The 115,343-nt window shown below is 43.9% G+C and carries 92 protein-coding genes, 1 tRNA gene and 3 pseudogenes (2 of these 96 cut by a window edge); 42 read left to right on the top strand and 54 right to left on the bottom strand.

All coding sequences use genetic code 11. From position 1 onward, the window contains the following. The 4 genes in view from OO774_RS21580 to OO774_RS21565 are tightly spaced (at most 4 nt apart) and all read right to left on the bottom strand, a layout consistent with a single transcriptional unit that may run on beyond the window. Nucleotides 1–544, bottom strand: partial view of a GGDEF domain-containing protein gene (locus tag OO774_RS21580; RefSeq protein ID WP_264908683.1) — the 5' end (the start) only. 818 nt of this gene lie to the left of the window's left edge; only the first 544 of its 1,362 coding nucleotides appear in the window; it begins with the start codon at nt 542–544; its stop codon lies beyond the left edge, outside the window. Between the two features lie 2 nt (nt 545–546). Next, the gene (locus tag OO774_RS21575; RefSeq protein WP_264906628.1) at nt 547–1,158 is read right to left on the bottom strand and encodes a response regulator transcription factor; all 612 of its coding nucleotides are present in this window, start codon (nt 1,156–1,158) and stop codon (nt 547–549) included. A gap of 4 nt (nt 1,159–1,162) precedes the next feature. Next, the gene (locus tag OO774_RS21570) at nt 1,163–2,317 is read right to left on the bottom strand and encodes an EAL domain-containing response regulator (protein WP_264906626.1); all 1,155 of its coding nucleotides are present in this window, start codon (nt 2,315–2,317) and stop codon (nt 1,163–1,165) included. Then, on the bottom strand, nt 2,301–5,993 hold the full coding sequence (locus tag OO774_RS21565; RefSeq protein ID WP_264906625.1) for a transporter substrate-binding domain-containing protein: 3,693 nt from the start codon (nt 5,991–5,993) through the stop codon (nt 2,301–2,303). Before OO774_RS21565 ends, OO774_RS21570 begins: the two co-directional genes overlap by 17 nt. 468 nt (nt 5,994–6,461) lie before the next feature. Here OO774_RS21565 and ylqF point away from each other — a divergent pair, with 468 nt between their 5' ends. Beyond that, on the top strand, nt 6,462–7,406 hold the full coding sequence (ylqF, locus tag OO774_RS21560) for a ribosome biogenesis GTPase YlqF (protein ID WP_264906623.1): 945 nt from the start codon (nt 6,462–6,464) through the stop codon (nt 7,404–7,406). 51 nt (nt 7,407–7,457) lie between these two features. Here the strand turns inward: ylqF and OO774_RS21555 are convergent, their stop codons facing one another. After that, a complete protein-coding gene (locus tag OO774_RS21555; protein ID WP_264906621.1) occupies nt 7,458–9,548 on the bottom strand; it encodes a response regulator in 2,091 nt (696 codons plus the stop codon). A 173-nt stretch (nt 9,549–9,721) separates the two neighbouring features. Further along, nucleotides 9,722–10,270: a GNAT family N-acetyltransferase gene (locus tag OO774_RS21550; protein WP_264906619.1), complete on the bottom strand. Its 549-nt coding sequence runs from the start codon at nt 10,268–10,270 to the stop codon at nt 9,722–9,724. Between the two features lie 271 nt (nt 10,271–10,541). On the opposite strand from OO774_RS21550, the gene OO774_RS21545 reads away from it, so the two are divergent. Next, nucleotides 10,542–11,666 (top strand): fatty acid desaturase, encoded by a 1,125-nt coding sequence (locus OO774_RS21545; protein ID WP_264906617.1) that lies wholly within the window; start codon nt 10,542–10,544, stop codon nt 11,664–11,666. Nucleotides 11,667–12,023: 357 nt separating this feature from the next. Continuing rightward, nucleotides 12,024–13,391 (top strand): anaerobic C4-dicarboxylate transporter DcuC, encoded by a 1,368-nt coding sequence (gene dcuC, locus OO774_RS21540; protein WP_264906616.1) that lies wholly within the window; start codon nt 12,024–12,026, stop codon nt 13,389–13,391. 79 nt (nt 13,392–13,470) lie between these two features. Here dcuC and OO774_RS21535 read toward each other — a convergent pair whose 3' ends face one another. After that, nucleotides 13,471–13,827, bottom strand: a complete 357-nt coding sequence (locus OO774_RS21535; RefSeq protein ID WP_264906614.1) for an NADH:ubiquinone oxidoreductase — start codon at nt 13,825–13,827, stop codon at nt 13,471–13,473. 621 nt (nt 13,828–14,448) lie between these two features. On the opposite strand from OO774_RS21535, the gene OO774_RS21530 reads away from it, so the two are divergent. Further along, entirely contained in the window at nt 14,449–15,681 is a 1,233-nt protein-coding gene (locus OO774_RS21530) for an OFA family MFS transporter (protein ID WP_264906612.1), read from the top strand. An 81-nt stretch (nt 15,682–15,762) separates the two neighbouring features. After that, nucleotides 15,763–17,379, top strand: coding sequence for a VRR-NUC domain-containing protein (locus OO774_RS21525; RefSeq protein WP_264906611.1), 1,617 nt, complete (start codon nt 15,763–15,765; stop codon nt 17,377–17,379). Here OO774_RS21525 and OO774_RS21520 read toward each other — a convergent pair. The 9 genes from OO774_RS21520 to OO774_RS21480 all read right to left on the bottom strand — a co-directional run bounded on the left by OO774_RS21520 (nt 17,376) and on the right by OO774_RS21480 (nt 27,370). Then, nucleotides 17,376–17,801, bottom strand: a complete 426-nt coding sequence (locus OO774_RS21520) for a bifunctional diaminohydroxyphosphoribosylaminopyrimidine deaminase/5-amino-6-(5-phosphoribosylamino)uracil reductase RibD (RefSeq protein WP_264906609.1) — start codon at nt 17,799–17,801, stop codon at nt 17,376–17,378. The two genes, OO774_RS21525 and OO774_RS21520, sit on opposite strands and share 4 nt — an antisense overlap. A gap of 50 nt (nt 17,802–17,851) precedes the next feature. Continuing rightward, nucleotides 17,852–19,117, bottom strand: a complete 1,266-nt coding sequence (locus tag OO774_RS21515) for a BatD family protein (protein WP_264908682.1) — start codon at nt 19,115–19,117, stop codon at nt 17,852–17,854. 32 nt (nt 19,118–19,149) lie between these two features. Beyond that, a complete protein-coding gene (locus tag OO774_RS21510; protein ID WP_264906607.1) occupies nt 19,150–20,880 on the bottom strand; it encodes a VWA domain-containing protein in 1,731 nt (576 codons plus the stop codon). After that, nucleotides 20,873–21,955 (bottom strand): VWA domain-containing protein, encoded by a 1,083-nt coding sequence (locus tag OO774_RS21505; protein ID WP_264906606.1) that lies wholly within the window; start codon nt 21,953–21,955, stop codon nt 20,873–20,875. The genes OO774_RS21510 and OO774_RS21505 overlap by 8 nt, the downstream gene beginning before the upstream one ends. Next, complete coding sequence (locus OO774_RS21500) at nt 21,948–22,490, bottom strand: DUF4381 domain-containing protein (RefSeq protein ID WP_264906604.1); 543 nt, start codon at nt 22,488–22,490, stop codon at nt 21,948–21,950. The genes OO774_RS21505 and OO774_RS21500 overlap by 8 nt, the downstream gene beginning before the upstream one ends. After that, a complete protein-coding gene (locus tag OO774_RS21495; protein ID WP_264906603.1) occupies nt 22,491–23,453 on the bottom strand; it encodes a DUF58 domain-containing protein in 963 nt (320 codons plus the stop codon). A gap of 11 nt (nt 23,454–23,464) precedes the next feature. Continuing rightward, nucleotides 23,465–24,448: a MoxR family ATPase gene (locus OO774_RS21490; RefSeq protein ID WP_264906601.1), complete on the bottom strand. Its 984-nt coding sequence runs from the start codon at nt 24,446–24,448 to the stop codon at nt 23,465–23,467. 9 nt (nt 24,449–24,457) lie between these two features. After that, a complete protein-coding gene (locus tag OO774_RS21485; protein ID WP_264906600.1) occupies nt 24,458–25,750 on the bottom strand; it encodes an anaerobic sulfatase maturase in 1,293 nt (430 codons plus the stop codon). A 102-nt stretch (nt 25,751–25,852) separates the two neighbouring features. Continuing rightward, the gene (locus OO774_RS21480) at nt 25,853–27,370 is read right to left on the bottom strand and encodes an arylsulfatase (protein ID WP_264906599.1); all 1,518 of its coding nucleotides are present in this window, start codon (nt 27,368–27,370) and stop codon (nt 25,853–25,855) included. 140 nt (nt 27,371–27,510) lie between these two features. Here OO774_RS21480 and OO774_RS21475 point away from each other — a divergent pair, with 140 nt between their 5' ends. The 3 genes from OO774_RS21475 (at nt 27,511) to OO774_RS21465 (ending at nt 31,258) form a co-directional block, all read left to right on the top strand. Further along, nucleotides 27,511–28,368, top strand: coding sequence for a LysR family transcriptional regulator (locus OO774_RS21475; RefSeq protein WP_264906597.1), 858 nt, complete (start codon nt 27,511–27,513; stop codon nt 28,366–28,368). 320 nt (nt 28,369–28,688) lie between these two features. Continuing rightward, nucleotides 28,689–31,049 (top strand): fatty acid cis/trans isomerase, encoded by a 2,361-nt coding sequence (locus OO774_RS21470; RefSeq protein WP_264906596.1) that lies wholly within the window; start codon nt 28,689–28,691, stop codon nt 31,047–31,049. 17 nt (nt 31,050–31,066) lie between these two features. Next, a complete protein-coding gene (locus OO774_RS21465; RefSeq protein WP_237318218.1) occupies nt 31,067–31,258 on the top strand; it encodes a hypothetical protein in 192 nt (63 codons plus the stop codon). Between the two features lie 38 nt (nt 31,259–31,296). Here the strand turns inward: OO774_RS21465 and torS are convergent, their stop codons facing one another. Then, on the bottom strand, nt 31,297–34,242 hold the full coding sequence (gene torS / locus OO774_RS21460) for a TMAO reductase system sensor histidine kinase/response regulator TorS (RefSeq protein ID WP_264906594.1): 2,946 nt from the start codon (nt 34,240–34,242) through the stop codon (nt 31,297–31,299). Between the two features lie 160 nt (nt 34,243–34,402). Between torS and torT the strand changes: the two genes are divergently transcribed. Together torT and OO774_RS21450 are read left to right on the top strand one after the other, a co-directional pair. Continuing rightward, the gene (torT, locus tag OO774_RS21455) at nt 34,403–35,407 is read left to right on the top strand and encodes a TMAO reductase system periplasmic protein TorT (RefSeq protein WP_264906592.1); all 1,005 of its coding nucleotides are present in this window, start codon (nt 34,403–34,405) and stop codon (nt 35,405–35,407) included. A 70-nt stretch (nt 35,408–35,477) separates the two neighbouring features. Beyond that, nucleotides 35,478–35,933, top strand: coding sequence for a methylglyoxal synthase (locus OO774_RS21450; protein ID WP_014234063.1), 456 nt, complete (start codon nt 35,478–35,480; stop codon nt 35,931–35,933). A 77-nt stretch (nt 35,934–36,010) separates the two neighbouring features. On the opposite strand, the gene helD is transcribed toward OO774_RS21450, so the two are convergent. Next, a complete protein-coding gene (gene helD / locus OO774_RS21445) occupies nt 36,011–38,080 on the bottom strand; it encodes a DNA helicase IV (RefSeq protein ID WP_264906591.1) in 2,070 nt (689 codons plus the stop codon). A 387-nt stretch (nt 38,081–38,467) separates the two neighbouring features. Here helD and yccS point away from each other — a divergent pair, with 387 nt between their 5' ends. The 3 genes from yccS to OO774_RS21430 all read left to right on the top strand — a co-directional run bounded on the left by yccS (nt 38,468) and on the right by OO774_RS21430 (nt 42,204). Continuing rightward, a complete protein-coding gene (gene yccS, locus OO774_RS21440) occupies nt 38,468–40,621 on the top strand; it encodes a YccS family putative transporter (protein ID WP_264906589.1) in 2,154 nt (717 codons plus the stop codon). 348 nt (nt 40,622–40,969) lie between these two features. Beyond that, on the top strand, nt 40,970–41,131 hold the full coding sequence (locus OO774_RS21435; protein WP_014234060.1) for a hypothetical protein: 162 nt from the start codon (nt 40,970–40,972) through the stop codon (nt 41,129–41,131). 821 nt (nt 41,132–41,952) lie between these two features. Beyond that, the gene (locus OO774_RS21430; protein ID WP_118120226.1) at nt 41,953–42,204 is read left to right on the top strand and encodes a YgjV family protein; all 252 of its coding nucleotides are present in this window, start codon (nt 41,953–41,955) and stop codon (nt 42,202–42,204) included. A gap of 168 nt (nt 42,205–42,372) precedes the next feature. On the opposite strand, the gene OO774_RS21425 is transcribed toward OO774_RS21430, so the two are convergent. Further along, nucleotides 42,373–44,385, bottom strand: coding sequence for a TonB-dependent siderophore receptor (locus OO774_RS21425; RefSeq protein WP_264906585.1), 2,013 nt, complete (start codon nt 44,383–44,385; stop codon nt 42,373–42,375). 116 nt (nt 44,386–44,501) lie between these two features. Between OO774_RS21425 and OO774_RS21420 the strand changes: the two genes are divergently transcribed. Both OO774_RS21420 and cueR read left to right on the top strand, forming a co-directional pair. Then, on the top strand, nt 44,502–45,470 hold the full coding sequence (locus OO774_RS21420; protein WP_264906583.1) for an AraC family transcriptional regulator: 969 nt from the start codon (nt 44,502–44,504) through the stop codon (nt 45,468–45,470). A 148-nt stretch (nt 45,471–45,618) separates the two neighbouring features. Beyond that, nucleotides 45,619–46,005 carry a Cu(I)-responsive transcriptional regulator gene (cueR, locus tag OO774_RS21415; RefSeq protein WP_264906581.1) on the top strand — a complete coding sequence of 129 codons (387 nt, stop codon included), beginning with the start codon at nt 45,619–45,621 and terminating at the stop codon, nt 46,003–46,005. A gap of 75 nt (nt 46,006–46,080) precedes the next feature. On the opposite strand, the gene OO774_RS21410 is transcribed toward cueR, so the two are convergent. The 7 genes from OO774_RS21410 to rbsD all read right to left on the bottom strand — a co-directional run bounded on the left by OO774_RS21410 (nt 46,081) and on the right by rbsD (nt 52,560). Beyond that, on the bottom strand, nt 46,081–46,308 hold the full coding sequence (locus OO774_RS21410) for a hypothetical protein (protein WP_264906580.1): 228 nt from the start codon (nt 46,306–46,308) through the stop codon (nt 46,081–46,083). A 212-nt stretch (nt 46,309–46,520) separates the two neighbouring features. Beyond that, a complete protein-coding gene (locus OO774_RS21405; RefSeq protein WP_264906578.1) occupies nt 46,521–47,528 on the bottom strand; it encodes a substrate-binding domain-containing protein in 1,008 nt (335 codons plus the stop codon). 16 nt (nt 47,529–47,544) lie between these two features. Then, the gene (rbsK, locus tag OO774_RS21400; RefSeq protein WP_065298917.1) at nt 47,545–48,465 is read right to left on the bottom strand and encodes a ribokinase; all 921 of its coding nucleotides are present in this window, start codon (nt 48,463–48,465) and stop codon (nt 47,545–47,547) included. A 189-nt stretch (nt 48,466–48,654) separates the two neighbouring features. Further along, on the bottom strand, nt 48,655–49,533 hold the full coding sequence (gene rbsB, locus OO774_RS21395; protein WP_264906575.1) for a ribose ABC transporter substrate-binding protein RbsB: 879 nt from the start codon (nt 49,531–49,533) through the stop codon (nt 48,655–48,657). 80 nt (nt 49,534–49,613) lie between these two features. Further along, nucleotides 49,614–50,597: a ribose ABC transporter permease gene (gene rbsC / locus OO774_RS21390; RefSeq protein WP_264906573.1), complete on the bottom strand. Its 984-nt coding sequence runs from the start codon at nt 50,595–50,597 to the stop codon at nt 49,614–49,616. Then, nucleotides 50,594–52,099: a ribose ABC transporter ATP-binding protein RbsA gene (gene rbsA, locus OO774_RS21385; RefSeq protein WP_264906571.1), complete on the bottom strand. Its 1,506-nt coding sequence runs from the start codon at nt 52,097–52,099 to the stop codon at nt 50,594–50,596. Before rbsA ends, rbsC begins: the two co-directional genes overlap by 4 nt. Before the next feature lie 41 nt (nt 52,100–52,140). Next, complete coding sequence (gene rbsD, locus OO774_RS21380) at nt 52,141–52,560, bottom strand: D-ribose pyranase (protein WP_264906570.1); 420 nt, start codon at nt 52,558–52,560, stop codon at nt 52,141–52,143. Between the two features lie 475 nt (nt 52,561–53,035). Between rbsD and OO774_RS21375 the strand changes: the two genes are divergently transcribed. Then, nucleotides 53,036–55,372 carry an EAL domain-containing protein gene (locus OO774_RS21375; RefSeq protein WP_264906569.1) on the top strand — a complete coding sequence of 779 codons (2,337 nt, stop codon included), beginning with the start codon at nt 53,036–53,038 and terminating at the stop codon, nt 55,370–55,372. A gap of 495 nt (nt 55,373–55,867) precedes the next feature. On the opposite strand, the pseudogene OO774_RS21370 reads toward OO774_RS21375, so the two are convergent. Together OO774_RS21370 and OO774_RS21365 are read right to left on the bottom strand one after the other, a co-directional pair. Continuing rightward, nucleotides 55,868–56,896, bottom strand: a pseudogene (locus tag OO774_RS21370) (IS630 family transposase). Nucleotides 56,897–56,928: 32 nt separating this feature from the next. Then, nucleotides 56,929–57,344, bottom strand: a pseudogene (locus tag OO774_RS21365) (NUDIX domain-containing protein). Between the two features lie 460 nt (nt 57,345–57,804). Between OO774_RS21365 and OO774_RS21360 the strand changes: the two are divergent. Then, nucleotides 57,805–58,449, top strand: a complete 645-nt coding sequence (locus OO774_RS21360) for a murein L,D-transpeptidase catalytic domain family protein (protein WP_264906568.1) — start codon at nt 57,805–57,807, stop codon at nt 58,447–58,449. Between the two features lie 880 nt (nt 58,450–59,329). On the opposite strand, the gene OO774_RS21355 is transcribed toward OO774_RS21360, so the two are convergent. Further along, nucleotides 59,330–59,848, bottom strand: coding sequence for a DUF4136 domain-containing protein (locus tag OO774_RS21355; protein WP_264906567.1), 519 nt, complete (start codon nt 59,846–59,848; stop codon nt 59,330–59,332). A gap of 289 nt (nt 59,849–60,137) precedes the next feature. Here OO774_RS21355 and OO774_RS21350 point away from each other — a divergent pair. After that, a tRNA-Gly gene (locus tag OO774_RS21350) sits at nt 60,138–60,212 on the top strand. Between the two features lie 609 nt (nt 60,213–60,821). Here the strand turns inward: OO774_RS21350 and OO774_RS21345 are convergent. From OO774_RS21345 to OO774_RS21325, 5 genes are all read right to left on the bottom strand, one after another. Continuing rightward, nucleotides 60,822–62,336: a CoA-acylating methylmalonate-semialdehyde dehydrogenase gene (locus tag OO774_RS21345; protein ID WP_264906565.1), complete on the bottom strand. Its 1,515-nt coding sequence runs from the start codon at nt 62,334–62,336 to the stop codon at nt 60,822–60,824. Nucleotides 62,337–63,175: 839 nt separating this feature from the next. After that, a complete protein-coding gene (locus OO774_RS21340; protein ID WP_264906564.1) occupies nt 63,176–63,394 on the bottom strand; it encodes a hypothetical protein in 219 nt (72 codons plus the stop codon). 10 nt (nt 63,395–63,404) lie between these two features. After that, nucleotides 63,405–63,569, bottom strand: coding sequence for a hypothetical protein (locus OO774_RS21335; RefSeq protein ID WP_264906563.1), 165 nt, complete (start codon nt 63,567–63,569; stop codon nt 63,405–63,407). An 11-nt stretch (nt 63,570–63,580) separates the two neighbouring features. Beyond that, on the bottom strand, nt 63,581–63,745 hold the full coding sequence (locus OO774_RS21330) for a hypothetical protein (protein ID WP_020336441.1): 165 nt from the start codon (nt 63,743–63,745) through the stop codon (nt 63,581–63,583). Nucleotides 63,746–64,289: 544 nt separating this feature from the next. Further along, nucleotides 64,290–65,459 carry an iron-containing alcohol dehydrogenase gene (locus OO774_RS21325; protein WP_264906560.1) on the bottom strand — a complete coding sequence of 390 codons (1,170 nt, stop codon included), beginning with the start codon at nt 65,457–65,459 and terminating at the stop codon, nt 64,290–64,292. Between the two features lie 280 nt (nt 65,460–65,739). On the opposite strand from OO774_RS21325, the gene OO774_RS21320 reads away from it, so the two are divergent. Continuing rightward, complete coding sequence (locus OO774_RS21320; RefSeq protein ID WP_264906558.1) at nt 65,740–67,119, top strand: GntP family permease; 1,380 nt, start codon at nt 65,740–65,742, stop codon at nt 67,117–67,119. Nucleotides 67,120–67,257: 138 nt separating this feature from the next. Here the strand turns inward: OO774_RS21320 and OO774_RS21315 are convergent, their stop codons facing one another. Then, nucleotides 67,258–67,713: a methylglyoxal synthase gene (locus tag OO774_RS21315; protein ID WP_264906556.1), complete on the bottom strand. Its 456-nt coding sequence runs from the start codon at nt 67,711–67,713 to the stop codon at nt 67,258–67,260. A 177-nt stretch (nt 67,714–67,890) separates the two neighbouring features. Further along, a complete protein-coding gene (iolB, locus tag OO774_RS21310; RefSeq protein ID WP_264906554.1) occupies nt 67,891–68,715 on the bottom strand; it encodes a 5-deoxy-glucuronate isomerase in 825 nt (274 codons plus the stop codon). Nucleotides 68,716–69,530: 815 nt separating this feature from the next. On the opposite strand from iolB, the gene OO774_RS21305 reads away from it, so the two are divergent. From OO774_RS21305 to OO774_RS21295, 3 genes are all read left to right on the top strand, one after another. After that, the gene (locus OO774_RS21305) at nt 69,531–70,553 is read left to right on the top strand and encodes a Gfo/Idh/MocA family oxidoreductase (RefSeq protein ID WP_264906552.1); all 1,023 of its coding nucleotides are present in this window, start codon (nt 69,531–69,533) and stop codon (nt 70,551–70,553) included. Nucleotides 70,554–70,710: 157 nt separating this feature from the next. Beyond that, nucleotides 70,711–72,186: a sugar porter family MFS transporter gene (locus OO774_RS21300; RefSeq protein ID WP_264906550.1), complete on the top strand. Its 1,476-nt coding sequence runs from the start codon at nt 70,711–70,713 to the stop codon at nt 72,184–72,186. A 149-nt stretch (nt 72,187–72,335) separates the two neighbouring features. Beyond that, the gene (locus OO774_RS21295; protein WP_264906548.1) at nt 72,336–73,241 is read left to right on the top strand and encodes a sugar phosphate isomerase/epimerase; all 906 of its coding nucleotides are present in this window, start codon (nt 72,336–72,338) and stop codon (nt 73,239–73,241) included. Between the two features lie 65 nt (nt 73,242–73,306). Here OO774_RS21295 and OO774_RS21290 read toward each other — a convergent pair whose 3' ends face one another. After that, entirely contained in the window at nt 73,307–74,323 is a 1,017-nt protein-coding gene (locus OO774_RS21290; RefSeq protein ID WP_264906546.1) for a LacI family DNA-binding transcriptional regulator, read from the bottom strand. 246 nt (nt 74,324–74,569) lie between these two features. Here OO774_RS21290 and OO774_RS21285 point away from each other — a divergent pair, with 246 nt between their 5' ends. The 8 genes and pseudogenes from OO774_RS21285 (at nt 74,570) to grxB (ending at nt 88,569) form a co-directional block, all read left to right on the top strand. Continuing rightward, nucleotides 74,570–75,508: a sugar phosphate isomerase/epimerase gene (locus tag OO774_RS21285; RefSeq protein WP_264906544.1), complete on the top strand. Its 939-nt coding sequence runs from the start codon at nt 74,570–74,572 to the stop codon at nt 75,506–75,508. A gap of 337 nt (nt 75,509–75,845) precedes the next feature. Then, the gene (gene iolC, locus OO774_RS21280; RefSeq protein ID WP_264906542.1) at nt 75,846–77,753 is read left to right on the top strand and encodes a 5-dehydro-2-deoxygluconokinase; all 1,908 of its coding nucleotides are present in this window, start codon (nt 75,846–75,848) and stop codon (nt 77,751–77,753) included. Between the two features lie 468 nt (nt 77,754–78,221). Then, the gene (adhE, locus tag OO774_RS21275; protein WP_264906540.1) at nt 78,222–80,918 is read left to right on the top strand and encodes a bifunctional acetaldehyde-CoA/alcohol dehydrogenase; all 2,697 of its coding nucleotides are present in this window, start codon (nt 78,222–78,224) and stop codon (nt 80,916–80,918) included. Between the two features lie 567 nt (nt 80,919–81,485). Next, the gene (gene iolD, locus OO774_RS21270; protein WP_264906538.1) at nt 81,486–83,417 is read left to right on the top strand and encodes a 3D-(3,5/4)-trihydroxycyclohexane-1,2-dione acylhydrolase (decyclizing); all 1,932 of its coding nucleotides are present in this window, start codon (nt 81,486–81,488) and stop codon (nt 83,415–83,417) included. Between the two features lie 426 nt (nt 83,418–83,843). Beyond that, entirely contained in the window at nt 83,844–85,751 is a 1,908-nt protein-coding gene (gene iolC, locus OO774_RS21265; protein WP_264906536.1) for a 5-dehydro-2-deoxygluconokinase, read from the top strand. 111 nt (nt 85,752–85,862) lie between these two features. Then, nucleotides 85,863–86,603, top strand: coding sequence for a sulfite exporter TauE/SafE family protein (locus OO774_RS21260; RefSeq protein ID WP_264906535.1), 741 nt, complete (start codon nt 85,863–85,865; stop codon nt 86,601–86,603). A 283-nt stretch (nt 86,604–86,886) separates the two neighbouring features. After that, complete coding sequence (locus tag OO774_RS21255) at nt 86,887–87,729, top strand: MurR/RpiR family transcriptional regulator (RefSeq protein ID WP_264906532.1); 843 nt, start codon at nt 86,887–86,889, stop codon at nt 87,727–87,729. A gap of 188 nt (nt 87,730–87,917) precedes the next feature. Continuing rightward, nucleotides 87,918–88,569, top strand: a pseudogene (grxB, locus tag OO774_RS21250) (glutaredoxin 2). Between the two features lie 55 nt (nt 88,570–88,624). On the opposite strand, the gene OO774_RS21245 reads toward grxB, so the two are convergent. The 10 genes from OO774_RS21245 to rsxA form a co-directional block, all read right to left on the bottom strand. Continuing rightward, the gene (locus OO774_RS21245; protein WP_264906530.1) at nt 88,625–89,512 is read right to left on the bottom strand and encodes a DMT family transporter; all 888 of its coding nucleotides are present in this window, start codon (nt 89,510–89,512) and stop codon (nt 88,625–88,627) included. 38 nt (nt 89,513–89,550) lie between these two features. Beyond that, nucleotides 89,551–90,402, bottom strand: coding sequence for a MurR/RpiR family transcriptional regulator (locus OO774_RS21240; protein ID WP_264906528.1), 852 nt, complete (start codon nt 90,400–90,402; stop codon nt 89,551–89,553). Between the two features lie 423 nt (nt 90,403–90,825). Then, the gene (locus OO774_RS21235) at nt 90,826–91,362 is read right to left on the bottom strand and encodes a flavodoxin (RefSeq protein WP_264906526.1); all 537 of its coding nucleotides are present in this window, start codon (nt 91,360–91,362) and stop codon (nt 90,826–90,828) included. A gap of 136 nt (nt 91,363–91,498) precedes the next feature. Next, a complete protein-coding gene (locus OO774_RS21230) occupies nt 91,499–91,762 on the bottom strand; it encodes an RnfH family protein (protein WP_264906524.1) in 264 nt (87 codons plus the stop codon). A gap of 2 nt (nt 91,763–91,764) precedes the next feature. Beyond that, a complete protein-coding gene (locus OO774_RS21225; protein ID WP_264906522.1) occupies nt 91,765–92,445 on the bottom strand; it encodes an electron transport complex subunit E in 681 nt (226 codons plus the stop codon). Continuing rightward, nucleotides 92,438–93,046: an RnfABCDGE type electron transport complex subunit G gene (locus OO774_RS21220; RefSeq protein ID WP_264906520.1), complete on the bottom strand. Its 609-nt coding sequence runs from the start codon at nt 93,044–93,046 to the stop codon at nt 92,438–92,440. Before OO774_RS21220 ends, OO774_RS21225 begins: the two co-directional genes overlap by 8 nt. Nucleotides 93,047–93,048: 2 nt before the next feature. Next, on the bottom strand, nt 93,049–94,044 hold the full coding sequence (locus OO774_RS21215; RefSeq protein ID WP_264906519.1) for an RnfABCDGE type electron transport complex subunit D: 996 nt from the start codon (nt 94,042–94,044) through the stop codon (nt 93,049–93,051). Continuing rightward, nucleotides 94,041–95,654, bottom strand: coding sequence for an electron transport complex subunit RsxC (gene rsxC / locus OO774_RS21210; protein WP_264906518.1), 1,614 nt, complete (start codon nt 95,652–95,654; stop codon nt 94,041–94,043). Before rsxC ends, OO774_RS21215 begins: the two co-directional genes overlap by 4 nt. A gap of 9 nt (nt 95,655–95,663) precedes the next feature. Then, nucleotides 95,664–96,191, bottom strand: a complete 528-nt coding sequence (locus OO774_RS21205; RefSeq protein ID WP_065298764.1) for an RnfABCDGE type electron transport complex subunit B — start codon at nt 96,189–96,191, stop codon at nt 95,664–95,666. A 13-nt stretch (nt 96,192–96,204) separates the two neighbouring features. After that, a complete protein-coding gene (gene rsxA, locus OO774_RS21200) occupies nt 96,205–96,780 on the bottom strand; it encodes an electron transport complex subunit RsxA (RefSeq protein WP_264906515.1) in 576 nt (191 codons plus the stop codon). Between the two features lie 295 nt (nt 96,781–97,075). On the opposite strand from rsxA, the gene nifL reads away from it, so the two are divergent. The 6 genes from nifL to OO774_RS21170 all read left to right on the top strand — a co-directional run bounded on the left by nifL (nt 97,076) and on the right by OO774_RS21170 (nt 103,629). After that, nucleotides 97,076–98,617 carry a nitrogen fixation negative regulator NifL gene (gene nifL / locus OO774_RS21195; RefSeq protein WP_264906513.1) on the top strand — a complete coding sequence of 514 codons (1,542 nt, stop codon included), beginning with the start codon at nt 97,076–97,078 and terminating at the stop codon, nt 98,615–98,617. Next, nucleotides 98,614–100,212: a nif-specific transcriptional activator NifA gene (gene nifA, locus OO774_RS21190; protein ID WP_264906511.1), complete on the top strand. Its 1,599-nt coding sequence runs from the start codon at nt 98,614–98,616 to the stop codon at nt 100,210–100,212. The genes nifL and nifA overlap by 4 nt, the downstream gene beginning before the upstream one ends. 141 nt (nt 100,213–100,353) lie before the next feature. After that, nucleotides 100,354–101,679: a nitrogenase cofactor biosynthesis protein NifB gene (nifB, locus tag OO774_RS21185; protein WP_264906509.1), complete on the top strand. Its 1,326-nt coding sequence runs from the start codon at nt 100,354–100,356 to the stop codon at nt 101,677–101,679. 237 nt (nt 101,680–101,916) lie between these two features. Beyond that, nucleotides 101,917–102,441 carry a nitrogen fixation protein NifQ gene (locus tag OO774_RS21180; RefSeq protein WP_264906507.1) on the top strand — a complete coding sequence of 175 codons (525 nt, stop codon included), beginning with the start codon at nt 101,917–101,919 and terminating at the stop codon, nt 102,439–102,441. 297 nt (nt 102,442–102,738) lie between these two features. Further along, a complete protein-coding gene (locus tag OO774_RS21175) occupies nt 102,739–102,951 on the top strand; it encodes a cold-shock protein (protein ID WP_014234032.1) in 213 nt (70 codons plus the stop codon). Between the two features lie 270 nt (nt 102,952–103,221). Beyond that, nucleotides 103,222–103,629 carry a VF530 family DNA-binding protein gene (locus OO774_RS21170; protein ID WP_264906505.1) on the top strand — a complete coding sequence of 136 codons (408 nt, stop codon included), beginning with the start codon at nt 103,222–103,224 and terminating at the stop codon, nt 103,627–103,629. Nucleotides 103,630–103,823: 194 nt separating this feature from the next. Here the strand turns inward: OO774_RS21170 and leuE are convergent, their stop codons facing one another. Beyond that, on the bottom strand, nt 103,824–104,456 hold the full coding sequence (gene leuE / locus OO774_RS21165; protein ID WP_264908680.1) for a leucine efflux protein LeuE: 633 nt from the start codon (nt 104,454–104,456) through the stop codon (nt 103,824–103,826). Nucleotides 104,457–104,744: 288 nt separating this feature from the next. Between leuE and OO774_RS21160 the strand changes: the two genes are divergently transcribed. The 4 genes from OO774_RS21160 to OO774_RS21145 all read left to right on the top strand — a co-directional run bounded on the left by OO774_RS21160 (nt 104,745) and on the right by OO774_RS21145 (nt 108,304). Continuing rightward, the gene (locus OO774_RS21160; RefSeq protein ID WP_264906504.1) at nt 104,745–105,761 is read left to right on the top strand and encodes a TRAP transporter substrate-binding protein; all 1,017 of its coding nucleotides are present in this window, start codon (nt 104,745–104,747) and stop codon (nt 105,759–105,761) included. Nucleotides 105,762–105,809: 48 nt separating this feature from the next. After that, nucleotides 105,810–106,358, top strand: coding sequence for a TRAP transporter small permease subunit (locus OO774_RS21155; protein WP_264906503.1), 549 nt, complete (start codon nt 105,810–105,812; stop codon nt 106,356–106,358). Nucleotides 106,359–106,509: 151 nt separating this feature from the next. Next, entirely contained in the window at nt 106,510–107,787 is a 1,278-nt protein-coding gene (locus OO774_RS21150; RefSeq protein ID WP_264908679.1) for a TRAP transporter large permease subunit, read from the top strand. A gap of 34 nt (nt 107,788–107,821) precedes the next feature. Continuing rightward, nucleotides 107,822–108,304, top strand: coding sequence for a gluconokinase (locus tag OO774_RS21145; protein ID WP_264906502.1), 483 nt, complete (start codon nt 107,822–107,824; stop codon nt 108,302–108,304). Between the two features lie 50 nt (nt 108,305–108,354). Here OO774_RS21145 and OO774_RS21140 read toward each other — a convergent pair whose 3' ends face one another. Further along, nucleotides 108,355–109,275: a DMT family transporter gene (locus OO774_RS21140; protein WP_264906501.1), complete on the bottom strand. Its 921-nt coding sequence runs from the start codon at nt 109,273–109,275 to the stop codon at nt 108,355–108,357. A 95-nt stretch (nt 109,276–109,370) separates the two neighbouring features. Between OO774_RS21140 and OO774_RS21135 the strand changes: the two genes are divergently transcribed. Both OO774_RS21135 and rarD read left to right on the top strand, forming a co-directional pair. After that, on the top strand, nt 109,371–110,282 hold the full coding sequence (locus OO774_RS21135; protein ID WP_264906500.1) for a LysR substrate-binding domain-containing protein: 912 nt from the start codon (nt 109,371–109,373) through the stop codon (nt 110,280–110,282). A gap of 330 nt (nt 110,283–110,612) precedes the next feature. Beyond that, complete coding sequence (rarD, locus tag OO774_RS21130) at nt 110,613–111,512, top strand: EamA family transporter RarD (protein WP_264906499.1); 900 nt, start codon at nt 110,613–110,615, stop codon at nt 111,510–111,512. Between the two features lie 361 nt (nt 111,513–111,873). Here the strand turns inward: rarD and OO774_RS21125 are convergent, their stop codons facing one another. From OO774_RS21125 to OO774_RS21105, 5 genes are all read right to left on the bottom strand, one after another. Beyond that, the gene (locus OO774_RS21125) at nt 111,874–112,050 is read right to left on the bottom strand and encodes a hypothetical protein (protein ID WP_264906498.1); all 177 of its coding nucleotides are present in this window, start codon (nt 112,048–112,050) and stop codon (nt 111,874–111,876) included. 106 nt (nt 112,051–112,156) lie between these two features. Then, nucleotides 112,157–113,290, bottom strand: coding sequence for a molybdenum ABC transporter ATP-binding protein (gene modC / locus OO774_RS21120; protein ID WP_264906497.1), 1,134 nt, complete (start codon nt 113,288–113,290; stop codon nt 112,157–112,159). Continuing rightward, on the bottom strand, nt 113,287–113,976 hold the full coding sequence (modB, locus tag OO774_RS21115; protein WP_264906496.1) for a molybdate ABC transporter permease subunit: 690 nt from the start codon (nt 113,974–113,976) through the stop codon (nt 113,287–113,289). Before modB ends, modC begins: the two co-directional genes overlap by 4 nt. Nucleotides 113,977–113,992: 16 nt before the next feature. Further along, nucleotides 113,993–114,739: a molybdate ABC transporter substrate-binding protein gene (gene modA, locus OO774_RS21110; protein WP_264906495.1), complete on the bottom strand. Its 747-nt coding sequence runs from the start codon at nt 114,737–114,739 to the stop codon at nt 113,993–113,995. A gap of 4 nt (nt 114,740–114,743) precedes the next feature. Beyond that, nucleotides 114,744–115,343, bottom strand: the 3' portion of a protein-coding gene (locus OO774_RS21105) for a peptidylprolyl isomerase (protein WP_264906494.1). Its footprint extends 237 nt past the window's final position; only the last 600 of its 837 coding nucleotides appear in the window; its start codon lies beyond the right edge, outside the window; its stop codon occupies nt 114,744–114,746.

The raw sequence follows: 115,343 nt of genomic DNA, 5'->3' as shown, positions 1-115,343 counted from the left end.
AACGGCTCTTAAACGGCTTAGAGAACAGCACTCGATCCGTTAATTGACCTTTCCATGCATCTTTAACGCAAGAAATATTCTCTTTGCACACTTCTAAATCGAAAGCGCTTTTATTATTTTCCAACCCTTCAACCGGACGCTCAACGATAAGTTTATTCCCGGTATAAGAACGAAAATACAGTACTGAGTCAGTATCTTTATAAACATTCGACAAGTATTCTTCCGTCTGATGAAATACTTTACGTGCGACTGCTTCAACGTAATTGAGTTCTTTACTTGAATCTAACGAATATATGGCATCTTGAAAACTCAAGTTGGTGCGTGATTCTATCTCTTTAACACTACTATTGTGGTGCTGCTCAAGCTGCGATTCTGTCAGTAAGCCTAACAGAATCACTTGTTGTTTTAGCTTAGATAACTGCTCTACGTAAGAGTTGAACTGCTTACTCTCATATGAAAAGACTACCGCGCCAATAGTGACGACCGACGTAACAAACAGTAAAGTAGCAATGAAGAGTGACAAAGAGACATTTCTTAGGTTCACGTTCATATCACGTCCTTTAAATCTCCCGCAATCCTTGTTAATTCAACAATATTGTCCACATTAAATTTGTCTAACACGCGACGTTTATAAGTACTGACGGTTTTATCGCTGATGGATAATACTTCTGCGATATCGCGGTTCGATTTGCCTTGTAAGAGATATTTCATTACGGAGCTCTCTCTGGTTGAAAGCTGTGGTGCTGCCCTTACTTCACTTGCGACCTGTTTAAACTTAAAGAATGAGTACCCTTTCGATACCGCTTCTATGGCATCTTTGAGTATTTCGTGATTTTCTGATTTACATACATAGCCATCTGCGCCCGAACGAAAGGCCATTTGGCTGTACATTTGACTTGTTTCCGCAGAGAAAAAAATCACTTTCCCAGCATAACCGTGTGACTTGATGCGTTTATAGAAGTCGAAGCCGTCACAGTCGGATAAGTTCACATCTAATATCAATAATTCAATATCGCACTCTTTTATCGCCGTCAGTGCAGCTCTTGAAGAAGTGGCGGTAATCACTTCATCTGCAACACCTAACTCTTCAAGCAGATACTTAATGGCAACACAAACGAGTGGATGATCATCAAAGATTAAGCAGTTTAATTTATTCATATCTTTAGCTCAGTATGGTTATTGCTTCTAAGGGCATTGGTTTATTGATGTAAAAACCTTGGCAAAGGTCGATGCCATATTCACGCATCACTTTCATCGTTGCCTCGTCTTCAACCCCTTCTGCAACAACAGGAATATTTAAACTTTTCGCTAGTGAACGAATGGCAACAACGATATTTCTTTTTTTGGGGTCACTTTCGATACCATGCACAAAAGAACGATCTATTTTTAGTTCGTTGAAAGGCAGTTGCGCGAGCTTTTCAAACGTCGAAGAACCCGTTCCGAAGTCATCGATAGATACCGTGACGCCATTCATTCGCAACTTGAGTAAATTTTTATAGATTGAAGCGCTGGCCTGGAACGTATCACGCTCAGTGATTTCAATCGTGATCTGTGCTGGCTCTATGTGGTGCTCTTGGCACTGATCAAGAAAGCGGCTGGCAAACAGCGTATCTTCTAAGTTTGCGTGATCAACATTGATCGATACTTTTTGTGTGAAACCTCGGTTTTTGATGTCGTAGATGAGATTACTAAATACCGCGTCAAACAGCGCTTTCGACAGACCACATCGCTCTACAATCGGCAAGAAGTGATACGGAGATAAAACACCGTATATCGGATGATACCAACGAGCCAGTGCCTCATAACCAAGTACCTCACCACTTTTCGTACCAACCAATGGCTGATAGTAGTTTTTTACTCGCCCGTCACCTAACGCCGAGATAAACTCACTATCTTCCACTTCGATCGGCGGAGTAAATGTCGCTTTCTTTTGAGTATTTTTCAGCATTCTTGCAACGATGTCAGCGACTTCAAGCTGGTCATAAGGCTTGTGTAATTTGCCGATCACCTCGAAGCTAAAATCACTGCACATGGCTTTGACCGCAGAGATGATGGTGAGATCCATAGCGCTAACTATCACCACTTTGCCTTGAAAGTTGATCTGATCGAGCAATTCCATCATGTCGACGCCATCTCTCCCCGGCATCATAATATCGCAAAATATCACGTCAAAATACGTGGTTTCTGCACACATTATGGCCTCATCTACGCAGTTGAACGGGGCGACATAAGCACCATGCTTGCGTAGAGCGTGAGTCAATAAAGTGGTTTGAAGAGGATGATCGTCGATCACCATTGCATTAAATGTTCTGTTCATGTATTCCTGTCCAGTTCTCTACATTCTCGATCTCCTGTTCGATATGTATAATTATTTCCGCTGCAAACTTATCCAATTCTCCAGCTCTGACCTTCTCCGCCTCAATACAAAGTTCGGTCAACATAGAAATGCCTATGGCGCCTACCGCCCCTTTTATTCCATGAATTACACGTTTTTTATCTGCGTCAGTTGCAGCACTTTTCAACTTAGCAACATCAGCGGCCATCGACTGACTGAAGACTTGTGCGATTTCTGCGGCATCTTGTGATGTAAACTTATCAATCCAGTTCAATGATGAACTTTTTTCTTTCTGTGCGAGAAAAGGAATCAATATGGATTTCAATTTATCCAGGTTGTATGGCTTATAAAGCACATTATTCATGCCTATTTGTTTTGCTTTTTCACTCGCAAGGCGCGAGTCCTCAGCGGTAACGCCTATGACTGGAAGCGCTTTAAATTCCTCTGAAGATCTCACATGCTTAACTAATTCAAAGCCATCCATTTCTGGCATATGGAAGTCGGTCAAAAGTGCAGCGACCTGTTGACTCCGCTGCAGATACTCCCATGCTTCACGGCCGTTATTGACAATCACGGGGTCGATACCAAGCTCACGCATCTGCATTAGAATGATACTTTGGTTGATCGGGTTATCCTCCGCGATCAAAACCGTTCCCTCAGCCCAAGCGATCGACTCTTGAACTAAGTCCGTTGAAATCACATTTTGATGGCTTTGGTCAAACATACTTAATAAGGTGTCAGGGTACTGAATCTCACGTAACGAAAGACAAATTGGCGCGATATCATGTTGACTAAACAGAACACCTTTACAGCGGCCCTCCTGATCTCGTTCTGGTAGCAAGTTTACTGTGTCAGCTTCATTGGATTCTTTCATATTCCAGGTTTCACACCACTGACGAACACTCAATGGTAATGCGTCACTGTATGTCAGTTCTGGAAAGTATTCGTAGTTCAGTTCGCACAAGGAGACCGGAAGCTTCACCACCATCGTCGTACCCAGACCATATTGCGAATCAATCGCAAGTTCACCGCCCATACATTGGACCAGCCGGTCGACAATACTGAGTCCTAGACCTGTTCCACCGTATTTACGAGTAATGGTATCATCGGCCTGAACAAAGGGATCTAAAACGCCTTGTAGTTGGCTTTCTGTCATCCCAATACCGGTGTCTGCCACTTTTAAAATAAGTTGAGACTCATGAACAATGACGCTAATCGCAATTTCACCTTCAGAGGTAAATTTGACCGCGTTAGACAGTAAGTTGGTCATGATCTGGATCAGTCTTAATGAGTCAATGTCCACCAGACGATGGCGAAATGGCTTCACGATAACCTTATAATCCAGACCTTTATCCAGTGCTTTAGGTTCAAAACTACGTAAAACATCACAAAGTGTTGAAAGCAAATCTGTTTTTATTGGTACAACGGTTAACTGCCCTGCCTCAAGCTTGGAATAATCCAGAACTTCGTCAACCAGGGTATTTAAATGGTTGAGAGACAGCATTGCCTGAGAGATGAGCTCTCGATTAGAGGAATCCTCTATCTGGCGTTGAAGTAGATCGAGAATACCGTGCGCCGCAGACAGTGGTGTCCTCAATTCGTGGCTCATGGTTGCCAAAAAGTTCTCACGTGCACGTACCGCCGTTTGTGCCTTTTCTTGTGCATCTATGAGTGCTTGTTCACGTTCTTTCTGATGGGTAATGTCTTGAATAACGGTGAGTACGAACTTTTTCTTCCCACTCGGCGATGAAATAGACTTGCGCTCGCGGTAAACGTGGTTAATACCCAATTTGCAGCCTGACGACGCCACTTCTTCCGTAATGCGCTCGCCTTCAATAACGTTGACTAACTCAGCTTCGTTATCGACAAGGTGTATACCAGTCGAACCACTTTGTAGACTACAACCTTGGCACTGACCCTGTTTATGGCGCACACAGTTACTCATCTCCAAATGATTGTTCTCGTCATGGATAAACACCAGGCTATTAATTTCCTGAATAATCTCCATTAACCACTGCTTTTCTTTTTCTTCGTTATTGGCATTCAGTTCGGCCAGTTTTACCTTTAACCTCAAGTGAGCCAAAACAAAGTACGCCACCACGAGCAACACAAGAAACGCAATCACGCCAGACACAACGACTCTTGTCATATGTTCATCGTCATAGCCATAAACCAAATTGAAGTTTCGGTGCGAACGAAGCAGTTTTTCTATCTCGTTTGAATCAATCGTCTCGATGACACTATCAAGCATGTTTTTTAGCTGCGTATTCTGATTAGACACGGCGAATGCGATTGAGAATATCAGTGCGTCGTGCTCGTTAATCACTAAGCCATCAACCTGATCCTGTGCAATCAAGCTGTGGACAATATCATCGGGGACGTAAGCGATATCCAATTTACCTGATTTCAGATCCATCAATAACTGTTTAGGATCATCGTAGCGAGAGAAGCGATCATGTTGCCACGAGTCTAAATGTACTAATCCTTGCTTTTTTAAACTGATCAAAATGCCCAGCTTCGAATTTTCCGTCGCATCTACATTGTGCTTTTCTGTTCTCACAGACACAAAGTTATTGCGCATAAAAGGTTTAGTCACTAACCAGTCGGAAACTGGCGCTTCATCGACGTAAGCAACTGGTACGAGGTCAGAGTTAAAAGCGGTCAAGCCACTGCTTAAGCTCGTATTGGGCTTAACAAACTGAAATGACAATCCAGTTCTCGATTGAATTAACTCAATGAAATCCGGAAGAACACCATCCAAATGATCAGACTTTGCGCTCTTAAATAAAAACGGATAGGCCTCTTCACTGCTACTGTACGTAATCGTGTGATCACTGCCCAAATGCTTGCGGAATTCCACTAATAACTTATCGTTAATATGGTAAGGGTTTTGCGACGCAACTGAGCGAATATTTTTTCCGCTCTTTTCCCAATTCAGAATCTTATTGATCTGATTAATCAGGTTTTGATTATCTTGTGAAGTAATGAAACTTACCTCTTCATGATGCAGCCACTCAGGTATATCTACCAGTCCTTTGACGATATTGTGCTGGTCGAGGTACTCGCTTATCGCCACATAAGTTGAAATGAGTGCGTTAGCTTGGCCAGAACGAACCTGTTCAAATGCTTCTAGACGAGTTCTTGCATAACTAATGTTGTCGAAACCCTGAGTTTTCAGGTTGTCACAATAAGAGCTACCTTCAACACAGACCCAGTGAATGTCGTGGTGGTCGCGCTGTTTCAGGCTGGCATCTTGATACCAAACTGCAATGGTGCTTGAAAAGAATGGCTGCGAAAACAGGAAGCTACCTTCCCTTTCACTTGTTTTGCTAAACCCAACTGCGCCATCGATGACACCACTCTCTACGTCAGCCAACAACGGAGGAATATGTTTATAAGCACGGACTTCGAGTGTGAGATTGAGTACTTTGGAAATGTTGTTTAGGTAATCAAGATTAATGTCATAAAAGGGACCGATACTCTCTAGCATTGAATCTGTAGAATCGCGCTGAGTAATCACACCAACAACGATGGTTTCTTTTTGTTCTTCACGAGTAGATTGTTCTGCGCGAGTAGATAGCGCAGATGCATTAAAAGAAAACGCGACACTAAAAAGCGTAACGGATAACAAGAAACTTTTTCTTAGAATGCTGAACATAAAGACTTCCTCTGATTGGAAGGTCAGACTAATCTGAAGGGCTAAAAAGTCAAATATCAGACCCTCAGAAAAATAAACATAACGCATTGATATTAATAGTTTATTTTTAAATTCGTAAGGGCATTCCTACAGCATCTTCCACCTTTGACTACACGTTATTTGCGGTCGACATCTCAGCAAATAATTTCAATGACATTGCATCCTACATTTTGAGCAAGAAAAATAGCACAAGCATGAGCTCAAATATTCGACACTTGATACTGGTTAAGCGGTTTTTCTCCATCATCTTGGGTGCTCATTGGTATTACGTGATAAACTACACGACTAATAGCAGAATGAAGCTCAACTCTGCGGTGCATGGAACACTACTTATAACTAACCAGTATGCTGGCCTCATCAAACCGATTCGCCAATCTAGGTTAGTATCCGTACCCCTTATGAGCAGAAGAATTTAAGGTAATAACTCAAATGGTTAACAACTCAATCCAGTGGTTTCCTGGCCACATGCACAAAGCACGTAAAGAGATCGAAGAAGCCATCCCACAGGTGGATGTGATCATTGAAGTACTGGATGCCCGTATTCCTTTTAGTAGCGAAAACCCTTTAATTTCTCAGATTCGTGGTGAAAAACCAGTCGTTAAGGTATTGAACAAGCGCGATTTGGCAGACCCAGAACTGACTCAGCTCTGGATTGATCATCTTGAGCAGGAACAGAATGTGAAAGCCATGGCTGTCACGACTTCTGAGCCTCAAGAAGTGCATAAAATTATGGAACTGTGCCGTAAGCTAGCACCTCACCGCGAAGAGATCGGCAAAAACATTCGCACTATGATCATGGGTATCCCAAATGTGGGTAAATCAACCATCATCAATACGCTTGCAGGTCGTATGATCGCCGTAACGGGAAACCAACCAGCGGTAACGCGTCGTCAACAACGTATCAATCTGCAAAACGGCATTGTTCTATCTGACACGCCAGGAATTTTATGGCCAAAAGTAGAAAACCCGCATAGTGGTTTTCGTCTCGCAGCAACAGGCGCTGTGAAAGATACCGCAATGGAATATGACGAAGTGGCATTTTACACCATCGAATACTTAGCTGCTCAATACCCAGAAAAATTGAAACAACGCTATCAAATCGATGAGCTTCCAGAATCTGACATCGAAATTATGGAAGAGATTGGTCGTCGCCGAGGCGCATTGCGAGCTGGTGGCCGTGTTGACCTGCATAAGGTATCAGAAATTCTGCTTCATGAGCTACGTCAGGGAACACTGGGACAGATCACATTAGAGCGTCCCGAAATGATTACGCAAGAGCTTATCGAAGTGGAAATTGAAGCCGCGCGCAAAGAAGAAGAGAAAGCCAAACGTAAAGAAGAGCGACGTAAACGCTACTTGCGTAACAAACGTTAAATAGCTCGTTGGTGTCTTATGCCTTAAAGCTCAGCATGATGCTGAGCTTTTTTATACCCAGTTTGCAATTTTATCCAGTAAACGGGTTTTATTGGCGGGTTTCACAATGAAATCAGACATGCCTGAAGAGCCGATTTTGTCCAAAGTAAAGGCAGTACTGTCCCCGGTGTAGGCAATAATAGGTACCGAAGAATAATGCTTGTTAGATTTTCGAATCACTCTTGAAGCTTCAATCCCATCCATCACTGGCATTTCGATGTCCATAAGAATCACATCGACGCTATCTGTTTCTAACGCTTCAACAGCTTGTTGACCATTTTCTTTCTGAATCACAGCAAACCCCTGTTTTTCCAACAATATCGCAGTGAATTTACGCAACGACTCGTTGTCATCCACCACCATGATCGTGCGTCCATAAGCAGGTGCTAATGCGGCTACCTCACCATGATCTGATAAGCTAGTCGTATCACGTGAATCAAACAGCACTTGGTCAATAGTATTCGCTGTATTGAGTAACCAAGCCTGCGTCTCTACCCATATCGCCTCATTTACTGGTAAACAAACTCTTGAAGCAGGATGACGCTCAAACAAATAGACGATACGAGCTTCGCTATAGGTAAACAATGCTTCAAGTTGCTTGAGCTGATTTACATCCCCACCTAAGCTATGCAAATCAACAAAAATAGCATCATAGTTAAATTCATGCTGTTTCTGATTCAGTGCTTCATTCACTTGTAGGCAGTTCAATGAAAAGTCCATTTGGCTGCTCATTTCCATACCTTTGCACACCAGAATATCCTGATCAGTGACCATGAGAACCTTCTTCAAGGTGGTCAGCTCTTGTTTAATCCTAGTGACAACCTCAGAGTTTAATGATGGGAACGTCAACGTAAATTGTGTCCACTCTCCAAGAACGGACTTCGCTTCAATGCTTCCGCCATATGAGCACATCACCTTTTTACAGAATGGCAAACCCAGCCCATAGTTTTTTGATTGTCCCGTGGTGTAAAAATCCTCAAAAACATTCCCAATCACATCAGACGCGATACCCGAGCCGTTATCGGTCACAATGATTTTATTCACGGCTCCTTCATTTTTTAACTCGACGAGAATATGAAAATCTTCAGGGCTACGGTGGTGGAATGAGTTTTTAAAAAGGTTGTACATAACATACTGAAGCAGCGTATTGCTCCCCAAAAAGTAAAACTCGTCCTCCACGTCTAAAGAAATAACGCGTTTATCAGTTACGCGATCATAACTAAAACTCTCAATTGCCTGCTGCACGACATTTTTCGCAGAATGCTTTTTGAAAGTGGAACGTGAAATGCGATTCTCATCAATAGAAGTGAGCAATAAGTCAATCGTCTCATTCGCTGAGTGAATGATGTTCATGGCATCTTGACTGACATCATTTAACAACGCGACGTCTTTACCACTCATAACATATTGATCTTTATCCGCTGTTTTTTTACTGGGCAGTATAGAGCGAATTAGCTCAATAGACGTTGAAAGACCACTAAGTGGGTTACGCATTTCGTGTGCGATCCCAGCACCGAAGTATTTCGCCAATGACACTTTTGATTCGTGTTCGATTTGGTTTCGAACATAGAACAAATTGCCAAAAACATAGATAAACAAAAAAATAGGCACATGTGCCCAATTCATAGTGATGTCAATCTGAAAACCTTTTGCTACCCAAGCAAAAAAGAACGCTAACGCGACACCGACAAACGTCTGGACAAACATGACTTTGGTAAGATGTACCAACAATATGTGCAGAAAGATCGCGCACATAAACGACATCACCCACACTTCAGACCAATCATTCATTAACAACATATAGAAGAAGAAAAATGGTAAGCAGAGCGTGATGGTGACCTGGTAATAAATATGAATGTAACGATACAAAAATGGTGGAAAACGGTTTCTGAAAATAATGCCCAAAAATAGTAGTGAGCAGAACAAACGCAGTGAAAAATTCTCATAAGTTTGTGGGAACAGCACTTCCCAAACCAAGTAGTATAGTGGGAAACCAATAAAACCTAGCCAGCCAACAAGTGTGAGGTTGGGAGCTGCGTACTGATAGACTTTACGTATCGCATCCGTATTACCTAACTTGCCAGTTTTACTTTGATGTTCCATATCTGTCACTGATTATCATTGTTATTATCTTTTTAGGCTGGTGATTATATAGAACTCAACCACGATAAACAGTATGGAATGGTATAAATATTAAACAACCTTGCTCTTGCCCAACAAAAAGAGCAGCGACCTGCTGCTCTTTATGCATATAACATCATAACCTGACGCGATAACTAGGAGTAGACCACATGGTCTTCAATGCCACTCACCAACGATTGTGCACTCGACCAACAGAACACTTTTTCCATCACTTCAGTGCCACCCGGCGCGCGCCAAATACGCTCTTGGCACTCTCTTCCACCAATGTGGCGATAAAATTCAATTGCTGAAGTATTTTGCGAAACAACTTCTAAATATAAACCACTATCTTTGAAATACTGTTGCTGCCATTCGGCGGCGGCAAGTAACAATTGTTTTCCGATACCACGACTACGATAAGCTTCGTCGACATGCAGTGCGTCAATAAAAGTACCGCGCTCAAAATCATGGTTACCAAAGATGCAAACAAAGCCAATTAAAAGGCCACCCTCTTCTGCGAGTACGATATGTTGGTTGAAAGGAGGGTTGGTAAGACGGGTCTGCCAAATCAGCAATTTATCATCCAGAACGTCTTTGTCTAAATAACTGTGACTGAGGATACCTTTATAGTGACGTTTCCAGCTCTCTGCATGCAGATGTGCAATACGCTCGTAGTCCTTATATTCCGCTAGTCGTAAATCCATTACGTAATCCTATGTTCTTATATATTCTACACTTCTGACGAACTTTGGTGTTTTCCACCAATCAAAACCTTATTTATTGGTAGATTTCCCATAGCTTAAGCCAAAGCTCATTTTTTAATACTACTCATTATTTAATTAAAAGCAAAATATGCCAGCAAGTTTATGAGCTACACACTACACGAATCATCACAATTGTATAACTTCAATTTGACTTACACGTGTACGCTGATATTCTAGCGCACAGTTGTTAGCTCAAAGTCAGGAAAACGCTGTGACCCAAAACAAACCACCTATTATCTGGTTGAATATATTAATATTTTCTACCAGTTTCATTGCTACCTTCATTGTGACCCCTTGGTACGCCTACCGTTTTGGATTGGGTTGGGAACACTTGATATGGGGAATCGTCGCGTTCAGTTTTACCAATTTATCAATTACTGCGGGCTATCATCGTCTTTGGAGCCATAAAACATACGAAGCTCATCCGGTTTTACGTGGCATATTCGCTCTTGGCGGCGCATTTTCGCTGCAAAACAGCGCATTACACTGGTCTTCTGACCACCGCGTACACCACAAACACGTCGATAACAACGATAAAGACCCTTATTCAGCTAAACGTGGCTTCTGGTATTCGCATATAGGCTGGATGTTGCGTGATTACAACCAATCAAAAGAGAACGACTACACCAACTGTCGTGACCTTAAACGTGACAAGATAGTAATGTGGCAGCACAACTACTATGTATTGCTGGCGCTTGTGACCAATATCGGCTTTCCGATTGCTTTAGGGCTCATTTATGGTGATGTTTGGGGCATGCTATTAGTGGTGGGCGTGGTTCGTCTGTTTATGAGTCACCATACAACCTTCTTTATCAATTCATTAGCTCATATTTGGGGTAAGCAGACGTTTACCGACAAAAATACGGCACGTGATAACGGTGTTTTGGCCTTCTTTACCTTTGGTGAGGGCTACCACAATTTTCATCATATTTTCGAAAACGATTACCGAAATGGGGTTTATTGGTGGCACTACGATCCAACCAAATGGTTGATCAAATCATGTTCCTGGTTTGGGTTAACATCGAAATTACGTACAACCCCAACGTTTAGGATAGAAAAAGCCCGTGCGACCCAATTGTTGAAGAAAACCAGAGAAAAACTGGAATCTAGGCCGCATACACAACCTACCCTCGACCAACTTCAGCGAGAATTTGATTCTCTGGTTCATCATATGCAGGAGTATTACGAGGTTCGAAAAGAACTGTTGAGTAAAAAGACAGCAGATGTAGTGAAGAAGTATGAATATTCGGTCTGCAAACTCAAATATCAGCAGATCAAAGCGGAATTTGAAAGACAACAGCACAGCTGGAATCTCATGGTTCGCCGATACGCATAACCTTATCCCGACCACCTGTTATAAGCTCCGATTCATCGGGGCTTTTGCTTCTTATATCCCTCTTAATTCACAATCCGCTTTCAACTACCTTTTTTGAATATTTTCTAGACACCACGCCGTTTTAATTGCAAACCAACCTAAGTGTTTTGTTTCTTTATTAACTATACAATCCAGCATATAACACCTATTAATCCTTAATTAAACAAAATAATAAATCGTCGTTACTTATTAAATTATAATTTGTTTTAGATCATGCAAGTCCCAGATTCAACTCGTGCCACAGACAAGAATTCTGTACATTCCCAGACATAAATTGAAACAGTTTCATCCTTTTTGTCATTACATCTGGAGACCCTTATGCTAGAGCTCTTAATTGGCTTAATAGTAACCATTGCCGTGGGCTATTTTATTGTCAAAGGTTATAAAGCGGCTGGCGTGCTTTTAACCGCTGGTATTAGCTTGCTTCTCTTAACTGGCGTGTTAGGCCACCAAGTTCTGCCATCAAGCATCACTTCAACCGGTAATTTGGTAACGGACTCGTTAGAATACGTTAAATACATGCTTCAGTACCGTGGTGGTGGCCTGGGTATGCAGATTATGCTGCTTTGTGGTTTTGCGTCTTACATGACACACATCGGTGCTAATAACGTCGTAGTAAAACAGTTCTCGAAACCACTTTCAGTGATTAAGTCTCCTTATGTGCTTTTAGTTGCGGCGTACATCGTTGCCTGTTTGATGTCTCTAGCGGTAAGCTCAGCGACTGGTTTAGGTGTACTTTTGATGGCGACGCTATTCCCAATGATGGTAGCGATGGGTATCTCGCGCCCAGCGGCGGTTGCAGTCTGTGCTTCACCAGCCGCAATCATCCTTTCGCCAACCTCAGGCGACGTGGTTATCGCTGCAGAGAAATCAGGACTGGCTCTTGATGTATTTGCCGTGCAAACCGTTCTACCTGTATCGATTTGTGCCATCATCGTTATGGCTGCGGCCGCTTTCTTCTGGAACAAATATCTGGATAAGAAAGAAAATACGCCAATGGAGAAAATTGATGTATCAGAAATCAAAGCGGATGCACCCGCTTTTTACGCAGCCCTTCCATTTTTGCCAATCATCGGTGTATTTCTATTCAATGGCCGTACCATCCCAGGCTTAAGTCTGGATATCTACACCATCGTTGTTGGTTCTATTTTCCTTGGCGCGATTATTCATTACGTTGTGAACAAGTTTGATGGCAAAAAATCGCTAGAAGATTTGGACTCGTGTTACGAAGGTATGGCTGACGCATTTAAAGGCGTAGTAATGCTGTTAGTTGCTGCTGGTGTATTTGCGCAAGGTCTGATGTCTATTGGCGCAATTGATAACCTACTTCACCTAGCGGACCAAGCAGGTGCAGGCGGCGTTGCTCTTATGCTTATTTTGACCGCGCTAACCGTTGCTGCGGCAATCGCTACAGGTTCTGGTAACGCACCTTTCTATGCATTCGTAGAGCTTGCTCCTTCACTAGCAGCAAAAATGGGCCTGAACCCTGCGTTCTTAATCATCCCAATGCTGCAAGCATCAAACCTAGGTCGCACGATTTCTCCGGTTTCAGGTGTCATCGTAGCTACATCTGGCATGGCGAAAATCAGCCCATTCGAGGTGGTTAAGCGTACTTCTGTACCTGTACTGGCAGGCTTAGTAACCGTTATCATAGGCACAATGGTATTGGTACCAATGTCAGCATAACCGACATCACGAAGTAAACGCCAAAAAGGGGCCAGTAAGAAATTCTTACTGGCCCCTTTTTAATGTTCTGAATCTATTTTTACGCGGCTTTAAAACGCTCTGGGATTCGTGTAATGCTTTGGCGGTAAGTAAACCATAGGTATGTTACTGCAAGAGAGAAGAAGAAGTAAGACAAAGCAAACACAATCGGTGAAGTAATCAGCTCTGCAGACATACCCCACATCACACCCGTAACGGTAATTGCCAGTTTAGACAACATGCCACAGATCAATAAGAACAGTGCAAGTTGCGGGAAGCGAGAGCTACGAAAAGCGAAAAAGTAGCAGCTACCAACAGCCAAGGAAGCGATAGAAAGACCTAACATAAATGAATGGAAATGCTCTGCCGATGCCACACCTGCAGAAACAGAAGCGAAAAGCACTAGGAACAGTTTCATAAGTTACCTCACAATAAATCGAAAAAAGCATCCCTTCATAAATGAAAACTCATTTTTCGCTATATTCTGCTCATCTAACGTGCAATTACAAGCACATTTTTTGTTCATTTAACAACCAACCATGCCAGTCAACCGCATGTATTACAAAAGGTTAACAAGTTAGTTTTTATAAATCCTTTATATCCAACACTTAGCTAGACAACCGCTTATTTAAGGTTCTTTTGTCACAAATCATTAACACCAAAATACTCTGAAATTTTTGTCCTAAAATGTGAACTGAATGCATAACGTCAATATTTCTTCTCATTTGGCTAGCATACTTCGGGGCTCTAAAGGACACCCCACCCATCGGTAACATATCGTTTACATCTAAAGTCTCTTATGTACACATAGTTTTATAGATTCAAATTATTTTTAAATTGAATACCAAAAAGAGATTCCAATCACATATTTATTGGTTATAATCCGCGCCAATTGCGTCAAATGTTGAAAAACGCAAACTTATTTTGAGAAAAAACCTTAAACAAACCACTCTCAAATGTTGGAGCTAAAGGCCTTTCCCAAAACTGTATGACAGTGAATGGTTGTAGGCTCCTGTTAGAGAGTTAACTGAGAGAAAAAATGAGCAAGATTGATAAAGCGATGCGCATTCTGCTAGCAGGTTTCTGCATCAACCTTTGTCTTGGCATCCTGTATGCCTGGAGTGTATTCAACAAGGCATTGGTCACTGAATCCGGCTGGACTGCCGCAGAGGCTTCAGCACCATACGCGACTGCAACCATCACCTTCTCTATCTGTCTTCTTGTTGCAGGCATCCTACAAGACCGCATGGGACCACGTTTGATCCTTATCCTGGGTACCGTATTAACAGGTCTGGGGATGATCGCATCTGGCTTTGTGGACTCTCCTCTAATGCTGAACATTACGTTTGGTGTTATCACTGGTGCAGGTATCGGTTTTGGTTACGCTTGTTTGTCACCTTCTGCTATGAAGTGGTTCCACGCATCGAAGAAAGGTATGGTTAACGGCATCATCGCAGCAGGTTTTGGTCTGGCTGCTATTTACCTGGCACCAGTAACATCTTCATTGATTGACAGCATGGGAATTCAAACCAGCTTTTTGGTTCTTGGTGTTGGCATTCTTGCTATTGCTGTTCCTCTAGCAGCGACCATCAACAATCCACCAGCAGACTACACGCCAGCAGAGCCTAAACTAAAACAAGGTCAGGCACCAAAAGCGGTGAAGAAGTCAGATGACCTAACTTGGAAAGCAATGCTAAAAACGCCACAGTTCTACTCTCTATGGGTCATGTACGCGTTCGCGGCTTCTGTTGGTCTAATGATCATCGGCAACATCACTACAATCGCAAGCGTTCAAGCTAACTTGCCAAACGCAGTGTACCTTGCGTCTATTCTTGCAGTATTCAACTCTGGCGGCCGTGTTGCAGCTGGTATGCTTGCAGATAAAATCGGTGGTGTCCGTACGCTGCTACTTGCGTTCGTTCTGCAGGGCGTAAACATGGTGTTGTTCGCAACATTCGACTCTGAATTCACGCTTATCATTGGTACGGCAATCGCAGCAGTAGGTTACGGCACACTTCTCGCGGTATTCCCTACGCTAACCGCTGAGTTCTACGGCCTGAAAAACTATGGTACAAACTACGGCGTACTTTACACGGCATGGGGTATTGGTGGTGCAATCGGCGCTGCGGTTGTTGGCTTCTCTATGACCAACGGCGAAGGTTACACTCTGGCTTACACCGTTTCTGCAGCAATGATGGCAGTATGTATCGTATTAGCGTTCATCACTAAGCCACTAACTGAAGCAAAAGTTGCGAAGCTTAAAATCGCATAATTGTGGATTGATTTGATGATGAAAAGGCTTAACCTATTGGTTAAGCCTTTTTTGTTATCGGTATAAAAATCCTGTCGAATTATGCAAAAACCTGTCGAACTTGCACCAGATTACTATTTAGATAATTTCCTCAAGCTAACCCAACATGCTACGCATTGGTACAGTGACTTATTACTAGAGGAAGAGCACCATTGGCTCACAACATTCGAGCAACTGAGCAAACCATCACAATGCCTATTAGTACGACTGTATAGCCGTAAAGGGTGTTGGTTTCGCAGTGACAAACTCAATTATCAGGAAATACCTTCTCTTCACGAAGCCCTGTCAGAGCTCGAACAATCGGAACTTGTTGAGCTATCCCCTGCGCTTTCTCACCAAGAGCTAGCGGCTAACTTACTCACAAAACCGGAAATCTCAGCCCTTTATACAGAGCTACCTAAGTCACTTAAAAAAGATGCGCTCGTTGAATGCTTAAGTAATACCGAATTTGATCGCTATGACCAGCTCGAGTTTACTATCATCAAACTCAATTCCGCGCATATGATAGATGTGTTGCTCACTCTATTCTTCGCCAATACGCATCAAGACTTGAGTCAATTCGTACTCGATGATCTTGGCCTGCATCAGTTCGAGCAATATCAATTAAGCAAAGAGCGGCGGTTCTTTGATTCGCGTGAACAAATTGATCAGTTGATTGAACTCAGCCAACTCGCCAACCTTTACTGGCAGTTTGACCGCAAAGACAAAAACAACCTTGATCTCCTCATTGAAGCCATGCCTCAGCCAGTCTCTCACAACTATATAGACAGAAAGCGTGAGCACCTGCTGAATGATATCGGGCGCGATTACGAACGTATTAATGAACTAGAATCAGCACAGGCGATTTTTGCGCAGACAAGGCTGCCCCCGAGTAGAGAACGCCGAGCACGTATCTTTGACAAATTACAGCAAGACGCTTTATTTTGTGACATTGTCACTGAAATGCTCGACTCCCCTATCGATGTCGCAGAATTCGAAGTGGCACAAAAGCTAGAACAACGGCTACAACGCAAGCTTGGACAAAAAGTTCCCAGGGCTCAGAAACCCAAATGCAATGAATACCATCTCCAACTGGATTTATCCCAACATCGCGTAGAGCTTGTTACCAAAGAACACTTTGAGCGTCTGGGATGGCAAGTGTTTTATGCGGAGAATACGTTGCTCAATGCTCTCTTTGGTTTAACCTTCTGGGACGCCATTTTTGCGCCCGTAGAAGGCGCTTTTATAAACGCGTATCAACATCGCCCACTCGATTTGTATCACAGTGACTTTGCTTCTAAACGCGACAAGTTAATCATATCCGCGTTCAATAACCTCGAAGCTGGAAATACAAAACAGTTAATAGAAAAATACGATGCCAAGATTGGGATAAGCAACCCGTTCGTTCATTGGGGCGCGGTAAGTAAAGCGCTTATCGAACATGCACTCACAACGATTCCGACATCAATGTTAGTCGATCTATTCAACGTCCAACTCCGAGATCTCAAACTTTACCGTAATGGTATGCCAGATTTAATTGCATTTAAGGGAGAACAATTTGAATGGATAGAAGTGAAAGGCCCGGGCGACAAACTACAAGACAACCAATGGCGTTGGATTAAAGAGTTTCACCGCCTTCAGGTACCGTTCTCGGTTTGCTATGTGACTGCCAAGGATTAAGATTTACCTAAATACGGGGTCAAAAACGCACTCACTTCCTCACCACAAACGCCGACTTCTACTTCAACACCAGCTTGCTCTAAAATAGCAATACCACGGCCGCTGTTGCGAGGATCGGGGTCGAGCATGGCAACGACAACCTTTTTGATGCCATTATTTACCAATGTCACCGCACAGGCAGGCGTTCTTCCAACAAACGAACAAGGCTCAAGTGTCACATAAGCGGTGACCTGCTCTAATGTTCCCTTGTATCCATTCAACGCTTCCACTTCGGCATGATTTCCACCGATAGCCTGAGTGTAGCCCTCGGATACGATCTGACCGCCTTTAACTAAAACACAGCCTACTGGTGGATTAGGTTGACACGCTGGTAGAGCATTTCGAGAAATCTCCAACGCACGACGCATAAATTCTTGGCTCATGTAACATCTATTCTTTAATGAAAAACAAAGGCCTATAGTAGCGCTCAGCTTTATTCAATACCATCTCTTTGCTTTAACTTATCCAATTGAGGTAAAGCTTTTGGTATACGAAGTTTAAGATGATTTTGTTTCGTCTGAATTTTGCGCCACATCGACTTGATCAGGCTAGAACTGCGTTCTCCACTTTGCATTCGAGATGAGCTTTTCTGCCATGAGTCACTAGAATCTGCATGGCGCATCTCCAATTCAGAAGTGTTCACTCGTAACTGCCTATAAAGGGCGGCTCTCGCCTCTCCCCAGCGATTTTCTTTGAGCAATCGATGCAAGTTCAGCCATGGTGGAATTGGCCTTGAACGGTAATAACGCTTGATGGCTAGAAACAAAACGATACTTAACACCACTATCACAATAAGGCTAACTATCCAGACGAAATAGGCTTTAACAAACGACTTTAAGGTATGTTTTGCTTGAAAGGATTGCCCTTCAATCACGATGCTTTCTAACTGTTTCGTTTGACTATTCCACCACTGGAACTCATAAGCAGGTAACGAGAGCTCTCCGCCCTGCTGAATCACATACACACTTTCTTCAGTCCGGGTAGATTGATAGTCACCACGCGTTTGCGTATCGGTAAGACGATGAGGCTGTGGGTACACTTGATATCGGTTAGTCGACTTACCTTTGAGCAGATCTGGTAGCAACACTGACAAACTGTCTTGCGCGGTTATGGTAATTTTTCGCGTGATCGCATCGCCAACTTTTAGCGGTTCAGAAGACGTTTCCCACTCTTGATTTACGTCGACATGTGTCGCAGCAAACCACTGGCTACTATCGCTCAATAGACCCGATGGTAACGATGCTGAAAACTGAACTGGCTGCGTGTAAAGGATTCCTGAGACGTTTTTGCCATCAGGCGCTGAAACCTGAACCCCCACTGCAATGGGAGGGACAACAAAATCACCCGATACCTGAGGATACAAAGTCACTTCCCAACGTTGGCGCGACCAGGTTTGCCCTCCTTTACGCTCAGTGAAGTTGGTTGCCAGTTGGTTACGTTGTTTGGCAATCACATCCGGGATTTCCACAGAGCCAATTCGCGTTCCGCCAGTAAACCAACGCGGAGTCGCCACCTCAATAGTCAAAATGACTTGCTCGTTGACACTGAAGTTGGGTGATGTACTTTTTTCATCTTCACTTGGAGCTTTACCAACCCAAGCTTTTATTTCTACATTATGACTCCGCTGCAAGTCTTGAATGTCTTGGGCGAAAGTTAAGCTTGTGCATAAACTCATTAACACGCAGATTACGTGCAGCATAGGAGCGCACACAACGCGTTGAAGCAGCTTCATCATTGCGTCACCTCCTTGTCGCCATTATTGGCATCATCGGCAAGGTTACTCGTTGAAAGCGAGTTGAGCTGAATTTGAAACTTAGAGCGCAGAAAGTCTTTTGGATCTGATTCGACACGTTTTAACCACTTATCTGCCATCTCTTGATTGCCTAAGATGTCAGCGGCACTCAGTGTCTCTTTGATCATCATTTCTTGAGACGTTTGCTCTTCCGCCCCTTCTGCTGTTTGCGGATTATCACCAAGCTCAGTCGACATCTCCTGTTCCGTTCCGGCCTGACTTTCACTCATCTGATTGATCTCCTCAACAATGCCGCCGATGACTTTCAAATTATGCTCAACATCAGGACGTAACGCTTGGCTTAGTGTTGTTTTGCTCGCCAATGATTGAAGTAGGTCTCTCGCTGCCAAGTATTCACGTTGACGTGCCAGTGCGCTGGCCGCGTTGTATAAACCAAAGTCTCTGACATCTTCCGAAGGATCATTCTGCATTTCTAAGAACGCGCTATGAGCTAGTTCAAATTCACTGGCATAGTAATAAGCAGTGCCTTTTCGCAAGGGGTCAGAAAACTGTTTTGCCGCTGCTAAGTATTCTTGTTTATTGAACAACCTCTGACCTTGCTGGTCGGGTGTGAGCCATAAATCCCACCACCACTGGGCTGCTTTGTCGAACGCAGTCACTTGCTGTACAACTTGAGGTTCTTCCGCTTTTATCGATACATTTTCAGCCTTGACTTCGCTAGGCATCGCTAAGCTTCCAGAGACCATTGCAATCAAACACCACTGAACTAACCAACCTTTTCGGAACCAGATCAACATAATCAATGCGATAGGAAACAAAAGCGCATATCCCATGTCTTTCCATGGCATAGAAGACTCACCATTCAGCTGCATATTACGCTCTACATACCGGCTCAATTGCTGGATGTCTGTGTTATCAACACTTACTTCAATAAGTCTTCCACCAGTTTTACTTGCAAGTGTTTGCAGCGAGTCGAGATCGATCGGGTTATTACTGACAATATCAGGGTTGCCAGCGGCCAGTATCAACAGCTGATAGGGTCTATCGGCAAAATAATCTTCATACTTACTGATGGTGGCTGGGTTAACACCATCCGTCACTAAGAGTACCGTTGAGCCGGCTAATCCTTGTAATTGCTGATCAATCAACACTAGCGCCTGCTCTGCGAGTTTACCTTTAACCGGCATAATTTCCGGATCAATGGCCGCAAGAAACGGATCGAAAACTGCGTTGTCTTGTGTGATCGGCATAGCGACGTGTGCAGTCCCCGCAAACACCACAGAGCCCGTTTTGCCACCTTGTCTTGACGCTAGCAGATCACGAACTTTTTGTTTAGAACGCTCCAAACGACTTGGCGGCAGATCTTTTTGCAACATAGAATCGCTATTATCCAAAACTACCAGCATTGACGCTTTGTCTTCACCAAATGGTGACGCCTCTCGCTGCCAGCTTGGGCCCGCACAAATCAAAATGGCGATGAATACATTGACTATCAGGAGTTTTAGAGGCAACTGTTTACGCCAGCCATGCTCACCTATCGTCAGTACCTCGCGTAAATGATCGGGCAGAATATCTTTCCAGCTGGGTTTGCTCTCCTCATGCCAGCGCAGCCAAATCAGGAAAACCATCGGGATAAGCGCCAAAAGCCACAAAGGACGAATGAAATGAAACTGAGTAAAGAACTGCGTTAAGCTGAGAGAATCAAACATCGTGCTCTCCTACCGATACTTTCCCTGTCGAAAAGCGTGCTTTGGTTCTTCGTCTGAGTGTCGCTACGCTGAACGCGAGCAAATGCATCAATACCACCAAGACCATCAGGTAATGGTGCAAACTTTGTTTCGGCCGATAGGTCGTACTTTCATACAACTCTGGCTCAAGCAGGCTGATTTCTTCATAGGCCTTTTCTAACTCGTCCCGGTTGAGTGCTTCAAATGCCTCGCCTCCTGATTCCGCCGCGATTCGTATAATCGTGTCCATATCAAGCGCCGCTTCACCAATGGTTTGGGGATCACCCATCGCGATAACGTGCACGCGAACCCCCTTCGCTTTTGCCACTTTTGCCGCGTCTATTGGTTCAACAAAACTGCCAGTGTCGTTGCCATCAGTTAATACAATCGCAACTTTTTCACGCTCTGTCGCTTGTGTTAACTCACCACGCGTTTTATCACTTTGCTCAAACACTTTAATCGCTAACCCAATCGCATCGCCCAAGTGCGTACTCTGCCCAGCCATAGCAACATCCGTTTGATTGAGCAGTTCGAGCCACACATTCTGGTCAGCGGTAAATGGTGTCTGAACAAATGCCGCATCACCAAACAGCACTAAACCAAGTCGATCGCCTTTACGTGACTGCACGAAATCTGCCAACACTTCTTTGGCAGCTTCTAGGCGTGAGATTTTTTCACCCGCACGAGAGGTAAAATCAGCTTCTGCCATTGATCCAGACAGATCGACTACTACCATCACATCTCTACCAAGACTTTCACGAACCTGCGGCTCACCCAAAACCGTGGGCTTAGCCATTGCGCAGACAACCAATATCCAAGAGAGAATTAACGTCGCGCGCTGCCACCAACTTGGCGTTAGCTGGCTTGCCCCTTCAGATGGCGTTTCGCCGATGGCTTCTACTAACTGAGTAAAGAACGGCACTTTTATCGCCATTTGCTTGGTACGGTAAGCCGGCACTAAGTAATACACGACCAGTGGTAACGGTAAGATAATCAACCATAAAGGGTGGGCAAATTCGAAACCAGACAACCAGATAGAAGAGAAAAAATCATTCATCCTGAGCTCCTTCCTTCATCGTTTCTCTTGGCGTTGAATGACTTGCCGCGGGCATTTTCAAATGCTCTCTAACCCAGCAATTTGCTTTCTCGATGAGAAGCTTTCGCTGTGCGTTGGTCAGCTCTATTTTTGGGTTAATAATGCTTTTCAGCCATAAGTTTGAGGTTTCATCACTAAAAGCACTTTTTGTCGGATTAAGCTCATCAAGCTTGCTAAGAAAAGCACCATCAAACAGTCTGGCATTGCGACTGTCTATATGAATTAAAATAATTTTTAAAATTGAAAATAACGTTTTAGGCATATCACTATCGTCTGGATTCATCTGAGTAATCAGATCCAAAGCTTCTTTGCGATAGCGGTTAATCCACCATGTTTTTAACAAGCAATAAGCGATATAAACTAAAGCCAGTACAAACACTGCAGCTAGAATTTTCCAACCAATAGTTTGAGGATACCAGCTGACACTGGACGGTACGGTTACGTCATGAAGCTCACTCAGAATGTAAGAGCCAGGAGGCTGCGGAAAATCACTCATTTAGCGCCCCCCTACCAGTTTTTGGAACTCTTTGACATGCTGACCAGTGGTATCAAGTTCAATGTAAGGCAGATGCTTAATTGCCATCAGTTGCGCTAAAGATTGACGCTGCACGTCTGTTTTCGCTTCCAGCTTTGCACTTGCAGCTTCCACTTTGGCTTTACTATCCAAATTGAGCTGATATTGACCATCACCAACCACCCATTTTGATGTTGCTAAGTCATCGGGCAGTGTTTGTTCAAGTGGATCACTGACCATCACGGCGAAAATATCGTTGTGCTGTTGAAGCTGTTTCAAGTGGTCGAGGTGCTGCTCTTCACAGTCACTCCAGTCGCTAATAAAAATCAGCGTGGATTGTTTGAGCTTCATTCGCTTTAACAACTCAATCCAGCGACTAAACGTTACTTTTTCAGAATCAACCGAATCAACGCTGAGGAATTGGTTCGCCCGTGATAAGTGTTTTAGCTGTGTTAAAAGATCGTTTTGCGAACGCTGTGGTTTTGAATGAAACAGGGCTTGATGGGAAGCAATAACAAATCCTACTCGGTCACCATCTTTTAATACTCGCCAACCACACATTGCTGCAACTTCTGCAGCAACTACTGACTTCATCACCTCTGTGGAAGCAAAAAACATCGCACTGCGTTGATCAACACAGATGATGACATTGCGGTCTTTTTCTTCGGTATAACTGCGCACATGAGGTTTGCCCGTGCGCATCGTCACTTTCCAATCGAGATTACGGATATCATCCCCTAGCTGGTAATGACGCAGCTCTTCAAAATTCAGCCCGCGACCGCGAAAAAGAGAGTTGTGTCGGCCAGATAACACACTGCCAGCTTTCAGGTGAGGGAGTAAACTAAACGACTCAGCTTGCGCTTGTAATCGCACCAGCCTGGCGTAATCACAATATAAACGGTGATCTATCTCTTCCGGTTTGGGAGCAAGTGTCGGCTTTGCCATATTGCCACCATTTATCCGATTTCAACGTAATCGAGTAATTCTTCAACGACTCGTTGATGATCCACACCGTCAGCTAAGGCGTCATAGGTTAGTGAGAATCGGTGTCCTAATACTGACGGAACCATAGCGCGAACATCATCGGGAGTGACATGGTCACGTCCTTGAAGCCAAGCATAGGCGCGAGCACACTTATCCAACGAAATTGAAGCGCGAGGACTGGAGCCAATTTCAATCCATTTAGATAATTGCGAGTCTGCATAACGCTCTGGCTTACGAGTCGCCATCACCAACGCGACAATATAATCTTCAACTAATTCAGAAACCGCGACATCGGGCAATTGGCGACGTGCTTCTAAAACCAAATCGGGCTCAATATGCTGTGGCGTCACCAACTCGGAACTGGTTTCCGCCCCGAGCTCTTCGCTACGAACCAGGCGAATGATCTCTCGCTCTGCAGCGTCTTCCGGATAGTCTACCGTGACTTTCATGATAAAGCGGTCCATTTGCGCTTCAGGCAAAGGGTAAGTCCCTTCTTGCTCGATCGGGTTTTGGGTCGCTAGCACCATAAACAGATCGGGTAACACATGGGTTTTATCGCCAACGGTAATTGTACCTTCAGCCATGGCTTCTAGCAGCGCAGCCTGCACTTTAGCGGGAGCACGGTTTACTTCATCTGCAAGGACAATACTGTTGAAAATGGGTCCCGGCTGAAAATGCAGCTGAGGCTTGCCATCTAACTCCTGATAAACCTCGGTACCGGTCACGTCCGAAGGTAGAAGATCGGGCGTAAATTGGATACGACCAAAACTCGTGTTTAGCAAGTTGGCCAATGACTTAACCGAACGCGTTTTTGCGGTGCCCGGTAAACCCTCCAGCAGAATATGTCCATTCGTCAGTAAACCAATCACCAAGGCTTGCACCACATGACTTTGACCAATGACGCTTTTCTCTGTCTGCTCAATCAGTTTATTGATAGCTTGCTGCGCGTTGTTCATTCGTCTTCCTTACTTAGAATTCTGTTGTTGTAAAATCTGAGATAGACCTACCAGCATAGGTAAGGTGTCATCAAAGAAACGGCGAATACCAGAGCAAAGGTAATTCAACCCTTCTTCACCATCCGGCGTCTTAATAAGGCGATTTTTAGGACATTCGCCCCAACAGTATTTAAGGTAAGGACATTTTTTACAGTAATCTGGTAATGAGTCTCGTTTTGCCATACCGAAGCTAAACTGACGCGTAGAGAACGCCATCTCATTCAACGAATGTTCGTGAATATTGGAAAGTTTGTACTCTGGATAAACGTAATGGTCGCAACTGTATACATCGCCATTGTGCTCTATCGCTAAGCCCTTTCCGCAGAACTCTGAGGTAATGCAGAGTTGCGCTGGTTTACCCATCACCTGAGCAACCGCTGTTTCAAACAGGTTCACCAACACACGGCCTAGGTCATTGTTCACCCACTCAACAAACATTTCACTAAGGAACTTGCCCCAATCATCAGGATCTACCGACCAATCCGTGACTACAGACATTGGGTGCCCTGGCTTAGCCAGTTCACTGCCCAACTCAGGAATCATCTGCTCGTTCCAAAACTGAGGCGCTGTAGTGTGAAAATCATTCGCTTCAACCACAGGAGCAAGCTGAATGTATGTCACGCCCAACTCTCGAGTGAGAAATCGATAGATCTCCAGGGGATACTTAACATTGTGGCGGTTAACCGTCACCAGCGCATTAAATCGCACTCCATAATGCTGAAGTTTTTCGACCGCTTTCATCACCAAATGAAAAGTCGGTTTACCACTTCGGGTTTTACGATATTTATCGTGCAGCTCTTCTGGGCCATCGATAGATAAGCCAACTAAGAAATTATTTGCGACTAAAAACTCACACCATTCATCGTTAAGTAGAATTCCGTTCGTTTGTAAGTCGTTTTCAATGCGAGTGCCGCTAGGCTGATATTTCGCTTGTAGTTCAACCACTTTACGGAAGTAGTCTAATCCGAGTAACGTCGGTTCACCGCCCTGCCACGAAAATACGATTTCTTCGCCATCTTGACTCTCAATATAACTCTTAACAAACGCCTCTAAAGTTTCATCATCCATCTTGGGTTGTTTTGGTTGATGAAGCAGATTTTCTTTATGTAAGTAAAAGCAATATTGGCAGTCAATGTTGCACTTTGCGCCGCCGGGTTTAGCCATCACATGAAAGCGGCGTTCATTTCCTTGCTCGGATTTGAAGGCAGTTTTCATCGGAACAATTGGCATCGCCGTTGAGTGACGTGGTGAAATTTTGCTCATGCAGCCTCTCTTTTTAATTTTGGCTTTTCTACTTTCTTTTTTAAGTATGGCGCTCCTAAGAGCGCCATTCATTTTTATTCTAGTCTTTGCTTAAGTGCAAGGTTACTTAGGAACAAATGAACCAGCTTCCATACGAGGAGGGAATTCTTTAAACGTCTCCATCATTTTCTGCACTTCTGCTACAGCCGGCCCCATGAAGAATGAACGCTCGTACATCCATTGACCATAGCCGATGCCACTATCACCACGTTCAAATGGGTCAATACTTAAATCGTACATTTGTGGAACACGTAGTTTAGTCAGTGGGTACTGCCAAATTTCCAAACCAGTTTCATGCTCTTGAATGTTGAAGTGGAACTTCATTTTACCTTGACGCAAAGCAAATAAATCACCGTCATCACTCCAGTAGAAGAAGTTATTACGAGCAGACTGATCGGTTTTACCTGTTAGGTAAGGCAATTGGTTATAACCATCTAAATGAACTTTGTAGTTCATATCACCGGCTTTCTTGCCGTTGAGCAACTCTTCTGTCACTTTATCGTTTCCTGCTGCTGCAAGCAGTGTTGGGAAGAAGTCCTCAAGTGACATTATGCCGTTAAGCGTCTTACCTGCTTCAATTTTCCCTGGCCATTTAATCAGCATAGGAACACGGAAACCACCTTCCCAACCAGTATTTTTCTCACTGCGGAACGGCGTCATACCCGCTTCAGGCCATAAGTTGATCATTGGACCGTTATCAGTGGTGTAAACGATGATGGTGTTGTCATCGACACCCAGTTCTTTAATCTTGGCAAGTAATTCACCAATTTGGTCGTCATGTTGTTTCACACCGTCTGCGTAGAAACCAGCACCTGTTGCGCCTTTGTACTCTTCAGGTAAGTGCGTAAAGTTATGCATGCGAGTAGTATTAAACCAAGTAAAGAACGGTTTATCCGCTTTTACCTGTTTCTCGATAAAGCTTTCTGCCGCATCTAAGAACTCACCATCGACGGTTTCCATGCGCTTGCGAGTCAGAGGACCAGTATCTTCAATCTTGCCGTCTGCATAAGAGTGAATCACGCCACGAGGGCCGAACTTTTTCTTGAACTCTGGATCTTTCGGGTAGTCAACGTTTTCTGGCTCTTCTTCCGCATTCAAGTGGTAGAGGTTGCCGAAGAACTCATCGAAGCCGTGGTTAGTTGGCAAGTGCTCGTCTCGGTCACCCAAGTGGTTTTTACCAAATTGACCCGTTGCGTAGCCCAGCTCTTTTAGCATGGTCGCAATCGTTGGGTCTTCTTTAGAGATACCTTCAGCGGCGCCTGGCATACCAACTTTTGATAAACCTGTGCGTTTTGGCATCTGGCCCGTGATGAACGCAGAGCGGCCTGCTGTAGAACTTTGCTGGGCATAGAAGTTAGTAAACTTCGCGCCTTCTTGAGCAATCGTGTCAATATTTGGTGTGTTGTAAGCCATCATCCCTTGGTTATAGGTACTCAGGTTCCAGTAACCCACATCGTCACCGAAGATAACGAGGATATTTGGTTTGTCAGCTGCGTATGCGGTTGCAGAGGCAGCACCTAGCGCTAAAGTACATGCGTTAAGTACGAGTTTTTTACTGCTCGTTTTAGTCGCATTTTTCATATTTTCTCCAAAAGTTCGCCGATGCATTAAAATGGCATTCGCATTCCAATACCATTACTGTTATAAGATAAAGCACTAATTTCAGACGATAAATACCGTCAAGATTAGTTGATCTATAAATCTAATTTATGAGTAGCATTATGGACTTAAACCTTATCCAAACTTTTCTGGTCGTCGCCGAGTTCCAATCCTACACAAAGGCCGCGGAGCAACTTGGTCTGACACAACCGGCAGTAAGCGCAGCAATAAAACGATTAGAACAAGTCGTAGATAAGCAGTTGTTCGTAAAAAAAGGCCGCGGAATAACTCTTACTGCCACCGCACATCAATTGCTTCCTCAATTTCAGCAAGCGGTAAGTATCATTGACAGTGCAATATCTGATAAAAACCATTTTGAAATCTGCTGTTCGGAAATTCTGCTACATAGCATGCCTTCTATAGAAAACGTGGTGTTTTATGAATCTCCACCAGAGAAATACATTCTGTTTGAGCTTATACGGCAACAAAAAGTCGACTTAGCGATCGATACAGTCATAACAAAAGACTCGTCATTTGTTATTGAAGATGCATACTCGGAAGAAGCGGTTGTCATTTGCCGAAATGACCACCCCAGAATCCAAGGTACACTTTCAAAACAACAGTTTTATGAAGAAAGCCACTGCCTGTTCTCAGGAAAATGGGACAACGTGACTGGATTCGAACAACTGGCCAAAGAAAAGATACAGGAACGAAAAGTCGATTTAGTGACATCGTCACTTGCTGGTATGGCTCTCTACGTTGCTGACCGAGACTGTCTGGGCGTTGTATCTCAATCGTTTGCCAAAAAATGGAGTAAGGCTCTAAACCTGCAAGTGCTCCCTTGCCCTATTTCGGTTCGCTCAATCCCTTACAAGTTTATCTATCACAAACGTGAAATTGACAATCCTGCTCATCTTGCCCTGCGCCAAAAAATTAAAGAGCTACTAATCGCCGCACATGGCGAGCCGTCCGCGCAATAGAAAACGTTTAAGGCGCCGATTTTTTAGGTTTTGTAAGCTAATATAACTTCTCAAATCAGACATCGGCACCGACTAATGCGCTCGTCGGCTTATCAAAAAATTCAAAATAAACTTACTTAAATGCAACAAGATTTATAGTAGACAAATTAGGGGTTTGCAATAACCTGCATATAGAATAACTGCCGGTTTATAAATTCGAGACAGTTACCATTTGTGAGTGGTTTTAGGATCTTTGCACTAAACTCCTTTGAGTGATCTTTGGTATTTCATCTGTTATTTTGCTTTAATGAGTGTAAACGTCATTCACCTCAAGTAACTCCATGAATTTGCGCCTCATTTTTTTACTATGCATGATTAGTCTGTTTGCCGGCTGTGCTACTTACGCTGGCCTGAACTACGACCTACTTTTTGGTCCGCAACTGGTACGAGAACGTACTGCAGATGTTGAAACACAGCGTGGAAACTTTTTCCAGAACGAAGTTAAACCCATCGTGGATAATCGTTGTGTGGTTTGTCACGCATGCTACGACGCGCCTTGTCAGTTAAAACTCTCATCGGTTGAGGGCATTGACAGAGGCGCGTCGAAAAAATTGGTTTACGAAGGCACCCGTCTCACCGCAGTAGCACCTACACGTCTTTTCGAGGACGCAGAAACGACTCAAGAGTGGCGTGATGCAGGATTTCACCCAGTCTTAAACGAGCGCGATCAGAACATGGCAGCCAATTTAGATGCGGGCTTAATCGCGAGACTTCTGGTGCAAAAAGAACGCCACCCTTTGCCCAATCAAGTTCAGTTAAAAGGGTTTGATTTTTCGATAGATCGTCAACAGACATGTCCGACAATTGAAGAATATGACCAGTATGAGAAAGACAACCCGACTTGGGGAATGCCTTTTGGCATGCCAAACCTGACAGATTCTGAGTATCTTACATTGATGACCTGGCTGGAAAATGGCGCAGTAATGAATAGCCACACGCCGGTTAGCAGCGATGAACAAGCCGAGATTACTAAGTACGAATCACTACTGAATCAAAATGACTTCAAGAACCAGCTCATGGCGCGTTACATCTATGAACACCTGTTCTTATCTCATTTGTATTTCTCTGAACTAAACGATCAGCCGACACGTCGCTTTTTCTCGCTGGTTCGCTCACAGACCCCTCCGGGTCAGCCTGTAAAACGTATTTCGACTCGACGGCCATATGATGATCCAAACACGGAACGTGTTTACTACCGAATCATTCCAGAGCAAGGCACTATTGTGGACAAAACACATATGCCATACGCGTTGAATAAACAGCGTATCGACAATTGGAAGAAGTGGTTCATTCATCCTGATTATACGGTCAATGCGCTACCCAGCTATGAACCAGAAGTTGCCGCAAACCCAATGACTTCGTTTACTGACCTGCCAGTGAAGTCGCGTTTTAAGTTCATGCTCGACAACGCACAAAATACCATTATGGCGTTTATTAAAGGTCCGGTTTGCCGTGGTCAGTTGGCACTAAACGTCATTAACGATCGTTTCTGGGTATTCTTTCTCGACCCAGATAAAAGCGATATTCCTGAAGTGAACGAGTTTTATCGCTCACAAGCAGAAAACTTAAAACTGCCAAGTGAGTTAGAAAGCAACACACTGCCTGTGGCGAACTGGGTTAAATACTCTCGTCAACAAGCTCGCTACCTTGAAGCTAAGTCGGACTTTGCAAACCATTGGTTCAAACATGGCGAGCACCTGTCTACAGACGTTATTTGGGATGGTGATGGAACCAACGCTAATGCTGCTCTGACGGTTTTCCGCCATTTTGACAGTGCTTCGGTTGTACAAGGTTTGGTGGGCGACCAGCCTAAAACAGTCTGGGTGATGGATTACGTGTTACTCGAACGAGTCCATTACCTGCTCGTGGCCGGTTTTGATGTCTACGGAAACTTTGGTCACCAACTTATTACGCGTATGTTTATGGACTTTTTGCGTATGGAAGGCGAAAGTAACTTTATATCATTATTACCGGCAGACATGCGTCATCAATTGCAATCCAGCTGGTATCAAGACCAAAGTCCTCAGTTATCGGATTTCTTATTGAGAAATGTTAAGCCCTTTAATCAACCGACAAGCATTGTCTACCAAACGGATGACCCGAAGTCTGAATTGCTTAACAAGCTGAAAGTAGATCTGTCTCCGATTCTGCTTCCTCGTTATGAGATCACCAATACAGCGCTCTCCGATAAGAATGAGCAGCAGATAAAACGTATCGGACAAGTACATGGTGAAGGGTTGAAGCCAGTACCTCAAATAACAATGTTGATGGTGCGAAGTAAGACAGGGAAAGATGAACTCTTTACCCTACTTCACAATAATGCGCATACGAATATCTCCAGCCTGTTCGATGAAGAAAGTAATCGAAACTTCTCAGAAGATGATATGACCGTCGTTCGTGGTGTCGTCGGAAGTTATCCCGCTGCGTTTTTTTCGATAGAAGAAGAGCAAGTAAAAGATTTTGTCGATCAATTCAGCAGAATACAAAATGAGGAAGATTACGTTAAGTTGTTGGATCGTTTTGCGATTCGTCGTAGCTCTGAAAAGTTCTGGTCATTCAGCGATCGACTTCATCATTGGTATCGTAGAAATCAACCGATCGAATTTGGATTACTTGACTATAATCGTTTTGAGAATCGATGATGATTTAAGGGGGTCTCATGGGTATCCGAGATAACATTGCCGCTCTGGAACAACAGATATACGTTGCCTGTTCCGAGGGAGACTACGATACGGTCAATATGCTTGAACATCAACTCGAATACTTGCGTGGCAAAGTGGAGCATCCTTTTGACGATGACCCTTATGCTTTAGACACTCGGTTCGAGTGGGAAGATGACATGACCGAATAGAAAAAACCTCCGGCACTCTCCGGAGGTTTTTGTTATAATCATGAGTTTGCCATCAGTTCATCAAGCGCGGTTATCGATGCGGTTATTTGCTTAGTAAGCACACTTTTCTTTTGCTTGTATGCCTCTAGCGGATCCTCAGCCGCTTCGATGCTTTGCAGAGTACTCATAAGCATGGTTAAGCCCAAACTGCCTGAACTTCCTTTTAGCTTATGCGCTAAGGACTTCACTTGATTTGTGTCTCTTGTCTCTGCCGCTATCTCCAATTGATGAGCGACATCCAGGCTACTCTTACGGAATAAACCAATAATGTGCAGCACTTTTTCTCTGCCCAAAACCTTCATATCAGACTGGACAACTTCTGGTGTAATGAGAACGGTTTCCATCTCTTTTGCAGTATGGTGTTTACTTGCTCCAGCCTCAGTCAAAACAGTGTCGATTGGGTGAGAAAAATCGTCTTTTTGGGTTAACAGCCATGATTTTCCTTCGAGTTGCTCTTGAATCATAGCTCCAAGGGCATCTTTGGCTAAAGGTTTAGGCAAATAGCCATCAAAACCAGAGGCTAAATACGTTTCAACCTCTTCTTCAAACACATGAGCAGAAACCGCAATCATTGGTGTTGGTGATAAAACTTGATGTTTACTCTCTTCAATCCGCTTTAAACGCTTCATCAAGTCCACACCATTGCAATCCGGTAGGTTAATATCGACTAGCATTATATCAAAATCCTGCTTTTCTAATATTTTTTGTGCCTGAAATCCGTTTTCAGCCATGACGACTTGGTGTCCCATACTTTGCAGGAAACCTTCCGCAACGACTCGGTTTACGTCGTTGTCTTCTACCAGCAATACTTTAGCTTTCACTTCGCACGGCGTACTTATAGTACTCGTTTCTACTTCATCGCCCTCTTCTAGCGGCAACGAGAACCAAAAACGACTGCCTTGTCCTTTTTCTGATTCAAACGCTAACGTGCCTTCCATTGCCTCAATAATGCGTTTGCTAATCGCGAGGCCAAGTCCTGTCCCCCCCGTTTGATTTAGTCCACCTTCTGCCTGAGTAAAGGCATCAAACAGTGTGATTTGCTCGTTTTCTGCTATTCCAATGCCAGTGTCGGTAATTTCGAACAGTACTTGCGTTTGGTCTTCTGGATTGAGGCTTACATAGATATCAATTTCCCCTTGTTGGGTGAATTTTATCGCATTACCAACCAGATTATTCAGCACCTGACTGATGCGTGTTACGTCCCCTTTCCAAAACTGACTGACATCACTTTCAATATGGTAAGAGAACAACAAGTTCTTTTCTTTGGCACGGCTTTCCATTAGCTGGTAGGAGTCTTGCACCATTTGATGCAAATCGAAGTCTAAATGACGTATTTCGAGATGACCGGCTTCTATTTTTGAGTAATCCAGAACGTCATTGATGATGGCAAGTAACGTTTTACCACTTCGATTAATGATGTCGGCATAACGTTTTTGTAGTGGATTCAAGCCTGAATCCATAAGCAAACGTGCGGTTCCTAGTACCCCATTCAAAGGTGTGCGTATTTCATGACTCATCGTAGAAAGGAAAGCAGACTTAGCTCGGCTAGCTTGTTCTGCTTGCTTACGTGCTTTAGCGTGGTTTAATACCTCTTCATTCAAGCGGTAATTGGCTTGTTTTAATTGAGATGTGCGTTGGTCGACCAAGTCTTCGAGGTGCTGTTTATGTTCTTCCAGCTCTTTCTTCGCTTGCACCTCTCCTTCAGCAACTATTTTTAGCGCCTGAGCGGTATCTCTTGCGGTAATAATAGCTCGCCCCATATGCGCGAGTTCATCTTTACCTTTTACTTCGAGCTCAACCGATAAGTTACCCTGTGACACTGACAGCAACGCCGACGAGTATTCCGTGAGTCGTTTGACCACTGACACATAAACAACACGCCACACAATTAAAATAGCGACGATAAGGCCAGCAATCGAGATAAACATTAACGACCATTGGGCAAATTTTAATGAACTAGTCATTTCATCAATTGCAACCGATGTAGCTTTGTTGGAGTCATCAACCAGTTTATTAACCGTCCCATTGAGCTCAGAAAACAGCTTCAGTGTTTTTTGCATTAATCGTTGCGACTGTTCATTATTTTCATATTGATGCACTAGCATGGTAAATACGACCTGCCGCTCTCCAAGATCGTTGAGAAGCTGCCCCATTCGCGTGGATAGGGTCGGATCCTCCACCGCTTGTACGCGGCGATTCATGATTCGGAGATTATTAGCAAAGTCAGTTTGCACTTGTTGGATACGGTCCAGATTAGTCAGTGTCCGTGCCTCTTCAATCTGATTGAGAACCTGGAACGCAAGCAGATGAAACTCATGCAACCGTTCGGTCAGATCCAAATCGACTTCAACTAAAGTATCTAATGCCTGGTAAGCCTGTACCTTTTGATTTGTTTCCAACAGGCCATAAATATGGGTCACATTCGCCACAGCGACAGTGCTGGTGTTTTGCACTTGAGTGCGGGTCAGTTGCTCTAACTCCTCACTAAGCAAACGCATTTCTTCGACGCGAGTATCAATCTCTTTAGCCAGATAGAGCCTTCTCTCTACCGACACACCTAAATCGCCCAGGTTATTAATGATATTCTGAACATGGTTTTCTAGCGTATCGAGCAACTCGGAATCAAATGCGTCCCTTCCAAGCTCTTTGATATGAGAAAGCAACACTTCTAATTGATCGAAAAGCTCGCGCCCCGTGTCTTGTCGCTCCTGTTCATTCTTTGCATTTGACAGCATCTGAACAGAAGAAATAATACGAGAACTTAGTTCAGATACCTGCCTAGCTTCGATCATCGCAGGAATCGCAGCATCAACCACATTCCTTTCCGTTTTCGAGACCGTCGAAAAGCCAGACATGCCGATCAATGCAGATAACATAACCAACATTGCCATCGCAATAAAAGAGAGCAAAAGCTTACGACCGATGCTTGCAGTGGATAGCAGCATATTTTAATGACCTTACTATTCATGTTTGGCGAAATATACTCAAATGATTTCAAGATGAAAGCTTCATAGCGATATCGCTGAAAAAATATCCTGAGGATATTTAGGTATAATACGTTATATTTTGCATTGTTCACTCAATCTAAGCCAACGAACTTCACCCATGATTATCAATCAACGCTTGTTTCGCTCAATTATCAAACAATCTTTACTAGTGGTATCTCTGCTAACGTCATTACCTTCGTTTTCTGCAGAAAAAATTTGTGCCATTTACCCACATTTAAAAGATTCATACTGGGTATCAGTGAACTATGGCATGGTTACCGAAGCTAAAAATCAAGGCGTTAACCTGCGTGTACTCGAAGCTGGCGGATATCCGGTCAAAAATCGCCAAGAACAACAACTTAAAATTTGCCAGCAATGGGGCGCTGACGCCATTATTCTAGGTACCGTAGACCCGCATGCATACGAGTACAACTTAAATACTTTTGTGGGTGATACCCCTGTATTTGCAACAGTCAACCAGCTCATGCTAGATAAAACTCAGAGTCATCTGTTAAAAGGTGAAGTCGGAGTGGATTGGTATTGGATGGGCTACGAAGCAGGCAAGTATTTAGTAAACCAACATCCTAAAGGATCTGGTGTCAGCAATATCGCCTTGCTACTTGGTCCGCGTACTCGCGGTGGAACAAAACCGGTAGCGATGGGCTTTTACGACGCGATAAAAGACAGCGATATCCACGTTGTTACGACTTTGTGGGCGGATAACGACAAAGAGTTACAGCGTAACTTAGTTCAGCGCGTCATTGACCAAGGCAATATTGACTACATTGTCGGAAGCGCGGTGGCAATAGAGGCTGCGATCAGTGAGCTGCGTAGTGCCGATAAAGCGAGTGAGATTGGCTTAGTTTCCGTCTATTTAAGTCACGGCGTTTATCGTGGCTTACTGCGTAATAAGGTGCTCTTTGCCGCAACGGACAAAATGGTCGAGCAAGGTCGACTATCCGTCATTCAGGCAACACGCTACTTGAGAGACTTACCTTATGAAAGACATGCGTCACCGAACATCACCCCACTGACACCAACGACACTTGACGAAGATACAATTCAGGAATCGTTATCCCCGTCCGAATATAGGCCAACATTCAGCGTCAAGGCTATTGATTGATCGATTAAAAAGTGTTTCATTAACCAATACACCTAAACTAACTTTATCATCTTGAATCGGAAATAACCTGATGCAAAAAACGACTCGTACCATGCCTGCACACAAGCACGTGGCTTTAGTTGCACACGATAACTGCAAACCTGAACTGCTTCGATGGGTACAAGAAAACAAAGAACAACTTCAACGTCACTTCCTGTATGCGACAGGCACAACAGGGCATATGTTAAGCAAAGAGACAGGCTTAGCGATTAAAAATATGATCAGCGGCCCTATGGGTGGTGACCAACAGATTGGTGCTTTGATTTCGGAAGGTAAAATCGACGTACTGGTGTTTTTCTGGGATCCATTAAATGCCGTACCACATGATCCAGATGTAAAAGCGCTTCTTCGTATTGCCAGCGTTTGGAATATTCCAGTTGCGACCAACCGTGCAACTGCAAAATTCATTTTCAACTCTCCGCTAATCGAACAAGAAGTCGATATCGAAGTGCCTGACTATGAAGCTTATCTGAGCGAGCGCACATAATCTGTGCCCGACATTCTAGATAAAACAAAGGCGATACTGAGTATCGCCTTTGTTATTTCGAACGGTGTCTCTTTTATTTAGCGCGAAGTAATGATTGGGTAGTCCCCTGCAACCAGCTCCTGGATGAACGCAGAACCAGCACCTGTATGGGTAATCCAGACTTTTTCTTTTGCTCGGGTAATCGCAACATAGAATAATCGACGCTCTTCCGCATGCGGAAACTTATCGTTAGATTCCGTCAAGGCACCATCAATATGGACTTGCTTTTTCTTTGCTGGGAATTGCCCTTCATCTACCGACAGAATAATAACGAAGTCCGCTTCACGCCCTTTACTCGCGTGACATGTCATAAAGCGAATATCAAGGTTCGGGAATCGTCGTAACCAGTCTTGGTACAAATCTGGTTTGTGGTAATGGTTACGGCCAAGCAATAACACAGATTTAGTTTGCTTCGCCTGTTGGTTTAACTGGTCGAGAATTTTTTCTACTTGGTTACTTGGCGCTGTGTGGACACTTTTTTGCTTACGTTGTTTGTGGCTACTTAGAGTCTTAGGTAACTGCGCTGGGTTTTGCTGCACAAACGCATTGGCCACATTGCCTATCTGATTGTTAAATCGATAAGTAGTATCCAGATGATGAACCGTTGAGTAAGCAAATCTGTCTTTAAAGCCAGTAATCAGATCGACATCAGCGCCGGCAAACTGGTAAATGGATTGCCAGTCATCCCCTACTGCAAATAATGTTGCACCCGCTTGTTTCTCACTGGAATCGCACAGCGCCTCAATTAACGCTAAACGATCAGGAGAGATATCTTGATACTCATCGACCATAACAAAGCGCCATGGAGCAACAAACTTACCTTTTTTCACATATTCAGTCGCCCGACTGATCATGGTTGGGAAATCAACCTTATTGGTCTCTTTGAGCATTTTTTGCCAGGCAGTAAAACATGGCCAACACAGTGCGAGCTCACTATTTAATCGAGTGTACTCCTGATGATCAACCAGTTTTTCCTGAACCTGCTTTTTGGTTAGTCCGGTCGCAGCCAGAAGCGACAACTGCGAGTCCAACCACGCAATCAGTTTAGGGTTTTCAGAATGACTCCCCAGCTCGTCATCCCCTTTCAAATAAGCAATCGGCCACTTGTCCAAGTGCTTTTGCCAGCGCTTGAAGTTTGTTGGTGTCATCCAATGCTTTTTAAGCCAATCAATACACCAAGCCGTACGTTGGTTGTCGTCCAGCGCTAGCGGGCTGATCTCTACGGGCTGTGGTTCGACTTGATTCAGTATGAACAACCCTAATTGGTGGAAGGTGTTTACACGAGTGCCCTCTGCCGCCATGCCTACTTTTTCAACTAAGCGTTCTTTCATCTCTGTTGCGGCATCGCGCCCGAAAGCAAGCATTAGCAGTTCTTCAGATTGTGCCTGATGGCTCTGAAGTAAATAAGCGACACGTGCAGTAAGCACACTGGTTTTACCTGAGCCAGCTCCAGCGAGGACCAGATTGTGATCATCGTTGAGCAGTACGGCATATTGCTGAGACAAGTTCAGTGGCGAAGACTCAATACGACTGAACAGAACCTCCCAATTTGGACGTTCACTCTCTAGCCATTCACGGTTTCGCTCTTCTAACGTATCAGAGGTATCGACAAGCCAAGTTTCAATTTCTGCCATGCGGTTAGGCATTCTCAATTTTGCTTCACCCAGAGTCGTTTTAATGTCCACTAGCTCTTGGTTTACACGTTCAACCCAAGACTGAGTCTGCGAGTGCGAAAGATAGGCAGGGAGATGCTTTAGCTTATAGAGCTCATCTTCCCATACGGGTAGGTATTCGGCTAGCTTTTGACATTGAGTGTTATGCCAGTCCTGATACTGGCGAACAGCATCAAGCGCAAACTTTCTGCATTGTGGCCATGGCAAACCCTGAACCAACCAGCTCTGTTGCGTGCCATCTTGCTCATGGGAAAAGAACTGTAACGCGCTCCAAAGCAACCCACGTTTGACACTCACTTTCCCATTCCAAACTGTAAACGGAATATGTTCATCACTGCCTATAGAGCTTAATAAAACACTGTTCTCTTTTATTTCCACATGATAATACTCATTTTGAATAAAAAACTGTGCTTTTTTAGTGGCAGTAAGCTGCATGAAATGTGTGCCTTTTAAGTGAAAAGTTTTCGATTTATATCATTTTAGAACATCAAATTGTAGCGGTGACAAGTACCGAAATAACCATCTACTTTACATTCTTAAATAAATCTCACATTACTGCTGATTTTCTGAACATTGTTAACATTAATCACCCTAAAAACATCATGCTTACGTAAAGAAATTTTCAACTCAGGAAACCTTAAAGATTAAGCGTTTAACTAGTCACGCTAATATCGAGGCTCTTTCTGGTTATTTCATAAGCAAGTGATCTTTTTTCTTAAATTAAATCATAAAAGCGCTATAGTGAGCTTGGTATGATATCCAAACAACCTCAAGATACACGGGTATAATTGCCCGTTTTTTGTCGGAAATCTAAGGCGCATCGTGCAATCAACTTCTAAATTTCGCCTCTATTGGGCCAACAAAACCGTTAACTACAGTATTCTTATCCTGATAACCTTGTTAGGCGTTGTCATACCAGCCTGGTATTTTGGTCAAAATACGTTGATTACGCCGCTAATATTGGGAATTATCGCCGCAGCGCTGGCAGAAAGTGATGACAGTTTTACCGGGCGGATGAAAGCGCTCATCCTAACGTTTATCTGTTTTGCTGTTGCCGCATTTTCAATTGAAATTCTGTTCAATACGCCATGGTTGTTTGCTATCGGACTATTTGTCTCCACGTTTGGCTTCATCATGCTGGGGGCAATTGGCCCCAAATACGCCAGTATTGCGTTTGGATCATTGCTTATCGCCATCTATACCATGCTTGGCGCCCATGAGAGCCCAAATCTATGGTTCCAACCACTGCTACTGCTAACTGGTGCGGCATGGTATTACTTCATGTCGATGATATGGCAGATTTTTTGGCCGCTGCAGCCCGTACAACAAAATTTGGCCAACGTATTTCTCCAAATGGCGAATTATCTGGACGCCAAAGCAAAACTTTTCCATCCGGTGATTAACCTTGAACCGCAGCCTATGCGAATTGAAGCGGCCCGCCTTAACGCTGCGACCGTGACCGCACTAAATGCTTGTAAAACAACGCTACTTAACCGGTCGAAACGCGGTCATATTGATGGCCCGAGTGACCGATTCTTAAATATCTATTTCATCGCCCAAGATATTCATGAACGAGTCAGTTCCAGTCATTATCGTTATCAAGATCTGGCAAATGAGTTTGAACGCTCCGATGTCCTATTTCGTTTTAAATATCTGTTGGAATCTCAAGCGCGAGCATGCCGTGATATTGCTCAGGCGATTCAACTTGGCAACGAGTACACTCATACCAATGAATCTGTTCTTGCTTTAGCTGAGGTTCAGAACTCTCTCAACTATCTCGAAGAACAAAAACAAAGTCACTGGAAACGATTATTAGGTCAGCTTACTTATCTATTCAATAACTTAGCAACCGTCGAAAAGCAGCTGAGTAATATCAATAACCCTGACGCTGAAAAGCTTGAAGAAGATACGCTTGATGATACCAATCCGCACACGCTAAAAGCGATGTGGCAGCGGATTTCAGCGAACCTGAACCAAGACTCAATGCTGTTTCGCCATGCATTACGTATGTCGATTGCATTAACGCTTGGTTATGGAATTATTCAGGCGTTTGATTTTGACCGTGGTTATTGGATCCTCTTAACGACTTTGTTTGTGTGCCAGCCTAACTACAGTGCAACGCGCCAGAAGCTGACTGCACGTGTCATCGGAACCTTGGCTGGTTTGTTAGTTGGCGTCATGCTGCTCACCGCTTTCCCTTCTCAAGAAAGCCAATTGGTGTTCGTTGTCGTCTCCGGTGTGATGTTTTTCGCCTTTAGAATGAACAATTATGGTTATGCGACTGGCTTTATCACCCTGCTCGTATTGTTCCTTTTCAACCAGCTAGGCGAAGGCTACGCAGTTGTACTGCCTCGACTCGCCGATACAATTATTGGCTGTATACTAGCCGTAGCAGCGGTCATGTTTATTTTTCCTGATTGGCAATCTCGACGATTGCATAAAGTCATGTCAGATGCCATCGATGCAAATAAACAGTATCTCGGTCAGATCATTGGTCAATACCGAGTCGGTAAAAAAGACAGCTTAAGTTACCGCATTGCGCGCCGTCAGGCACATAATAGTGACGCAACGCTCACCTCCGCTATCAGTACCATGCTTGCTGAGCCAGGGAAATACAGAACAGCCGTTGATGAAAGTTTCCGTTTTTTAACTCTCAATCACGCTATGCTGAACTATATTTCTGCACTGGGTGCACACCGTACTCGTATCGACGATAACTCAATTCATAAATTAGTGTTGGATGCACACCGCTGTATCCACCAACATTTGGATGTACTCCACCAGCAGCTTCACCAGCACTGTGAAACATGTGATCTATCAGATATTGAAGACGCCGGACTTGAACAACGATTAAATGAATGGCGCGAAGAAGATGAGAGTTCCGCTCGAATGGTGCTGCAACAATTGCATCTCATTTATCGAATGTTACCGGAGTTGCATTCACTAGCGAGTAAGTTCGCCGTTCGAGTGAACTGATCACTTCAACACAGTAATAATCCATTTTGTTTGGTAGGGAAGCGTGTCAGCTTCCCTTGCCATTAGACGCATTTGTAAGGAGTAACTGTTACAGATAGAAGAAAAAGTGTTTTAAAGTCATATAGGTATACATTCCTACTTTTTTTTCGCACATTCCTACACGCCATAAATATCAGCTTACATTTTTGTCGCAATTTGACGCTTCACTTGATTCACCTTGACAATATTCGGACAAAATAAAGCCAATTGAGTTCTAATCTAAATCATCTGAATAAGTTTGTTGTATGGCCATGAAAGCCCTAAAACTAGGTAATGAAGGATAAGCCTGTGTACAACGAGGAATGTGATATGAACAAACAGCAATTTAACGAACTAAAACAAAAGTTGAGTGATTTGACCGACAGCCAACTAAAGTCTCTGCAGGGTGAAATCAGTAAGACACTGGATAAAAAACGTTCTCCACTTCTCTCTTCGGAAGAACGCGAGATGATTTCTCAGCTGTTTTCTTAATCTCGCTGATCACGAACTCAATTCGCGTATTATTCTGCCGTGCTTTCCCCTCACTGCAGCACGTATAAAGCAACATTTTTAAGACTCAGAACTGAGTGCGATCTCCCCCCTCCGTTAACTTCCCCTCGTCAAACGAATATTCATTAAGTGTTACTGATTTATTGTCGTATCAAACTCAATCAGTCACCAAATTCCGTGTTACAGCTTTAGCTTGTAGAGCAAATCGTTAGACAGGTTTGCTTAAGGTGAATACAAAACTTCCCGATGCGACCAGTAGTGGCAAAAAGCCAAATATAACGCTGTAGAAGCTCGTACGCTTAGACAGTTTTATCAGCAAAGGGGACGAGTAAAACGTAACCATAAGATAGGGAATAATATAAATCGGTTGCAGAAACATCACACAAAAAAAATGCGAAAGAATATGCAACTCAACACTCCAAGAACTGGGTCTCGTTCTGCGGATTAATGCGAAAGAAAGTATTAGGCTAACTGCAAGATTTATCATAACGACGCAACACATGTAAATAGTTATCATTTACACTGTATAGAACCATCCGAACATCTTCAAATACGTTTTAACTATAGATTTAATCACCACAATCAATCGAACAAATAAAATGACGTTATAAATAATTTTCTTATTAAACGTTTGCGTAATCGCTAACCTTCACTTTCCCTCATTTTGAGGCTTTTATCACGTTATGTACGTTGTTATAGTACGCCCATCAAAAAGACCATTCGAGGCACGGAGCTTCCTCAATAATCTCAAGAAGAGAAGAATTGGTACCGACATATTCGGCAGATTTAAAGAGGGTCAAAAAATGGAAATGAATATGGTTGAAATTCTAGGCTACGCAGCTTCAATCATGGTTGCTATCTCGCTTACTATGAAAGACATTGTTAAACTTCGTATCCTTAACTTTATCGGTTGTGGTTTATTCACCGCCTACGGCCTTATGATTGACTCTTGGCCAGTAGTGCTAACCAACGGCTTTATTGCATGTGTTAACGTGTACTTTCTAGCTAAAATGCATCAAGAAAAGAATAACTTAGAGCCTGAAAAGGCACAATAGCACCTGATGTAATTTTAGATACAGTACTTAAAAAGCCCGCTAATTGTTGATTAGCGGGCTTTTTTGCGTTTTATCACTTCACCCATTGGAGCTCTATGGTCTCTCGACGTCTTCACTTTCAATGTGAGCCGTTTCTGTAATCATAGAGTCACTTTACTTGCAATTTAGTTAAAACTGATAAGCGGCTGAAAGCTTGAAGTTACGGCCTGGTTCGTAATCATCTAGAGTAAATCCACGCGCCGTACCTGAACGGGATGCATGAGATGTATATAACTCATCAAAGACGTTATCAATACCAAAGGTGACCGACAAGCCATCAATATCAGAAGGTACCCACTGCGCGTACAGGTTGTGAACATCGTAGCTATCCTTGACGGTTTGACCATCAAATACGTTGTCTTCTTCTAGTATAAACATTGAATTCCAACCAAAGACGGTTTCTAACTCTTCTGACTGATAATCAAGCGTCAACGCAATGCTATCACCCATATCGATACTGCGTCCGTTACCACCAGCAACAGGGCCACCGTTGGTCTTATCTTCTGTATCCGATTGAGAGTAAGATAGCTTACTATTGAACTTATCGTAGCCATATGACGCGCTCGCTTCAAAGCCTTCAATTTCCACGTCACCTAAATTGTAGATAAGGTAAGTTTGGCTTGCACTTTGATACTGTTCAGCAATGTAGTCATCTATCTGCGTCTTAAATAGAGTCACATTTGCGCCGAAAAAGTGCTTGTCCAATCGCTTAGCAAAACGTACTCCACCTTGCGTATTCAGACCAGTTTCTGGGTTCAAGCCGTCTTCAAGAAACGCCACATCTTGGTAAGCGACAAAGGTTTCCATCAACTCGGGGCCTTTGAATAGCGAACGCGCACTTGCAAATAACGTCCAGTCGTTGGTCGCCGCCCACTCAGCTGCCAGCGCCCAAGTCACTTCGTCGAAGTCGTCAGTGCCAGTTTCCGCCTTCCGTTCATAATCATCAAAACGTAGACCTGCGGTAATAAAGAAAGAATCCGAAACGTGGAACTGATCTTCAACAAACACCGCTGTCGATATAGCCGACTCATCCATGAACTTACTGCTACCGTAATAGCTAGAGGATGTCTTATCCATGTAATCAAAACCATATGTTACGCGGTTATCAAACTGTCCCAGCACCAAATCTGATTGGAATTTTGCGTTTAAACCAAAGTTTTGGTTCTTCGCCGTGTTTTTCGACAGACGGTTTGCAGGCCAACGCGGTGCCATAACCGACTCATCACGTGTGATTTCCGTTTCTGTGTTGTAAAGGGTTACGTTACCTTGATGGTTGTCGCCACGTAACTCATAGCTCAGAGTTACCGTATCACGATCATAATCAGTAGGGATCAGTAGCTCACTCGACAGACCATTGTTTGCCGCTCCGGACATATCCGGGCGTGGGCTGTAATCACCACTATCACGATATAAGTCATAGGAGATTTCAAAACGGTGGATGTCATTAAACTCGTAGCCAAGTTTAGCCAGAATGTTATATACATCGCCTTCTGAGCCAAAAGTTTGATTTCCATCGCCATCTTCAAAATCATCACGCGTCACGTAGTTACCATAGACCATGACATCGACGTTTTCGGACAATAAGCCATACAGAGTTAACGAACCTTGTTGGTTGTCGTTCGAAGCATAGCCGCCATATACACGTGCGCCAAAAGTTTCGTCATAGCGCAGAAGGTCACGAGCATCTTTTGTTTCAAAGTAAACAGAACCACCTAAACCATTTTGAGTAACTGAGTTATTACCCACCTGAATATCTGCGGACTTTAGAATATCTGGGTTTAACGTCAAGTTACCAATGTGGTGGAACATGCTTGCATGTTGTGATGCGCCATCCAGACGGATATCTAAATCAGACTCGCTAAGTCCTCGAATCGTAATTCTTTGGTTGACTGAGTGGGTGCCACCAACATCCACACCCGGAATCTCGCGCAACAGATCCGACATATGATCGGCTTGCTTAAGCGACATATCGTCGGCAAACATTGATTCCGAGTTACTTGAAACTTTCGTACCCCATACGACGACTTTCTCGGTATGAGAATCTGATGTTGAATCGTCAGCATAAACTGGGTTCGCTAGCGCCATTCCCACTGCAAGGTAAAGGCTTGAAAGCTTGAGTGATGGGCAAACTGGGCTTTCCATATACACATTCCTAAATATTAATGATTATAATTCTCAGGTATAATAGGCGTGCATGATATAAATACAAAGATTATTAGGTTATGCGAAATCGCATACATATTATGAGGAAACGTCAAATGCAGGTAGGTAGGCCTAAACGAACTAAACTTGATAAAATACCTATGACTCAAATTTTGCAAGATACGGAAAAACAGTTGATCGTAACGCACGGTCAGTCGTGTCAACTGCAGTTAGCTGAAGGTGTTTTCTTAACTTACCAATATAACGACCAGATTTTTGTCCATGGTGGACGCTGCGTAGAACTCGTAAACTCAAATATAGTTTCAACCGCTCAGTCATCGCTGTTGATCACCATTCTTCTTGAAGGAAAACTGTCTTTTGGCTACGACGATTTACAATTTAATTTGGACGCTACCAAGTCACCTAAGGGCGTGGTGGTGAACTTGCTACAACCTGCAAACTTCTTTCGCTCACTTGTTAAAGACAATCACGTTAACAAGATAAACATCCTCGTAAAACCACAATGGCTAGCTCAACGTTTGAACGACTCATGTGAAACAAGCAACTTTTTTCACTCGCACCAAGCTTTCTATTCCCTGGAAGTGTGTCCCATGCTCTCAGAGCTTGTCAGCACTCTCTTGCGAAGTGGAACGCCACGTAACTTACAAACTAAGATCGGGATTGAAAGTTTGATTTATCAGATTTTATCCAATGTCCTTCAGCAGATGCCTAACGTTCATTATTCTCAACACAAATCAGTGACAAGAAGCAAAGATCATAAGACTGAAGACATCATCAATTACATCGAAACTCATCTAGCTGAAGAACTGAGCTTAGCAAAGTTATCGACGGTTTTTTCTATGAGCGTGTCCAACTTGCAACGCCGCTTTAAACAGTCATTCAACATGACAGTAAACGGTTACATTCGCTACCGCCGTTTAGTCGTGGCTCGACAACACTTAGAACGAGGTCTTGTTACCATTACAGAGGCAGCCTATGAAGCTGGTTATCACCACCCGTCCAATTTCACCAACGCATTTAAAAAGGCATTCGGTATGCCTCCTCATGAAGTCGCGAAAGTGTAGACGTGTATCAAGCCAAACGGGGCCGTCGAAAAGCTGAAGTGACCTTTTTACGGGAACTTACAGCAGTCACCTCACTCTAACTTCTGCATGTTGAAGCTATTTGGGTATATACTCGCGTTAGGCATTATCTTGAATCAAGAGGTGAATTATGAATATAGGTGCTGTGGCCAAACTGACCGGCCTTTCCTCTAAATCTATCCGTCTGTACGAAGACAAAGGAATTATTTCACCACCCGCTCGAAGTGACTCTGGATACAGAGAATACTCTGACAACCACATCCAAGAGCTCAACCTAGTATCACGTGCGAAAAACGCAGGATTCTCCCTGCAAGAGTGCAAAGAATTTGTTCAGCTCGCCCATAACCCAAATAGAAAAAGCAGTGAAGTTAAAGCCCGCACTATGGATAAATTAAAAGAAGTAGAAGAAAAAATAGCGCACCTGCTTGAGATGAAACAACAATTAGAGAGCTGGATATCTTCCTGCCCTGGTGATGCGAGAAGTCGTTGTCCTATCATTGAAGAGCTCACCAAATAAGTTCACCTGTTTCAAAAAGTAAAAGGAGGACATAAGCCCTCCTCGAATCATTAAAACTGTGTTATTCACTCTTAATTACGATTTTTGAATAGGATATCTTTTCTTAAACGCCGACGCAGATGCAAACAATCCAGTCGCAGCAAAAGTAATAAAAATGCCTAGCAAGTATGACAACTCTTCGTGAGCCAGAAGACCGTAACTGCTAAACAAAAAAACAAACAAGATGACTGCGACACCAATACGATGGCACCACGGTCGTTTTACAGAATACTGAGCGTATTTTTGAACTAAAGCAAAGCTCATCCAATCACCCTACTAATTACAATTCTATTAATTATTGGCTGCCATCATAGGTACTTTCTTACATGAAGAAAATATAAGTGTGATTTTTCTCGGCAAAAAATCACACTTTTGCAAAAAAAAGCCGTATAACGTACAAAATTAACGCAAACTCACCAAAAATTGATATGCATCAATAAGATGAGGCTCGATAAAAAAATATAAATACAGGTTTGCTAAAGTAGCGTTTTCACACTCTTGCGCGCGACTAGCGTCGGTTCTAATTGAACAACTTCCGCTTCAGCTGCTTTGTCGTTCAGTCTTCGTAGCAAAGTTTCAACCGCAGCTTGCCCCAAACGATATTTAGGCTGGTGAATGGTTGTCAGTGACGGAGACATAAATTTAGCGATGTGTATATCATCGTAACCAATGATGGAGAGATCCTCTGGCACGTTGATATCAAGCTCGTTAGCCGCATTGATCACCCCCATCGCCATCATGTCGTTGGAGACGAAGATAGCAGTCGGTAGCGCTCCCCTTTCAGACATCTTTTTCAGAGCCTGATAGCCACCTTCACATTCGAAATCCGATTCAATGATCCAGTTTGAGTTAAACTCCAACCCCGCTTCAATCATGGCTCGCTTATAACCTTCATATCGCATTTGAGCTTGATGTTTGATCAGAGGGCCTGTGATACAGCCAACCTGCTTATGCCCACAATCTATCAGGTGCTTCACTGCAAGGTATCCACCCCGTAATGAGTTGTCTTGAATCTTATCGCTGGTAAAGAGCATTGGGCCCCAGTCCATCACCACAACTGGGATATCAGGGTAACGCTCGAACACATCGATACGCTCTCCTTCGAGGGAGTCACACATCAGAATCAAGCCATCAACTCGTTTCTGAAGCAACGTGCTGATAGATTGACGCATACGTTCGTTATCCCCTTCGGTGTTACACAGGATCAGGTTATAGCCTTTTTGGTAACAACTGCGCTCGACACCTTTTACCACTTCACCAAAGAACGGGTTGGTGGAGGTTGTTACCAACATACCAATAGTTTGAGTTCGATTGACTTTGAGGCTACGTGCTAACGCTGAAGGCGCGTAATAATTAAGCTCTTTTGCGGCGCTATTAACGCGATCCGAAATTTCTTCGCTCACAAAGCGAGTTTTATTGATAACATGGCTCACAGTTGAAGTGGAAACCCCTGCCAGTTTTGCGATGTCTTTCATCGTTGCCATGTTATAAATTCCTTACTTATTGGTTTTCAGCTAAGAATGCGTCCACCTCTTCACGAGTTGGGATAGACGTCTGTGCACCAAAGCGCGTAACTGAAATGGCTGCCGCTGCGTGTGCAAACTTAATTGCTGATTCTAAAGACAAACCTTCCAATAAACCAGTGACGAATGCCCCATTAAAGGTATCACCTGCTGCCGTGGTATCGGTAGCGTCGACGCGGAAACCAGGGATAATCTCGCCACGACCATTCTGACTTAACCAAACGCCTTTCGCACCTAGGGTAATCATCACGATTTCAATGCCTTTGCTATGCAGGATGTTGGCCGCTTCTTGTGCACTGTCGTTATCCGTCACTGTCACGCCAGTCAGGACTTCTGCTTCGGTTTCGTTTGGAGTGATGACATCGATACATGCTAATAATTCGTCCGATAATTCACGCGCAGGTGCCGGGTTAAGAATCACGTTCGTTTTTGCATCTTTTGCAACACGTGCCGCTTTCTCAATCGCACATATCGGAGTCTCAAGTTGCATCAGCAAGTATTCAGCGCGGCGTATGCGTTCCAAATCAGGCTCAATAGCCTCAGCGGTCAGCTTGGCGTTCGCTTCTGCCGAAATACAAATACTATTCTCACCACTATCTGCTACCTGAATCATCGCAATACCAGTTGGACAGTTTGGCTGCATCTTAACCGCGCTAATGTCGATGCCATCCATCTTAAAATTCTCGCGAATATTGATCCCGAATGAATCATCACCAACACAAGCAATAAAACCAATATCAGAATTCAGGCGTGCTGCGGCAACGGCTTGATTTGCTCCTTTACCGCCAGGAATAACTTGGTAATTGCGACCATGAAGCGTCTCGCCTGGGCGAGGAAAAGAAGGCACTTGAAGAACATGGTCAGCGTTTACACTACCTAACACTACTAACTTATTCATACGGTTATCCTCGGTTCTGAATGAACCCTTTTTGAAAAACTGTTTTCTGAAAAATACATTAGATGACTTTAACTTCTCGTCTTAGTTGGAATAAAAAGTCAAAGGCATCTATTCTTGCCCTCTCCCCCTAACGACAGATAAAACGGAGGAGAGAGCGAAGAAACTAGGATTATTTATCCAAAGTCGTAATTATTTGGTTACCACTTTTAGAGGAACCGGGATGTAAGCTTCGACTTTTTCGCCTTTGAGGACTTTGTCTGCTGTTTCTACACCCAGCGCACCGATAAGATCTGGTTGTTGTGCGATGGTTGCTGCAAGCTTGCCACGGTTAACAGCAGCGATACCGTCTTCAGTACCATCAAAGCCTACGATAACCACATCTTTGCCTGATGCCTGTACCGCACGTAGCGCACCAAGTGCCATCTCATCGTTTTGTGCAAACACAGCTTGTACATCTGGATTCGCAGCCAATAGGTTTTCCATAACATTCAGACCTTTAGTGCGGTCGAAATCAGCAGGCTGGCTTGCTAGAAGTTCCATGTTGCTGGCTTTTACTGACGTCATGAAGCCTTCGCCACGCTCACGTGCCGCTGATGTGCCCGCAATACCTTCTAGCTGGATAACTTTCGCTTTCTCGCCAACCTTCTCCATAATGTATTTACCAGCCATTTCACCGCCAATCACGTTATCTGAAGCAATATGGCTAACGACTTCACCACGGCTTGCACCACGGTCGAGAGTCAATACTGGTACATTAGAGCGGTTTGCCATACGAATCGCATTAGATACTGCGTCTGAATCTGTCGGGTTAATCAAAATCGCTTTAACGCCTCGGATAGTCAGGTCTTCGATGTTTGATAGTTCTTTACTCGGGTCATTTTGCGAATCAAGAACAATCAGATCGTATCCCAGCTCTTTCGCTTTCGCTTCAGCACCGTCTTTCATCGTTACGAAGAACGGGTTGTTCAGAGTTGAAACCACAATCGCCATCGTATCCTGAGCTTGTGCAGCCACAGATACGGTTGAGGAAAGAAGTGCAGCAGAGATAAGAGTTGCGAGTTTTTTCATCGTTATAGTCCTTTGTGTAGGGTGAGCCAGCACACGTATACCAGCTCGTTTTTATTCACATATCTTTGGATTGTTATGAATTACTTGTTTTTGTTATCTACCAGTACTGCGGCCAAAATAACCACTGCTTTTGCAATCATTTGGTAGTAAGAAGAAACGTCGAGCAGGTTAAGAGCGTTATTCAGGAAGCCGATGATAAGCGCGCCAATGAGTGTACCCATAATGCGGCCTTTACCACCCATTAGACTCGTACCGCCCAGCACTACCGCTGCAATGGCATCTAGCTCGTAGCCCATACCTGCGGTAGGTTGCGCCGAAGACAGACGAGATGTCACAATGATGCCAGCAAGTGCCGCTAACATACCGCAGATGGCGTAAACCCCCATCTTCACTCGGTCAACATTGATGCCAGATAGGCGGGTAGCAGATTCATTACCACCAAGAGCGTAGACATAGCGACCAAAGCGAGTGTGGTTTAGTAAGTACCACGCGGCAGCAAACACAATCACCATTATCCATACCGGAACGGGAATACCCATCGCGTAACCTGTGCCGAACCATGCAAACGCATCAGCCGTATCGGTAAAGCCAGTCGAAATTGGTCGGCCATCGGTATAAACCATGGTTACACCGCGTAATAACGTCATGGTAACCAGTGTTGCGATGAAGGCTTGAACCTTACCCTTAGCGATAATAATGCCGCTGATCGCACCCAGTGCAGCTCCGGCAAGAAGAGCAGTGGGCACTGCGATTAGTACTGGTACTTCCATTGCAATCAGGCTTGCAGCGAATGCACCACATAAAGCCAGTACAGAGCCCACACTCAAATCGATACCAGCGGTCAGGATAACAAGCGTCATACCTACAGCGATGATCGCATTAACCGAGGTTTGACGAAGAATGTTAAGAATGTTGTCTACCGTGAAGAAATTCGGGTTCAGGAATGATACGACAACAATCAAAAATATCAGTGCAATCAGTGATTTTTGTTCAATCAGCCACTCTTTAGTCAACAGCTTTTTGTTGCTAGCTTCGTTCGGTTTGCTCATGGTGTTGGTACTCATGCTGCTTCCTCATTGATCTTTTTGCCCACGGCACAGGCGAGTAATGTTTCTTGATCGGCGTCTTTCGCATCAAATTCGCCAGTAATACGACCTTCATGCATAACAAGAATGCGGTCACTCATCCCCAGCACTTCTGGCATCTCAGAGGAGACTAAGATGATGCTCATGCCTTCGGCTTTGAATTTATTGATTAGCTGATAAATCTCTTTTTTAGCGCCAACATCAACACCGCGAGTTGGTTCATCCAAAATTAGAACTTTAGGTTTGGTCATCAATCCTTTCGCGATGGCCACCTTCTGCTGGTTACCACCTGAAAGGTTGCCAATGATTTGATCACGTGTAGGCGTTTTGATGTTGAACAGTTTAATAAAGTCCTCCACCGCCATCACTTCGTCACCGTGCTGGATTTGGACACCTTTGGTCAATTTGTCCAAAGAACACAAAGACATATTCTCTTTAACAGATAAGCCGAGAACTAAACCATCGCCTTTTCGATCTTCAGAAATATAAGCGATACCGTTGGCCAAACCATCTTGCGGACTGACTGGGTTAATGGTCTTGTTGTCGAGATTGATGACACCATGCTCGCTCGGCAGCGCGCCGTAAATCACCTTCATCAACTCAGTGCGACCCGCACCCATCAAGCCCGAAATACCAAGTATTTCACCGCGCTGAAGCGTGAAGCTAACATCGTGAACGCCGGAACCGGTTAAACCGATCACTTCAAGACAGGTCTCACCATGTTTCACATCAATACGTGGATATTGTTCTTCAAGCTTGCGGCCCACCATCATTTCGATAAGGCCGTCTTCGTCGGTATCAGAAACCTGACATTCACCAATAAACTTACCATCACGAAGAACCGTAATATCGTCACAAATTTCGAAGATCTCTTTCAAACGGTGTGAAATATAAACAATGCCGCAGCCTTGAGCACGAAGCTCATTAATCACTTTAAATAGCGATTCGGTTTCAGTATCCGTTAGCGCATCGGTTGGCTCGTCCATGATGATGACTTTGGATTCAAACGAGAGCGCTTTGGCAATTTCTACCATCTGTTGCTCACCAAGGCTTAAGTCACCAAGCAAGGTGCGTGAGCTATGTTTTACATTCAGACGTTGGAGAAGCTTGTCCGCTTCATCGTACATTGTGCTCCACTGAATACGTCCCATCGCACCAGTAAATTCGCGCCCTAAATAGATGTTCTCCGCAATCGTTAGCTCTGGGATCAAGTTCAATTCTTGGTGAATAATGCTGATCCCCGCTTCCTGAGAATCACGCGGACCTTTAAATGCAGCAGGCTGACCTTGGTACTGAATGCTTCCCGAGTCCATGTGATAAATGCCGGTTAGCACTTTCATCAATGTTGATTTACCCGCTCCATTTTCACCCATAAGCGCCATTACCCGCCCTGGATATACATGAAGGCTCGCCTTATCTAGCGCCTTCACGCCCGGAAACGCTTTTTCAATCTCACTCAGTTGTAGAATGGCTTGAGTCATAATCGTTCCTCAAATTCTCTGGCTTAAAAAGCTACGCCAACTTAAAAAACTACGCCAGCTTGGAAGATAACGTTCGCATAAGGTGTACATTCACCCGTGCGAATCACTGCTCTGCTTTGTTCCGTGCGAGCTTTAAACGCTTCGTGCGATACATAGCTGACTTCGATCGATTTTCCTGTTCGCTCTTGTTCCTGACTTAACTCTTCGATCACTGCTTTGTGAAGCTCAGGACTCACGTTGCAAAACTCTTCTGCAAAGATGACCCCTTCAATCTGTGATTCCGACAACATCACACGAACGGTATCAATAAAACTTGGTACCCCATGAGTAAGCGCTAAGTCGATTCGTTGCACACGTTCAGGGATTGGCAGACCAGCATCACAAATGGTGATTTCATCGGTATGCCCCAATGTCGCCACCAAGTAAGAAATATCTGAGTGTATAAGGGTACTTTTTTTCATCTCATAGACCTTTCGGTTACACGTTCATACATCGATAATCGTCTGTATTGGGTTGTTTTGGTTATTTACAGAAAACTCATCGAAACGTTTCGATGCAATAATAATTCGAAAGTGGAATTTGAAAAGAGAGCGGTTTATAAGGTGTGAGAATGATCTGCAATTGAGGCTTCAATGAACATGAAAAGACAACTTGTGTCACAAACCCCATCATCGAAACGTTTCGATCGTGGGGTTTGTTGACCACTGCCTACTGGTATATAGGGTAACTTGTTTATAACTAAGACGTCTAATTACTGAGAAAACATCCAATTAGACCCTTTAAAAGCATATGCAACTTCACAGTTCCAGAGAGCCACCTGATTTACAAGATCGACAAGGTCAAAATCTCGTTACACTGCTTATACATTTGTCATTCGTTAGCTACCGAGTCGGTATGTAACGTTTGTAAGGACACAAACGGAATTGAAAAAACGGAATGAAATTAAGCAGAAGAGTGATTTTGCTCGTAACACCTGTCATCTTATTAAGTGCGGTGGTCTCAAGTTACATTATCTATAGCATCCAGAAAGTCACACTCATTAAGCGGGAAGATAGTTATATTCAATTGCAAATGGAGAAGCTGGCGGGACAATTCCGCCAAGCGAATATTTTTCTTCATAGCTACGCTTATACTTTAGGTAAAAGTGACGTTCTACAAGATTATTTAATTAATCACGATAACCCTTACCGTGAGCGAGTTTTGTTTAATCGCTTGGAAGAAACAGCGGATGTATTAAGCCATGGCTATCATGGCGATACCAATATGGCTATCCTCAATGGCAATCAAAACCTGCTCTATTACGTAGAAAACCAATATTTTGAATCTTCAGCGACCATCGATCCTAAAGTAGCGGAATACATTTCAGACAGTTTTTCAAAACACGGCGATTACAGCCGCACAGGTTTTATTTATAACTCCAGTGGTCAAAGTATTCTGATCCAATACGATTTGATTGATAAACGTACCGGTGAACACCCATTAAGTTTCGATCCTACTAATACTTTTTTTGTGATCGTAACGGTATCTTTGGAAGCATTTAGTGAAATTAAACACGAGATCGAATTTGATACACACAGCATCATTACTTTTTCTGATGTACCAATATACCTGGATGTCCCTCTAGCTCAAACGATACAGTTGCTCCCTCATTTTTTTGCCATACTCTCACCTGCTGAGTATCTGATGTGGAATAAAATCGACAAAGTTTGGCTAGAGTTAGCACTTTCATTTGGGATCGCTGCATTTTGTACAATTGCATTGATCGTTTTGGTTCTGTATCGACATGTATTACGCCCTGTTTCTAGACTCGACAAACAACTCCAAGAACTGGAAACAAATCAGAGAGATAATATTGAAAAACTAGATACCAATGACGAGATTGGGAGACTGTCTTCTCGCTTCTTCGATATGTATGAAGAGCTAAACACCATCTACAAAAAAACCAAGCGGTTGGCAGAGACGGATCAATTGACACAGCTCGCGAACCGAAATCGGTTCCATGAGCTGGTCACTCAAGAGCTCGACTCCCCTTCTGCGTATATGTGGGTTATTTATGTTGACTTGGATAACTTCAAATATGTCAATGACAAATATGGGCATGAATTGGGAGATACTCTTTTAAAGGTATTTTCAACTCACATCAAGAACGTGTGTCAGAAGATAACTCATCAATATAACAGCCCTTGTTTTGGTGCGCGCCTTTCGGGTGATGAGTTCGCCATTCTACTTAGCTCTGATGAGCACATAAACAATCTCCCAGACATACTCGCAACAGAACTACTCAAACCTATCAGTACTTTGAGCCATTCGTGGCCAAGTTCCTTCCCTATTACCGCCAGTGTGGGAGTGGCACGTTACCCAGAAGACGGGGCAGACATTACGAAGCTTTTATCTAATGCTGATGCCGCAATGTACCAAGCGAAACGTGCTGGAAAAAATCAATATTCCTATTACTCTGCTGACTTAAACATCGAGTCACAAAGGCGAAACCAAGTTGAACGTGCATTAAGAAAGGCCGATGTAGAAGAGGAGTTTCGACTCGTGTTTCAACCCTATCTAAGCCGTTACAACAATGAAATTGAAGGCTTAGAAGTATTGTTGCGGTGGGATGCAGAAGGTATAGGGGCAATACCTCCTGCAGAGTTTATCCCTATCGCAGAGCAAACTGGTCTGTTCGACAAGATTGACCGTTGGGTGTTCTCTAATGCAGCATCGCAATACCATCAGTTGAGAGAAGTTTTTGATAAAGACATCATTCTATCGATCAACTTATCCTCCGCAGAGTTAAACTCTCTGGAGATGGCTGAGTATATACACACATATACAACTAAATACGATGTTGACCCTCAATTTATTGAGCTTGAAATCACAGAGACTTTCGCTTCAAACCAACGCGGAACAGCCTTGCTAGATAAACTTTCTAAGCTCGGTTACCGGCTTGCAATCGATGACTTCGGCTCAGGCTATACATCACTTACCCAGCTTGTTCAATTCCCTGTTCAAAAGATTAAATTTGACCGCGAGTTTCTACTCACGTTGATGGGAACCAATAATGGACACGTAATCAAACCCATTATTGACTTGTGCCACGCCCAGAATAAAACCGTTACTGCAGAGGGCATTGAACACGATGCGATACACCAATGGTTGTCGGACTACCAATGCGACTTTATGCAAGGCTATCTTTTTGGAAAACCCATGAATCTCGAGCAACTGAAAATATGGTGGGAGTCATCCAACCACTCGTTGTTCAATCGAAAGAAGCAAACTTAGCACTTCGCTGGCGGGCTTGCACAAATAAGACGGTGTTGAATTAACTTTGTTTTGTGTTTAGAACCTTAGTAACGCGGTTTTTTGATGAGACAGCAGGCATAAAAAATTCACAGGCAAACCTTGTTGCTATAGTTGGCTGCCCCCAGGCGCCACATATATCTTTATTGTTTGCCTTCTCTCTAGTAAATTGCCGACACTGTCCACATTTATTAATCATTTGGCCCCCCGCTGCAAATCCCATGTGTTGATGAACATTACTAACCATCTCTCTTATGTCACCGGTCCCTAGGAAAGTTGAACAAGCGAAATAGTTCGTCAAAATCTAGGTAAAAGTAGCACAGTGTATACAGCCACAATTTGATATTTCACAACATTTATATTCATAGCTTAATTTTGTTCAAAAACACTGTTAATGTAACTCTGATATTCATTAAGCGATTAAAAATATATGCTTGGCTGGCTCTAACTTATTTTCCTAAATTAAACTATACCCGTTCAACTTGAAGATGCAGGTTTCAATATCTGAAAATTATCCGTAATTCTGGATACAAGTGAGCCTGCAACTTCTGGTAGCGTCACATCAAAAAACTTTTTGATAGCAGAGGTGAATGCTGCTTTAGAGGGAAAATAGACATTGTTCCTCACATGCTCATTCATTACTTTCCAAAGTCGCTCTATTGGATTTAAGTTTGGGCTGTATGGTGGTAAGTAATGAAGCTCTATATTGAGCACTTTTGCCGCATTTCTCACCATTTCTGACCGATGATAGGCTGCACCATCAAGCACAATATGCACGGTTTGCTCTAGTGGATAATGCTCTTTCTTGAGTTTCCAAAAGAAGCGAACAATGCTCTCGCTATCTATCGTTTCATAAGTATTTGTGATCGTTGCGCTAATGTCTTTCAGTGGCAGAGCACCGATTAGATTCACTCGAGTACGACTACCTGTCGTTTCAATAAGTTTATCCTGTCCCTTGCGGATCCAGCCATAGCTGAGCTTTGTTGATTGAGTCGGATGAACGGCATCCATAAAAAGCACAGGCGCATCATTGGACTTAAGCACCTCGTTGTAATACTCGATAAATGCTTGCTGCTCTTCAGGTTTTAGCTTGTGCGGTACACCTTTGGGCTTTTTGTATGAAAAATCGTGGTGATGTAACCACTTGTTCATGCCTGCAACGGTGTAGCTCACACCGAATTCCGTCTCGACGTAAGTAACGATTTGACGCGTATGAAAGTAGGTTTTCTCAGTCAAATGCTCGATGAGCTGCATCGTCTAAGTCACAGAAAGTCGACTCTGGCTACCACCATTCTCAGGTTTAAGTTTTTCAGAGAGAACATAATCACTAAGATGACGAGCAACGGTAGATTCATGAATACGAAGAGCTTGAGATATCATGACCTGATTCCAACCCTCGGAAGCTAGCAAAACGGCTTTTATATGGTCGCACACACGACTATCACGCTCAGTGTCGTGCATCTGTTCGAGTTGCTGCTTTTGCTCAGGAGTCAGTACAATTTTCATGGTGCGTAGCATGATCCTGATTTAATGAGAAATCAAGCATCTTCAATGATCACGGGTATAAATGTATTTTTTAATCGCTCAAGCTCTTGCAGCGCAATCCTATCAACCTCTGTTCCTACCGGAGCATTATTAGGCGTATACCAATCAATAGAATCCGCCTCATAACATTCTACCCCCCTTCCCACTCAGTGACGATGTAATAATGTATGAGTTGTAATTCAATCGTGGGATGATAAAGAGAACATAGATATAAAAATGATTGTGGCGTGACATTCAACTCTTCTTTAAGCTCTCTAAATAATGTCTGCGTCTGATCCTCACCTGGTTCCATATGCCCACCTGGAATAGCAATAGCTCCGGGATCAGTATCTTTGTCTTTTGCTCGTGTCTCCAACAGTATTTGTGAGTTTTTCACTAATATAAAGGAAACGCATTCATGCACTTTCATTCAAACCTCGTAGTTATCGGTCATTTATGCCAATCTATACTGTGCAAGTGCTTTCATTCAACATTTAAATTATATTTTGTTACGACTAGGATCACAGAGTTAGCTTTAAATATCACTCGATTACTGAAAATAAACACTTTGAAATTTCAAGAATTTTTCCAATTGAAGCATAATTACACATTGTTTTTAACCTGTTGAGCCCGATAAACGGTGCTAATCACCATTTTAATAATTAGTAATTTAAGTTATTATTATGTCTGAAATTTACTTCAATAATAGAAAAACCATTAATATCAGAAAGTTAGTTTTAACAGCAAGAAATTAATAACATCCCAAACTATAAGTGTTTAAAGCATAACATTGAGTGTAGGGAAAAGAATATAATTGATGTGCATGTAGTATTACTGAACGCATGAAGCATTCGGCAAATTTGTAACACCTAGAGTTTTATTTGATCAAAATGAAAAAATCATTTTTATTGTTGATATGGACGTTTTTCTCTGTTTCTCCTTTTGCTTTCGCCAAAGATTCGGACGGCAAAGCTCGAGTAGAGAATCAGATTTCTCAACAAGTTAGAAAAACATATAAAGACGCCAAACTAGAAGGCGTTATCGACTTTAAGCTATTTAACGATGCCTACTTAGCTTACAAGAAGACCAAAAAAAGAAAGAAGCCAGTACTTACAATCATTGACTACAGTAAACCGTCAACAGACAAGCGCTTTTATGTGGTTGATATAGATAGAAAGAAGCTGATCTACAATACCTATGTTTCACATGGTGTGAACAGTGGAAAGAAAACCGCGACGAAGTTCTCAAATATTGTGAACTCTCGGAAAACGTCTTTAGGTACGTTTTTAACCGATACGACCTACTACGGGTCAAATGGCTATTCTCTCCGCTTAGATGGTCTGACTTCTGGACTCAACGATAAAGCTCGCGAGCGCTACATCGTCGTACATGGCGCGAAATATGCGAATCCTTCTTTTATCAAAAAGAACGGCTATTTAGGACGTAGCTGGGGTTGTCCGGCTCTGCCAGAAAACCTGTCTCGAGAAATCATCGATACGATTAAAGGCGGCAGCGTCATCTACGCAAGCGCATAATAAATTAAAAGGAGCAATGAACATTTGCTCCTTCTAATTTACTAGGGTCATCCTTTCTCCTTCTCCACCATATTTCATGCACGATGTCGCTAACTCGTTCGTTGTTGTCGTTACTGTGATTGTATTTTGCAACAATTCAAGCGCAAAACGCCCATCAACCCGCAAGATAAGAAAAGGCTGTTCATCTATCTTTCCTATCGTTACTATGCGTAATCATTCACATAGTGGTTAAGGCTCAAACCTATAGCTACCAATGCTTTCTCTTGCTTGGTTGACAAAGCCGTTAACTCAAGAGAATTTCGGTAAACTTAAAAGCCAAGGCTCGCGTTATCATCTTCTTGAAAGATATGAAGCAAATTTACTCTATGTATTTCGACGTGGCCGTGAATATTTGACGAAAGCAAAACAGAGAAATCAAGAAAACGTGTCAATAAGTAACATGGATACGTATATATTTACCTGAATCCATTCGAGGCCCAAACTATGACCAGATTCGCTATTCCAGCCATCTTAACTTTATTACTCAGCGCATTCTCAAACGTCGTCAGTGCAGACGTAAATCTTGAAAAAATGAGCAACGAAGCCCTCTTGGAATGTGCAAATGTTTCGAACGTTCAGAGTGCCGTACCAGAGCATAGAACCTCTTTTCGAAACTATTTAATGTCTGCTCGAAACTATAGCTTTAGTAAGCTTTCTTCTGCTGAATCGGACTTTAAAGCTGCGAATAGAAATACTAAGGATGTTCTAAAAGTATATCAAACGCAGTGTCAGGAAGTTGGTGAGCACCTCTATAGCATCGGATACTAATTACAGTTAACATCCTGAGACAAACTAAAAAGGCGCATACATTGCGCCTTTTTCAAAACGAATACAGGCATTACTATTTGGCGCCGTAAGGGAAGTTTTCAAACATTTTCGCGATTTCTTCTGCCACTAAGCGTTCCCTCCTTTCGCTGTCCATTGTTGCAGTTAATTTGCGGCTGGATATCCCTTTCCAAACAACTTGGTTTGCATTCATATCCACTAGTTCAACAACCAAATTACCGTATTTCCGCTCTCTATAACGTTCTGGACTGGAAGTAACAACGCCAAAACTGTTCCACCCGTACCCAAAACTAACGGTCGATCCTGACGAGACAAATTCTGTACTTTCAACAATATCATGATGAACATAAAGATCACCATCACTCGGGACTTTTGAAAAGCCATTTGCTTTGAGCTGTGAGGCAATACTCTGTTCTATGCGCCTGGCATCAATGCTGGCGGGCACACCCCCCTGCTCTCCGAAATCGAATGTTTTATACGATGAAAAGTTTGCTTGCTTGTCGACATCCGTTGTTACTGTAGTACACGCGGTCATACACATCACCAATGCACCTATCATGATCCCTTTCCACATGGTTATTCTCCTCTGCATTCTTAACAGTATCAGCGCTGTCCTCTTAGTTGTCACTTATACGGCTGAAAACAAAAATGAATCATTGACCGACTACAAAATGACTGACTCAGAGAATGTTCGAATCCGTAACCATTTTAGTACTAATCTTATTAATAAATTTCTCTACTAGCACACTGAATGAGCACCTTCGCACCATCCTGAGTGATTTTTGCGCAACCAACAAACAATTGAAGAGAAAAGACTTTTCTTTTCAAATTAATGTGGCATATTAGACGTGTCCTTTCGATGCGCGGGCATCGTATAATGGCTATTACCTCAGCCTTCCAAGCTGATGATGCGGGTTCGATTCCCGCTGCCCGCTCCAAGCTTTGCTAGAATCAATTCCTAATTTTTTCAATTCACTCTATTTGTTTCATTACGTCCTGTATTTAGTTTTTTTCGCTTTAAATGAATCCAGTGAATCGTTGAACGAAATCGTCTTTAACTCGGAAAATACTCTTCCAGCCAATCCATAAACAGCGAGACTTCCGGCGCAGGCTCTTGATCAGGAACAACGACATAGTGATCTGCTCCAATAACTTCGGACACCAAGCTAAGTGAATTGTAATCACCTAGTGAGGTAAACATGAGTAACAAGAAAAAGCCTACCGTTCATAAAGCAGAATTCAAAAACAGAAGCATTAAAGTTAGCAGAACGTGTTAGGGTATAGACCGATGCAAAGCAACTAAATTTCTCACCATCCCAAATCTATATCGGGTCAAACTCGTCTGGCTAGTAAAAATAAACACTGTAAAACAGTAATTCTTATCTATTAAAAGACAGTGCATAAAACTATCCGCTGATATTTGAGGGAATTTTTTAATAAAAAAAGCTGGCTATTCGCCAGCAAAAAGATAAAAGGTAGCGCGCTCTGCCACGCGCTTTCCTAGTTGGGCCCCTACCGTGCCCTACCCAAACGGTTAAAAAGTTTAATTAGCCTAATGTTGGCATATTAAATGAGCTTGAGTGTTGCTCTAGGCGAACATCACTTGCTGGCCAGCGGCTAGATACGGTTTTCATTCTTGTGTAGAAGCGAACACCGTCATTACCGTGCACATTTAATGGGCCGAAAACAGAGCGTTTCCAACCACCAAAGCTGTGGAATGCCATTGGTACTGGGATTGGGATGTTGATACCTACCATACCAGCCTGGACATTTTCACTAAACTGACGTGCCGTTTCGCCATCACGAGTGAAGATTGCCGTACCATTACCATATTCATGACGGTTAACCAATTGGATAGCCGTTTTAAAGTCCGGAACACGAACAATCGCAAGTACTGGGCCAAAAATCTCTTCTTTATAGATAGTCATGTCAGGTGATACGTTATCGAATAGCGTTGGTCCTACAAAGTATCCATTTTCAAAACCTTCAACACTTAGTGAACGACCATCAATAAGCAGATCAGCACCCTGCTCTACGCCAGAGTCGATGTAACCGATGATTTTCTCTTTATGAACCTGAGAAATTACCGGGCCCATATCGTTTTCTTTGCCCTCAACAATACCTGGGCCAATGGTCATTTTATCAACGCCGGTACGCAGTTTATCGATAAGGTGATCCGCTGTTTCGTCACCAACGACTACAGCCACTGAAAGAGCCATACAACGCTCGCCAGCCGCACCAAATGCTGCACCGATAATCGCGTTCGTTGCCATATCCAAATCTGCATCTGGCATTAAGATACAGTGGTTTTTAGCGCCGCCTAAAGCCTGACAACGTTTACCATGTGCTGATGCCGTTGAGTAAATGTACTCAGCAATTGGTGTTGAGCCAACAAAGCTAACCGCTTGAACACGTGGATCCGTTAGTAGTACATCTACCGACTCTTTATCGCCATTCACTACATTAAACACGCCGTCAGGAAGACCCGCTTCAGAAAGTAGCTCAGCCAGAATCAAAGAAGTTGTTGGATCCTTTTCTGACGGTTTTAGAACGAATGTGTTACCAGTCGCAAGTGCAATAGGGAACATCCACATTGAAACCATCGCAGGAAAGTTAAACGGAGTAATGCCCGCACAAACGCCTAGTGGTTGCATCAGTGAATGGCTATCAACACCAGTACCCACGTTAGCTGAATGCTCACCCTTTTGAAGATGAGGAATGCCGCAAGCAAACTCAACCACTTCCAGGCCTCGAGTTAGCTCGCCCATTGCATCTGAGTATACCTTTCCGTGCTCAGTAGAAATCGTTTTGGCAAGCTTATCCATATTAGCTTCCATTAACTCTTTGAACTTAAATAGGATTCGAGCACGCTTTAATGGCGACATTTTCGACCATGTAGGAAATGCCTTAGCAGCAGATTCAATTGCCAGTTCCGTTTCACTTTTTGAGCTAAGAACGACTTGGCGAATTTGTTCACCAGTAGCTGGGTTAAAAACTGGAGCAAATTTGCCGCTTTGGCTTTCCTGAATGCTTCCACCGATATAGTTATGAATAGTCTCCATGACCAACTCCTATTTTAGACTGACTGAGCGACTTGTTTCGCGTTGTACTTATGGCTATTTCTGTTTTAAAAAGCGGTTTCTAACGTCAAATTGAGCTTCGTTTATTGATGTCAGGTTTGCTTTTCATTATCGAACGAAACCATTCTATGAAATTAATTTTTCATTTTCAATATATATGAAAAATTTAATTTACACTTTTGAAACGCCAGATCACAAAAAGAAACATACGTCAGCTAGAGACAGAGTAAGTTCTTTACAACTAGGTTGGCTTCTCTAAGGGTGTGAAGGGTAATATTTAAGGGTCACGAAAGTATTTTTAAATAAGGACACTTTTTAGGTGCGGGTTCGCAAACGACTGAAACGCTGTACTCGTCGAATCTGTACACTGAAGTCAGAACGTTTAATTCAATGTGAGTGGTTGGTGTTCGCTACAATGACTGACAGCAGGAACGTCCTTGATTAAATTGGAAATGAACAGACTCTGGCGAGTCATGTTTTTGGGTGAGAGACGTTATCTGTCTTCTCGAAGTACATCCAGTTTTTCATAGTGGGCTGTGCCACTATTCTGCCCTGCTGCTTCTATCTGGTGGTGATTTAAGTTTATCATCAACACTAACATTGGCGTTTTAGTTCACCTGACTGTTGTGCTGCCCTTTGGTCATAGTGCCACCAGCTTTGAGACTCGCCTTAACACCCTAGTCGGGTAGACTACTCAACTTTCCACTATTCCCGCAAAGTATTACTGCCTATTTATCTATTAAACTACTGACAACATGCGAGGTAAGCTTTTCATGTACCTCTAGATTAAAAAAAACTTAATTGGCTGTTTTTATTGTCTTTTATCCATGTAGCACTGTAAATGATGTCACCAGAAGTAGCAGAAAATAAAACTCACTACCGTTACTCTTAGTCAACATCGGCATGTTGTTTTGTACAAACTCGTTAATGATAAGCTTTAAAGGCTTTTGGTTTGCTTTCGCCTTAATGCTATTTGTTTCTGGGTTTTCTTCCGCGTCTTTTACCATGTAGTACGCGTTGTAAGCGACTGCTCCGTACATTTCATTATCCTCATAAAATTTGGGTTGCTTGTGGTTCTGGTACTGCTTTTTTAAAAAAAGCTATAAATGAAAAACGCTTTTTCTCTGTCTTTACCGCTTCGACTTCTGAGACAGCTTGATTTTCGCGCGCGTCTTTAACCATGTAGTAAGTGTTGTATGCGATTGCTCCGTACATATCGTTATTCCTTATACAGTTTGAGTTGTTTGTGGTTCTAGTACTGCTTTGCTGAAAAGTGCTTTAAATGAAAAACGCTTTTTCTCTTTCTTCACGGCTTCGACTTCTGAAGCGACTTGATTCTCGCGAGCGTCTTTAACCATGTGGTAAGTGTTATATGCGATAGCTGCGTACATAATTTATTCTCCAAATGTTTGTAAGTTTCCTACATCAACGGGAGTAAATATAGATCCAGCTCACACAAAATGCAATAGATATTTTAAATTTACAGGAAAATAAAATAAACATTTCCATGCCAGAGCATAATCAATTGAATTTATTGCACAATTCAATTTAAAGCCTGCCGAAGCTATGTTTCATGGCGTTCAGGACAACGAAAACAAAGCACTTTTTCAGCTAAAGAATGCCAGGCCGTGTAAGCGCACAGCCAAAAATTAAGCCGGAATGCCTTCTTGTAAGAAAAATACATTACGTAATTGGGCGAGCTTGAAATGAAAAGTTTGTTTATCAGTGGGCAAAATTGCAGGAAAGCACCATCTATCAACGAGTAAAGAGAAGTAATACTGAGTGGCAAAGCAGTGAGTGTAAGTTAGGCAAGAGTAAGCAGGCTTAGGGTGATAGACACGCTCTTCAGCTGCTGGAAAGCAATTTGGAAGAGCGCGCTACATGATTTGAAATAGTATGGCTTAGTCGGTAATCGATTGTCGACTTCGGACTATTCTATTCGCCTTCGTTCCAAACCGTTTTGTAAAGCTCGATGGTTTCTTCTAAAGATGGAACGCGAGGGTTATTACCTGGTGACCCAGAATCCAGTGCTTGTTGCGCCATGGTTGATAGAAGCTCAAAGAAACGCTCTTTATCAATGCCATATTGAGACGGCGTAGGAACGGATAGCTCTGTATTTAGTGCACGCAGTTCACTGACTAACTTCTTACATGCAATTGCATTGGTGTCAGACATAGAAGCAACACCAATAGCGCGAGCACACTCTGCGTAACGTTGTTCAGCGCTTGGAATGGAAAACTCGGTGATAGCAGGTAGCAACATTGCGTTTGATAAGCCGTGAGGAACATGAAAAAACGCACCAATCGGTCGGCTCATGCCATGCACTAATGCCACTGATGAATTAGAGAATGCCACTCCAGCCAACGTCGCACCAAACATCATATCAGAGCGAGCGGCCTCATCTTTTGGATTGTGATAAGCCTGACGAATACTCTTACCAATTTTTTCCATCGCGATCAGAGCTTGAGTATCTGAGAATTGGTTCGCTTTTTGACTAACATACGCTTCAATAGCGTGTGTCAGCGCATCCAAACCACAGTCAGCAGTGACGCGTGGAGGAAGTGACATGGTTAGTTCGTAGTCCACCAGCGCAGCGATAGGCATAAATCCAAGGCCAGAACACAGCATTTTTTCGTCATGTAAATCGTCTGTAATCACCGTGAAGCGAGTAACCTCTGAGCCAGTACCTGCAGTAGTAGGAATGGCAATAATTGGAAGTCCGGCTTCGCTAACATCACGAGGGAATTTGTAATCTCTTACTTGTCCACCAAATTTACCGACAATTGAGATGGCTTTGGCGCTGTCGATAGGGCTTCCTCCACCGATAGCAATAATGGAGTCAAACCCACCTTCACGCACCATTTTGACACCTGCCTCGATTGAGCTCACTGTCGGCTCTGGAATCGTATCAGAAAATACGGAAGCCTCGATGCCCTGGGCATTTAGCGCCTCTTGAACTTTTGCTACATAACCTAGTTGAACCATCATCTTATCGGTGACAATTAATGGTCGAGATGCACCTACGCTTGCCATTACATCCGCAGCCTGAAGTGATGCACCTTTGCCTACATGCATAATCCTTGGTAATACGATTCTTACGCTCATTCTATTTCCTTAATCATTACATTGGTCGTGAATTCTAAGAGTAGATGAAATACTTGCTCTTAAACGTACCATTCGAAACAAACTTATTGAAATATATTTTTCATTTTATGTGAAGAATGAACAGTCCAAATACACCTTATCTGGTGTTTTACTGTCTTTGATCAATATATCGGATGATTTACCTACATGAACTCAATCTTTCACTTTATTTAAAATAAAATGAATGTTTCAATTTATCCACATTTTGGAAATAACATTTTATTACATATTGGAGATTACCGTGGACGTTGGAATATTGGGCATATTGCTGTCGTTAGTTTTGTTGATGTACCTCGCGTACCGAGGCATGTCAGTCATTTGGTTAGCACCTATTTTGGCATTAGTTGCTGCTCTGTTTTCTGCCGGAACGTACATGATGGCCAGTTATACAGAAGTCTTCATGTTAAGCGCCGCAAACTATGTAAAACTCTATTTTCCAGCCTTTTTGCTTGGTGCGATTTTTGGCAAAGTGATGGATGACTCTGGCGCTGCAAAGTCAATCGCTAAAGTCATTGTGAATAAGGTTGGGAGCAATAATGCGATCTTAGCCGTGGTGCTCGCCGTATCGGTGTTGACCTACGGCGGTGTATCGATGTTTGTGGTGGTATTTGCAGTTTACCCTATTGCCGCGCAAATATTTAAAGACAGCAATGTGCCTAAGCGCCTGATTCCTGGAACGATTGCGCTAGGTTCCTTCACATTTACCATGACCGCTTTACCAGGGTCACCACAAATCCAAAATACCATCGCGATGCCTTTTTTCGGTACCACGGCATACGCTGCACCAAGTCTTGGGTTAGTTGGCGCCGCTGCTATGTTTGGCTTGGGCATGTTATGGCTGAAACGCCGAGAAGCTATCGCCCGAACAAATGGAGAAGGTTATGGCATTCACGATGAGTCGGAAAGTAATGAAAGCGAAGAGAATAACGACATTCCTTCTGCGACCATTGCCTTTATCCCGATTGTTATCGTGCTGGTTTTAAACTTTCTGATAGTGACTTTCTATTTCCCAAGTGTCGATACCAGCTACCTTGCCAACTACGATACTACGCTGCAAAAAGTCAATGGCATGTGGAGTCTTATCATCGCGCTAACCACTGCCATTATTGTCGCACTCTTATTGTTTAAGAAATACATGAAGGACATACGCTTTTCTCTTAACGAAGGCGGTGAAAGTTCTATCATGCCGATCATGAATACCGCCGCCGCCGTTGGGTTTGGTAACGTGATCAAATCGCTCTCCTCCTTTGAATTAGTCAAAGAAGGGATACTTTCGATACCAGGAACCCCGCTTTTATCCTTTGCGATGTCGACCAGTTTACTTGCAGGTATCACAGGTTCAGCCTCCGGAGGCCTGAGTATAGCGTTGGATGCACTTGGCCAGGTTTATATTCAAAAAGCTCTGGAGTTAGGGATTAGTCTGGAGTCTTTACACCGTATTGCAGCGATAGCTTGCGGCGGATTAGATTCACTCCCTCATAATGGCGCGGTGATTACACTGCTCGGGATTTGTGGCATGACTCACCGTGATTCATACAAAGATATTTTTGTCTGTACTCTGGCGATTCCTATGGTTGCGACTGGTGTCGTGTTGATTTTCGCTTCAATGGGCGTGGTGTAAATCTACTCTCACTATCAGTATCGATAGAATTCTTGAGCCCTTCATTTACCTAAAAGCAGAGTATTCTTACTCTGCTTTTTTGTTTCCATTCCATTCATTTCCCATAACCGATTTTTTATTCAGGATCTAAGAAAAAGTCTAGGTCCGGTTACTCAAATATTTTTCATAATCAGGAATTTCGATTTCCACTTCTCCCGACATACACTCAGATGCAAACAAAAAGTCCGCCGTCGATTGATTTGTGGCAACAGGAATATTCCACACACTGGCAATACGAAGTAACGCCTTAACATCAGGGTCATGTGGCACCGAGTTTAGTGGGTCCCAAAAGAAGATCAGCATATCCAGACTCCCTTGAGATATGAGGCTTCCAATTTGCTGATCGCCGCCCATTGGACCGCTAATCATGCTAATAATGGTTAAATCGGTATTCTTCTGGATCACATGCCCCGTAGTACCAGTGGCATAAAGTGTGTGAGATTTCAGTTGCTCTTGTTTTGCACCAACCCACTTCAGGAGTTGAGCCTTACAATTATCATGCGCAACCAACGCGATATGTTTACTCGCAGGTATGATTCGAGTTGTCGTATCCATAACGTCTTCTTCTAAAAGTAAAAGGGAGTGCTAAGCAGGTGTTCACTCAGCCATCATTGGTGGGTATTTTTATTATTGATAAGAGCAAAGAAGCCATGAATATCATGGCTTCTGGGGCGAACTTATTCGTCGTGATTCAGTTGGAGCCGAGACAAAATCGCCCAGCTCTATCTCAGATTAATCATGTTTTGCCGCATACTCTGGGCCATTAACCCAGTTATGGTCTTCTTCCCAAGTAAATAACCACTTACGTGAAGGGCCGGCCATAACATTGAGATAGTAGCTGTCGTATCCCGCAATAGTCGCAACAGGGTGGTACCCTTTCGGTGCCTTCACAACATCTTTGTTATAAGCAGCCATACACTCGTCTAATGAGCGGTCATCAGTATAAACACGTTGCAGAACGAAGCCTTGCTCTGGGTTTAGTCGGTGATAATACGTCTCTTCAAGATAAGTCTCATTTGGTTCGTTTGCCGTGTCGTGTTTGTGGCTCGGGAATGAACTTGTACAACCTTCGTCAGTGTAAACTTCCACAACCAGTAATGTGTCTGCTTCGGCATAGTCAGGTAGAATGTTGTGAACATAGCGCTTGTTGTTACCAACGCCTCTCGCTTCAGCATCGATATTTTCTGGTGCAATCAAACGAGTAGGATAAGTGCCTTTACTTGGAGAGGTACACACTGCCAGCTCAATATCTGTCAATGCCTTCACTTCACAGTTATCACTTGGTGTCACATAAACTGCATAAGGTTTTTTGCGCTCGAATGGACACATGCGATCACCAATATTCTCGTATGTTGCCGAGTCCGTCACCACAGTTGCCTTACCAGCAACCAATACCAGGCAAGTCTCTACTTCTGAAGCTGGCAGAGAAAGGTTTTCGCCTGCTTTTAACTCATAAGCTTTAAATCCAACATATCCCCAATCAGCATTTTCTGGGGTAATGTTTTGAGTACAACCGTCAGATGGAGACGCTTGATATTTCGATAGTAGATTAGACATTCAACTGTTCCTTATGCGTATTAATGTGCACTTCCCAAATGGGCTTTACATTTCAATTTAACCCATAATATGAAATGAAGATTTCAAAAACAATGATAAAGATCGGCTAATACCCTTATGTAGAGTCTTGTTTAAGATTTTTCCCTTCACAACTGAACATAGATCACAAAATGATGCCCAGCCTCTATTAATACATTTTATGAAATGAAATTTTCATATCGAAAGATAACTTGAAGGCAACCAGGTGACTGATAACACATAGCTTCTGGTCGTCGTCTGATCCGTCGTACTGGCATAATTTAAACCAACCATTGCTAAATATAGGTAAACAACGTCCCATATGCGCTGTATTTAGAATCAATAAACATATTCTCACTGCTATTAATTCACTGTGAAAAACCCGTCATGTCCAAAAACAGGCCTTGTTGCGCAACTGAGTGACTATTTGTGAGGCCACACAATCAGAATTTTCTTACTCTCCTTTCAGCTTAAGATCACATTTTGAACAAGCGGTTTATTGAAGAGAATACCTTTCCCCCATTACTCTGTTTAAGTGCGGCAGGCACCGTTATATCTAGCGATACGCTCTACTTTCAAGCCAGAGATTTAATGAAATAGAACATTCACTTTAAATATAAAACAAAATAAATATTCCATTTTAAGTTCTACTTCACATTTGCTTACCAACGCGAATGCTATATTAGCCTCCAGATTATCGGTAAATGAGTAAGTTACTTACTAATTCAATAATCAAAGTCTGAATGGTGAAACAAAAAATCACTATCCGCACAAAAACATAATTAAGGATGAATATCATGTCTTTAAACATTACTGATCTAAAAGTAGGTGTAATTGGTGTTGGTGCTATCGGTAAAGAGCACATCAAACGTGTGAACTATCTCACTGGTGCTCATGTGACCGCGGTATTTGACGTGAATAATGACCAAGTACGCTCTTGGCTGACTCAAGAAAATATTGAAGCGGAAGTTTTTGATAATGGTGTTGACCTAATCAATTCCGATATGGTCGATGCAATTGTTGTCGCATCTTGGGGTCCTACGCACGAAGAGTTCGTACTAGCAGCAATCGAAGCTGGTAAATACGTCATGTGTGAAAAGCCATTAGCAGTAACGGAAGAAGGCTGTCGCCGTATCATTGATGCTGAAATAGCTTGCGGTAAGCGCCTTGTTCAGGTTGGCTTCATGCGCCGTTACGACAAATCATACCGCCAGCTTAAATCCGTACTTGATCAAAAGATCATTGGTGAGCCATTAACGCTAAATGCCTGGCACCATGCGCCAGAAGCACCAGGGTTTAGTGGTGACATGGCGATTACTGACTCATTCGTTCATGAAGCAGACGTTCTGCGCTGGCTATTGGATGAAGACTACGCGACAGCACAAGTTATTCTTCCTCGTAAAACTCAAATCTCTTCTGAGCCAGAGTTACAAGATCCACACATCATGATTCTAAGTACTAAATCTGGTGTTCATATCTCGGTCCAGAGCTTCGTATTCTGTCAGTATGGCTACGATATTCAATGTCAGATTACCGGTGAGAAAGGTGTTGCTGCCCTTCCTGATCCTGCGACAACTGTGGTTCGTACCAACGCGACACTACAACAAGAAATTTTTGTAGATTGGAAAGACCGCTTCTTTGACGCCTTTGACGTTGAATTCCAAGAATGGATTGATGGCGCTCGTGCAGGTCAATTAACAGGCCCAACGTCATGGGACGGCTACTGCGTATCAGTAACGATCGATGCTTGTGTGAAAGCAAAATACTCTGGTGGCATCGAGAAAATCGAACTTCCAGAAAAACCTGAATTCTACAACTAATTAATGATCTATAAATCATTAGGTTACAAATTCAAAATCTAAACAATTTATATCGAGTAATACCTACAGTGTATACGGGTGCAGGGATTTGCACCCGGTTGCAACAAAGCGGTTCTGTTGCCCTACACAGAAATATAAAATTCATTTAGGAGGATTCATGTCCACTAATAATCAAACTGTAGATACAAGTTATAATTTACGTTATATCCTCGTCATCTGTGCTGTTGCAGCACTGGGTGGCCTGCTACTAGGTTATGACACCGCAGTAATCTCCGGAGCAATTACCCCTATTGCGACCTACTTTGAACTAAGTTCTATCGGCGTCGGTTGGGCTGTATCAAACGTTGCCATTGGTTGTATTATTGGCGCGTTCATATCTGGGAAAGTCGCAGATAAATACGGTCGTAAAAAAGCCCTCATTTTATCCGCCATTTTATTTACCATTTCAGCAATTGGCGCTGCCTTAGTTAACACGTTCTTCTGGTTTATCGTTTATCGCATGATTGGCGGATTGGCCGTCGGTATTGCCTCTTCGGTATCACCGATGTACATGTCAGAAGTCTCACCGAAGAAAATCCGTGGTCGTGCGTTAAGTTCGCAAAACTTTGCCATCGTATTCGGTCAAGTGGTTATCTTTGTTGTTAACTTCTTAATCGCTCAAGGTATGACTCACGAATGGCTGGTTGATGTTGGCTGGCGTGTCATGATTGGTTCTGAAGCTATCCCATGTGCGTTGTTTGTTCTTGCATCATTCTTCATCCCTGAGTCGCCTCGTTGGTTAGTGCTGGTAGGACGTGAAAAAGAAGCGTTAGAAGTTACTGGTAAAATCTTCAACCCTGCTTATGCTCCTACGGTTATTAACGCGATTCATAACTCTATCCACGAAGAAGCAGAAAACAAAGCGCAAGTTGAAAAGCTTCAAGTTCACAAACAACGTCGCTTTTGGGTTTTCGTTTTCATCGCAACCATGATTGTAATCTTCCAACAGGCAAGTGGTGTAAACGTAATGATGTACTTCGCACCAGTTGTACTTGAAAAAGTAACAGGTAACAGCCAGGTCGCGCTCTTCTTGACTATTTGGGTCGGTGTGATTCAGCTAGTGGGTACCTTAATCGGTTCTCTGCTCATGGACAAAGTTGGTCGCAAACCATTGCTAAAAATTGGTTCATTGGGTGCCACGTTCGGCCTTCTGTTGACATCTTACTTCATTTACCAATCTGCAGGTTTACAAGGTGAAGCCGCTATCCAAATGGGTTACTGGACACTGTTTGGCATGATGGTGTTCATGATTTGCTTTGCGTTCTCATGGAGCTTAGGTGCATGGATTGTCGTATCTGAAATCTTCCCTAACCGCTACCGTGGTTTAGGTATGTCATTTGCTATCGGTGGCCTTTGGGTAACTAACTTCCTGATTGGGCTAATCTTCCCGGTAATGAATGACAGCCCGCTTCTCAATGAGATGTTCCGTGGCGCATTCCCTATGTGGGTATTTGCTTTCTTCATGATTGCTTCTTATTTCTTCGTAAATCGCTACCTACCAGAAACCAATGGTGTAGCACTAGAAAGAATGGAAGAGCATGTTATGACTAACTGGAACGGCCAACAGACCAAAAAAGTAGACGTACCTGCTTAATAGGTCCAATTAACCCACTGGCAATTTGTCGCTCATACTTAGGAATGTATCGATGAGAGACAAATTGCCAGATTAACTAATAACTACTTAATAATTACACGTGAAATCAATAATAGGTTGATTGATATACACTTTATTTGGAGGTTTTTATGAAAATCGCATTCGACGTAGATGTACTAGCAAAACAAATGAGTATCCCGGATATGGTGCACAAAGTTGCAGATTGGGGTTACAAGTATATCGAGCAATCGCCTCATCCACGTATCAACCCGTTCTACAAGCACCCACTATTTTCTCGTGAGTGTGAAAGAGAATACAAAACTGCCCTACGTCAGGCTGGCGTTGAACTCTCTTCTTTTATCGTTGTTTATCGTTGGTCAGGCCCAACTGAAGAACAACGTAAACATGCAGTAGCAAACTGGAAAAAAATCGTAGAAATCGCTGTTAACATGGGTGTAGAAGTAATCAACACAGAACTTTCGGGCGATCCAAACCAACAAGAAATCTGTAACGGAATGTGGTTCCGCTCTATGGATGAATTACTACCTCTATTTGAAAGAGAAGGCATTCGTGTCGAAGTGCAATCGCATCCATGGGATTTCTGTGAACTGAATGATGAAACGTGTGACCTGGTTAAGTCCTACCGTTCGGACAATCTAAAGTACGTATACTCTGCGCCTCACGGCTTCTTCTATGATCAAGGCAAAGGTGACGTTCGCTCAATGCTAGAGTATGCAGGTGACGATCTTTCTCATGTATTGTTTGCAGATACCTTCAACCAAACATTGGATTGTCGCTATATCGCTAACCCACCTTGGTTGAACAATCAAGGTCGCAGTGATGTGGCTATCCACCAGCACTTAGCCATGGGTGAAGGCGATGTAGATTTTGATACTATGTTCTCAACGCTAAGAGATATGGAATTTGCGAATAAGAAATTCGCAGTTGGTGGTGACTCAATTGCTTGTGTCTCTTATTTTGGATTCCCAGAAAAGATGGACGTGCAAGCACCAGCGGCAAGAGAGCGTTTAGAAAGAGAATTCTTACTCCGATAATATAATTTTCTAACTATTATCCAGGTACGGGGCAATATTATCTGTCCCGTACCATTAAAATATTATTATTGTCGATTTATAAGATGTGATTGACGTTTAATTAACGTTCCAGGCATAAGTATTTTGTTGTTACTATTAATATCAGAATTAAGTAGTTCAACAGATTTACTAACCAAAGGGATGAGTTCCTGCCTGAATGTTGTGAGTCTATATTTAGGGGATGACGCTAGATCTATATCGTCAAATCCTACAATAGCAATAGTGTTATCAATTTTGTGGTGATGTAATGCATCCAAAGCACCAATGGCTAAGATATCATTTTCACAAAAAATAGCGTCAACTCTTTGATTAACATCGGTTGTTTTTATGTAGTCAGAAAGGCAATTAAATGCGAGGTCTCTGGCATAGTGTTTGATATTAAATCTGTGCTCGAGTGGTATATCATACTCAGAAAGTCGACTGTTAAAACCTTGAAAGCGTAGCAGCCCTGTTGATTTTTGTTCTGGACCAGACATGTAAGCTATTCTTTTATAACCTAATTTAATGAAAAGATTGGCAACTTGCTGACCCGCCGTTATGCCATCGGTACTGACAGAGTGAACGTTTGGCGTATCACAATGACGATACAGAGAAATGAGAGGAATATGCTCAATGTTTTTTTCAACGATTTCTTGAGGTAAATCAGTGCCAAGAAATATGATACCGTCGACTTGCAACTGACCTGCTAACGTAAGGGCATTCTTGTAGTCTTTTTTAGAATGAATATTGAGAACTATCGGAATTAATCCTTTATTTTGCAGTTTTGATGTCAGTTCATCAAAAACAATCAATACATTAGGAGACCCTAACTCTGAAATAAGTATGGCAACCATATTAGTTTTGTTTTTTGCCAGACTTCTTGCAAGTAAATTAGGTTTGTAGCCAAGTTCTTCAGCTGCTTTTAGCACTTTATTTAAACTAGACTCAGAAATTGAAGAACCCTGAGTAAATGCTCGGGAAACAGTCCATTTTGATACACCTGCAAGTTTTGCCACATCACGAGCAGTGATATTTTTTGTGACTTTGTCTTTATTTTCTTTCATTGGCTCAACAATTATATTGACAGTTTATTTTTATAGGATTTAAATTGATTTTAAAATAATCATGACTCTGTGACTATATAAAATCACGAAATAATACAAAGTGTCATTAATCGTATCGTTAATCAATCTTTTTGGTTAACAAATGCGAAACCAACCAACTTTGCACCCGGTTGCAAAAAAGGTGCTAAGAGATTTATCCAGTTTTTGAATCAAAAGTGAACAATTTAGAATATCGAGGTTAATACTATGCAACTAGCAATTTGTACTGATGTATACGCAGATCTTTCATTCACAGACATGTTAGATAAAGTAAAGTCAATGGGTATTGACGCTGTAGAAATGACAGCCGGTGGCTGGGGCGCACGTAAGCATGTGAACACTCAAGAGCTTCTAAGCGATGAAACCAAACTTCAGCAGTTCCAAGCAGAGCTAGAAAAGCGTGGTATGCGTATTTCTGCTTTAAATACATCTTGTAACCCGCTTTGGCCATCAGAAACGGGCGAGCAATACGCGAAGAGCATGTACGAGTGTGCAACATTAGCTGGCAAACTTGGCGTGAAGAAAATTGTGGCTATGGCTGGTCTACCTGCTGGTTCTCCTGAAGACAGAACACCAAACTGGATCACATCAACGGTGTCTTGGCCTGATTTTATGGCGCCAGCTTACGAGTACCAATGGGAAGTCACCATCAAGTTTTGGTCTGAATATGTCGAACACTGTAAGCAGTGCGGCGTAGAACAAATCGCGATCGAAGAGTTTCCTGGCACTATGGTTTGGAGTGCGTCAACGCTGCTTAAATTGCGTAACGCGGTTGACCCAATGATCGGCATCAACCTTGACCCATCTCACATGATCATTCTTGGTGCGGACCCAATTGCAGCAGCTCGCGCATTAAAAGGCTGTATCTACCACGTGCACGGCAAAGATGCTCGTATCGAACGTGGTCTAGCTGACATTGATGGCCTGCTAGAGCCGCGTCCAGTTGAAGACAGTGCAGACCGTACCTGGAACTACGTTGCAGTAGGTTGCGGTCAAGATCTTCAGTGGTGGAAAGAGTTCTTCTCTGTATGTCACATGATGGGCTACAACGGTGATGTGTCACTTGAGATGGAAGACCTGACCATGACAGTGGATGCAGGTGTTGAAACCTCTATCGACGCTTTGAAAGCAACAATCAGCCAGTAATCGCTATTCTATGTTTAGGTGCTAAGCTATCGAAGCCCAAGAAACACGGAGAATGAAATTACATCGAATGGAGTAGCTCACCCGAGTTACTCCATTTTTGCGTTAAGTGAGTTTCGAGCGCTCATTTGGTCCTCTTCCCTAGCTGGCAGAAAGTAGTGAACCAACCTCTACTCCAACCTATCCGTACAGTATGAAATAAAAATTTCATCATATAGTTTGTGAATTCAACACCCATCACACAACAGGCGCTTAATTTCACTTACAATTAGCAATGAAATAAAAATTCCATTAATTTAAAGCAGTTCGTTTGTTAACGCGTTACCGTGAGAGGCTCAAAGTGAAAACTGAAAAGAAATTAGACCTGATTTGTATGGGACGAATCGCTGTTGACCTTTACGGGCAACAAGTCGGCGCTCGCTTAGAAGATATGGGCACATTCGCCAAGTATCTCGGTGGGTCTTCCGGTAACGTTGCTTATGGCACAGCAGTGCAAGGCCTTAAATCTTCAATGCTTGCCCGCGTTGGCGATGAACATATGGGACGTTTCTTACGTGAAGAGCTGGAAAAAGTAGGTTGCGACACCAGCCACCTTATCACCGATAGAGAACGTCTTACTGGCCTGGTGATTTTAGGCATCAAAGATGAAGACACCTTTCCACTGATCTTTTACCGTGAAAACTGCGCTGACATGGCAATCAGCAAAGAGGACTTTACGGAAGAGTATATTGCATCAGCGCGCTGTTTGGCGATCACTGGCACACACCTATCAAACCCACAAACGCGCGACGCCGTTTTGACTGCACTTGAATATGCTCGCCGAAATGGGGTTAAAACCGCGCTTGATATTGATTATCGTCCGGTACTATGGGGCCTAACTTCACTGGGCGATGGTGAAACCCGTTTTATCGCATCAGACAAAGTGACCAAAGAACTGCAAGACGTTTTGGGGTTATTCGATGTAATTGTCGGAACAGAAGAAGAGTTCCACATTTGCGGAGGATCAACAGATACCGTTGAAGCACTCAAAGCAGTACGTAAGGTCTCTGGCGCAGAATTGGTTTGTAAACGCGGTGCTCTTGGCTGCTCTGTTTACACAGATACGATCCCAGAAGCGCTGGATGAAGGCATTACCGTACACGGTGTGCGTGTGGATGTGTTGAACGTGCTTGGCGCTGGTGACGCATTCATGTCTGGTCTTCTTCGTGGCTATCTCAACGGTGAAGGATGGGAAAAAGCGTGCACTTATGCCAACGCTTGTGGCGCACTTGTGGTATCTCGTCATGGCTGTGCTCCCGCAATGCCAACCAAAGTTGAGTTAGACAACTATTTAACTCGCGCTAACGATGTTAAGCGCCCTGATTTAGATCCTCAGCTTAACCACTTGCACCGAGTAACGACGCGTAAGACAGGTGCATGGGACGAATTATGTATCTTAGCGTTCGATCACCGTAGTCAATTGGTCGACATGGCGAAAGAAGTCGGTGCAGATGTTGGAAAAATTCCAACGCTGAAAAAACTCATTCTTGAAGCGAGCCGTCAGGTAAGCAAGGAAGCCGGTTTAAAAGGTCAATCAGGACTCCTTTGTGATAGCACCTTCGGTCAGGATGTGCTTAACGACGTAACGGGCGACAATTGGTGGATCGGTCGTCCAATCGAAATGCCTGGCTCTCGTCCTCTAGAGTTCGAACACGGCAACATTGGCTCTCAATTGATCGACTGGCCTTTAGAGCATGTGGTGAAATGCCTGATGTTCTACAGCCCGGAAGACGATGAAAGCATACGAACTCTGCAAGAGAATAAAATAGCAGAAGCGTACCACGCCTGTCTTAAGTCTGGGCATGAACTACTACTCGAAGTCATCCTGCCTGAGGGGGTAGCAAAAGAAGATCGCTTATACATTGAAGCTGTAAGCCGCTTCTACTCTTTGGGCATTAAGCCAGATTGGTGGAAATTACCAGCGCTTGAAAGCGATTCATGGAACACGATGAACAGCTTAATCATCGAACAAGATCCATATTGTCGTGGTGTTGTGATTCTCGGTCTGGATGCTTCTGTAGAAGAACTTAAAAAAGGCTTTGACCAAACAACTGGCCACGACTTAATTAAAGGTTTTATGGTTGGCCGAACTATATTTGGTGAACCATCTAAAGAATGGTTGTCTGGAAATATTAACAACCAAGCGTTTATTAATAAAATCAAATCAAACTACCACGAAATAATCCAACTTTGGAAAAACAGAGGATAATACTCGTGAAGATGATGTGCCCTAATATTGCACATCATCTTATCCAAACAGCTAGAGAGAAAAAGAATTGAACAAGTAAATGGGAAAACAGGTTTGCAACTCAGACTACTCAGCACGAGGCGCGCCTGAACGTTCACAAGCCTAATGGCCTTCAATTGTTTTAACTTATTGTTATTATGAAATTTAATGAGATAAAACCTATCCTTCAGCACGTTAAAGGATAAGGCGTCATAAGCTTAGTGAAATTGTACAATCGCTTTTTTGTAAACCATGAATATTGTTCACCCCATAACTTCTGTGCAAACAAGGTAAATTCCGTATGGGTAAAATAATTAAACAGATAGAAACTTTCCTTTTTTAATTATTTAATTTTCTGAATTAAACAATGAATTAACGAGGTCTGAATATTTAAGTTCAGGCCTGTCACATGATTTTTAGAAATGAAACCTTAAATTATTGGAGTAATCTATGCCAGTCACTAATATTAAAGAACTAGATGCCCTCGTCACTCGCGTTAAGAAAGCGCAAGAAGAGTTCGCTACTTACTCTCAAGAGCAAGTAGACAAAATCTTCCGTGCTGCTTCTCTTGCAGCTAACCAAGCTCGTATCCCTCTAGCGCAGCAAGCGGTTGAAGAATCTGGTATGGGTATTGTTGAAGATAAAGTAATCAAGAACCACTTCGCTTCTGAGTTTATCTACAACAAATACAAAGACGAACAAACCTGTGGCATCCTGGAAGAGGATGACAACCTAGGTACAATGACTATCGCTGAGCCAGTAGGCATCATCTGCGGTATCGTACCAACTACTAACCCAACTTCGACTGCAATCTTCAAATCTCTTATCTCTCTGAAGACTCGTAACGGTATCATCTTCTCGCCACACCCACGTGCGAAAAACTCTACTAACGACGCAGCTAAACTTGTTCTAGATGCAGCAGTTGCAGCGGGCGCACCAAAAGATATCATCGGTTGGATTGACCAACCTTCAGTTGAGCTTTCAAACGCTCTAATGAAGCACGATGACATCGCACTTATCCTTGCAACTGGTGGTCCAGGCATGGTGAAAGCGGCTTACTCTTCAGGTAAACCAGCTATCGGTGTTGGCGCAGGTAACGTTCCTGTTGTTATCGACGAAACGGCTGACATCAAACGTGCAGTAGCTTCTATCCTGATGTCTAAAACATTCGATAACGGCGTAGTGTGTGCTTCTGAGCAGGCAGCTATCGTGGTTGACGAAGTTTACGACGAAGTGAAAGAGCGTTTCGCAACGCACAAAGCGTACGTACTAAACAAAGCGGAAGCGGAAAAAGTTCGTAAAGTTCTTCTTATCGACGGCGCACTAAACGCGAAAATCGTTGGTCAGCCAGCGGCAGCAATCGCTGAAATGGCTGGCGTTAAAGTGCCTGCGGACACTAAAGTTCTAGTAGGTGAAGGTCTGGGTAAAGTTTCTTACGACGACGCATTCGCTCACGAGAAACTGTCTCCAACGCTAGGTCTGTTCCGTGCTGACAACTTCGAAGACGCCGTTGCTCAAGCGGTAACCATGGTTGAAATCGGCGGTATCGGCCACACTTCTGGTCTGTACACTAACCAAGACGTTAACGCAGACCGCATCCGTTACTTCGGTGACAAGATGAAGACGGCTCGTATCCTAATCAACATCCCGACTACTCACGGTGGTATCGGTGACTTGTACAACTTCAACGTTGCGCCTTCTCTAACGCTAGGTTGTGGTTCATGGGGTGGTAACTCTATCTCTGAGAACGTAGGTCCTAAACACCTAATCAACAAGAAAACTGTTGCGAAGCGAGCTGAAAACATGTTGTGGCATAAACTACCTAAGTCAATCTACTTCCGTCGTGGTAGCCTTCCAATCGCGCTTGGCGACCTAGAAGGTAAGAAACGCGCATTCCTAGTCACTGACCGTTTCCTATTCAACAACGGTTACGCAGATGACGTAGTGAAACTACTGAAAGCACAAGGCATGGAAGTTCAAACGTTCTTCGACGTTGAAGCTGACCCAACGCTATCTGTAGTAGAAAAAGGTGCCGCTCAAATGGCGAGCTACCAACCAGACGTGATTCTAGCGCTAGGCGGTGGTTCACCGATGGATGCAGCGAAAATCATGTGGGTAATGTACGAGCACCCAGAAACGCACTTCGAAGAGCTTGCAATGCGCTTTATGGACATCCGTAAACGTATCTACAAGTTCCCTAAAATGGGTCAAAAAGCTGAGCTTGTTTGTATCACAACAACTTCAGGTACGGGTTCAGAAGTTACACCATTCGCGGTTGTTACTGACGACAAGACCGGTGCTAAATACCCACTAGCGGACTACGAGCTAACTCCTAACATGGCTATCGTTGATGCGAACCTTGTTATGAACATGCCTAAGTCTCTAACCGCATTCGGTGGTTACGATGCCGTAACTCACGCTCTGGAAGCTTACGTATCAGTTCTAGCGAACGAATACTCAGATGGCCAGGCTCTACAAGCACTTAAGATGCTAAAAGAGTACCTACCATCAAGCTACGCGAACGGTGCTAACGACCCAATCGCTCGTGAGAAAGTACACAACGCGGCAACTATCGCTGGTGTGGCATTTGCGAACGCATTCCTAGGTGTTTGTCACTCAATGGCGCACAAACTGGGTGCTGAGTTCCACGTTCCACACGGTTTGGCTAACGCACTGCTTATCTCTAACGTTGTACGTTACAACGCGAACGATAACCCAACTAAGCAAACTGCGTTCTCTCAATACGACCGTCCACAAGCACGTCGTCGTTACGCTGAAGTGGCTGACCACCTAGGCCTAAGCCAAGCTGGTGACCGCACTGCTCAGAAGATTGAACGTCTACTTGCATGGATGGATGAGCTAAAAGCGAACCTAGACATCCCAATGTCTATTCAGGCGGCTGGGATAAATGAAGCAGACTTCCTGAATAAGGTCGAACAGCTAGCGATAGAGGCGTTCGATGACCAATGTACTGGTGCGAACCCTCGCTACCCACTCATTGGTGAGTTAAGAGCAATTCTCAAAGACTCTTTCTACGGACGCGCTTATACCGAGTCAGAGACAGAAAAAGGCGTGACCGATAAAGAGGCTGAAAAGAAACCCGCAAAGCGTAACGTAAAAGCAACCAGCAAAGCTGCGTTGGCATAACCACCAAAACACGCCTCCTCTATGTCTGAGGGGGCGTTAACCTTACGCTACATCCTCTCCATAAAAGCGGTCTCTCTGATACGTCACAGCTCCACCAAACATTCCTATCAATATACATCATCGCTTGCTTTTCAATGTCCACCACGCCTATACGCTACCTATCTCATTAAAAGCCGATCTCTTGATACATAACGCTATTGTCGTCGCATTTAATGTAACTTTTTCACGGCTTCAATCGACTTTTTAATGCCTTAGGAGGCCGATTTTTCACACGAGCTAATCGCAAGCAGTTGTCAAATGTAAATTTTCACCCTCTTTTATCTCATGAAATGAAAATTTCGTAATTTTGCAAAAAGTATCATTCATCACACCATTATTTTGTTTTTAGTGAATCAACACGCCACAATCTAATCAGGATCACAAAAGCTAACAACATTTCAGAAAAACATTGCAATGAAATAAATGTTCCATAATATCTAAATCATTAGATTTAATATGCTAGCAAGGCATCAGGTCACAAGTTTCGTCTCACCTGCTGTCGACTAAATTATCTGGAGTAAAGTGGTTATGAACACGATTAAAATGACAACCGCACAAGCGCTGGTTAAGTTTATGAATCAACAGTATGTTGAGTTCGATGGAATAGAACATAAGTTTATTCATGGCATCTTTACCATCTTTGGTCATGGCAATGTTGTCGGTCTGGGACAAGCATTAGAAGAAGACGCCGGCTCACTTGAGGTATACCAGGGCTGTAACGAACAAGGTATGGCTCATATTGCGATGGGTTACGCGAAACAAAACAAGCGCAAAAAGATCTATGCCGTCACCTCTTCTGTGGGCCCTGGCGCAGCAAACATGGTAACGGCAGCAGCGACAGCAACAGCGAACCGCATCCCAGTGCTTTTCTTACCGGGAGATACTTACGCGACTCGTCAGCCAGATCCTGTTCTACAGCAGGTTGAGCAGTATCACGATGCATCAATCAGCACCAACGACTGCTTCAAACCCGTTTCACGTTACTGGGATCGCATTACTCGCCCAGAGCAATTGATGTCTGCGATGGTTAACGCGATGCGAGTATTGACGGATCCTGCTGACGCAGGCGCAGTCACGATTTGTTTACCACAAGATGTGCAGGGTGAGGCTTACGACTTCCCTGAGTACTTCTTTAAAAAACGCGTACACCGCATTGAACGTCGTCCAGCGACTAACCCAATGATTGATGACGCGGTTGCTCTAATTAAGGGCAAGAAGAAGCCGATGCTTATTTGTGGTGGTGGCGTACGTTATTCAGAAGCACACGATGCATTCCGTCAGTTTGCTGAGCGACACAATATTCCTTTCGGTGAAACACAAGCGGGTAAGAGTGCGATTGTCCACGACCACGAACTCAACTTGGGTGGCGTAGGTACCACAGGTTGTCTTGCTGCTAACCGAATTGCGCGTGACACAGACTTAGTAATTGGTGTGGGTACTCGCTTTACCGATTTCACCACATGCTCTAAATCACTATTCCAGAACCCAGACGTGGATTTCTTAACCATCAACGTCTCTGAGTTTGATGCAAGCAAATTAGATGCAACTTCGGTTGTCGCTGACGCCCATATCGCTCTTGAAGCAATCGGTGAAAAGTTAGCTCAACTTGGCTACGTGAGTGGCTACAGCAACGAAATTAAAGCGGCTAAACAAGCTTGGGACAAAGAACTAACCCGCTTATTCAATGTTCAAATAGGCGAAGGGTTCGTTCCGGAAATCGGTGGTCACTTTGATGATGAGTTGGCGGAGTACCGTGAAGCACTTAATACCGACTTAGCCCAAACTCGCGTACTAGGCTTGCTTGATGAACATCTTGAACCAGATGCCATTATTGTCGGTGCAGCTGGTTCACTCCCTGGCGATCTGCAGCGTGTTTGGCGACCAAAACGTCCGGACACTTACCACATGGAGTATGGCTATTCATGCATGGGTTATGAAGTGGCCGCCTCGATTGGTGCAAAAATTGCGAACCCAGAGCAACCTGTTTACACCATGGTCGGTGACGGTTCCTACATGATGCTTCATTCAGAGCTACAAACATCGATTCAAGAAGGCGTGAAAATCAACGTACTCTTGTTTGATAACGCGGCATTTGGCTGTATCAATAACTTGCAGATGAACCATAAAATGGGCAGCTTTGGCACCGAAAACCGTTTCAAAGACTCGAAAACAGGCAAGATGAGCGGTGGATTAGTGCCTGTTGATTTTGCAAAAAACGCAGAGAGTTACGGTTGTAAAGCCTACCGAGTGCATACAGAAGAAGAGCTAATCGCCGCATTGGCCGATGCTAAGCAGCAAACCGTATCAACCCTGATTGATATAAAAGTGCTACCGAAAACCATGACCAACGATTACGAGTCCTGGTGGCGCTGTGGTACGGCTCAAGTCGCTGCGAAACCAGAGATTGAAGCTAAAGCTCAGGAAAACGTAGAGAAATTGAAAAAAGCGCGTCAGTACTAAACGATCCAGAGCTCGGGGTAAATAAAGTCTCACTCACTTCCTCACCCTGAGCTCAGGATAAATACTAACAATAAGTTTAATCGAGCGGTTTGCCCGTCCAGCGTGACTCCTGAGACGGGCTTTTTTATTTGTTGTAGTTCGAAATATCGCCTTGGCTATAACGAGCCACCAGCGCTTAAACCCTATCTTTCAGCTGCGCGAATCCATTTTTTCAACTTCCAAGAGCATTTGAAATTTATTTTCCGCCCCGATCACAAAACGAATTAAATATCCCACTTTAAATTGAAAACGAAACAAATATTCCGTATAAAGGTTTTATTGAAACGTGAAACGCATATGGGCATTGCCTTAACGCAGACACAAAAACTTTAGCATTGGAACCATCCTATTGATGACGGTAAGAGTTTAAGCTCTGAGGAGAAGAATGTGAGTATTGAGAAAAAGCTAGATGTCATTTGTATGGGCCGCATTGCGGTTGATCTTTACGGTCAACAGATCGGCGCTCGTTTAGAAGACATGGGATCTTTTAATAAGTACCTTGGTGGCTCATCAGGTAATGTGGCTTACGGCACAGCAGTACAAGGATTGAAATCATCAATGCTTGCACGCGTTGGCGACGAGCACATGGGCCGTTTCCTACGTGAAGAACTCGAGCGTGTTGGCTGTGATACTAGTCACTTGATCACTGACAAAGAGCGTTTGACGGGGCTGGTTATTCTGGGCATCAAAGACGAAGATACTTTCCCTCTGATCTTCTGCCGCGAAAACTGTGCTGACATGGCAATCAACAAAGATGACTTTACTGAAGAGTACATCGCGTCTGCTCGCTGTCTGGCAATCACTGGTACTCACCTATCCAATCCAAAAACGCGCGAAGCCGTACTTACCGCATTGAAATACGCTCGTCGCAATGGTGTAAAAACGGCGCTAGACATCGACTACCGCCCAGTACTTTGGGGGCTGACTTCACTGGGTGATGGCGAAACTCGTTACATCGCTTCAGACAAAGTGACTCAAGAACTGCAAGAAGTACTTGGCCTGTTTGATGTTATTGTCGGCACAGAAGAAGAGTTCCATATTTGTGGTGGTACAGATAACACTATCGACGCACTAAAAGCAGTACGTAAAGTTTCTGATGCTGAACTAGTGTGCAAACGCGGCGCACTGGGCTGCTCTGTTTACAGCGGAGAAGTGCCAAATGATCTTGACGACGGTCTGACTATTCATGGCGTTCGCGTTGACGTGCTTAACGTTCTAGGCGCTGGCGACGCATTCATGTCTGGTTTGCTACGTGGCTACCTAAACGACGAAGGCTGGGAAAAAGCATGTGCATACGCTAACGCCTGTGGTGCGTTGGTGGTTTCTCGTCACGGCTGTGCTCCGGCAATGCCAACTAAATTAGAGCTCGATAACTACATCACTCGCGCTGCTGATGTAAAACGTCCTGACCTGGATGTAGAGCTCAACCACCTACACCGCGTTACGACACGTAAAGCTCCTCAGTGGGATGAGTTATGTGTGATGGCATTTGACCACCGAAGCCAACTTGAAGACATGGCTCGTGAAGCGGGTACAGGCACGGCACGTATCAAGACGCTGAAAAAACTTATCTTTAAAGCGAGCCAACAAGTCGCACAAGAAGCAAACTTAGCGGGTAAAGCAGGTTTACTGTGTGATAGCACATTCGGCCAAGATGTACTCAATGAAGTGACAGGACAAGGCTGGTGGATTGGCCGTCCTATCGAGTTGCCGGGTTCACGTCCACTGCGCTTAGAGCACGGTAACATCGGTTCACAATTAATCGACTGGCCTCTTGAGCACGTGGTGAAGTGCCTAGTGTTCTACAGCCCAGAAGACGAGCTAGATATCCGTACAGAGCAAGAAGAACTGGTTCAAGAAGTCTACCAGGCATGTTGTAAATCTGGTCATGAGTTGCTATTGGAAGTCATCCTGCCTGCTGGCGTGAAGAAAGAAGACAGACTCTACATTCAGGCTCTGGAACGTTTCTACGACCTAGGTATCAAGCCAGACTGGTGGAAGCTGCCTGCTCTTGAAGCCGATAGCTGGGACACGGTCAGCTCAGTAGTCACAGAGCGCGATGCATTCTGCCGTGGCGTAGTCATCTTAGGCCTAGATGCACCTCAGGAAGAGCTACAAAGAGGCTTCAATGCAACTGCGGGTAAAGAAATCGTTAAAGGGTTCGCGGTTGGTCGTACACTATTTGGTGAGCCATCACGTCAATGGCTGGCGAATAGCATTAACGATGAAACACTGATCGAAAATATCAAGCAGAACTACCACAACCTGATTGCACTTTGGCGTCAGCGTGGTTAATTCTCGATAAAAACGCTAGATAGGTATGACAGCTTTTTCTGTTGGGCTTAAGTACCTGTTCTTAGCAACCCCAAAGCGCCCAACTGGGCGCTTTTTACATGGAGTGAAGAAATGATCATCACAGACCCATGGTTTTATATCGTATCCATACCCGCAGTCCTCATCTACGGAATCGGTAAAGGGGGACTCGGGGGCGCATTAGGTGTCATTTCAGTACCACTGATGGCTTGGACCATCTCACCAACTCAAGCCGCTGCGATACTGCTGCCGATCTTATGTGTTATGGATTTCTTTGCCGTTAAACATCACCGCCATTTTGCAGATGCCCGGGTGATAAAACGCATGTTGCCAGCATCAGCCCTCGGAGTAGCTCTGGCTGCGTTTTATTTAGGAAGTATGACCGAGTCTAGCGTGAAGCTGATTGTTGGACTGTTGTCGGTACTGTTCTTCTTTATGCACCTGTTTCAGCGCAAACAACCAAAACCCGGAGGAACGTTTTCAGCCTGGTTCTGGAGTACGTTATGTGGCTTTTCCAGTACCGCCATTCATGCTGGAGGTGGCCCTGCCAGTCTTTACCTACTCCCGCTACGGCTCGAAAAAACCACATTAATCGCAACGATGGCCGTCCTGTTTGCCATTATCAATCTGTTTAAACTGGTGCCATTTACTTTACTTGGCACCTTCGACAGCACCAACTTACTGACTTCTTTGGTTCTGATGCCATTGGCACCAATAGGCGTAAAAATGGGTGTGTGGTTGCTGGATAAAGTCCCTCAGCAGACAATCTATCAACTGTGTTACGGCTTCTTACTATTATCCGGAACAAAATTGCTCCTTGAAGGGATCAGCTAAAACTGTTCTTTAACCCCGACAATTCTTAATGAAAAACGAAATGACAAGGGAGCCAGTTAGTTCCCTGTGTTCATGTTGGCGTGAATTAAAGAAAACTAACTCCCCCATCAAGCCCGAAGCAATAACCTGTCGATTGCTGCGGTATGTGATTCGAAATTACGTATTAGAGGTAAATGAGAAACAGATCGAATTTGTCAGAGATGACAGCTATATGAACGATTTCATTTTTAAGCTAAAATGAAACACTTAAAGCAAGTCACAGAATGAATCTATGGAGAACATAATGTCAGCACCAACCACACTAAGTGAATTGCAAGACCAAATCAGGAATCGCTACGGTGATTTAAGTAAACGTCTTCAACAAGTTGCAGCTTATGTACTTGATAATAAGAGCAGTGTCGCGTTTGAAACTGTTTCTGTTATTGCTGAACAAGCTGATGTTCCGCCATCGACATTGATTCGTTTTGCCAGCGCTTTCGGCTACAGTGGCTTTAACGAAATGAAACAACTATTTCGTACAAACTTACTTGAAGAGACGTCTAGCTACACTGATCGCGTGAAACTTTCAAAAAGCATGGATGCCGACGAAGAGCCACCAGAGCGCCCTATTGATATTCTGCAAGCTTTTGCACGCGCCAATACCAGTGCAATACAACAACTTTCGACTCAAATCGACGAAGACAGCCTCAACAAAGCGGTAAAACTGCTCTCTGAAGCAGACAATATTTACGTCATCGGCCTTGGACGCTCGTTCAGTATCTCTTCATACTTAACATACGCATTCCGTCACCTGAACAAACGTGCGTTTCTTATTGATGGGCTTGGTGGCATGTTCAAAGAGCAAATCAACATGATTCGCGAAAACGACGTAGTCGTAGCGATCAGTTTCTATCCGTACGCGCAAGATACCACTGATGTGAGTGATGCGTTAGCAAACACAGGCACAAAGCAGATCATTCTTACCGACAGCCAGATCAGCCCACTTGCAGCCTTCAGTGATGTCTGCTTTGTTGTGAAAGAAGGCAAAGTAGATGCGTTCCGTTCTCAGGTGGCGTCACTATGCCTAGCCCAAACGTTAGCGGTTTCACTGGCTTTTCAGGAAAGCGAAAAAAATTCGGCTGCATAATCCGCTCGCAAATTCTGGGCGTATTGAGATACGCCCAGCGTCCATCTCTCCTCCCTTTTTTCCTGCTTTTTTTCACTATTTGTTGTTGAGATCCAACACAAACACATAAAACAAATGAAAAAATAATTTCATTTTAACCTATAATTGAATATTAATTCCCTTAAATATTTTCAATAGGTAGGAGAAAGATGAAGTTATTTGTTTTTGAACATTGCCCGTTTTGTATCAAGGCAATGATGCTCGCGAACTTAAAGAACATGCCTGTCGAGTTTGTGTATTTACAAAACCACGATGTGGATGCGCGTATCGACAAAGTTGGCGCGAATATGGTTCCCATACTTGAAAAAGAAGATGGTACCTACATGGCAGAAAGCCTTGATATTGTGAAATATTTAGATGAATGGGATGGCAAGCCTGTATTATCAGAGGCTGTACATCAAACTGATATCGACCGTTACAATCAGGCAGTAAAAAAGTGTTGAAGGTCCACTTGTGCACCCTCGCTGGATGGAAATCACTTTGCCCGAGTTTGGTAGTGCAGAGGCCAAAGCTTGGTTTACCACCAATAAATCGAAAATGATCGGAATGTCATTTGAGCAGGCGATGGCGCAAAGTAATGAGTTTCTCATTCAACTGAACCACACTCTGCGTAATCTGGAATGGCTTACGCTACCTTCAAGTCGCGATAATGTTCTCAGTTACGATGATATTAACGTCTACCCTACTCTGAGAAACCTTACCGTAATCAAAGGCGTGGAGTTCCCAACAAACGTTCGTCGCTATATCGATGAAGTGACGGCGTTAACCAACATTCCGCTTTATGACCACGTAGCGGTATAACTTCACTTAGCGCCCAATCACACGGGCGCTGATTGTTTTTAAAAAGCAGATTGTTTTAAAAAGCACGCAGCCTCTTCATCTGCACTCGCACTAAATCCCAGCATCGATACACCATCAAAGCCGTAAGTATAAGCACAATACCCAATATTTTATTGGTCGACATCACTTCATTTAGCCACACTACACTGATCAACACGGTCCACAAAGGCTCTAGTGTCATAAGCAGTGCAGCATTGGTTGCATTTGTGCCGCTCTGGCCTTTGATTTGAATGAAGAAGCGCAGACATGTCGCCGGAATAACGCTGGCAACAAACCACCCCAACGTACTCATGCTGATTGAGGTTGGCCAAGATTCTATACAGGCAGAAAAAAGAATCGCTAATAAGCCACCGGTAAAGAACTGAACACATGTGAGGTAAAGCACGGGAATAGTTTGAGAGTGATGACTATTACAAATGAAATGTAACGCCACAAAAGCCGCCGAAATAAAAAAGAACAGCTCACCCGTAGACATTGAGAAACTCCCCGAGAGGGATAGAAAATACAGTCCCGCGCTGACGAATGGAAGAGAAGCCCAAAAAGGGCGTGTTGGCCGCTGTTTAAACAGCATCCACCCCCAGATAGGTACAAATAGCATAGAAAGGCTCATGATAAATGCGCCCACACCCAGTTCATCACTGACTGAGACGGCATAAATCCACAAAGATAAAGACAAACCTTGCAGCAGCCCTATCCATCCCGCTGTGACAAACTGCTGGCGCTCGCCATGAACCAGCTGCTTCATGCCGAATGGCGCGATAATCACAGCGGCGCAAACAAACCGAAATCCAATAAACGCGAGTGGTGGTAACTCCGCAACAGCCTGCTTAGAAAACAACCACCCCAAACCCGCTAATATGGTGGCAGAAAACAGATACAGTTCCGCTTTTTTATTTGAAGTCATTACCGCCTCTACGTTTATGGGAAACCAGCTACACCCTATTAAATATCCAGAGCGTCGACCTGCGTCTCTTGATTTGTGTTGTAAATAAGTGCAACCACAAGTGACTGAATCAAACATTGGGTTGCGGATAAAGTCCGATACTTTTCTAACTGCGATTCTTTAATCACAAAACAGGCATCGCTATTGGTTGCTATAGGGCTTACCTGGCTGTCAGTAATCGCTATCTTCTTCACGCCTTTTTCTTCAACAACTTCACTAACCATGACCGATTCGTCAGAGTAAGGTTCACTGCTGATGATGACGACCACATCGCCTCTGTGTATCGTCTGCATTTGCTGCAGGTAAATTGCTCCCAGACCGTCAATCAGAAACACCCGGCGATCTATGCGTCTCAGTGCGTAGACAAGATACGATGCCATACCAAAGCTGTGTCCGAAGCCAACCACATATATATTATTCGCCTCATTAAGCAACGTAACCGCTACTTGGAGTGTGTCGTGCTCAATTTGCACGTTTAAGTCTTCAAGGGAGTTGATGTTCGCCTTAGCTAACTGAGCAAGAATATTCGCTGGAGACTCGATATTCTGAACATCATCTAAACCCGTACAAATCCGGGCATAACCGGTGTAACTCTCCGTCTGTTCAGCTAAATTAATACGAAACACTTTTTTGATGTCATTGAACCCACGATAGTGAAATGCGTGCGCAAACCGAGTCAACGTCGATGGCGGAACCTCCACATTACGAGCTATTTCGGACACCGAATCGAACGCGATACTTTCCGGTTTTTCAACGACATACTTAGCAACTTGTTGTAAGCGTTGACTCAAATCTTCATACTTTGCGTAGATGTCCCTTTGCAGTTCTTTCACGCTTGTTGCTGCAATCATATTCCCTCCTTGGAATAAGCTGTGCTTTGTGGAAAAAGGCAGACATCACCATTTGTTGCAGCAAATACAACCCCAGCAAGAAATGTGTATTGTCGAAAAAGCATTGGGATTACCACAAAAGATGATGAGTCAATATCAATTCGGCTTATAAATTTATGGAAGCTTTATTTCATTTTAATTTTAAAATGAAATAAAAGTCAACATGATTGATTGCGATCTTTCAGCGGTGAATGTTAGAAAGGACTCAGGGTAAAGAAACGTTTAACTCTCAAGAAAAACAGCAAGATTTTCACATCTGAACCTGGCTTTACAATCTCTATCCTCATATAAAAAAATGCCACTCTCAATACAAGAATGGCATTGTGCCTAGGTTTCTCAGTACGGCTAAATAGTGTTGGCTTTATGGTTATGGTTGATTTTTATTCACAGTGCCATTTCTGCTTTGATCTGCTCAACCCACCCTGCAATACGCTGCTCTGTCAGGCTTAATTGATTATCTTTGTCGATCACTAACCCGACAAAGTCATCGCCGTCAACAGCATTAGAAGCAGTAAACTCGTACCCTTCTGTGGGCCAGAATCCAACCATCTCTGCGCCGCAGTTGGCGACATGATCATATAGCTCACCAAGTGCATCCACAAACTCGTTGCTGTATCCGACCTGATCACCCAAACCATATAGCGCCACTTTTTTACCCGATAGATCCATGTCTGAGAAGTTGGGTAGGAACTCTTCCCAACTCTCTTCCTGGCAATCCGTTGATAAACCAGGAAGCTGACCCTCTCCTAACGTTGGCGTACCGAGAATCAGATAGTCATAACTGGCAAATTCATCGGCGTCGACGCGGTTAATGTTTTTCGGTTTATCCGCAACCTCGTCACCAAGTTGTTTTTGGATCAATTTGGCCATTTTGCGAGTGCTGCCCATATCAGTACCAAAGAAAATTCCCACTTTGCTCATAATTAGCTCCTTGCTTAAATTTTTGTCATGGCAGGGATACGCTGCAAAATATCTACCATACATTTAGTTGAATACTTTCAATAAGTTAAAAAATTCCGTTCAAACAATGTCTGACCTAATGTCGCAAAGGTGACAATTAGTCGTCATCACCCTCATCTTCGTCGTCAGGCTGCCAAATTAACGGGCGGTAAATTTCCACACGGTCACCTTCTTTTAACTCACGATCCAACTGGGTGGATTTGCCGAAAATACCCACTTTTTGTTTGTCGAGATCGATAGCGGGAAACATATCTAAAATATTCGAAACCTGAATAGCGCTAAGTACGGTTGCGCTATGGTCAACATCGACTGACAACCATACCTGTTCATCCGGTAAGGCGTAGACAACACTTACTTTCATGGTTACCCCCTAGTGTTATGTGCTAGCGCTGGCGTTGTGTTTGCCAGCATGGATTCGTATTTCTGTTTTAACGCCAGAACCAAGCCCAAAACCAGAAAGCCTCCCGGCGGCAAAATAACCAACAACAACCCTTGGTAATCATCAATAATGACCATTTCCAGAAACGCAAAACGTTCGCCCAAAAGTAGATGCGCATTGCTAAACAAGGTTCCACTACCGAGAATTTCGCGTATCGCGCCGAGCATAGTCAGTACCCAAGTAAAGCCTAACCCCATAAACAGACCATCCACGATAGAGGGCATGACAGCGCTTCTACTGGCAAACGATTCGACGCGCCCGAGAATGGCGCAGTTTGTCACAATCAGCGGAATGAATAGACCGAGAACTTTGTGCAGAGAATGGAGGTAGGCATTCAGCAATGCATCAGTCAGCGTCACGAGTGTTGCGATAATAATGACATTCACCGGAATACGTACAGTTTTACTGATGACCCCTTTCGCCATTGAGTTAAGTGTGTTCGCCGCCACCATCACAACCATTGTGGCCAGGCCAAGCCCCAGGCCGTTCGTCGCACTGCTGGTTACGGCGAGTAAAGGACAAAGTGCAAGGGACTGTTTGAGCACAATGTTATTGCCCCATAAACCTTGTGACATAATACTTTTGTACTGGTTTGATTCACTCATTGTTCGCTCCTTGGTAAGATTCAAGCGCTAACAACGCCTGATGCACGCCTTTTACTACGGCTCTGGGTGTAATTGTTGCGCCGCTAAATTGGTCAAAATCACCCCCGTCCTTTTTCACCGCCCACACACCTGTGTTCTCTAAAGTGCGCTCGGCAAAACTGAGTATCCAACTGCTTTTCTCAGCTTCGATTTTGTCACCCAGTCCTGGCGTCTCACTGTGACTGATGATTCGAACGCCAATAATCTCCCCACTGATTTTTAAGCCGATAAGAAAGCGGATCGTGCCACTGTATCCCTCCTGCTCACCTCGGATCACCCAGTTAATCAGTTGCTGATTTTCATCTTCCACTCGATACAGTTCAAATGACTTTCCCTCATACTCGATACGCTGGCGGTTGGAAAACACATCATTCGAATAAGGTTGTCCCGCCAAAACTTCCCTCAATAGAGCGTTCTGATCTTCTAAGATACGCTGAGAGATGATTGGCTTCGTCGCCCAATTCGTAACAAACAAAAGTAATGCGGCGAGCGCACATGCACTGGAAAGCAATATGACCTGATACGAAATACGCTCTTTAAATGGCTGTAATCTGACTTCCATGATTATTCCTCCGTCACTCGGCTAGTACCAAACACATTTGGGCGCAGGTAGTAATCAATTAAAGGGCTAACCGCATTCATAATCAGTACCGCAAAAGCCACGCCTTCGGGGTAACTGCCAAAGGTTCGAATCAACCAAACAAGCAGCCCACACCCCAGCCCATAGATAAGCTGACCGCGAATGCTGGTTGGAGAGGTAACAAGATCTGTCGCGATATAAAACGCACCCAACATGGCTGCGCCACTGGTGAGGTGAATCCACGGCGATAGATAAGCTTCGGAGTCGATCAAATGACTTACCAATGCAGGTATTGTCAGACCAAGCATAAAGGTCACAGGTATAGCCCAGTGAATAATGCGTCGCCAAATCAAATAACCGCCGCCACACAGGATAAGGAAAGTACTGGTCTCACCTAGACTCCCTGAGTGCTGCCCAAAGAACTGCTGAGCAAACTCAACTGGCAAGGTTCTTTCAATACTGAGAGCCGTCGCCGCTGTCACACCGTCAAAACTCAGCCATCCATCCGGCACGGTGACTAAATTGTTGCTCAAATCTAGCGGTGTTGGGGCCGCCCACTGTGTCATTTCAACCGGAAAGCAGATCAGTAGCATCACGCGCGCTAGCATGGCTGGATTGAATAAGTTCTGCCCTAACCCACCATAGATTTGTTTGCCCAAAATAATGGCGAACATACTGCCGAACACCGCCAGAGTGATTGGGAACGAAGGCGGTAAACTCATGGCGAGCAGCAGCCCGGTCAGTATCGCCGAACCATCAAAACACGCACTAGGTTTCTTTTTCATTGCTAACAAACATAAACATTCACTTATGATGCTGGTTAAACAACACACGGCTATCAGTGCGATACTGTTGCGCCCAAACTGAAAGCCAGCCAATACACAAGCAGGTAATAACGTTAAGATAACGAGATACATAATTCGTGTAGATGAGCTCCCGTTGTGAGCAAATGGGCCAATTACTGAGTCATATTTGATCATAACTGTTGCTCCTTCTCAGCGGCTTTATCTTGACGAGATACTCGCGCTGGACGTGGTGGGCGGGCCGGTCTCTCTGGACGAGTCGGCTTTTCCGCTCGCTCAGGTTGAGCATTTCGGACAGGTCTCTCTGGTCGCTCAGGCCGCGCATTTCGGGCTGGTCTTGTCACTTTTTTCGCAGCTTTGGCTTTCTTCTCAGCGGCCTCAAGGGCGAGACGTTGCTTTCTGGATTCATTAAGCACTTTGGTCTGAGCCGCCCTTTGCTCCATAAAGGTATGCGATGCAATCACTCCTTTTGCGTGCATAAAATACTGAACTAAAGGAATCGAAGAAGGGCAAACGTACCCACACGCACCACAAGACAAGCAATGATTCACACCCAGTTCTTCCGCGCGTTTAAAGTCGGAAACTCGAGTGTATGCGGCCATTTGAAATGGCATCAAACCCATAGGACAGGCTCGAACACATTGACCACAACGAATACACTCTTGATGTTTGGTTTCAAGAAACACCTCGTCTTCGGTTAACGCCAGTATTCCGCCAACCGTTTTATCAACAGGTACCTGCATTGAAGGAATAACCTGGCCCATCATGGGTCCGCCTAAAAGTAATCGCTCCGTGGAGTCACTGACCCCACCGCAATAGTTAATGACTTCATTTACTGGGGTTCCAATTGGTACCTCTACATTTTTAGGCTCTGCGATCCCCTTACCACTCACCGTGACAATCCGCGAAACCAGAGGACGACGGAATCGAACCGCATGGTACACCGCCCTAACCGTAGAAATATTGTTAACTAAAATACCGACCTGAGTGGCACGTCCTCCTGGTGGAACATCTTTTCCAGTGAGCGTTTTTATTAAGTGCTTCTCAGATCCCATCGGGTAAATACTCGGCACCTTACGCACGTCAATAGTGTCGACTTCACTCGCGGCAAACTGGAGCGCACTTAACGCATCCGGTTTGTTATCTTCCACGCCGATAATGGCCCTTTGCGCACCGCTCGCAATCAACATCATCCGTATCCCCGAAACAATTTCTTCAGGGTAGGTTTGCATGGTTAAATCATCACTGGTCAGATACGGTTCGCATTCACCTCCGTTAATGATGATGGTGTCTACTTTGGCGCTTCTTGAAAATCGCAACTTAACCGCGGCTGGGAAACCAGCGCCACCTAGCCCGACAATGCCCGCTTCCGCAACGCGATCAATAATGATATCTGCATCTAAGTTATGGATATCTTCACCCGGCGAAGATACTCCCCATTGTTTATCGTCATTCGCGCGAATGACTACCGTGTCACACTTCACTTTCGCCGGATGAGTAGTAATGTGCGGGACAATTGCTGTCACCACACCATTCACAGATGAATGCAAAGGTGCGACGAAGTCAGTAAGTCCAACAGCAACCAACTGCCCTCTGTGCACTGATTCCCCAGGGCTAACCAATACCCTTAACTTTGCCCCGGAACGAGTCTGCAATGGTAAATAGATATTCCGAGGCCAGAAATGGCGATCAATACGTTGATCGGACGTTAACTCTTTATAAGCTTTGGGATGAATACCGCCACTAAATGGTTTATTCCACAAACTAACACTGCTTAAACTGGACATGATTCACTCCTAAACCGACAATGAAGGCTTTGGCCAATACCATGTCGACACCGACGGCGTCACTTCGGACATGGTCAAGCAACCTCGTGTACAGGCTTTTTCACATAACTGACAACCAGTACACACGTCTTTTAGTACCGTGTGTAACTGTTTCGGCGCACCGACAATTGCATCAAAAGGACAGGCTTTGTAGCAGCGGTTGCACCCGTTACACTGCGTTTCATCAACCCTTGCCACCAGCTCAGTGTCTTGATCACTTGTATCAATTGAAACACCGAGCAACTGTGCAACGTTTTGAGCAAGTAGCGCTCCGCCAGGTGGACAACAAGCCGGGCTTAGTTCACCAGTGACCATTTTTTCGGCGGCCTGACGACAACCAGCCTCTCCACACTGACCGCATTGGCCACCCGGCAGTAATGCTTCAACTTTATCTATCCTCGGGTCGCCTTCCACATGGAACATTTTTGCAGCGTACCCAAGCGCAAGCCCAAGCAATGCTCCGAGCGTGACAAAAAATATAAGCGTCGTAAGTAACATGACTTAGTCTCCTCTATGCCATTCCCGAAAAGCCCATGAAGGCCATCGACAAAAATCCCGCTGTGATGAATGCTATCGGAGAGCCTTTAAATGCTGACGGAACCTGACTCAACATAAGTTGACTGCGTAGACCAGCAAAAATCGTGATCACGAATAGAAAGCCCAAAGCAGACCCTAAACTGAACATAATGGTATTGAGAAAGGACAGATTGTCTTGAACAGCCAACAATGCGACCCCAAAAACGGCACAGTTGGTGGTGATGAGAGGGAGAAATACGCCCAAAGACTGGTACAGTTCAGGAAAAGATTTTTTAACGTATAGCTCGGTAAACTGAACGACCGCAGCGATGACCAATATGAAGGATATGATCCTCATAAACTCCAGATGCAACGGCTCCAAAATCGCAAACTCAATAATCCAGCTTGATACCGTCGCTAAGGTAAGCACGAATATCGTTGCGATCCCCATTCCCACCGCACTGGTAATTTTGCTCGACACTCCCATGAACGGACACAAGCCCAGAAATTTGGCTAAAACGACATTGTTTACAAATGTCGCACTCAGAAAAATGATCAATCCTTCGGACATAACAGCACTCCACTAGCTTCCTTTCTCAAAGGTGGTGCATAGCGTATGCCACGGAGCGTTTTTGCACTGGAATGAATCAAACGACCCCGTCAATACAGTGCTAGCGCGCAGGCTAAGCGATTTTCTTTAGCAAAATATCTGTGTCACAAACCCAACAAAGTTCGCTTGTTCGCATGAATAATTGTCCGAAATCAAACAAACCTTCACTTTAGCGAGCCCACCATACCTGGCTTGAGTGTTTGGAATAGGAAATGCATTGACGGTCTTATATCGCCAAACGTATAAGGAAAGACGTATGGAACAACTTGATAGCCTGCTACCCGATAGCAATTCAATGGTGTTTGACATGCAAGCGTTCGAGCAGATCGTTGCGCATGCTCCTGTCGCCATCAGCATTACCGATAAATATGGCAACATACTTTTCGTCAATAAGACCTTTAATCAGATCACTGGCTATAGTTCGCGCGAACTGATTGGTAAGAATTCGTCACTGCTTTCGTATAAGGCAACACCTCAACGCGTATATCAAAATATGTGGCTAGCCATTACCAATGGTGACCATTGGCAAGGTCAGTTGGTCAACAGAAAGAAAAATGGAGAGCCATATATTGCCGAAATTTCGATTTCTCGGCTAAAAGAGAAAAGTGGCGAGACACGATATTATGCCATCCATCGCGATATTACAGAGCGACACCAACGTATCACTGAGCAAAAAAATCAGTTCACACTCTTTCAGGCGGTGCTGAATGGTTCTTCGACAGCCATCGCACTGGTTGATGCCTCCAACAAGCTGCTAGTCAGCAACAAAAAGTATCAACGAATACACAACAGCATTGACCACTGCCCTATCGATTTATTGCTGCAAAGCATTCAGCGAGACTATCAACAGGCTAGTGTGGTTGAGTTCATCGGCGAACATAAAAACCGTACGCAAAATATCTCTGTTCGAAATGAAGACGGTACATGCGAACGATGGTTTGAATTTACATTGGCGAAAATTCCGGTTTCAACCATCAACATTGAACATTATTTTCTTCCAGACAGTGATGATGACTATAGTGTTATCTCTATCACTGAGCGTACCAAAGAGAAGCTCTTGGTCGAGGAACGACGTATTAATGCTACCAAGCTAATGGTGAGGGACAATAAATACGTCCACGCTATGCAAGAAGCATTAATGGGTACACTGCATCAATTGCAGGGACCGTTCAATGTCATCGATTCTGCGGTGAATATTCTCAAACGCACTAATGCCTCCTGTCCCGGTTTAATCGCGATGGATGACGCAATGGCGAGTGCAAATGCAGCCATGCAAGAAATCATGCTCGCCATCCCTGAACGAGAAAGAGAAGCGCGGCAACCAGTGAATCTCAATGAAGTGATTCGTGATTCATGCAGCATTAGTAATGATGAATTGATGAGGCTTTCAATCAACTTAGAGCTTGATCTATCGCCAAAGCTTTCCTCAATCAACGGCACGCCTCATCGACTGATTCTTGCCATAAAACAGCTCATTGATAACGCGTTGGATGCAATCAAATATGCTAAACCGTCTGATCGAACGCTGTTCATTCAATCTTATGAAAGAAACGGAGAGATAGTGGTTGATATCGAAGACAATGGCTTCGGGGTGAAAGAAGATCTTCGTCTGACCGTATTCCAACCATTTTACAGCACCAAACCAAAGCACCAGTCTGGCTGTCGCGGTATTGGGCTTTCTATCGTACAACAGGTGCTCAATGAACATTCAGCTACCGTAACGATTTCAGACAGTCGTCGGCTAAACGGCGCGAAAGTCTGCTTAACATTTCCAATTAATAGCGGTAAGTCATTATGATAGAAGATCATTCGCTTTTAGATTTAGAGCGTCAGTTATTGGCGGCAATGTATCGAATATCTAGTGTTCTAAATGCTAGCTTAAATTACGTTGAGTCATGCGACAAAATACTTAAAATTCTGCACGATGAGTGTCGTTTACAGTGTGGCATGCTTACCATTCTCGACCACCAAAAGAACATTTTATTGGTTAAGTCTGTACATAGCCCACTTAGCGACAGTAGCCGAGACCAAAAGAACGTTTACTATAAAACCGGTGAAGGTATTGTCGGAGAAGTCCTCAGTCAAGGAAGCTCTATGGTAATTCGCAATCTCGGTAGCGATATGCGCTTTGCGGACAAAATGGCACTCTATGACTATGACAAGCCTTTCATCTGCGTTCCAATCAAAGACAGTAATAGTAAAGTTCTTGGCGCACTTTCAGCCCAGCCACCTAATGTCAGCGACGAGCACCTTACGTTGTTGTCTAAATTCCTCGATATGATTGGCAACTTAATCGCCAAGAATATTCAACTGTCTCAGAACGTTGAGCGAACCGAAAAAGAACTTGTTGATGAGCGTGACGGATTACGCCGTAAAGTTCGTAACAACTACAGTTTTCACAACTTAGTGGGACACACCAAAACCATGAGGCAAATTTTCGACCAAATTCGTCTGGTGTCTCGCTGGGATTCAACGGTGTTGGTTCGCGGTGAATCGGGGACAGGTAAAGAGCTTATAGCCAACGCGATTCACTATAACTCTCCTCGAGCTGATCGTCCGTTTATCAAACTAAACTGCGCAGCACTGCCTGATAACTTGCTCGAATCTGAGTTGTTCGGCCACGAAAAAGGCGCATTTACGGGTGCGGTCAAGCAGCGTAAAGGGCGATTTGAAATGGCACACAATGGCACTATTTTCCTGGATGAAATCGGCGAAACCAGTGCAGCGTTTCAAGCAAAGTTATTGCGAGTATTGCAGGAGAAAGAGTTTGAACGAGTCGGGGGAACAACAACTATTACGGTAAACGTGCGTATTATCGCCGCGACTAACCGTCATCTGGAAGAGGAAGTGACGCAAGGTAACTTCCGTGAAGACCTTTATTACCGTCTGAATGTTATGCCAATGCACTTGCCTCCTCTTCGGGACCGCATTCAAGACATTCCAGAGCTTGCCGAGTTCATGCGCAAAAAGCTCAGTAAGCAACAAGGTCGCAACCTCACCATCAGTGACGATGCGATACGAGTGATGATGAATCACAATTGGCCGGGTAACGTGCGTGAACTAGAAAATACCTTGGAACGCGCTTCGGTATTGTGCGAGTCCGGCGTCATTGATGCCAGCTTAATCAAAATCAACCAGTCTGAACCCAGCTTTTCAGCATCGGCTCAACCCACTTACGCACCAACTCTTGCAACCTCGACACCGCCTCGCGTACCAGAAAGTCAGCTTATGCAACGGGAGAAAAGCAAACCGGCTGACGAGAGAGAACTGGTAATCGATGCGCTTGAGCGATCTGGTTGGGTAAAAGCCAAAGCAGCAAGGTTGCTCAATATGACGCCGCGTCAAATTGCTTATCGAATTCAAATATTAAATATCGAGATGAAACAAATCTGACAATTTTCGAAAGCTAGATATTGTTGGCAAACGAACAATTGTTACTAATCAGAATCCTTAGCTTATGTAAAACAATACGTTAGTTAAGGAACAATGATTGCAATGAAGCTTATTAAAGGCATTTACTCATAAGGGGCAGACATGGAAAGTCCTTCACCGCACGCAAAAAGTGACGATTGTGCACAAGATAATCTTCATCACTTTTTCAATAAACAAACGCAAGATAAAATTGCGAAACACCCTTGCTATTCGAAGCAGGCTCATCAATATGCCCGTATGCATTTACCTGTAGCACCAGCATGCAACATACAGTGCAACTACTGTAACCGGAAATATGACTGCAGCAATGAGTCTCGCCCGGGAGTTGTGTCACACGTTATGGATAGTGCAGCCGCTCTCAAACAGTTTTCTACCATTAAAAAACGTGCGCCTAACCTGACGGTAGTTGGAATCGCAGGCCCTGGTGACGCGCTCGCAAACCCACAAGCCACGTTTAAAACCCTGAGAGATATCCATAAAGCCGACCCCAACGTACAGCTTTGTATCTCAACCAACGGACTTGCGCTTGCTGAACATGTTATGACGCTGGCGGTATTAGGTGTTAATCACCTCACCATTACGATTAATTGTATTGATGCTGAGATCGGAGAAAAAATTTATCCTTGGATTTTTTACAACCAAAAACGGCTTAAGGGTAGAATCGCCGCACAAACACTTATTGATCGTCAATTGCTCGGATTAGAGTTCGCAGCCAAGGCTGGCATGCTGGTGAAAGTGAACACAGTACTTATTCCGGGCATCAACGACCATCACATTGCTCAAGTATCAGAGAAAGTGAAATCACTAGGCGCGACACTGCATAACATCATGCCGCTGATTTCCGACCCAAGTCACGGCACCTATTTTGGGTTGAACGGTCAGCTGGGGCCAACAGAAGATGAACTGCAACGCGTCCGCGAAGAATGCGGTGTGCATATGCCGCAAATGACCCATTGTAAACAATGCCGAGCAGACGCCGTTGGAATGCTTAGTGATGACAAGGCCTCAACATGCGGCTCATCTTCTAAACCATCGGTATATAAAGTCGCGGTTGCCAGCCATGGAGAAGCCCATATCGGATTGCATTTTGGCCACGCCAAACGCTTTGAGATCTACCAATATGACCAACAATCACAACAGTTTCTGTTTGAGGAATCACGCAACGTTGCTCAATACTGCACAGGCCAAAGTGAATGTGGTGAAGAGTCTGAAAAAGAAGCCTTGTTCGACACAATCGCAGATTGCCAAGTGGTTCTCAGCGCAAGGATCGGAATCTCACCGTGGCGTGAGCTAGAGAAACGTGGCGTTATTCCGAACGTGGACTTTGCCTTCCAACCAGTAAGCAGCAGCTTAGAAGCAATCGCCAAACAATACTGTCGTGATAATCAGCAAGCGGAGACAAAACATGAGCTTTTCAATCAACAATAAATGTGTCGGCTGTCATGCTTGTATGACGGTATGCCCGAATCAGGCGATATATAAAAGCAACAGAGCAGACAAACCATTTGCGATTCATACTAAGCGGTGTAATGAGTGTGCTTCTTTCTGGCACGAGCCACAATGCGCCAGTATTTGCCCTATCGAGGAGGCGATTGTTGATCACGCCAATCGACCCCTAAATCCTTTAGGCAGCTTGAGCCCGCAGCAGCAAGGGAGCTCGGTATAGTGAACGCTGGAAAATGCAAACAGTACTGGCAACCAATCGTCCACTCATATTTGAGTGGGCGGTCTGCACTACCACTTTACCTCGGACTGGATAAAAATCGCTTTATTCACGTGATTGAGTCCTTCGATCTTGGAGGTAATTCAATCAACCTAGAAACCAAACAAGCCGCATTACGTAGCGAGTTAATGGCATTACGAACCGAAGAATACGATCAGCTACGTCAATTGTTATCTCAGAACTTGGCTAACTCACGTCCGTTTGCAGAGGAAATGGCCATCGTTATATCCAGTGGCTGTATGGGAAGCCAACACCTCTGGCATGACTTAGGGCTACCTGAAAGAGCTGTACTTACACAGTTATTTTCTGACTACTTCCCCACCTTATCTACAAAAAATGTTAGCAATATGCGCTGGAAACGGTTTTTATACCGTCAGCTATGTGAAAACGGTGGCGATTATGTGTGTCGTTCCCCAAGCTGTGAAGCCTGCTCAAGTTACAATGATTGCTTCGAGACGGCGACGTGACATCACTTATATGGCTCAAATTGTAGAACGTGTCAGCGAACAGCCCTGACAGTTTAAAGACGCCCCCTCAAAAAAATAAACAAAAATAATCCTTTACATGTAGCAACTAAAAGACAATAATGGCGCCGCTCTGTTGTTCAGAGTTATTAAATGAGACATCACGTAGTAAAAGTAAAACCCTTAGAAAACCAAGTTGTTATCCTCAGTGTTTCCCTTAGCTTCAAAGATACATTAAATAATTCAAGCTACTAGCGCATTCAAATAATTAATTTTTTCAATTTATATAAGGGACATATCATGTCTAATAAAACAACTGGTTCTGTAAAATGGTTCAACGAAACTAAAGGTTTTGGTTTCCTAACTCAAGACAACGGCGGCGCAGACGTATTCGTTCACTTCCGTGCAATCGTTTCTGACGGTTTCAAAACTCTAGCTGAAGGTCAAAAAGTGACTTTCGAAGTAGAGCAAGGCCAAAAAGGTCTTCAAGCTGCTAACGTTGAAGTAGCATAAGATTTTAAGTAGGCGCAGGCTGTAGGAAACTACGGCTTGCGCCACTTATCTCTGATTCTATAAACATCTCCCCCTTTTCAATCCCCTCAATTTTCTTTACCTGATTCCCTTTCTTCTATTGATATTGCTTTATAACGAGCATCTTTCACGCTTTTAAGCTATTACATGTCATACCCATACAAAATCCTAATCTTGATGAGTAAATGGTCAGATTATTGTGGGAATTGGTATTATGCCTATATTTAAACACGAGCCCCTGAGGTACAGATCATGACTGATGAAGAAAGAATTGAACTTCAAAAAAACAACCCTCTCCATGGTCTTAAACTAGAGACGATGATCGCTGAACTAGCGGACTTTTATGGATGGGATATCTTAGATGCAGCCATGCGATTTAATTGTTTTCATACCAATCCCTCAGTCACAAGTAGCGTGAAGTATTTAAAGAAAACAGATTGGGCAAGAGAGAAGTTAGAGAACTTTTATTTGTACCGATTTAAGCGCATGCCGAGAGCATCAAGTGAAGAGTTCGAACTGCCTCCACGTGCCCGTACGTTTCCAAACGGACTCAAACCTAAAGAGCCAATGGAACTGACGGTTGAGTCAATTTTAAAGTCACAAGCGAAAGCCGCTTCAGCGCACAAAGAACGTTCTTCTCGGAATCGTTCCAGACGATAAGACCTAGACAGCATATCGCCGCCAAGAGCCTAGAAACACAAAAGCAATTAGGTCGTTTGAATATCAAAAAAGTGGAGGAGTGACCATACCCCCACTTTTTCTCTATTAGAGCAATAAAACCCCCTCAACTCCCGTTCTTCCAGTTAAGACCTTCGGGCAAATAAGGACTTGCTCAGATATGCAGCAATTGAATATCAACTCAAGCTCGCTAGCCTTGCCGCAAACCCCATAAAGAACATACCAAGCAATCCGTTGCCTAACTTTGCTAACACCTTATTATCTTTGAATAATTGGGTTAAAGATGAGCCGAGAAAGATCAGCGTACTCAGATAAATGATACTGAAGACTTCGAGAATAAACGCGAGGATTAGGTATGAAATCCAGGTATTTTCGTACGTATAATCGATAAACTGGATAAAGAATGAGACGTAAAACAGGATCGCTTTCGGATTAGTCAAACTCAAAGTCAGCGACTTAGCGAACACATTTTCTCTCTTTTTAGGGCGAGCGACTTCAGACTCATCATCATTTGTTTGACTCAGTAATTGATGGATGATTTTCACCCCTAAATAGAGCAAATACGCGGCACCCAAGTAACGGATAATCGTGAACAGAACAGGAGACGCTTGAATTAATGAAGCGACACCTAGATAAGAGAGCAAAATTAAAACCGCGTCACCAATAAGCACACCTGAAGCCGCTTTGTAGCCCGCCTTAACACCCAGCGATGAACTCGATTTCAACACATAAAGAGAGTTCGGGCCCGGAGCGAGGATTATCATGGTTAATCCTACTAAATACGTCCATATATTAATTACGCCAAACATCTCCAACATGACGAACAACCCTTCTTAAAAAAACATCTCACGGAAAGATGAGATATAACTGAAACCAGTAGCAAAGTCTATCTCGAACCAGAAAAATTCACGCGACAGATATTAGTACATTCATAACACACCTCTCATTTATGTTAGAAATTAATTAAAGATGTTATAGAACGTGATCAAACTCCTAGAATTCAACAGATGTTACCGGTAACTTCGCAAATGTTCCCGGTAACATTCGGGCGTAGTAGGAATACAAGTAGATCCGATAATAAATTAAAGGACGAATGAATGAACATCATACAAAAATCCCTAACCTCAGCTGTCTCACTAGCGTTGCTATCCTCTTCTGCTTTCGCTGCGAACTTTAACTTCAAATTTCAATCCAGTGACCCATCTGGTGATAAGAACTTCCAGGTTCAAAAAGAGTGGACGGAACGCGTAGAGCAAATGTCTGGTGGCCGCATTGAAATTGATTTATTGCCAGTAGGTGCGGTGGTTAAACACACTGAAACCTTGGGTGCGATTAAAATGGGCATCATCGACGGTCATATTACGGCAACCGGTTACTTCACTGGTCAGGATCCTGCTTTTGGTCTGATTGGTAATATGGTTGGTGCGTGGTCTGATACACGTCAACTGCTGCAATACATCAACTATGGCGGTGGTTATGAGTTGATGACAGAGCTGTATGCTCCTTATGGCGTGAAATACATTGGTGGTTCAACAACAGGCGTCGAATCGTTTGTATCTAAGGTTCCACTAAACGGTGTTGATGATCTTAAAGGTCTGAAATTGCGCGCTCCAGAAGGTCTGGTACAGCAAGTGTTTGCTGCAGCCGGTGCAACCCCAGTAAACCTGCCTGGATCAGAAGTCTTTACCGGTTTGAGTAAAGGCGTTATTGATGCTGCTGACTACACCGTTTTCTCTACCAACCATCAAGCAGGCATGAACGATATCGCAACCCATCCTGTTCAACCGGGCTTCCACTCTCTGCCAACCATTGATATCTCAATGAGCCAGAAAAAGTGGGACAAACTACCTGCGGATCTTCAGGAAATCATGACGGTATCGGTGCGTGACTTTGCCGAAGATATTACAACCCAACTTCGTATTGCCGATCAAAAAGCCGTTAAGGAAGCTGAAGCGAATCCTAACATCACCATTCACGACTGGTCGGAAGAAGAACGTAAGAAGTTCCGTCAAATCGCAATGGGTGAGTGGAAGAAATACGCAGAGCTCTCTCCAAATGCTAAAAAAGTTTACGATTCTATTACGACTTACTTAAAAGACTCAGGCCTTCTATAAGTTGTTAAGGGAGGGTAACTCCTCCCTATTTCATTGGGAACTAGACATATGAAAGAATCAGACACCAATGTCGTGGCTGAAATGCCTCACAATATACTCGATAAAGCAATAACCAAAATCAGTGAGCTGTTTAGTTTATTGTTTGTTGCCACCGTGCTCATTTCTTTTTATGAAGTCGCAAGTCGCTATTTGTTTAACTCGCCGACAATATGGGTTCATGAAACCGCTTCTTTTATTGGTGGCGCACTGTTTGTCATTGGTGGTGCTTACGCACTGGCTACCGATAAGCACGTAAGAGTTGTTCTTGTTTACGATGCAGTATCACAAAAGACAAAGCACTACCTGAATGTCTTTCACCACTTAGCGGGACTGCTATTTAGTGGATTGTTGATTTATGCAGCGTGGCAAACTGTGGCTAACTCATGGTTTGCCCCTTGGGGGGGAATACGATTAGAAACCTCCGGCTCCGCTTGGAATCCTCCATTTCCTGCCCTGCTTAAAGGAATCATTCTATTTACCGTTTGCTTGATGTTTATTCAGTTCATTTTGCATTTGATTAGAGAAATTCAACAACTAAGGAAAGAAGGCGATGAATAATTTATCTTCTACAAAACAAGCTGTAGGGAGCTACAAGCCTGTGTTCCTTATAATAAGCCTTCTGACGTTAGCCGCTGCTTTAGGATGGGTTGGTGTGCAAACTTTCACATCGAACTTGTCATCAATTGGAATCGAGTACGGCAGCTTGCTGATGCTGGTTTTGATGATTGGTCTATTGTTGACTGGCATGCAATTAGCGTTTGTAACAGGGCTCGTCGCCCTTGTCTTTACCTTAGGTTGGTTTGGCGTCGATGCATTGCCACTTATCACCAGTCGTATTTTCAGCTTCGTGAGTGGGTATGTGTTCCTTGCGGTGCCGATGTTTGTACTCATGGCCGCCCTGCTCGATCGCTCAGGCATTGCCAGAGACTTGTTCGATGCAATGAAAAGTGTCGGCCGCAAAGTACGTGGTGGTGTTGCGGTTCAAACCTTACTTGTCGCGGTGATTCTGGCTTCTATGTCGGGCGTTATCGGCGGTGAAACGGTACTACTCGGCATTCTTGCGCTACCACAAATGCTAAGACTGGGCTATGACCGTAAATTAGCAATCGGTACAACATGTGCTGGTGGTGCTTTAGGTACCATGCTTCCACCAAGTATCGTGCTGATTATTTATGGTTTATCGGCGTCAGTATCGATTGGCGAACTATTTAAAGCGGCCTTCTTACCAGCGTTTATTCTGGCTATGTTTTACATGGCTTACGTACTGATTCGCTGTAAGCTGAATCCAGCCCTTGCCCCACTACCGTCAGAAGAAGATCTGGCCAAAGATGCTGAAGCTCATCCAAGCTACTTCAAGGCACTGTTCTTCCCTCTCCTATCGGTTGCGACGGTTCTCGGTAGTATTTACACCGGTGTCGCATCCGTTACCGAAGCTTCTGCGCTAGGCGTGGTCGGTATTGCTATCAGTGCTGCGATCCGCAAAGAGCTAAATTGGAAAATGGTTAAAGAGTCTTCCATCGCCACCATGCGTACCTGTGGCATGATCATGTGGATCGGTATCGGCGCTTCAGCACTGGTTGGTGTTTACAACCTAATGGGTGGTATCGACTTTGTTGAGGAAACCATTCTCGCCCTAAGTGGTGGTGACGCGATGTCTACTCTGCTGATCATGATGGCAATACTGTTTGTTCTGGGTATGTTCCTCGACTGGGTTGGCGTTGCACTACTGACTATGCCGATTTTCGTCCCGATCATCACTGGCCTTGGAATGGATCCAATCTGGTTTGGTGTCGTATTCTGTCTGAATATGCAGGTTGCGTTCTTGTCTCCGCCGTTTGGTCCGGCAGCATTTTATCTCAAATCTGTTGCGCCGAAAGACATTAGTCTGGGTGAGATATTTACAGCACTTCTTCCATTTATAGCTCTACAAGTTTGTGTTCTTGCTCTCGTGATTGTTTTCCCTGAGCTTGCATTATGGTGGCGATAAGCTTGCCAGTTAAGCCTAATTATGAGTTGATACTATGAATAAAAAATATGTCGTTATGGGTGTTTCTGGGTGCGGTAAATCTTCTATCGGTAACTCGCTGGCAAAATCTCTGAACATCCCTTTTTTCGATGGTGATGATTACCATCCAGCGGAGAACGTTGAAAAAATGAGGAATGGCATCCCTCTTACCGATGAAGACAGAAAAGAGTGGCTGCTAACGCTCAATGCGCTTATCCAAGAACAAGATAACTTGGTGTTGGCATGCTCTGCACTGAAACCCGAGTACAGAGAAGCATTAAAAGTAGGCTGTAATGATCTCACGTTCTGCTATTTAAAAGGCGATTTTGACACAATATGGTCACGGCTTAAGGCCCGAGAAGATCACTATTTCCAAGGTTCAGCGATGCTAGAAAGCCAGTTTAGCACTCTGGTAGAACCCAGCGAACAGGAGGCAATCTATATCGATATTAATCAGCCTCCGGAAAAAGTGGTCGAGGATATTCTATCAAAAGTTTGATCAAACAAGGGCTGGTTCACCAGCCCTCTTTAACTGACGAGATGGACCATTCAAACGTGATGAACTGGTGTAGGAAAGAAGTGCCTGAATAACTTGGCGGCAAAACTATTCATCAGCGCAGCTAGAATGATCAGCGTAATTCCGACGACCTGGTAGTGAGAAAAACTTTCATCAAAAAACAAGACCTGCCATACCGCGGTAAACAGTAGATTGGTAAAAATCAGCGGTGCAAGTTGCGAGTTACTTTCGGCCAGTCTGTAAGCTTTAGAACGAAAGATTTGATTCCCGACGACGGATATCGAGAGCGCTAAAAGGCATACCCACACCAAAGTGTTGAGTTGTGGTTCGATTAATATCTGCATATCCATCTCGGACAAACCTGAGAGAAATGACAATGGCAGAACACTCAACGCTGCGATTAAAAATGTCCAACTATTGAGTGCTGCAGGCTTGACCTCATTCTTGCTGGCGCGAAACAAACTCACCTGTGACCCTGCACTAAAGAATCCCGCACCTAAACCTATCAACAGCTCCGGTCTAAACTGAATACCTGACACATCCCCAGCCAGCATTAACACGCCAACAAAAGTTGCCGCTAACCCAAATTTCGTTTCAGGTTTAATCTTTACTTTAAAAAACAACTTTTCCAGAACGGCAATAAAGAGCGGTCCTGTTGCAAAAAGTACCGAGCTTTCTACCAGGGATAAGGTATTCAACGAGGCAATAAAGCACAGTTGGCATGCAGCAATACATAACCCACGAATAATAATAGGTTTTATTACTTTACGTGGTGGCAGAGGTAACTTTGATGCCAATACGATTGCAAAAAGTAACAATGTTGGCATGAGAAAACGTAGAAATGTAAGCAGCTCAATGCCCATCATTTCGGTAAGTTTTTTTAATAAAAGTCCAGTTAATGACAAACTGAACGTTGAAATTAGCATGTAAGGTACAGCATGGTTCTTCAGCAAAATGATATCCTCCTTATCGACGAGCTCATACTAGTGCAATGACAACAAAGAAAAAAACGAATATATTTAAACAAACCTGTTAGATAAACTTACAAATGAATAAACGACCACCACTGAAATCTCTTTACGCCTTTGTCGCGGTTGCAGAAACTGGCAGTATGACCGAAGCCGCTGCCGTGCTTAGCGTGAGCCATTCTGCAATCAGCCAAGCGATAAAAAGCCTTGAGTCTCTTATCGGACAGCCTTTGTTTCAGCGTGTTGGCAGGCAGGTTCAGCTCAACTCCGTTGGTCAGAAATACTACAATGACATTGCTCCAGCATTAAAAACGATTGTCGAGGCGACAGAAGCCGTCACTCATCAGCCACAATCAAATCGAATCACCCTGAATATGATCAACTCTCTGGCGATACATTGGTGGGTGCCACGAGTAAATAATTTCCAGCAATATGCGCCCAATGTGGATATTCGCCTGTCAAACTTAATCGGCCCATTTGATTTAAACCAAGAAGGAGTGGATGTCGCGATCATTCACGGAACTCCCGACGAATGGGAAGATTACTATTGTGAAAAACTCGGGGATGATGAACTCTTGCTGGTTTGCAGCCCGGACTTATTGCAGCCATCGCAAGCTCCCCAGAGTGCTGCTGACTTGTTACAACGCTATCCCGCGATTTATGCCGAAAACCTGCGTAGAAAACAGGACTGGAGTGTCTGGTGTCAGGGTAACTCGCTCCCTGTCCCTAAACAGCGCAATAATTTGAGTTTTATTGCGTCAATACATGCCGTTCAAGCCGCGATTCGAAAGCTGGGCGTTTTCGTCACCCACCGATTATTCGTTCGTGATGAAATTAAACACGGTTTGTTAACAGAAGTCGGTACCCCGGTTAAAAATCCGCATTTGGAATTTTTCTTTGTTTGCAAACCTGAAAAGTTGCGTAACGAAAATGTTCTTACTCTGAAGTCTTGGTTGAGTAAAGAATTTAATAACACTCTAGAAGGACGTTGAATTGGCCGGTTACAACAAATTGGTTGAGTTTTTGCTTTCTGCTTAGAAGATAAACAAGCAAAAAAGCCAAGCAGCAAGAAAGCCGCGCTTCATAAGTACCCCGCTAGTATTTCTCGCCATTTTTTATGCACTCACGCACACATCTGGTGCAAAGATGTTTCATTTCTGTTAGCTTACGCAAGAGAACGTAACAATGATTTTGCAACACATTGAGCAATGAATAATCATGCTGGTCAAACAACATGACTCACTCTCAATTAGTCCGCTTGTAAATACGCTAGACGCGATCGCGTGCTATGTCATCAATTTGAATCACACTCGAACAGAATTATGCACACTAAAACCAATACTCCTTTTGGCGTGACTCTCAATATTATCGGCTCAGCCCTATTCGCGACTATGTTCGCGTACACGTCCTTACTGGGTGAACTTGATGGAGAGGAAATATATGGATGGCGTATTTTAATTACCGTCCCACTTTTAACGGTTTTTATTCTTGCCAACGGACACTGGCACCAGGTCGTGGCTATCTTTGAGCGAATGTTAAAATTCGACTTAACGTTCATTTTGACTCGCTTCATCGCGTCGTTTTTGATTGGCGTTCAGTTATGGCTGTTTTTGTGGGCGCCTGTGAACGGCTACGGACTTGCCGTTTCACTTGGCTACTTTATGATGCCCATCAGTTTGGTTTTGGTTGGGCGTTTGGCATTTAACGATCAAATGTCTCGCTTTCAGAAGCTAGCCTGTTTTTTCGCCGTACTTGGCATTCTCAATCAAATGTTGATATCCCAAACGTTAGCCTGGCCTACCCTGGTAGTCTGCTTGGGTTACCCAATCTACTTTTGGTTGCGACAAAAAACCGACACAAACAATATTGGTGGTGTCTGGTTCGACATGATGTTAAGCCTGCCAATCAGTCTCTACTTTATCTTTGAAAGCGGACACATTCTTCAAGAGCTCAACATAACTTCTAATCTCCTTTGGTTAATCCTGGGCTTGGGGTTAATCAGTACATTAGCGCTGGCATTTCAATCTCTGTCTGCGCCGCATCTGAACTTGAGCCTGTTTGGTCTGCTGGTTTATGTTGAACCCGTCCTTCTGGTTGTGGTTGCGATTTTGCTGGGCGAGAGTATCGCTACGAGCGAGTGGCCAACATATATTGCCATTTGGCTCGCTGTTTTTGTCTTGATGGTAGAGGGTTATCTGAGTTTGAAGAAAGCGAAATATTAAATGGTAAATCGCGTTCGTTTAACTGCGAACGGCATATGAAGAACCGCATCTTCACACTATGCAGTCATCCTGACCAGCGACGAAGGAGCGTGATTCAGGATCTACTTACCGCGCACGTTATAGCCAAAGCTATTTCTTTAACGTCTCAGCGCGCTTCCGTTAGATTCCTAGTCTCGCTAGTGCTCGCTGGAATGACACAGATAAAAACTGTTAAGTGACGGGTATTCAAGATTAAAGGTGGGTTTAATAAGTCACAGAAAGCGCATCTTTTACCGTCCCACATAATTGAAACTTAATTGAAATATGAAACGTGAGATCGCAGCAGCATCTGACTATACATACTAAGTTCGTATATCGTCAGTTATTTTGTTTCCATCGTTGACGGAATAATTGAATCTTCCGTCTCATCTGACTTCAAAATAGCTTGCTCTTGTTTCTGCTTTTCGTGCAGCGCTTCAATAAGCTGACGATCTAACTTGGCAAAGTAGAGGTCTTCTTCCGCTTTACCTTTTAAGCGAAGTTTTTCTGTAAAGTCCATAGTCCCCACCTCTCATCATGACTATCTACTGAAAGTATAGATGAACAAATAAAGGCGGCCTGTACTACGAAAGAAATGGTCTACATGAGCGTGGAATTTATCGTTACTAACAAATGGCGACGGATTTAATCAGAGCCCAAACGCGCTTATCTCGATGTAAATCCAGTTCATGAAGTGATTTAAGCGTTACCCTCGCGAGTAAACGCTGTTGATTACCCAGTTCCAATACCACTAAAGCTTCACCAGTTTGATTGGCTTTCGATTCAATCTCGATAATCTTTGCCGGTAATCGGTTAAGTACGGTGGTGGAAACAGGCTCATCCAACGCAATCCCTACATCGCTTGCCAGAATACGGCATCTCTGGCGCTCTCCAATGTTCGCCGTTTCTCCGGGGACATAAAAGGTGACATTGTCACACAATAATTCCGTCATACCGTACTTTTCGCAATGGCTTTTTACTAGGGTGTCAAACACGCTCCCCATTTCCTCGCCAAACAGATGGCTAAACTCAGCATCAGACATGATCTGTTGAGCACCACCACTGGCGATGATGTTGCCTTGATTAAACAACACAACATGATCGGCTAGCCTTGCCAGCTCTTGCACCGAGTGCGTAACGTAAATGATTGGCAGGTCCCACATCCTTTGAAGGCGTTCGAGGTAAGGTAAAAACTCTTCTTTTCTGGCATGGTCCAGAGCAGATAACGGCTCGTCCATCAGCAACAATTGAGGTTGTGTCAGCAAAGCGCGCGCGATTGCCACTCGCTGTTTCTCTCCTCCGGAAAGTTGTGATGGATAACGATTCAACAAGGTATTGATGCCTAATAACTGCAAAATACTGTCACGATCAAAAAGGATCGGTTGCGTCTTTACCCTCTTCTCCGCGTAAGCCAGATTTTGATCAACGTTTAAATGAGGAAAGAGACTGGCCTCTTGAAAAACATAACCGATTCGGCGTTCAAAGGTAGGAATAAAAACTTTTCCGTCCCAGCTTTGCCATTGTTCGCTATTTACTCGCACTTCGCCTTGTTCGACTCTGACAAGCCCTGCAATGGCTCTCAAACAGGTGGTCTTCCCACAACCTGAATGCCCGAAGAGTACGGTCACGCCTCGACTAGGCAGTTCTAAATCAGCCTTAAGCTGGAAGTCTTCATAATTGATATTCAGTTTAGCGCTTATTGCGCCTTCATTTTCAGGACTTATTACGCTTTCATTTTCAATAACCGTCGCGTTGATCATTCGATTATCTCCAACTCCATTCTGGCTTTATGCAGATTGTTGAGCCAATGAATCAACAACAACGCCAGAAAAGAAAAACCGACTAATCCGGCTGATAGTATATGAGCATTTAGGTAGTCTAGTGCTTCGACATGATTGTAAATTTCGACCGACATAACCCGAGTCTGTCCCGGTATATTCCCCCCGATCATTAGCACGACACCGAATTCACCCAAAGTGTGGCAAAACCCCATGACAGCAGAAGATAAGACGCCCGGCCATGCCAGAGGTAATGTGACCGTAATAAAGGTGTCGAGTGGCGACGCACGTAATGTTGCTGCAACTTCCATCGGTCTTTTACCAATGGCGGCAAATGCATTTTTAAGCGGCTGGAGGACGAACGGCAGCGAGTGTATCGTGCAAGCTACGGCGATACCCGTGAACGTAAAGGGCAGTTGTTGCCAACCCAATTGATATAAGATTTGTCCCACACTGCCCTGCGGTCCCAGTAGTACTAGCAGGTAAAAACCGAGAACAGTCGGTGGCAGCACCAAAGGTAATAGCAGCACAGACTCGATTACAGGCTTAAAACGCGATTTACCGTGGCATAGCCACCAAGCCGTGGGTAAGCCAATCACCAACAGTGCGCACGTTACGACGAAAGCCAACTTCAGTGTCGTAACAATCACTAAATCATCCAATGGCATCCCCTTACTCTTTCTTTCAGTCGGTCAAATACCCATAACTGTGAATAATGTCTTTAGCGCGATCGCTTTTCAGGTAATGGATAAATTGCATCGCACTGGCTTTATCTTTGCCTAACTTCAACGTCACCGCATCTTGCTTAATTGGCTGGTAATCACTAGCAGGAATTTGCCAAACGCTTCCAGGCTGAAATTTTCCTTGCTGATAAACCTGAGACTTAGCTAGCAGCCCGAACTGTGCATTACCCGTAAAAACAAACTGATAGGTCGCGTTCAGCCCTTTACCTATCACCAGTTTGTTTTGCACACCATCCCATTTTTGGTATTTCTCAAGTGTCTGCTGTGCTGCCAACCCATAGGGCGCAAGCTTTGGATCCGCGATCGCCAGGTACTGAAAGTTTCCCGAAAATAGCTCTGATTTAACGTCAAGATTCTCAGAAGGCGACCATGCGACTAAGACGCCTTGTGCATACGTAAACTCACCTTCGGCCAATTGCTTCTCCACCAGCAATTGCGGGCGATGTTGATCGGCAGAAAAGAACAAATCAAATGGAGCTCCATTGATAATTTGCGCGTAAAGCTGTCCCGTAGAACCCGTGCTAATCTCTACATCGTCACTCTGCTGTTGTTCGTAATCACTCACCAGTGCTTTCATCGGCCCGTAAAAATTATTCGCAACCGCTACGGTCAGCGTTTGACTGAAAGCAGTATTAGAGAGCAGAGAAAACGCTAAACAACATTGTAAAATACGGCTATTTTTTAGCATAAAACTACCCTTCCTCTACTAACAACTGCGACACCCACTGCTTTTGTATGTACGCTTTAGCACGTTGTTGATGTTTTTGCTTAAGGTATGGGAAAGCTTGCTCAAACGACACCAGGCCACTCGGTTTAACTGAGTGAACGCGGACCAAATGGAAACCAATTTCTGTTTCGATGACTGAACTGATCTCCATCAGGTCAAGCTGCGGTAGCTGCTGCACAATTTGCGGGAATAGCTTTGGCCCTTCACACCATCCCAGGTAACCGTCATTTACCGCACTCGGACATTCAGAATATTTAAGTGCGACTTGGGAAAAGTCTCTCTCCTTTAACTCTTGCTTTGCAGCCTGAATACGCGCAAAAGCAGGCTCGCGGTGATTTTCCTCAATTTCGCTATTTACGGTGACCAGTATTTGACTCAGCTCCCATAGGCTTGGGCGGAAAAACTTCTCCTGGTTGGCTTGATAATGTTCGAAAGCCGCTTCTTCGCTGAGTTCAGGAACATCGTTACTAATTTGCTCTAACACTTTGTTACAACGAAGTTCGTCCTTTAACGCCAGCCTCAGATCACTTTCCGACAACTGCTGACCCCTTAGCGCTCGATAAAA

The organism is Vibrio sp. STUT-A11, from assembly GCF_026000435.1.
GTDB lineage: Bacteria > Pseudomonadota > Gammaproteobacteria > Enterobacterales > Vibrionaceae > Vibrio.
The sequence above is the reverse complement of the archived record's forward strand: the minus strand, read 5'-3'. Positions and strand labels throughout refer to the sequence as shown.

Coding starts and splice junctions, on each gene's coding strand:
- OO774_RS21575 (WP_264906628.1), bottom strand. CDS start 1,158: ATGAATAAATTAAACTGCTTAATCTTTGATGATCATCCACTCGTTTGT.
- OO774_RS21570 (WP_264906626.1), bottom strand. CDS start 2,317: ATGAACAGAACATTTAATGCAATGGTGATCGACGATCATCCTCTTCAA.
- OO774_RS21565 (WP_264906625.1), bottom strand. CDS start 5,993: ATGTTCAGCATTCTAAGAAAAAGTTTCTTGTTATCCGTTACGCTTTTT.
- ylqF (WP_264906623.1), top strand. CDS start 6,462: ATGGTTAACAACTCAATCCAGTGGTTTCCTGGCCACATGCACAAAGCA.
- OO774_RS21555 (WP_264906621.1), bottom strand. CDS start 9,548: ATGGAACATCAAAGTAAAACTGGCAAGTTAGGTAATACGGATGCGATA.
- OO774_RS21550 (WP_264906619.1), bottom strand. CDS start 10,270: ATGGATTTACGACTAGCGGAATATAAGGACTACGAGCGTATTGCACAT.
- dcuC (WP_264906616.1), top strand. CDS start 12,024: ATGCTAGAGCTCTTAATTGGCTTAATAGTAACCATTGCCGTGGGCTAT.
- OO774_RS21535 (WP_264906614.1), bottom strand. CDS start 13,827: ATGAAACTGTTCCTAGTGCTTTTCGCTTCTGTTTCTGCAGGTGTGGCA.
- OO774_RS21530 (WP_264906612.1), top strand. CDS start 14,449: ATGAGCAAGATTGATAAAGCGATGCGCATTCTGCTAGCAGGTTTCTGC.
- OO774_RS21525 (WP_264906611.1), top strand. CDS start 15,763: ATGCAAAAACCTGTCGAACTTGCACCAGATTACTATTTAGATAATTTC.
- OO774_RS21520 (WP_264906609.1), bottom strand. CDS start 17,801: ATGAGCCAAGAATTTATGCGTCGTGCGTTGGAGATTTCTCGAAATGCT.
- OO774_RS21515 (WP_264908682.1), bottom strand. CDS start 19,117: ATGCTGCACGTAATCTGCGTGTTAATGAGTTTATGCACAAGCTTAACT.
- OO774_RS21510 (WP_264906607.1), bottom strand. CDS start 20,880: ATGTTTGATTCTCTCAGCTTAACGCAGTTCTTTACTCAGTTTCATTTC.
- OO774_RS21505 (WP_264906606.1), bottom strand. CDS start 21,955: ATGAATGATTTTTTCTCTTCTATCTGGTTGTCTGGTTTCGAATTTGCC.
- OO774_RS21500 (WP_264906604.1), bottom strand. CDS start 22,490: ATGAGTGATTTTCCGCAGCCTCCTGGCTCTTACATTCTGAGTGAGCTT.
- OO774_RS21495 (WP_264906603.1), bottom strand. CDS start 23,453: ATGGCAAAGCCGACACTTGCTCCCAAACCGGAAGAGATAGATCACCGT.
- OO774_RS21490 (WP_264906601.1), bottom strand. CDS start 24,448: ATGAACAACGCGCAGCAAGCTATCAATAAACTGATTGAGCAGACAGAG.
- OO774_RS21485 (WP_264906600.1), bottom strand. CDS start 25,750: ATGAGCAAAATTTCACCACGTCACTCAACGGCGATGCCAATTGTTCCG.
- OO774_RS21480 (WP_264906599.1), bottom strand. CDS start 27,370: ATGAAAAATGCGACTAAAACGAGCAGTAAAAAACTCGTACTTAACGCA.
- OO774_RS21475 (WP_264906597.1), top strand. CDS start 27,511: ATGGACTTAAACCTTATCCAAACTTTTCTGGTCGTCGCCGAGTTCCAA.
- OO774_RS21470 (WP_264906596.1), top strand. CDS start 28,689: ATGAATTTGCGCCTCATTTTTTTACTATGCATGATTAGTCTGTTTGCC.
- OO774_RS21465 (WP_237318218.1), top strand. CDS start 31,067: ATGGGTATCCGAGATAACATTGCCGCTCTGGAACAACAGATATACGTT.
- torS (WP_264906594.1), bottom strand. CDS start 34,242: ATGCTGCTATCCACTGCAAGCATCGGTCGTAAGCTTTTGCTCTCTTTT.
- torT (WP_264906592.1), top strand. CDS start 34,403: ATGATTATCAATCAACGCTTGTTTCGCTCAATTATCAAACAATCTTTA.
- OO774_RS21450 (WP_014234063.1), top strand. CDS start 35,478: ATGCAAAAAACGACTCGTACCATGCCTGCACACAAGCACGTGGCTTTA.
- helD (WP_264906591.1), bottom strand. CDS start 38,080: ATGCAGCTTACTGCCACTAAAAAAGCACAGTTTTTTATTCAAAATGAG.
- OO774_RS21435 (WP_014234060.1), top strand. CDS start 40,970: ATGAACAAACAGCAATTTAACGAACTAAAACAAAAGTTGAGTGATTTG.
- OO774_RS21430 (WP_118120226.1), top strand. CDS start 41,953: ATGGAAATGAATATGGTTGAAATTCTAGGCTACGCAGCTTCAATCATG.
- OO774_RS21425 (WP_264906585.1), bottom strand. CDS start 44,385: ATGGAAAGCCCAGTTTGCCCATCACTCAAGCTTTCAAGCCTTTACCTT.
- OO774_RS21420 (WP_264906583.1), top strand. CDS start 44,502: ATGCAGGTAGGTAGGCCTAAACGAACTAAACTTGATAAAATACCTATG.
- cueR (WP_264906581.1), top strand. CDS start 45,619: ATGAATATAGGTGCTGTGGCCAAACTGACCGGCCTTTCCTCTAAATCT.
- OO774_RS21410 (WP_264906580.1), bottom strand. CDS start 46,308: ATGAGCTTTGCTTTAGTTCAAAAATACGCTCAGTATTCTGTAAAACGA.
- OO774_RS21405 (WP_264906578.1), bottom strand. CDS start 47,528: ATGGCAACGATGAAAGACATCGCAAAACTGGCAGGGGTTTCCACTTCA.
- rbsK (WP_065298917.1), bottom strand. CDS start 48,465: ATGAATAAGTTAGTAGTGTTAGGTAGTGTAAACGCTGACCATGTTCTT.
- rbsB (WP_264906575.1), bottom strand. CDS start 49,533: ATGAAAAAACTCGCAACTCTTATCTCTGCTGCACTTCTTTCCTCAACC.
- rbsC (WP_264906573.1), bottom strand. CDS start 50,597: ATGAGTACCAACACCATGAGCAAACCGAACGAAGCTAGCAACAAAAAG.
- rbsA (WP_264906571.1), bottom strand. CDS start 52,099: ATGACTCAAGCCATTCTACAACTGAGTGAGATTGAAAAAGCGTTTCCG.
- rbsD (WP_264906570.1), bottom strand. CDS start 52,560: ATGAAAAAAAGTACCCTTATACACTCAGATATTTCTTACTTGGTGGCG.
- OO774_RS21375 (WP_264906569.1), top strand. CDS start 53,036: ATGAAATTAAGCAGAAGAGTGATTTTGCTCGTAACACCTGTCATCTTA.
- OO774_RS21360 (WP_264906568.1), top strand. CDS start 57,805: ATGAAAAAATCATTTTTATTGTTGATATGGACGTTTTTCTCTGTTTCT.
- OO774_RS21355 (WP_264906567.1), bottom strand. CDS start 59,848: ATGTGGAAAGGGATCATGATAGGTGCATTGGTGATGTGTATGACCGCG.
- OO774_RS21345 (WP_264906565.1), bottom strand. CDS start 62,336: ATGGAGACTATTCATAACTATATCGGTGGAAGCATTCAGGAAAGCCAA.
- OO774_RS21340 (WP_264906564.1), bottom strand. CDS start 63,394: ATGTACGGAGCAGTCGCTTACAACGCGTACTACATGGTAAAAGACGCG.
- OO774_RS21335 (WP_264906563.1), bottom strand. CDS start 63,569: ATGTACGGAGCAATCGCATACAACACTTACTACATGGTTAAAGACGCG.
- OO774_RS21330 (WP_020336441.1), bottom strand. CDS start 63,745: ATGTACGCAGCTATCGCATATAACACTTACCACATGGTTAAAGACGCT.
- OO774_RS21325 (WP_264906560.1), bottom strand. CDS start 65,459: ATGAGCGTAAGAATCGTATTACCAAGGATTATGCATGTAGGCAAAGGT.
- OO774_RS21315 (WP_264906556.1), bottom strand. CDS start 67,713: ATGGATACGACAACTCGAATCATACCTGCGAGTAAACATATCGCGTTG.
- iolB (WP_264906554.1), bottom strand. CDS start 68,715: ATGTCTAATCTACTATCGAAATATCAAGCGTCTCCATCTGACGGTTGT.
- OO774_RS21305 (WP_264906552.1), top strand. CDS start 69,531: ATGTCTTTAAACATTACTGATCTAAAAGTAGGTGTAATTGGTGTTGGT.
- OO774_RS21300 (WP_264906550.1), top strand. CDS start 70,711: ATGTCCACTAATAATCAAACTGTAGATACAAGTTATAATTTACGTTAT.
- OO774_RS21295 (WP_264906548.1), top strand. CDS start 72,336: ATGAAAATCGCATTCGACGTAGATGTACTAGCAAAACAAATGAGTATC.
- OO774_RS21290 (WP_264906546.1), bottom strand. CDS start 74,323: ATGAAAGAAAATAAAGACAAAGTCACAAAAAATATCACTGCTCGTGAT.
- OO774_RS21285 (WP_264906544.1), top strand. CDS start 74,570: ATGCAACTAGCAATTTGTACTGATGTATACGCAGATCTTTCATTCACA.
- adhE (WP_264906540.1), top strand. CDS start 78,222: ATGCCAGTCACTAATATTAAAGAACTAGATGCCCTCGTCACTCGCGTT.
- iolD (WP_264906538.1), top strand. CDS start 81,486: ATGAACACGATTAAAATGACAACCGCACAAGCGCTGGTTAAGTTTATG.
- OO774_RS21260 (WP_264906535.1), top strand. CDS start 85,863: ATGATCATCACAGACCCATGGTTTTATATCGTATCCATACCCGCAGTC.
- OO774_RS21255 (WP_264906532.1), top strand. CDS start 86,887: ATGTCAGCACCAACCACACTAAGTGAATTGCAAGACCAAATCAGGAAT.
- OO774_RS21245 (WP_264906530.1), bottom strand. CDS start 89,512: ATGACTTCAAATAAAAAAGCGGAACTGTATCTGTTTTCTGCCACCATA.
- OO774_RS21240 (WP_264906528.1), bottom strand. CDS start 90,402: ATGATTGCAGCAACAAGCGTGAAAGAACTGCAAAGGGACATCTACGCA.
- OO774_RS21235 (WP_264906526.1), bottom strand. CDS start 91,362: ATGAGCAAAGTGGGAATTTTCTTTGGTACTGATATGGGCAGCACTCGC.
- OO774_RS21230 (WP_264906524.1), bottom strand. CDS start 91,762: ATGAAAGTAAGTGTTGTCTACGCCTTACCGGATGAACAGGTATGGTTG.
- OO774_RS21225 (WP_264906522.1), bottom strand. CDS start 92,445: ATGAGTGAATCAAACCAGTACAAAAGTATTATGTCACAAGGTTTATGG.
- OO774_RS21220 (WP_264906520.1), bottom strand. CDS start 93,046: ATGGAAGTCAGATTACAGCCATTTAAAGAGCGTATTTCGTATCAGGTC.
- OO774_RS21215 (WP_264906519.1), bottom strand. CDS start 94,044: ATGATCAAATATGACTCAGTAATTGGCCCATTTGCTCACAACGGGAGC.
- rsxC (WP_264906518.1), bottom strand. CDS start 95,654: ATGTCCAGTTTAAGCAGTGTTAGTTTGTGGAATAAACCATTTAGTGGC.
- OO774_RS21205 (WP_065298764.1), bottom strand. CDS start 96,191: ATGTTACTTACGACGCTTATATTTTTTGTCACGCTCGGAGCATTGCTT.
- rsxA (WP_264906515.1), bottom strand. CDS start 96,780: ATGTCCGAAGGATTGATCATTTTTCTGAGTGCGACATTTGTAAACAAT.
- nifL (WP_264906513.1), top strand. CDS start 97,076: ATGGAACAACTTGATAGCCTGCTACCCGATAGCAATTCAATGGTGTTT.
- nifA (WP_264906511.1), top strand. CDS start 98,614: ATGATAGAAGATCATTCGCTTTTAGATTTAGAGCGTCAGTTATTGGCG.
- nifB (WP_264906509.1), top strand. CDS start 100,354: ATGGAAAGTCCTTCACCGCACGCAAAAAGTGACGATTGTGCACAAGAT.
- OO774_RS21175 (WP_014234032.1), top strand. CDS start 102,739: ATGTCTAATAAAACAACTGGTTCTGTAAAATGGTTCAACGAAACTAAA.
- OO774_RS21170 (WP_264906505.1), top strand. CDS start 103,222: ATGACTGATGAAGAAAGAATTGAACTTCAAAAAAACAACCCTCTCCAT.
- leuE (WP_264908680.1), bottom strand. CDS start 104,456: ATGTTTGGCGTAATTAATATATGGACGTATTTAGTAGGATTAACCATG.
- OO774_RS21160 (WP_264906504.1), top strand. CDS start 104,745: ATGAACATCATACAAAAATCCCTAACCTCAGCTGTCTCACTAGCGTTG.
- OO774_RS21155 (WP_264906503.1), top strand. CDS start 105,810: ATGAAAGAATCAGACACCAATGTCGTGGCTGAAATGCCTCACAATATA.
- OO774_RS21150 (WP_264908679.1), top strand. CDS start 106,510: ATGCTGGTTTTGATGATTGGTCTATTGTTGACTGGCATGCAATTAGCG.
- OO774_RS21145 (WP_264906502.1), top strand. CDS start 107,822: ATGAATAAAAAATATGTCGTTATGGGTGTTTCTGGGTGCGGTAAATCT.
- OO774_RS21135 (WP_264906500.1), top strand. CDS start 109,371: ATGAATAAACGACCACCACTGAAATCTCTTTACGCCTTTGTCGCGGTT.
- rarD (WP_264906499.1), top strand. CDS start 110,613: ATGCACACTAAAACCAATACTCCTTTTGGCGTGACTCTCAATATTATC.
- OO774_RS21125 (WP_264906498.1), bottom strand. CDS start 112,050: ATGGACTTTACAGAAAAACTTCGCTTAAAAGGTAAAGCGGAAGAAGAC.
- modC (WP_264906497.1), bottom strand. CDS start 113,290: ATGATCAACGCGACGGTTATTGAAAATGAAAGCGTAATAAGTCCTGAA.
- modB (WP_264906496.1), bottom strand. CDS start 113,976: ATGCCATTGGATGATTTAGTGATTGTTACGACACTGAAGTTGGCTTTC.
- modA (WP_264906495.1), bottom strand. CDS start 114,739: ATGCTAAAAAATAGCCGTATTTTACAATGTTGTTTAGCGTTTTCTCTG.